Annotated in this window: 109 protein-coding genes (1 of these 109 cut by a window edge); 40 read left to right on the top strand and 69 right to left on the bottom strand. The window is 65.0% G+C overall.

The annotated features are described in order from the left end of the window. The coding region (locus tag KF857_04975) for a J domain-containing protein (protein MBX3111343.1) at positions 1–787 on the bottom strand (787 nt) is incomplete at its 3' end. 6 nt (positions 788–793) lie between these two features. Further along, a complete protein-coding gene (rpoZ, locus tag KF857_04980; protein MBX3111344.1) occupies positions 794–1330 on the bottom strand; it encodes a DNA-directed RNA polymerase subunit omega in 537 nt (178 codons plus the stop codon). A 95-nt stretch (positions 1331–1425) separates the two neighbouring features. Here rpoZ and KF857_04985 point away from each other — a divergent pair, with 95 nt between their 5' ends. Next, positions 1426–2580 carry an aminotransferase class I/II-fold pyridoxal phosphate-dependent enzyme gene (locus KF857_04985; protein ID MBX3111345.1) on the top strand — a complete coding sequence of 385 codons (1155 nt, stop codon included), beginning with the start codon at positions 1426–1428 and terminating at the stop codon, positions 2578–2580. Between the two features lie 15 nt (positions 2581–2595). Here KF857_04985 and KF857_04990 read toward each other — a convergent pair whose 3' ends face one another. Continuing rightward, on the bottom strand, positions 2596–3012 hold the full coding sequence (locus KF857_04990; protein MBX3111346.1) for a hypothetical protein: 417 nt from the start codon (positions 3010–3012) through the stop codon (positions 2596–2598). 35 nt (positions 3013–3047) lie between these two features. On the opposite strand from KF857_04990, the gene aat reads away from it, so the two are divergent. Both aat and KF857_05000 read left to right on the top strand, forming a co-directional pair. Further along, positions 3048–3659 (top strand): leucyl/phenylalanyl-tRNA--protein transferase, encoded by a 612-nt coding sequence (gene aat / locus KF857_04995; GenBank protein ID MBX3111347.1) that lies wholly within the window; start codon positions 3048–3050, stop codon positions 3657–3659. A gap of 81 nt (positions 3660–3740) precedes the next feature. Continuing rightward, positions 3741–3944: a hypothetical protein gene (locus KF857_05000; protein ID MBX3111348.1), complete on the top strand. Its 204-nt coding sequence runs from the start codon at positions 3741–3743 to the stop codon at positions 3942–3944. A 3-nt stretch (positions 3945–3947) separates the two neighbouring features. Here the strand turns inward: KF857_05000 and KF857_05005 are convergent, their stop codons facing one another. Beyond that, entirely contained in the window at positions 3948–4739 is a 792-nt protein-coding gene (locus KF857_05005) for a phytanoyl-CoA dioxygenase family protein (GenBank protein ID MBX3111349.1), read from the bottom strand. A gap of 275 nt (positions 4740–5014) precedes the next feature. Here KF857_05005 and KF857_05010 point away from each other — a divergent pair, with 275 nt between their 5' ends. The 7 genes from KF857_05010 (at position 5015) to KF857_05040 (ending at position 10298) form a co-directional block, all read left to right on the top strand. After that, entirely contained in the window at positions 5015–5701 is a 687-nt protein-coding gene (locus KF857_05010; GenBank protein ID MBX3111350.1) for a helix-turn-helix domain-containing protein, read from the top strand. Positions 5702–5836: 135 nt separating this feature from the next. Beyond that, entirely contained in the window at positions 5837–6736 is a 900-nt protein-coding gene (gene rpsB, locus KF857_05015) for a 30S ribosomal protein S2 (GenBank protein MBX3111351.1), read from the top strand. Between the two features lie 8 nt (positions 6737–6744). Further along, positions 6745–7596, top strand: a complete 852-nt coding sequence (gene tsf, locus KF857_05020; protein ID MBX3111352.1) for a translation elongation factor Ts — start codon at positions 6745–6747, stop codon at positions 7594–7596. A 7-nt stretch (positions 7597–7603) separates the two neighbouring features. Further along, complete coding sequence (gene pyrH, locus KF857_05025; GenBank protein ID MBX3111353.1) at positions 7604–8332, top strand: UMP kinase; 729 nt, start codon at positions 7604–7606, stop codon at positions 8330–8332. Positions 8333–8335: 3 nt separating this feature from the next. Further along, positions 8336–8890 carry a ribosome recycling factor gene (gene frr / locus KF857_05030; GenBank protein ID MBX3111354.1) on the top strand — a complete coding sequence of 185 codons (555 nt, stop codon included), beginning with the start codon at positions 8336–8338 and terminating at the stop codon, positions 8888–8890. Positions 8891–8931: 41 nt separating this feature from the next. Beyond that, entirely contained in the window at positions 8932–9675 is a 744-nt protein-coding gene (gene uppS, locus KF857_05035) for a di-trans,poly-cis-decaprenylcistransferase (GenBank protein MBX3111355.1), read from the top strand. Between the two features lie 32 nt (positions 9676–9707). Then, complete coding sequence (locus KF857_05040) at positions 9708–10298, top strand: hypothetical protein (GenBank protein MBX3111356.1); 591 nt, start codon at positions 9708–9710, stop codon at positions 10296–10298. A 63-nt stretch (positions 10299–10361) separates the two neighbouring features. On the opposite strand, the gene rfbD is transcribed toward KF857_05040, so the two are convergent. Together rfbD and KF857_05050 are read right to left on the bottom strand one after the other, a co-directional pair. Next, complete coding sequence (rfbD, locus tag KF857_05045; GenBank protein MBX3111357.1) at positions 10362–11237, bottom strand: dTDP-4-dehydrorhamnose reductase; 876 nt, start codon at positions 11235–11237, stop codon at positions 10362–10364. After that, positions 11230–12258, bottom strand: coding sequence for an isocitrate/isopropylmalate dehydrogenase family protein (locus KF857_05050; GenBank protein ID MBX3111358.1), 1029 nt, complete (start codon positions 12256–12258; stop codon positions 11230–11232). Before KF857_05050 ends, rfbD begins: the two co-directional genes overlap by 8 nt. A gap of 146 nt (positions 12259–12404) precedes the next feature. On the opposite strand from KF857_05050, the gene KF857_05055 reads away from it, so the two are divergent. Continuing rightward, a complete protein-coding gene (locus KF857_05055; GenBank protein ID MBX3111359.1) occupies positions 12405–13223 on the top strand; it encodes a hypothetical protein in 819 nt (272 codons plus the stop codon). Positions 13224–13234: 11 nt separating this feature from the next. On the opposite strand, the gene KF857_05060 is transcribed toward KF857_05055, so the two are convergent. Beyond that, the gene (locus tag KF857_05060) at positions 13235–14158 is read right to left on the bottom strand and encodes a hypothetical protein (protein MBX3111360.1); all 924 of its coding nucleotides are present in this window, start codon (positions 14156–14158) and stop codon (positions 13235–13237) included. 140 nt (positions 14159–14298) lie between these two features. Here KF857_05060 and KF857_05065 point away from each other — a divergent pair, with 140 nt between their 5' ends. Beyond that, the gene (locus KF857_05065; protein MBX3111361.1) at positions 14299–15531 is read left to right on the top strand and encodes a hypothetical protein; all 1233 of its coding nucleotides are present in this window, start codon (positions 14299–14301) and stop codon (positions 15529–15531) included. Positions 15532–15649: 118 nt separating this feature from the next. After that, on the top strand, positions 15650–17374 hold the full coding sequence (recJ, locus tag KF857_05070; protein MBX3111362.1) for a single-stranded-DNA-specific exonuclease RecJ: 1725 nt from the start codon (positions 15650–15652) through the stop codon (positions 17372–17374). Here the strand turns inward: recJ and KF857_05075 are convergent. The 3 genes from KF857_05075 to KF857_05085 are packed head-to-tail and all read right to left on the bottom strand — an operon-like array spanning position 17356 to position 19830. Further along, the gene (locus KF857_05075) at positions 17356–18420 is read right to left on the bottom strand and encodes a PDZ domain-containing protein (protein MBX3111363.1); all 1065 of its coding nucleotides are present in this window, start codon (positions 18418–18420) and stop codon (positions 17356–17358) included. The two genes, recJ and KF857_05075, sit on opposite strands and share 19 nt — an antisense overlap. Then, the gene (locus KF857_05080) at positions 18413–19219 is read right to left on the bottom strand and encodes a hypothetical protein (protein ID MBX3111364.1); all 807 of its coding nucleotides are present in this window, start codon (positions 19217–19219) and stop codon (positions 18413–18415) included. The genes KF857_05075 and KF857_05080 overlap by 8 nt, the downstream gene beginning before the upstream one ends. Beyond that, positions 19216–19830 (bottom strand): sigma-70 family RNA polymerase sigma factor, encoded by a 615-nt coding sequence (locus KF857_05085; GenBank protein ID MBX3111365.1) that lies wholly within the window; start codon positions 19828–19830, stop codon positions 19216–19218. Before KF857_05085 ends, KF857_05080 begins: the two co-directional genes overlap by 4 nt. Before the next feature lie 203 nt (positions 19831–20033). Between KF857_05085 and KF857_05090 the strand changes: the two genes are divergently transcribed. Further along, on the top strand, positions 20034–20537 hold the full coding sequence (locus KF857_05090) for a bifunctional nuclease family protein (protein ID MBX3111366.1): 504 nt from the start codon (positions 20034–20036) through the stop codon (positions 20535–20537). A 3-nt stretch (positions 20538–20540) separates the two neighbouring features. Then, positions 20541–21821 carry a hypothetical protein gene (locus tag KF857_05095; GenBank protein ID MBX3111367.1) on the top strand — a complete coding sequence of 427 codons (1281 nt, stop codon included), beginning with the start codon at positions 20541–20543 and terminating at the stop codon, positions 21819–21821. On the opposite strand, the gene carB is transcribed toward KF857_05095, so the two are convergent. The 23 genes from carB to KF857_05210 form a co-directional block, all read right to left on the bottom strand. Then, complete coding sequence (gene carB / locus KF857_05100) at positions 21815–23476, bottom strand: carbamoyl-phosphate synthase large subunit (protein ID MBX3111368.1); 1662 nt, start codon at positions 23474–23476, stop codon at positions 21815–21817. The two genes, KF857_05095 and carB, sit on opposite strands and share 7 nt — an antisense overlap. An 84-nt stretch (positions 23477–23560) precedes the next feature. Further along, positions 23561–24163 (bottom strand): PEP-CTERM sorting domain-containing protein, encoded by a 603-nt coding sequence (locus KF857_05105; GenBank protein ID MBX3111369.1) that lies wholly within the window; start codon positions 24161–24163, stop codon positions 23561–23563. A 159-nt stretch (positions 24164–24322) separates the two neighbouring features. Continuing rightward, on the bottom strand, positions 24323–26224 hold the full coding sequence (gene dnaK / locus KF857_05110) for a molecular chaperone DnaK (protein MBX3111370.1): 1902 nt from the start codon (positions 26222–26224) through the stop codon (positions 24323–24325). Between the two features lie 129 nt (positions 26225–26353). After that, positions 26354–27007 carry a hypothetical protein gene (locus tag KF857_05115; GenBank protein MBX3111371.1) on the bottom strand — a complete coding sequence of 218 codons (654 nt, stop codon included), beginning with the start codon at positions 27005–27007 and terminating at the stop codon, positions 26354–26356. Between the two features lie 198 nt (positions 27008–27205). Beyond that, positions 27206–27847 carry a PEP-CTERM sorting domain-containing protein gene (locus KF857_05120; GenBank protein ID MBX3111372.1) on the bottom strand — a complete coding sequence of 214 codons (642 nt, stop codon included), beginning with the start codon at positions 27845–27847 and terminating at the stop codon, positions 27206–27208. Between the two features lie 208 nt (positions 27848–28055). Then, a complete protein-coding gene (locus KF857_05125) occupies positions 28056–28688 on the bottom strand; it encodes a PEP-CTERM sorting domain-containing protein (GenBank protein ID MBX3111373.1) in 633 nt (210 codons plus the stop codon). Positions 28689–28888: 200 nt separating this feature from the next. Continuing rightward, complete coding sequence (locus KF857_05130) at positions 28889–29524, bottom strand: PEP-CTERM sorting domain-containing protein (protein ID MBX3111374.1); 636 nt, start codon at positions 29522–29524, stop codon at positions 28889–28891. A 201-nt stretch (positions 29525–29725) separates the two neighbouring features. Then, positions 29726–30370 (bottom strand): PEP-CTERM sorting domain-containing protein, encoded by a 645-nt coding sequence (locus KF857_05135; protein MBX3111375.1) that lies wholly within the window; start codon positions 30368–30370, stop codon positions 29726–29728. Positions 30371–30581: 211 nt separating this feature from the next. Then, complete coding sequence (locus KF857_05140) at positions 30582–31217, bottom strand: PEP-CTERM sorting domain-containing protein (protein ID MBX3111376.1); 636 nt, start codon at positions 31215–31217, stop codon at positions 30582–30584. 274 nt (positions 31218–31491) lie between these two features. Further along, positions 31492–32142: a PEP-CTERM sorting domain-containing protein gene (locus KF857_05145; protein MBX3111377.1), complete on the bottom strand. Its 651-nt coding sequence runs from the start codon at positions 32140–32142 to the stop codon at positions 31492–31494. A gap of 169 nt (positions 32143–32311) precedes the next feature. Further along, positions 32312–32959 (bottom strand): PEP-CTERM sorting domain-containing protein, encoded by a 648-nt coding sequence (locus tag KF857_05150; GenBank protein MBX3111378.1) that lies wholly within the window; start codon positions 32957–32959, stop codon positions 32312–32314. A 144-nt stretch (positions 32960–33103) separates the two neighbouring features. After that, positions 33104–33754 carry a PEP-CTERM sorting domain-containing protein gene (locus tag KF857_05155; GenBank protein MBX3111379.1) on the bottom strand — a complete coding sequence of 217 codons (651 nt, stop codon included), beginning with the start codon at positions 33752–33754 and terminating at the stop codon, positions 33104–33106. A 224-nt stretch (positions 33755–33978) separates the two neighbouring features. Then, on the bottom strand, positions 33979–34428 hold the full coding sequence (locus KF857_05160; GenBank protein ID MBX3111380.1) for a hypothetical protein: 450 nt from the start codon (positions 34426–34428) through the stop codon (positions 33979–33981). A gap of 95 nt (positions 34429–34523) precedes the next feature. Then, entirely contained in the window at positions 34524–39227 is a 4704-nt protein-coding gene (rpoC, locus tag KF857_05165; GenBank protein MBX3111381.1) for a DNA-directed RNA polymerase subunit beta', read from the bottom strand. A 189-nt stretch (positions 39228–39416) separates the two neighbouring features. Beyond that, positions 39417–40514 (bottom strand): hypothetical protein, encoded by a 1098-nt coding sequence (locus KF857_05170; GenBank protein ID MBX3111382.1) that lies wholly within the window; start codon positions 40512–40514, stop codon positions 39417–39419. Positions 40515–40613: 99 nt separating this feature from the next. Next, positions 40614–44630, bottom strand: a complete 4017-nt coding sequence (gene rpoB / locus KF857_05175) for a DNA-directed RNA polymerase subunit beta (GenBank protein ID MBX3111383.1) — start codon at positions 44628–44630, stop codon at positions 40614–40616. A gap of 162 nt (positions 44631–44792) precedes the next feature. Then, positions 44793–45062, bottom strand: a complete 270-nt coding sequence (locus tag KF857_05180) for a hypothetical protein (protein ID MBX3111384.1) — start codon at positions 45060–45062, stop codon at positions 44793–44795. Further along, positions 45062–45313, bottom strand: a complete 252-nt coding sequence (locus KF857_05185) for a hypothetical protein (GenBank protein MBX3111385.1) — start codon at positions 45311–45313, stop codon at positions 45062–45064. Before KF857_05185 ends, KF857_05180 begins: the two co-directional genes overlap by 1 nt. Continuing rightward, the gene (locus KF857_05190) at positions 45310–45639 is read right to left on the bottom strand and encodes a hypothetical protein (GenBank protein MBX3111386.1); all 330 of its coding nucleotides are present in this window, start codon (positions 45637–45639) and stop codon (positions 45310–45312) included. The genes KF857_05185 and KF857_05190 overlap by 4 nt, the downstream gene beginning before the upstream one ends. A 201-nt stretch (positions 45640–45840) precedes the next feature. Continuing rightward, positions 45841–46563 (bottom strand): 1-(5-phosphoribosyl)-5-[(5-phosphoribosylamino)methylideneamino]imidazole-4-carboxamide isomerase, encoded by a 723-nt coding sequence (gene hisA, locus KF857_05195; GenBank protein ID MBX3111387.1) that lies wholly within the window; start codon positions 46561–46563, stop codon positions 45841–45843. Continuing rightward, positions 46557–47153 carry an imidazole glycerol phosphate synthase subunit HisH gene (gene hisH, locus KF857_05200; protein ID MBX3111388.1) on the bottom strand — a complete coding sequence of 199 codons (597 nt, stop codon included), beginning with the start codon at positions 47151–47153 and terminating at the stop codon, positions 46557–46559. The genes hisA and hisH overlap by 7 nt, the downstream gene beginning before the upstream one ends. After that, on the bottom strand, positions 47150–47752 hold the full coding sequence (hisB, locus tag KF857_05205; GenBank protein MBX3111389.1) for an imidazoleglycerol-phosphate dehydratase HisB: 603 nt from the start codon (positions 47750–47752) through the stop codon (positions 47150–47152). Before hisB ends, hisH begins: the two co-directional genes overlap by 4 nt. Positions 47753–47776: 24 nt before the next feature. Then, complete coding sequence (locus KF857_05210) at positions 47777–48286, bottom strand: hypothetical protein (GenBank protein ID MBX3111390.1); 510 nt, start codon at positions 48284–48286, stop codon at positions 47777–47779. 116 nt (positions 48287–48402) lie between these two features. On the opposite strand from KF857_05210, the gene sucD reads away from it, so the two are divergent. After that, the gene (gene sucD / locus KF857_05215; GenBank protein MBX3111391.1) at positions 48403–49293 is read left to right on the top strand and encodes a succinate--CoA ligase subunit alpha; all 891 of its coding nucleotides are present in this window, start codon (positions 48403–48405) and stop codon (positions 49291–49293) included. A 3-nt stretch (positions 49294–49296) separates the two neighbouring features. Here the strand turns inward: sucD and KF857_05220 are convergent, their stop codons facing one another. Next, complete coding sequence (locus tag KF857_05220) at positions 49297–51195, bottom strand: hypothetical protein (GenBank protein MBX3111392.1); 1899 nt, start codon at positions 51193–51195, stop codon at positions 49297–49299. After that, a complete protein-coding gene (locus KF857_05225) occupies positions 51192–51677 on the bottom strand; it encodes a hypothetical protein (protein ID MBX3111393.1) in 486 nt (161 codons plus the stop codon). Before KF857_05225 ends, KF857_05220 begins: the two co-directional genes overlap by 4 nt. 112 nt (positions 51678–51789) lie before the next feature. On the opposite strand from KF857_05225, the gene ligD reads away from it, so the two are divergent. Then, entirely contained in the window at positions 51790–54117 is a 2328-nt protein-coding gene (gene ligD / locus KF857_05230) for a DNA ligase D (GenBank protein MBX3111394.1), read from the top strand. Positions 54118–54289: 172 nt separating this feature from the next. On the opposite strand, the gene KF857_05235 is transcribed toward ligD, so the two are convergent. The 4 genes from KF857_05235 to KF857_05250 all read right to left on the bottom strand — a co-directional run bounded on the left by KF857_05235 (position 54290) and on the right by KF857_05250 (position 57836). Next, positions 54290–55159, bottom strand: coding sequence for a Ku protein (locus KF857_05235; GenBank protein ID MBX3111395.1), 870 nt, complete (start codon positions 55157–55159; stop codon positions 54290–54292). Positions 55160–55230: 71 nt separating this feature from the next. Beyond that, complete coding sequence (locus KF857_05240) at positions 55231–56142, bottom strand: aldo/keto reductase (GenBank protein MBX3111396.1); 912 nt, start codon at positions 56140–56142, stop codon at positions 55231–55233. Then, positions 56139–57119 carry a Gfo/Idh/MocA family oxidoreductase gene (locus KF857_05245; protein MBX3111397.1) on the bottom strand — a complete coding sequence of 327 codons (981 nt, stop codon included), beginning with the start codon at positions 57117–57119 and terminating at the stop codon, positions 56139–56141. Before KF857_05245 ends, KF857_05240 begins: the two co-directional genes overlap by 4 nt. A 12-nt stretch (positions 57120–57131) precedes the next feature. Next, positions 57132–57836: a M48 family metallopeptidase gene (locus tag KF857_05250; GenBank protein ID MBX3111398.1), complete on the bottom strand. Its 705-nt coding sequence runs from the start codon at positions 57834–57836 to the stop codon at positions 57132–57134. A gap of 38 nt (positions 57837–57874) precedes the next feature. Between KF857_05250 and KF857_05255 the strand changes: the two genes are divergently transcribed. Together KF857_05255 and KF857_05260 are read left to right on the top strand one after the other, a co-directional pair. Further along, on the top strand, positions 57875–60058 hold the full coding sequence (locus KF857_05255; protein MBX3111399.1) for a S9 family peptidase: 2184 nt from the start codon (positions 57875–57877) through the stop codon (positions 60056–60058). Positions 60059–60060: 2 nt separating this feature from the next. Beyond that, entirely contained in the window at positions 60061–60636 is a 576-nt protein-coding gene (locus KF857_05260; GenBank protein MBX3111400.1) for a thioredoxin family protein, read from the top strand. On the opposite strand, the gene KF857_05265 is transcribed toward KF857_05260, so the two are convergent. Then, complete coding sequence (locus KF857_05265; protein ID MBX3111401.1) at positions 60614–61351, bottom strand: alpha/beta hydrolase; 738 nt, start codon at positions 61349–61351, stop codon at positions 60614–60616. The genes KF857_05260 and KF857_05265 overlap by 23 nt on opposite strands. Positions 61352–61353: 2 nt before the next feature. Then, entirely contained in the window at positions 61354–62124 is a 771-nt protein-coding gene (gene xth, locus KF857_05270) for an exodeoxyribonuclease III (protein ID MBX3111402.1), read from the bottom strand. 27 nt (positions 62125–62151) lie between these two features. On the opposite strand from xth, the gene KF857_05275 reads away from it, so the two are divergent. Beyond that, positions 62152–63384: an aminoacetone oxidase family FAD-binding enzyme gene (locus KF857_05275; GenBank protein MBX3111403.1), complete on the top strand. Its 1233-nt coding sequence runs from the start codon at positions 62152–62154 to the stop codon at positions 63382–63384. On the opposite strand, the gene KF857_05280 is transcribed toward KF857_05275, so the two are convergent. The 3 genes from KF857_05280 to KF857_05290 all read right to left on the bottom strand — a co-directional run bounded on the left by KF857_05280 (position 63374) and on the right by KF857_05290 (position 65914). Continuing rightward, positions 63374–64141: a dienelactone hydrolase family protein gene (locus tag KF857_05280; protein MBX3111404.1), complete on the bottom strand. Its 768-nt coding sequence runs from the start codon at positions 64139–64141 to the stop codon at positions 63374–63376. The two genes, KF857_05275 and KF857_05280, sit on opposite strands and share 11 nt — an antisense overlap. Before the next feature lie 71 nt (positions 64142–64212). Further along, a complete protein-coding gene (locus KF857_05285) occupies positions 64213–65259 on the bottom strand; it encodes a tellurite resistance/C4-dicarboxylate transporter family protein (GenBank protein MBX3111405.1) in 1047 nt (348 codons plus the stop codon). Between the two features lie 64 nt (positions 65260–65323). Then, entirely contained in the window at positions 65324–65914 is a 591-nt protein-coding gene (locus tag KF857_05290) for a PEP-CTERM sorting domain-containing protein (protein MBX3111406.1), read from the bottom strand. A 204-nt stretch (positions 65915–66118) separates the two neighbouring features. On the opposite strand from KF857_05290, the gene KF857_05295 reads away from it, so the two are divergent. The 4 genes from KF857_05295 (at position 66119) to KF857_05310 (ending at position 72383) form a co-directional block, all read left to right on the top strand. Continuing rightward, complete coding sequence (locus KF857_05295; GenBank protein ID MBX3111407.1) at positions 66119–66526, top strand: hypothetical protein; 408 nt, start codon at positions 66119–66121, stop codon at positions 66524–66526. Between the two features lie 66 nt (positions 66527–66592). Further along, positions 66593–67780, top strand: coding sequence for a TolC family protein (locus KF857_05300; GenBank protein MBX3111408.1), 1188 nt, complete (start codon positions 66593–66595; stop codon positions 67778–67780). Continuing rightward, positions 67777–69309, top strand: a complete 1533-nt coding sequence (locus tag KF857_05305; protein MBX3111409.1) for an efflux RND transporter periplasmic adaptor subunit — start codon at positions 67777–67779, stop codon at positions 69307–69309. Before KF857_05300 ends, KF857_05305 begins: the two co-directional genes overlap by 4 nt. Then, positions 69309–72383: an efflux RND transporter permease subunit gene (locus KF857_05310; protein ID MBX3111410.1), complete on the top strand. Its 3075-nt coding sequence runs from the start codon at positions 69309–69311 to the stop codon at positions 72381–72383. Before KF857_05305 ends, KF857_05310 begins: the two co-directional genes overlap by 1 nt. 51 nt (positions 72384–72434) lie before the next feature. Here the strand turns inward: KF857_05310 and KF857_05315 are convergent, their stop codons facing one another. Beyond that, positions 72435–74324, bottom strand: coding sequence for an NPCBM/NEW2 domain-containing protein (locus KF857_05315; GenBank protein ID MBX3111411.1), 1890 nt, complete (start codon positions 74322–74324; stop codon positions 72435–72437). Positions 74325–74458: 134 nt separating this feature from the next. Between KF857_05315 and KF857_05320 the strand changes: the two genes are divergently transcribed. Genes KF857_05320 through KF857_05330 form a run of 3 tightly spaced genes read left to right on the top strand, consistent with a single transcriptional unit; the run spans position 74459 to position 77654 of the window. Further along, on the top strand, positions 74459–74968 hold the full coding sequence (locus KF857_05320) for a hypothetical protein (protein MBX3111412.1): 510 nt from the start codon (positions 74459–74461) through the stop codon (positions 74966–74968). Then, positions 74965–76389, top strand: a complete 1425-nt coding sequence (locus tag KF857_05325) for a DUF1800 domain-containing protein (GenBank protein ID MBX3111413.1) — start codon at positions 74965–74967, stop codon at positions 76387–76389. Before KF857_05320 ends, KF857_05325 begins: the two co-directional genes overlap by 4 nt. Continuing rightward, complete coding sequence (locus KF857_05330) at positions 76386–77654, top strand: DUF1501 domain-containing protein (protein ID MBX3111414.1); 1269 nt, start codon at positions 76386–76388, stop codon at positions 77652–77654. Before KF857_05325 ends, KF857_05330 begins: the two co-directional genes overlap by 4 nt. Position 77655: 1 nt before the next feature. Here KF857_05330 and KF857_05335 read toward each other — a convergent pair whose 3' ends face one another. From KF857_05335 to KF857_05350, 4 genes are read right to left on the bottom strand one after another with little or no spacing between them, the layout of a single operon-like run. Further along, positions 77656–78414: a hypothetical protein gene (locus KF857_05335; GenBank protein MBX3111415.1), complete on the bottom strand. Its 759-nt coding sequence runs from the start codon at positions 78412–78414 to the stop codon at positions 77656–77658. 52 nt (positions 78415–78466) lie between these two features. Continuing rightward, positions 78467–79966, bottom strand: a complete 1500-nt coding sequence (locus tag KF857_05340) for an ATP-grasp domain-containing protein (protein ID MBX3111416.1) — start codon at positions 79964–79966, stop codon at positions 78467–78469. Next, entirely contained in the window at positions 79966–80721 is a 756-nt protein-coding gene (locus KF857_05345; protein MBX3111417.1) for an enoyl-CoA hydratase/isomerase family protein, read from the bottom strand. Before KF857_05345 ends, KF857_05340 begins: the two co-directional genes overlap by 1 nt. Before the next feature lie 39 nt (positions 80722–80760). Further along, entirely contained in the window at positions 80761–82158 is a 1398-nt protein-coding gene (locus KF857_05350) for an aspartate ammonia-lyase (GenBank protein MBX3111418.1), read from the bottom strand. A gap of 137 nt (positions 82159–82295) precedes the next feature. Between KF857_05350 and KF857_05355 the strand changes: the two genes are divergently transcribed. The 3 genes from KF857_05355 to KF857_05365 are packed head-to-tail and all read left to right on the top strand — an operon-like array spanning position 82296 to position 84405. Next, a complete protein-coding gene (locus KF857_05355; GenBank protein ID MBX3111419.1) occupies positions 82296–82703 on the top strand; it encodes a hypothetical protein in 408 nt (135 codons plus the stop codon). A 32-nt stretch (positions 82704–82735) separates the two neighbouring features. Continuing rightward, a complete protein-coding gene (locus KF857_05360) occupies positions 82736–83119 on the top strand; it encodes a hypothetical protein (protein MBX3111420.1) in 384 nt (127 codons plus the stop codon). Between the two features lie 14 nt (positions 83120–83133). After that, positions 83134–84405 (top strand): MFS transporter, encoded by a 1272-nt coding sequence (locus tag KF857_05365; GenBank protein ID MBX3111421.1) that lies wholly within the window; start codon positions 83134–83136, stop codon positions 84403–84405. Here KF857_05365 and KF857_05370 read toward each other — a convergent pair. Continuing rightward, a complete protein-coding gene (locus tag KF857_05370; GenBank protein MBX3111422.1) occupies positions 84389–85213 on the bottom strand; it encodes a sugar phosphate isomerase/epimerase in 825 nt (274 codons plus the stop codon). The genes KF857_05365 and KF857_05370 overlap by 17 nt on opposite strands. Before the next feature lie 303 nt (positions 85214–85516). Here KF857_05370 and KF857_05375 point away from each other — a divergent pair, with 303 nt between their 5' ends. Further along, complete coding sequence (locus KF857_05375) at positions 85517–86200, top strand: helix-turn-helix transcriptional regulator (protein MBX3111423.1); 684 nt, start codon at positions 85517–85519, stop codon at positions 86198–86200. Here the strand turns inward: KF857_05375 and dtd are convergent. The 5 genes from dtd to greA form a co-directional block, all read right to left on the bottom strand. Then, positions 86197–86649: a D-tyrosyl-tRNA(Tyr) deacylase gene (gene dtd, locus KF857_05380; protein MBX3111424.1), complete on the bottom strand. Its 453-nt coding sequence runs from the start codon at positions 86647–86649 to the stop codon at positions 86197–86199. The genes KF857_05375 and dtd overlap by 4 nt on opposite strands. Then, positions 86646–88856 carry a bifunctional (p)ppGpp synthetase/guanosine-3',5'-bis(diphosphate) 3'-pyrophosphohydrolase gene (locus KF857_05385; protein MBX3111425.1) on the bottom strand — a complete coding sequence of 737 codons (2211 nt, stop codon included), beginning with the start codon at positions 88854–88856 and terminating at the stop codon, positions 86646–86648. The genes dtd and KF857_05385 overlap by 4 nt, the downstream gene beginning before the upstream one ends. A gap of 54 nt (positions 88857–88910) precedes the next feature. After that, complete coding sequence (kdsB, locus tag KF857_05390; protein ID MBX3111426.1) at positions 88911–89636, bottom strand: 3-deoxy-manno-octulosonate cytidylyltransferase; 726 nt, start codon at positions 89634–89636, stop codon at positions 88911–88913. 255 nt (positions 89637–89891) lie between these two features. Beyond that, the gene (locus KF857_05395; protein ID MBX3111427.1) at positions 89892–90602 is read right to left on the bottom strand and encodes a hypothetical protein; all 711 of its coding nucleotides are present in this window, start codon (positions 90600–90602) and stop codon (positions 89892–89894) included. Further along, positions 90541–91011 (bottom strand): transcription elongation factor GreA, encoded by a 471-nt coding sequence (gene greA, locus KF857_05400; GenBank protein ID MBX3111428.1) that lies wholly within the window; start codon positions 91009–91011, stop codon positions 90541–90543. The genes KF857_05395 and greA overlap by 62 nt, the downstream gene beginning before the upstream one ends. A 30-nt stretch (positions 91012–91041) precedes the next feature. Here greA and KF857_05405 point away from each other — a divergent pair, with 30 nt between their 5' ends. Then, on the top strand, positions 91042–91971 hold the full coding sequence (locus KF857_05405; GenBank protein ID MBX3111429.1) for a glycosyltransferase family 2 protein: 930 nt from the start codon (positions 91042–91044) through the stop codon (positions 91969–91971). On the opposite strand, the gene KF857_05410 is transcribed toward KF857_05405, so the two are convergent. The 8 genes from KF857_05410 to purL all read right to left on the bottom strand — a co-directional run bounded on the left by KF857_05410 (position 91925) and on the right by purL (position 100736). Continuing rightward, positions 91925–92674 carry an ABC transporter ATP-binding protein gene (locus KF857_05410; GenBank protein MBX3111430.1) on the bottom strand — a complete coding sequence of 250 codons (750 nt, stop codon included), beginning with the start codon at positions 92672–92674 and terminating at the stop codon, positions 91925–91927. The genes KF857_05405 and KF857_05410 overlap by 47 nt on opposite strands. After that, the gene (locus KF857_05415; protein ID MBX3111431.1) at positions 92671–93546 is read right to left on the bottom strand and encodes an ABC transporter permease; all 876 of its coding nucleotides are present in this window, start codon (positions 93544–93546) and stop codon (positions 92671–92673) included. The genes KF857_05410 and KF857_05415 overlap by 4 nt, the downstream gene beginning before the upstream one ends. Before the next feature lie 10 nt (positions 93547–93556). Further along, on the bottom strand, positions 93557–93952 hold the full coding sequence (locus tag KF857_05420) for an FKBP-type peptidyl-prolyl cis-trans isomerase (GenBank protein MBX3111432.1): 396 nt from the start codon (positions 93950–93952) through the stop codon (positions 93557–93559). Between the two features lie 37 nt (positions 93953–93989). Then, a complete protein-coding gene (gene phoU / locus KF857_05425; protein ID MBX3111433.1) occupies positions 93990–94664 on the bottom strand; it encodes a phosphate signaling complex protein PhoU in 675 nt (224 codons plus the stop codon). Between the two features lie 62 nt (positions 94665–94726). Continuing rightward, positions 94727–95650 (bottom strand): ABC transporter ATP-binding protein, encoded by a 924-nt coding sequence (locus KF857_05430; protein MBX3111434.1) that lies wholly within the window; start codon positions 95648–95650, stop codon positions 94727–94729. After that, the gene (locus tag KF857_05435) at positions 95643–96503 is read right to left on the bottom strand and encodes an NAD(+)/NADH kinase (GenBank protein ID MBX3111435.1); all 861 of its coding nucleotides are present in this window, start codon (positions 96501–96503) and stop codon (positions 95643–95645) included. The genes KF857_05430 and KF857_05435 overlap by 8 nt, the downstream gene beginning before the upstream one ends. Continuing rightward, positions 96503–98452 (bottom strand): tetratricopeptide repeat protein, encoded by a 1950-nt coding sequence (locus KF857_05440; protein MBX3111436.1) that lies wholly within the window; start codon positions 98450–98452, stop codon positions 96503–96505. Before KF857_05440 ends, KF857_05435 begins: the two co-directional genes overlap by 1 nt. Before the next feature lie 13 nt (positions 98453–98465). Beyond that, positions 98466–100736, bottom strand: coding sequence for a phosphoribosylformylglycinamidine synthase subunit PurL (purL, locus tag KF857_05445; protein ID MBX3111437.1), 2271 nt, complete (start codon positions 100734–100736; stop codon positions 98466–98468). Between purL and KF857_05450 the strand changes: the two genes are divergently transcribed. Together KF857_05450 and KF857_05455 are read left to right on the top strand one after the other, a co-directional pair. Further along, positions 100726–101172 (top strand): hypothetical protein, encoded by a 447-nt coding sequence (locus tag KF857_05450; GenBank protein ID MBX3111438.1) that lies wholly within the window; start codon positions 100726–100728, stop codon positions 101170–101172. The genes purL and KF857_05450 overlap by 11 nt on opposite strands. 9 nt (positions 101173–101181) lie before the next feature. Then, positions 101182–101718 (top strand): LemA family protein, encoded by a 537-nt coding sequence (locus KF857_05455; protein MBX3111439.1) that lies wholly within the window; start codon positions 101182–101184, stop codon positions 101716–101718. A gap of 30 nt (positions 101719–101748) precedes the next feature. Here KF857_05455 and KF857_05460 read toward each other — a convergent pair whose 3' ends face one another. The 4 genes from KF857_05460 to KF857_05475 all read right to left on the bottom strand — a co-directional run bounded on the left by KF857_05460 (position 101749) and on the right by KF857_05475 (position 104603). Next, positions 101749–103173, bottom strand: coding sequence for a DUF4139 domain-containing protein (locus KF857_05460; protein ID MBX3111440.1), 1425 nt, complete (start codon positions 103171–103173; stop codon positions 101749–101751). Positions 103174–103254: 81 nt separating this feature from the next. Further along, the gene (locus KF857_05465; GenBank protein MBX3111441.1) at positions 103255–103578 is read right to left on the bottom strand and encodes a helix-turn-helix transcriptional regulator; all 324 of its coding nucleotides are present in this window, start codon (positions 103576–103578) and stop codon (positions 103255–103257) included. Then, the gene (locus tag KF857_05470) at positions 103575–104018 is read right to left on the bottom strand and encodes an SRPBCC domain-containing protein (GenBank protein ID MBX3111442.1); all 444 of its coding nucleotides are present in this window, start codon (positions 104016–104018) and stop codon (positions 103575–103577) included. Before KF857_05470 ends, KF857_05465 begins: the two co-directional genes overlap by 4 nt. Before the next feature lie 63 nt (positions 104019–104081). Next, positions 104082–104603 carry a DUF1579 family protein gene (locus KF857_05475; protein ID MBX3111443.1) on the bottom strand — a complete coding sequence of 174 codons (522 nt, stop codon included), beginning with the start codon at positions 104601–104603 and terminating at the stop codon, positions 104082–104084. Positions 104604–104705: 102 nt separating this feature from the next. Between KF857_05475 and mqnC the strand changes: the two genes are divergently transcribed. From mqnC to KF857_05500, 5 genes are all read left to right on the top strand, one after another. Beyond that, on the top strand, positions 104706–105845 hold the full coding sequence (gene mqnC / locus KF857_05480) for a dehypoxanthine futalosine cyclase (protein ID MBX3111444.1): 1140 nt from the start codon (positions 104706–104708) through the stop codon (positions 105843–105845). A 119-nt stretch (positions 105846–105964) separates the two neighbouring features. After that, complete coding sequence (aroA, locus tag KF857_05485) at positions 105965–107245, top strand: 3-phosphoshikimate 1-carboxyvinyltransferase (GenBank protein MBX3111445.1); 1281 nt, start codon at positions 105965–105967, stop codon at positions 107243–107245. Next, positions 107226–107939 (top strand): (d)CMP kinase, encoded by a 714-nt coding sequence (gene cmk, locus KF857_05490; GenBank protein ID MBX3111446.1) that lies wholly within the window; start codon positions 107226–107228, stop codon positions 107937–107939. The genes aroA and cmk overlap by 20 nt, the downstream gene beginning before the upstream one ends. 20 nt (positions 107940–107959) lie before the next feature. Next, positions 107960–108865: a 4-hydroxy-tetrahydrodipicolinate synthase gene (dapA, locus tag KF857_05495; protein ID MBX3111447.1), complete on the top strand. Its 906-nt coding sequence runs from the start codon at positions 107960–107962 to the stop codon at positions 108863–108865. Positions 108866–108921: 56 nt separating this feature from the next. Then, positions 108922–110361, top strand: coding sequence for a DUF4139 domain-containing protein (locus KF857_05500; GenBank protein ID MBX3111448.1), 1440 nt, complete (start codon positions 108922–108924; stop codon positions 110359–110361). 4 nt (positions 110362–110365) lie between these two features. Here KF857_05500 and KF857_05505 read toward each other — a convergent pair whose 3' ends face one another. Beyond that, on the bottom strand, positions 110366–112306 hold the full coding sequence (locus KF857_05505; protein MBX3111449.1) for a homocysteine S-methyltransferase family protein: 1941 nt from the start codon (positions 112304–112306) through the stop codon (positions 110366–110368). Between the two features lie 107 nt (positions 112307–112413). On the opposite strand from KF857_05505, the gene KF857_05510 reads away from it, so the two are divergent. Beyond that, positions 112414–113844 (top strand): DUF5009 domain-containing protein, encoded by a 1431-nt coding sequence (locus tag KF857_05510; GenBank protein ID MBX3111450.1) that lies wholly within the window; start codon positions 112414–112416, stop codon positions 113842–113844. Here KF857_05510 and KF857_05515 read toward each other — a convergent pair. After that, positions 113841–114079, bottom strand: the final stretch of a protein-coding gene (locus KF857_05515; GenBank protein ID MBX3111451.1) for a serine hydrolase. It continues 679 nt past the right edge of the window; 239 of the gene's 918 nt are visible here — the last part of the coding sequence; the start codon falls outside the window, past its right edge — the gene reads right to left on this strand; its stop codon occupies positions 113841–113843. The genes KF857_05510 and KF857_05515 overlap by 4 nt on opposite strands.

Consider the following 114079-nt stretch of genomic DNA (forward strand, 5'->3'; position numbering starts at 1 on the left):
CGAACCGGCTGTCGTCCGAAACATGGACGACCACGTACAGGTCGCCCGTGTGCCCGCCTCCCAGTCCGTCGTTACCCTGCCCCGAAGCCCGCAACGTCATCCCCGACTCCACCCCCGGGGGGACCGTGATCGACACTTCGGCGTCCGAAACTTCTGTCTTCCTGCCGTGACAGGTCTTGCAAGGGTCGCTGATCTTTTGGCCGGACCCTTGGCATGTGGGGCACGTGGTCTGCGTCCGCATGCTCCCCAGAAGCGTCTGGGCGACTCGGACGACGACGCCGGACCCGTTGCAGTTCGGACAGGTCGGCGGAGCCGAGCCGTCGGCCGTGCCGTTGCCGCCACAACTCCGGCACACTCGCTCGCGCTTGTACCGCAGGGTGCGCTCGACTCCCGTGAGGACTTCGCGGAGGGTGACGACCGTCTCGGCGCGCAGGTCGTCGCCATCACGATGTCCCGGACGACGGTTGCGTTGGTGGCCGCCCCCCGCCGCACCAAAGAACTGTTCGAAGATGTCGGCAAAGCCGCCGCCCGACATGAAGTCCGCCGCCGACCCTGCGCCGGGCTGGTCGTCGGTCACTCCGTAGTTGTCAAACCTGGCCCGTTTGTCGGCGTCCGAAAGGATGCTGTAGGCCTCGCTGACCTCTTTGAACTTCTCCTCCGCCCCGGGGTCGTCACGGTTGACGTCGGGGTGGTACTGACGGGCCAGCTTGCGGTAGGCAGTCCGAATCTGGTCCGAAGTGGCGTCACGGGGCACGCCCAGCACGGCGTACGGGTCAGTGACAGCCATACCGCGTCAGTCTTCTTTTTCCTCGTCGCCCTGCCCGGCTTCCTCTTGCTCGGCCAGGTCGTCCAGGCTCAAGTCGCCGTCCTCTTCGACGGCCTCTGGCTCAGCTTCGTCTTCATCCAGCAAGTCAACCAAGCTGGTCGCGCCGGCGTCGTCAGTTTCATCCTCGTCGTGCTCGTGCTCGTGCTCGTCGTCATCGTCACCGAACACGCCTCCGGCCTTAGCCAGCACCTCAGACTCGTCCTCGTCGATAGCGGGGAGTAGAAGCCCGATCTCGCCCAGGTCGAGTTTGTCCAGGGCCACCAGTTCGTCGTCCATCTCGACGGTGGCGTGGGCATCCGAACCGAGGATCGGCTTGATCTTGCCCGCCGCGATTTCGGCAAGGGCAATGCTCAAGGGATGGTTGGAATCAATCCGCACCAATGGGGGCGCACCCTCCTTGAGTTGCTTGGCACGCTTCGCCGCCAGGTTTGCCAGGACAAACTTGCCGTATTCCTGGTCGTTCAAGATGTCAGGCGAGGGAAAGATCTTCTCTTGGGCGGCCATGGGCAGTCTGACACTGTACCTTCTCACTGGCAAAGCCGGTAGGGCGGACCGGGAAAGTCCTACGCGTACGCGCGCATACTGCTCTTCGAACCCCGATGGCAGACCGTCCCGAGACCTTGATCCAGCACCTCGCCGAAGAGACGCACGACCGCCATGCCGTCGTCCCCCCGATCTATCAAACTTCCCTCTTTGTCTACGACGACGTCGAGACCTTCCGTAAATCGTTTCAGTCCGACGAGCCTGACCTGCACACGTACAGCCGCGTCAGTAACCCGACGCTGGACGTCGCCGAGAAGAAGATCGCCGCCCTCGAAGGTACCGACCGTTGCCGATTGTTCTCCAGCGGCATGGCAGCTATTTCGGCAGCCATAATGTCTTGCGTCCGAAGTGGGTCGCACGTGGTGTGCGTGGACACGGTGTACGGGCCGACCAGGATCTTTTTGACGGACTACCTGCCCCGGTTCGGCGTCACCGTCACCTTTGTCGACGGACGCGACCCGGCGGACTTTGAGAGGGCCACGACCGAGGCCACCACCCTCTACTACCTGGAGTCACCAAGCAGCGTGCTGTTCCGTCTCCAAGACCTCGCCGCCGTCGCCGCGATCGCAAAGGCCAGGGGGATATCGACGGTCTGCGACAACAGTTGGGCGTCGCCGGTCTACCAACAACCCGCCCGGCTAGGCATCGACATCGTCGTCCACAGCGCGACGAAGTACCTCGGCGGGCACAGTGACGTCGTCGCCGGGGCCCTTTGTACGGACTCCAAACGGTTCAACACGTTGCTTGACGCCGAGATCAGCTTGTTCGGCGGGACGTTGCCCCCCTTCCCTGCGTGGTTGGTGCTCCGGGGTCTTCGGACCCTGCCCGTCCGACTCAGGGCGGTCGGCGAAACCGCGACCACCGTCGCCAAATACCTCCAGACCAGGCCCGAGGTCGAAGAAGTCTTCTATGTCGGACTGCCCGACTACCCCCAGGCCGACCTGAGGGACAAGCAGCTCAACGGCGTGACCGGCCTGGTCACTTTCATGCCCGCCGCCCAAGACGAGGCTAAGGTCGTCGCCTTTGTCGAGAAGCTCCGCCTGTTCCAGATCGGGGTCAGTTGGGGCGGTCACGAGAGCCTGGCCGTCCCCCTTCAGCAACAACCTATGGACTGGCCCGAAAGCCGCTGGCTGGTCCGGTTGTATTGCGGACTCGAGCACCCCGACGACTTGATCGCCGACCTGGACAATGCCCTGGGATGTCTGGGCTAGAGCACGAGGCCTAACCTAGCCGTAAATCTTCTCGCTGTCCCACCCTTCGACCTGGGTGCGGAGGGCGCAGAGTTGGCCGACATGGTAGGCGTCGTGCAGCACAATGTACGAGGTGACCAGCTTGAGGGCTTCGTCGGTGCCCAGGGCAAACCCTTTGTCCAGGGCCCTCGCCCGGAGGGCCTTGTATTCGGCCATCTGACCATCAAAGTCCGTGGCGGTTGGTACGTAGGAACCCCATGCGTACTTCTCACCGGCGAGCGCGGTCTCTAGGGCGACGGCACACTCCGCAAGGTGGACGGGCAGCTCGCCCGGGCTGAACGCGTCGGGATAGAGCTTGGTGGCCCGGGCGGCGGCGGGCAAGTCGGCAAACGCACGGTCAAGTTGGGCTCCGACCGAATCGCATTGGGACCGGCAAAGTTCTTGGGCGTCCATGGGCCCAAAGTATAGTTCCGGGCCGGGAGGACCAGATGGACGGGCACGAACGGGAATGTGTTGACACCGACCTCCTGTTCCGCGCTTACTCCGCGGGCATCTTTCCCATGGGTTCCGAGGACAGCGACGAACTCGGCTGGTACCGACCCACCACCCGGTGCCTCTTCCCCATCGAGGGCATCCACGTCTCGAAGTCGCTGGCGCGGACGCTGCGGCAGGCCCGGTTCAAGGTGACCTTCGACCAAGCGTTCGGCCAGGTCGTCGTCAATTGCCGTCGCCCCCGCGACAACTGGATCACCGAACCGGTCGTCAGGCTGTACACCGACGCCCATGACGAGGGATGGGCGCATTCGTGCGAGGTGTGGGAAGGCGACACCCTCGTCGGCGGCACTTACGGGTTGGCCGTCGGCGGCTGCTTCTGCGCCGAGTCGATGTTCCACCGCCGTACGGACGCGAGCAAGGTCGCCCTGCACCACATGGTCACCCAGTGCAGAAACCTGGGGTTTGTGCTCTTCGACGCCCAGATACCTAACCCCCACCTGATGTCTCTCGGCGCGGTGACGATGGGCCAACGCGAGTACATGCGCCTTCTGCGGGACGTTCTTCGCGTCCAGACTCCGTGGAGCCGCTGCGAAGAATCCCGGTAATTCTTGCGAGACGCCCCGTATTTCCCTCCCCGAAGATTGCACTGTCTCCCAAGGACGGGGGCAAGCAGGAAGTGTGCAGGGATGGCGCGTAAGAATCTCAAAGTCGTCAGGCTGATCGAGCCGGATTTGTGCCTGGAGTGCCGCTTCGCCCATATGGCCCAGGTCGAAATGAAAGACGGGTCAGTCCAACGCATGGTCCACTGCCGCCGGCTGGACTGCGACAACTGGGACTACCAAAGCGCCGAAAGCGCAGTCAGTGTCGACGCAGAAGACGAAGCCGCCTGAGCGCTAGTGGGCCGCCCGGGCCGACTCCAGGGTGCCGTCCATGACGATCTCCAAACCATCGTCGGTCTGCCGGAACGTCCCACAGGGCCCGCCACCGTCGCTGACGTAAGGCTGGCGGCCGACGATCTCACCGTCAAACGAATAGACCGGGAAGTAGTACTGCGCGACCTTCTCGGCCCGGCCCTCGATGTAATGTCCGATCAGTGACCGTCTAAACCGGTCGGACGACAGGTTAGGCCCCGACCCGTGGACAATGGATCCGTTGAAGAAAAGGACATCCCCTGCCTTCATGAGCACCGGCTCGGGTCTCAACCCAGGCGGCAACGGGGTCTGGTCGATGGTGAAACTCGCCGTCGGGTCGGCCCGCTTGGGGCAAAGGATCGGCAACTCGTGGGTGCCGGGGACGACTTGGAGGCAACCGTTCTCGGTGTCGCAGTCATCCAGGGCCAGCCACGCCGCCGCACAGGTACCGGGTTCGGCCCGGAGATAGCTCTGGTCTTGGTGAAGCGCTTGCCCCTTTGCCCCGGGCGGCTTGAAGTACACCATCGTCTGCACGGCCAAGGGCGTCTCGCCGAGACAAGCGGTCAGCACATCGCGCAAGCGGCGGTCAAGCATGAACCGCATGCACTTCGCGTCGCCTCGGTGGGGCTGAAGAAGCCGTGGATACCGCCGCAACGGGTCGTCGGAAGTCAAGTCGACCCCTCCCTCCGCCCAGCCGTCTCCGCCACGCCCGTGCATAGCCGAAAAATGGTCACGAAACTCCTGCACTTCGCCAAAACCAAACAAATCCGGCACAAGAACATATCCTTTTGATGAAAATGTGCGAGAAACTTGATCTAAATCATAAGACATGGTTTATCCTCCCAATGAGCGCGGCAAACGACCCGTATGGGGTCGAGGGTGAAACTGTGGTTCCATCAGGCTCAGGATTTGCGGTCATAGAGGGTATCGCCGACCCCTTGGTCGACGGATTTTTGGCGGGGCGTTCTGCCAATAAGAAAGGATACAAGATCAGGCGCGATTCAGGTTCGAGCCAGTGGATATTTGTCCTTTCCGTTGCCGGCTGCGGCATGATCAACGAGGGCGGCGTCGTGACCCCCTTGCCCCGGGGCAAGGCGTTCCTCATTCCCCCCCACGTCCCCCACGAATACGGCGTCGCCAAGGATGAGCCCTTTTGGGACCAGTACTGGGCGCATATTGCCGACGGTCTACTGGATCCCATCACCATGGACTGGAGCGGCGCCACGCACAAGGCCAGCATATGCGAACTTCCTGCCGAGGAAGTGGCCCGGGCAGAATCGGACATGTCCGAATGTTATGAACTGACGCGGAGCCCAGCCGTAAACAACCACCAGTTTGCGACGGTGCTTTTGAACTCCGTCATTGCTCGCTGCAGACACCAAGCGACCCTCGAGCGAGGCAAGTCGGACCCGCGTGTCGAGACGGTCAAGTCCCTTGTCGCGGGCAGTTTGACGCAAGCGAACCGCGTCACCGACCTTGCCCGGGCCGTCAACATCTCCCCGAGCCGGCTGACCCAACTGTTCCACCAAGAAATGGGCATGACACCGCAAGACTATGTCGAGCGGGAGCGATTGGCCCGCGCGGCGCGGCTCCTTCTCCAATCGGACATGACTTTGGCCGAAGTCGCCCAGAACACGGGGTTCGCGAACGAGTTCTATTTCTCACGAAGATTCAAGCTCTACCATGGGGTCAGCCCCGGTAGGTTCCGAAAATCTCGCGGGGCGACCATACGGTAGGCCCCGCGCGCCGGGCGGGTATCCTCTCCGGCGCGAAAGCACAACACACGGCCCAGGTGCGCCTCTGGGTCCGACAACGGCGTCGGAGATTGGCGAACCACACCATGGGCCGGAGGCTCAACCCAGGAAACACATATGCCCCAACTCAGCATGAAAGAACTGCTTGAGGCTGGCGTCCACTTCGGACACCAGACCCGCAAGTGGAACCCCAAGATGAAGCGCTACATCTATGGCGCTCGCAACGGCATCTACATCGTCGACCTCCATCAGACGATCAAACTTTTCGAAGACGCGCTCAACTACGTCCAGCGCATCGTCCAGAACGGCGGCAGCGTCCTCTTCGTCGGCACCAAGAAGCAAGCCCAGTCGGCGATCAAGGAAGCGGCGACCCGCAGCGGCCAGTACTTTGTCACCGAACGATGGCTCGGCGGCATGCTCACCAACTGGGACACCATCCAACAGCGGATCGCCCGCCTGAAGGACCTCGACCGCATGGAGCAGGACGGCTACCTGGACCGGCTCCCCAAAAAGGAGCGGTTGAAGAGGCTTGAAGAGCGCGACAAACTCAGCCGCTACTTCGAGGGCATCCGGACCATGTCCACCGCTCCCGCCTGCATGTTCGTCGTCGACCTGAACAAGGAGTCGATCGCCGTCCTGGAGGCCAAGCGGCTGAACATTCCCATCGTCGCCATTGTCGACACGAACTGCGACCCCGACGTCGCCGACTACGTCATCCCCGGCAATGACGACGCCATCCGCTCGATCCGGCTCGTCGTCCAGAAATTCGCGGAGGCGATCCTTGAAGTCCGGCCGGTTGACGAGGCTCTGACCGAAGGGACGGTCACCGAAGGCACGAGCGAAGAAGAGGGCGAAGAAGAGGGCGCCGTGACGTTCGGCGAGGTCGAGCAGGAGTTCCTCCGGTCCTTCACCGAAAGCGAGTCGGCCAAGGCCGCCGAGGAAGCCCCGGCCCAGGACCAAGCCCCCGTGGTAGAAACCCCGGCGGAAACGGGAGCCGAGGCCCCGTCGAAGGACTGAGAGACAAGATGGCAATCAGCGCAGCAGACGTCAAGCGTCTTCGTGACGAGACCGACGCCCCGATGATGGACTGCAAGGCAGCCCTCGAGGAGTCCGGCGGCGATTTTGAGATGGCCCGGCAGATCCTTCGCGAGAAGGGCAAAGCCGCCGCCCAGAAGAAGGCCGGTCGCGCGACTGGCGAGGGCATCGCCAAGTACGTCGCCAGCGACGACGGAAAGTCCGTCGCCGGTGTGGTCGTCGAGTGCGAGACCGACTTCGTCGCCAAGAACGACGACTTCAAGACGATGGTCGACAAGCTGGCCCGTGGCTTCTTGGCCGCCGGGAAGGCAGGCGGCGACGTGGTGATCGACGGCAAGACGGCCGACGAGATCATTGTCGACGCCGTCAACATCATCCGTGAGAACATCCAGCTCCGCTATGCGGAGGTCTCGACCACGGACGGCGGCTTCGGTGTCTATAACCACCACACGGGCAAGACCGCGGCGGTGGTCGAACTGCACGGCGACTCGAAGAACCTCCAAGCCGTCGGCGAGCAGCTCGGCATCCAGGTCGTCGGCCTGTCACCGACCTTCCTCAAGAAGGAGGACGTGCCGCAGGACGTGATCGAGAAAGAGATCGAGATCCAGAAGAACCGGGCTGTCGAAGAAGGCAAGGACCCCAAGATGGCCGAGAACATCGCCAAGGGACGGGTCAACAAGGAGTTCTATCAGCACAGCGTCTTGATGGAGCAGGTCTTCTACGCCGACAACAAGAAGAACGTCAGCACCTACGTTGCCGAAGAGGCGAAGGCCGGCGGCGGCTCTCTCACCGTCGACAAGTTCGTCAAGATCGAAGTCGGACAGTTCGGCGGGGACGCCTAAGCCCGCCATGGCCAAAGCCAGCCTCACCTACGACCGGGTCGTCCTGAAGATCAGCGGCGAAGCGCTTGGCGGCAAGGCTGGCTTCGGCTTGGAGACCGACACCTTGGACTACATCGCGGGCGAAGTCCGCGCCGTCCACCAACTGGGCGTCCAGGTCGCCATCGTCGTGGGTGGGGGCAACTTCATCCGCGGCTCGGCCTTTAGCGAGCGGGGCGGCGTCGACCGGACGGTCGCCGACCAGATGGGCATGCTCGGCACCCTCATGAACGGCCTGGCCCTCCAGAGTTCGCTCGAAGCGGCCGGTGTCCCCTGCCGGGTCCAGAGCGCCATCGCCATCCCTGAGGTCGCCGAATCCTTCATCCGCCGCCGGGCGATCCGGCACATGGAGAAAGGGCGGGCCGTCGTCTTTGCCGGCGGCACGGGCAACCCTTACTTCACCACCGACACCGCCAGCGTCCTCCGCGCCCTGGAAGTCGACGCCAAAGCCGTCCTGAAGGCGACCAAAGTCGACGGCGTCTATGACAAAGACCCCAAGAAGCACGCCGACGCCGTGAAGTATGAACGGCTGACCTTCGGCGAGGCGATCAGCAAGCGGCTCAAGGTCATGGACGAGACCGCTTTCACCATGTGCCGCGAGCACAATCTGCCCGTCATCGTGCTCGACATGATGCGGCCGGGCGGCATGGCCCTGGCCGTGCAAGGTAAGACCGACGGGACCCTCGTCGAAGGAGAATGATCCGTGAACGAAATCCTGCAAGAAGCCGAACGCAAGATGAAACACGCCGTCGAAGCGACGGTCCATGATTTTCAGCGCATCCGAACCGGCCGCGCGAACCCGATGATGCTGGAGAAGGTGATGGTCGAGTACTACGGGGCGGAGACGCCCGTGAACCAAATCGCGAACATCTCAGTCCCCGAACCACGGGTCCTCATGCTGACGCCGTGGGAAAAGAACATGATCGGCCCGATCGAAAAGGCGATCTTGAAGAGCGACCTAGGCATCACGCCCAACAACGACGGCGTGAACATCCGACTGACCTTCCCCCAGATGACCGAGGACAGGCGCAAAGACCTCATCAAGCAGGTCAACCACCGCACCGAAGAAGGGTGTGTCGCGATCCGCAACGTCCGCCACCACGCCCTCGACCAAGGCAAAGCGAAGCTGAAGACGAAGGAGCTCAGCGAGGACGACATCAAGAGCCTGGAGAAGAAGATCCAGGACTTGACCGACAAGTACATCGCCGAGACTCACACCCACCAAAAGGCCAAAGACGCCGAATTGATGGAGATTTGACGCCCATCACCGGGCATGTCGCCCCGAAAGGTGGTGGAGAGATGAACGCGGTCCAACGTCGTGCCCAGCAGGCCGGGATCAGCCTGGACAGCCTGCCCGTGCACGTCGCCGTCATCATGGACGGCAATGGACGGTATGCCACCAGCAAGGGGTTCATGCGCCTGTGGGGCCACCGCGAGGGCTACAAGACCCTCAAGAAAATCCTCCTCCTGTCGGCGGAACTCGGCATCGGCCACTTGACCGTGTACGGTTTCTCGGCCGAGAACTGGCGTCGTCCAGAGCAGGAAGTCAGTGGGCTCATGTCTCTGATTGAAGAGGCCGCCCGGCGCGAGCTTCGTGACCTGGTCTCCAACAACGTCCGGGCCAGGGTCATCGGCCGACGTCACGAACTACCGGCCTCCCTTCAAGAGGCGTTTGACGAACTCGAGTCGTCCACGCGAGACAACACCGGGATCGTTTTCACCTTGGCGATCAATTATGGGGGCCGGGCCGAGATCGTCGACGCGGCCCGCCGGCTACTCGCCGCCGGCGCCGACCCCGACGCCTTGGACGAAGAGACCTTCCACAGGAACCTCTATGACCCCAGCGTGCCCGACCCCGACCTGATGGTGCGGACGGCCGGCGAACTGCGCGTGAGCAACTTCATGATCTGGCAGGCGGCCTATGCCGAGCTTCATGTGACCGACGTGACCTGGCCCGAGTTCGGCGAGGCCGAACTCTTTGAGGCCGTCCGGCATTTCCAGAAACGTGTCAGGAAGTTCGGCGGTCTAGCAGGTCAAGCCTGACCGCGGTAACCTCGACACGGAGCCATACGGAAATGATCACTGCTTTCATCGCCGCCGCGGCAATGCTCGTCGTTGACGACAAGCCCATGACCTGTCCTGTGATGTCGGGCAATCCCGCCAAGGCCGGCGGCCCAGCCGTCGAGTGGCAAGGCATCAAGTTCACGATGTGTTGCGGCGGATGCGACGCCAGCTTCTCGAAGGACCCGGCCAAGTACCTGAAGACCGCCGCAGAAAAGGGCACCGTGGTCGGCGCCAGCCTCTTCGACCCGGTCACCGGGATGCGGGTCAATGAACCGAAGATCACGTCGGACTACAAAGGCGTCCGCTACGCTTTTGCTAACGACACCGACAAAGCCGAGTTCGCGAAAGACCCCGCCAAGTACACGAAGATGCCCGAGAAGGTCGTCATGACCTGCCCCGTCAGCGGCGAGGCCGTTTCGTCCTATGGTGCGGCCGGCGGATACGTGGATTACAAGGGCGTCCGCTACTTTGCCTGCTGCATGGACTGCATGCTGTCGTTGCACAAGGACATTGCCACGTTGAGCAAGAAGTTCGAGAGCAAGGCAGTCAAGCCGATGGCCATGGCCTCGAAGGGCGACAAGTCGCACGGCCACGGCGGCTGAGCCCCAGCGCTTCCCCACCTCCCCACCCCGGGCCAGTCGGCCTGGGGTGTTCGCGTTTTCGGGTCACAGCGACCCTAGTGCGGTGAAAAACTCCGCCAACGAGGCGTCGACCGGACGCATCGGCCCGACACCAAGGGCGGCGACTTTCGTGGTGTCCAAGACCGAGTAGGCGGGACGACGGGCCGGGGTCGGCCAGTCAGAAGTCTTGATCGGCTCGATCTCGACGGGACGGTCGATGCCGTTGGCCAGTTTGTAAGCCTCAACCGACCGCACCGCGAAATCGTGCCAGGTCATCTCCTCGGGGCCGACGGTGTGATACACGCCGCCCGACGGCTGGATCGAGACCAGGTCACAGAGGGTGCGCGCGAGGTCGATCGTGCAGGTCGGACTGCCGCGTTGGTCGGCGACGACGCGCAGCGGCTTGCCCGAGGCCCAGGCGGCGGCCATCGTGCGCGGGAAGCTCTTGCCGTTCGGGCCATAGAGCCAGGCGGTGCGGCAGACCAACGCGTCGGGGTTTTCCTTGAGCACGAGCCGCTCGCCCAGCAGTTTGGAACTCCCGTAGGCCGACTGCGGGTTGGTCGGGTCGTCCTCCCGGTACGGACGCGATCCGGTGCCGTCGAACACAAAATCGGTCGAGATGTGGACCATCCGCCATTTGATGTCTTTGAACAGAGAGGCCAGCATGCCCGGCACAATGCCGTTCAACCTCTGGGCCAGGGCGGTCTCTTCCTCGGCCTTGTCCACCGCCGTGTAGGCGGCACAGTTGAACACCCAGTCGAACTCGCCCCAGTCACGGTCTTTGAGCTTCTGGACCTGCGCGGGGACAGTCAAGTCGATGTCGGCTTGGTCGAGCCCGACCACGTCCCAGGCGCACCGACGGCACTCGGCGACCAAGTCGGTGCCGAGCATGCCGCGCGCGCCGAGGACAAGGCTACGCAACGGCGTCGTCGCCCCGACTGATCTCCACGACCTCGCGGGCGTATTCGCTGGTCGAAGCCTTGCCGCCCAGGTCGACGGTCAGACAATGTCCGTCGGAACACACGCGCAAGACCGAGTTTGTGATCCGGTCCGCTTGGTCGTGGTGGCCCAGGTGCCGCAGCATCATGACCGCGCTCAGAAGCAAGGCCGTCGGGTTGGCGACGCCCTTCCCGGCGATGTCTGGTGCTGACCCGTGCACTGCCTCGAAGACCGCGCATTCGTAACCGATGTTGGCCCCCGGCGCCAGTCCCAGGCCACCCACGAGACCCGCGCACAGGTCACTGATGATGTCGCCGTAAAGGTTTTCCGTGACGAGCACGTCGAACTGTTCAGGCTTGGTGACCAACTGCATGCAACAGTTGTCGACGATGATGTCGTCGGCCTTGATGTCGGGGTTCTTCTCCGCCGCCTTATAGAACTCCTCAAGGAAAAGGCCGTCGGACAGCTTCATGATGTTGGCCTTGTGCACGACGGTGACCCGTTTTCGACCCTGGGCGCGGGCCATCTTGAAGGTGTATTCGAAGAGCCTCGCACTCCCCTGGCGCGTGATCACCTTGATCGACTGGGCGACGTCGGGATGGGGTTTGTATTCGATCCCGGCGTACAGGTCTTCGGTGTTCTCCCGCACGATGATAAGGTCAAGCTTCTTGTCGGCGAACGGCCCCTGCACCCCCGGGAGCGACTTGGCCGGGCGGACGTTGGCAAAGAGGTCGAGGGCCTTGCGCAGGGCCACGTTGGCGCTCGTGTGTCCGCCCCCACTGGGCGTGGTCGTCGGGCCTTTCAAGGCGACCTTGATGTCGCGGATCGCCTCGATGGTCTCCGGCGGCATCGCCGACTTACCCTTCTCGATCGCGCCGAGGCCGGCCTCAAGATAGACCCACTCCGCTTCAAAGCCGGTCGCCTCGAGAATGTCGATGGTGGCTTGGGTGATCTCGGGGCCGATGCCGTCTCCGGGAATGACCGCGACGCGCTGCTTGCTCATGTGTTACAGATTTTGGCATTTATGCGGGACAAGCCCAGTGTCGAAGGCGCCTATCCTCGGGCTATTGCCTGAACCTGTGTTGGTCTGGCCCTTGGACATGGAACTCGTCCCTTGCCGGGCGGTGCCCCGACCAGAAGTGGCAAGCAATGAAGCGGTTCCTCTCCCTCTCGTTCCTCGTCGTGGCCATGGGCTCCATGGCCCTGGCCCAACAGGGTCACCGTGACCACGGCAAGAGCCACGCCCACAACCCGTCGGCGGCGCGGGTCGACGATGGCGACATCGAGGCGACGAACCGTGGGGGCAAGAAGTCGACGGGGGCGCCTTGTGTCATGAGCCGGAAAGGCGAAGCGGCTCCGTTCGCCGGCAACTCGTCCTACCGCTCGGGAACATCGAAGTACGACAACGGCATCCACCGCGGCCACTTCAGGTTCCACGGCTATGCACTCGACTTCGACGGCACTTGCGCCCCGTCACCGTGGTATGGCTACGCCCATATGCCGGCCTATGTCGAGACGGACCACCTTCGCGTCTCCCATGACCCCCTCTTTGACTTCGGGGCAGGGAGCAGTCACCGCTACCGACCCCACCACTTTCCCAAGTTCGACGCGGGGAGGCTCGACTGTGCGGCCGACCGGATCAGCGAGGCGTTCCGTGGCTATGACTTCGACCGTATGGCCTGGTTGGTCGACTCCGACAGTTTGGTGCAAGTCCAAGTCGGCGACGCAGACCACTACGACATGCGCGGTGCAGACTTCAAGGACCTGATGCGCGACCTCCTCGACGAGACGAGCACCTCTTCTTACCGGGTGAAAAGCACCCGGTCGTGGAACGGCGGGGCCAGCGTGACGGTGGAGCATAGCTTCGTCGACCCCTGGGGCCAGCGCAAGACGTCGGTCCACCGCTACGGGCTGAAAATGACCGACCTCGGTTATCGGCTCGCTTCGTTCCGCGCCGACTCGCGGTAGCGGAGTGCCCGTCAGCCGCCCGAGGGCCTGTTGAAGCTGGCCCCGGGCCTGAGCATCCCGTCCAAAACCCAGACGGGGCCGGTGACGACACGCTTGCGCCAGCCTGCCTGCGAGTCCGCAATCCATAGCGAGTTGGTCCACAGTTGCTTTGACGCGACCGGGGACAGCTCGCGACCGTCCGTCCATGCGAAGGTCGTCCGAGAGGGCCAATAGTCAGCGTTGGACGCGTTCTCGAAAACCGAAGCTGACTTGCCGGTGAGCAGGTCGACACGGACCAACCCGAAGTGGCTCCCCGTGGTGCTGTCGTGGGAAAAGGTAAGGACGAACGCGGTCTTGCCGTCCTTCGCGGTCATCAGCTGGGCGAGGCGGTCTTCATCGCTGGACCAAACCGTCGAGATGCCATCGGGGCTGACCGCCTTCACACTCGCGCCGTCGTCCGTCTGCCGCGCGACCAAGGTGTAGTCCCCGGCCCCCTTGAACTCCCACTCACCGTTGTCGGCGAATGTCGGGAGCAGTCGGTTGACCGGTGCGACCGGCGCCGGCCCTCGGCTGACCTTGCCGTCCGCCCCCACGTAGACCGTGCCGTTGTCGCTCGTCAAGGCGGCAGTCCCCGGGGCGACCGTCATCCACTTCCGCTCGCCGACGTCACCGCTGGTCAGCGTCCGCAGCTTTTTGGCCTTGGTTCCCAGCGTCGCCGTCCACAGGGTCGGCTGGTCGCCATTGGCGTCTTCGATCCAAACCAGCCGGTTGCTCCCTGCCCACATGACTTGGCTCGCGTTGCGGGTGCTCGTGCTGACAACTTTCCGACCACCACCCGACTCGTCGCAAACATACACGCGGAACCAAGACTTGGCCGCACCTGCAGCATAGTAGCGCGCACAGTAAGCAAGGGCGACCGGTTTGGCGGCCAAAACCAAAGCAAGGGAGGCGATCATCTGGCCATTGAGCGTACCGCCCGGCCCATACCCATATCTAGCGGCACAAGATTTGCGTAAGTAAGGCCAGGACCACGTGTAGACTGGTAGTAACTGACTGGCACATGGCCCGTCCCTTGGACATAGGAGTCCGATCTCTCATGAAGCGCACCCTCTATCTCGCGTTCCTTGCCGTGGCCCTCGGGTCACTGGCGACCGCCCAAGACGGCCGCGGTCGGAACAAGCAAGACCAGCGTTCGACGCCTCCCAGGCAGGAGCAACGGCGTGACACACCTCCGCCGCAGAGGGAGCAACGCAGGGAGACGCCCCCGCCGCCCCAACGGGAGCAGAGGCGCGAGACCCCTCCGCCGCCCCAGCGCGAGCAAAAGCGCGAAACCCCGCCGCCGCCTCGACGAGACGACACCGACCGCGACCGGTCCCCGTCACGCAACACGCCGCCACCGCCCCGCCGGGACGACGACGGCCGTGGACGCACGCCGGACCGCACGCCTCAACGCACCGACGACCAGCGACGCGGTTCGCCCCGGCAAGACGACCAACGCCAGGGCCGGAACACGCCTCCCCCGCCGACCCGAGACCGGACCTCCGGGTCGGTCCGCAACCTTCCCGACGTCCGCCGGGGGGGAGACCAACCGGGTAACACCCGAGGGGTCAACACGACCCATAACATGCCGGTCGACCGCACCGCACGGCGGCGACCGCTGACCCCTCCCCCGACCGTCGTCAACAGCAAGGTGACTAACCGGGCATGGCGCGAAGACCGGACCGTCCGGACGGTGCCCTACCGGAGCGGATACCACCATTACAACGACTCTTGGGTGGACTCTAACTTCTGCTACCCGTACTACGTGTACGACTTCAGCGACCGCTGTGCGCCGTCCCCCTGGTACTGGTACCCCCACCTACCTGCCTACGTCGCCGTGTCGCGGTGCCGGCCGACCGTGTCCGTGGTGTTCAACTTCGGTTGGGGCCTGCGGTACGACTACCGCCCGTACTACTACACCACGTTTGAACCTTCGCGGCTTGACGTGGCGGCCGACCGGATCGAAGACGCCTTTCGCCGCCGGGACTTCGACCGGTTCTCCTATCTGGTCGACCGCGGGGACTGGGTGCAGATCCAGGTAGAGAACGCCGACACCTACGACCTGCGGGGTGACGACTTCGCCGAGATGTTGCGCGACCTGATCGAGGAGACCCACACGCTCAGCTACAAGATCACCGACGTGCGCAGTTGGCGCGACGGGGCGTCGATCACCGCTCGGCACACCTACGTCGACTCGTGGGGGCGGCGCGAGGTCGTGGAGCACAGCTACGGCTTCCGCATGACCCGCGACGGCTACCGGGTCGTGTCGTTCCGTACCGACCATTTTTGAGACCCGTCCTCTCTCCGACCACGCCGGCCTGCACCATCATCGGTGCGGGCCGGTGGCTTGTCACCCGTGACTTCTTGTCTGCGGACGTAGCCGAGTGGCGTATGCTGGCACGGTGACAGTGGACGAACGGTTGTCAGCGACAGGCGCGGTGTGGCGCGGGACGCCGGTCGACCCTGCCGCCGCCCAGCGCCTCGTCCAGGAACTCGGCATCCCCGACATCGTGGCCCGGATCCTCGCGGGCCGAGGGTTGACCGACCCAGCCGACGCCCACCGGTTCCTCAACCCGACGGTCGACCAGTTCCATGACCCGCGGCTCTTGCCCGACTATGACCTGGCCGTCAAGGAGATCCTGGGGGCCAAAGAGCGCGGCGAGCGGATCTACGTCCATGGGGACTACGACGTGGACGGGGTCACCAGTGCGGCCCTGCTCACCAGGTTCCTGAAGAAGCTCGGCATGGACGTCGTCCCCCATGTGCCCCACCGCATGAAAGAGGGGTACGGCATCCACTTGGACGCCGTCCAGTGGGCCAAGGACCAAGGGTCGCAGCTGTTCCTCACATGCGACTGCGGGATTCAGGCCCACGACCAGATCAAAGCGGTCAACGAGGCGGGTATGCGCGCCGTCGTCACCGACCATCACGAGTTGGGCGACCGGTTGCCTGAGGCCGTCGCGGTCGTGAACCCCCACCGCCCCGAATCGCGCTACCCTTTCCCGGAGATCAGCGGCGTCGGCGTGGCGTTCAAGCTGTGCCTCGGCCTCTCCGACGAGCTGGGGATCAATCGGCGGCATTACCTCCGCGCCTACCTTGACCTGGCCGTCATGGGCACGGTGGCCGACGTCATGCCGCTGGTCGACGAAAACCGCGTGATCACCGCTTTGGGCCTCCCCGAACTTCGCGACAGCCGAAAGAAGGGCGTCCAGGCGCTGCTCAAGGTCATCGGGCTTCCCCCGCATGAACCCCTCACGGCCCGGCACATCGGCTTTCAAATCGGCCCCCGGATCAACGCGGTGGGCCGGATCGACGACGCCTGTTGGGCCCTTGACCTCCTCCTCACCGACGACACCCAAGAGGCGGAGTCACTCGCCCAAATGCTCGACCAGGCCAACTTGGACCGCCGAGGGCAACAGGACGCCGTGCTTGTCGAGGCCATCGAACAGGTCGAGGCCATGGAAGGCTTGCCCGGCGCCCTTGTCGTCAGCGGCCAAGCGTGGCATCCAGGTGTCGTTGGCATTGTGGCCGGCAAGCTTGTCGAGCGTTACCGTCGACCCACCTTTGTCATCGCCGTCGGCCAGGACGGTAAGGGCCGAGGCTCGGCCAGGTCCATCGAGGGCTACCACCTGAAGGACTCGATCGACGTCCACATGCCCATGCTCTTGGGGGGTGGGGGCCACGCGATGGCGGCGGGCCTGAGCATTGCCGCCGACCGGATCCCCGAGTTCGCGGGGGCGGTCGCGTCCCACGCGACGTCTATCCTCCGACCCGAAGACTTGTTGCCGACCGTCCACTACGACGCCGAAGCGACGATGGAGGAGGCCGGCCCGGCCGGCTATGCCCAGGCCGCCCAATTGGAGCCGTTCGGCAACGCCAACCCAGAACCGCTCTGGCTGGTCAAAGACGTGGAGGTGGCCGGAATCCGTCCGACCCGCAAGCCGGAGCATGTCATTTTGACCCTGGCCCAGAACGGCAAGAGGCGCAAGGCCATGGCCTTCGGGATCGGCGAATCGTTGCAGGGCGCCAAGGTCGGAGACCGCCTCGACGTCCTCGTCAAGATGGAAGTCTCCACCTACAACGGGACGTCAGAGTTCCGCTGGACGGTCGTGGATCACCGGCCCGCCGGCTGAACACCGACGACCACGTCGACCGACTTGACCATGGTCCCTCGCTTCAGGGTGAGCCTCATCGTGCTTCCCGGCTCCTGCTCGAAGAGCATTGACGCGAAGTGGGCGCCCGACTGGACAGGCACATCGCCGACCTTGAGCACAGTGTCGCCGCTGGCGAGCCCGGCCCGGGCCGCGCCGCCGTCCGGCTTGACCAACGTCAAAGTCACCTTGCCCTTCACCACCTCCCGGAACTCCACCCCGATATAGGGGTGCTTCACAAGGTGGTCGTCGGAGGAAAGGCCGGTGATGACCCGCTTGAGCACCTTCGGCCCCAGCACGTAGCCCACGGTCAGGCCCTGAGGGCCGAAGTTCTGGAGCAACTTCTGATACGCCTCGGGCGAAACGGTCAACGGCCGACCCGGGGTCGGCGCAGAAGTCTTGGCCGCCGGCGGCGCACCGGCACCGCCAAAGCCACCGCCGCCCCGCGGCCCCAGGCCGACGCCGAACTGGACCGTCGGGGCTCCCTGGGTCGCGCTAAGGACGCCGACTAACTCGCCCGACTGGGTGAAGACGACGGCACCGCCGATGAGCTCGGCGGTCGATTCCAGCCGCATCTCGTAGAGCGGGACAAACTGAGAGTTGGCCAACACGCCGGGACGACGGTTGTTCGTCATCTGCCCCGTCACCGGGCCACTGGCCGAGGCGGCCAGCAGAATCTCGTCCGGTCCGACCTCGTGGTCGACGACCGACGCCGGAGCGCGGCCGTCGCCGTCCCAGTTTTCCGCCTTGAGCAATGCAAGGTTGGTCACGGGGTCCTCGGCGACGACCTGGAGCTTCACCTGGGTCGGCCCGGAAATCGTGGCGTCCATCGTCTTGGACTGGACCGCGTTGCGACTGGCGATGAACGTGCCGTCCTTCCCGATGAGCACGGCAAAGCCGAGCCCGGCCCCGTGGGAGTCCTTGAGCACGGCGAGCGTCGTGGAGACCTTTGTCCACGCCGGGCGCTGGACACGGAGTTCCGCCTTCGAACGGGCCTGGCTGTCCGCCAGGACCGCAAGGCTAACCACCAAAGACGATATCACTGGCATGGTCGCTCTCGACGGCAAGGGCCGCACCGGTGCGGGGGTCGGTCTGGGGCTGGACGATCACAACCGGGCCTTCGGGCACCGAGGCGTCGTAAACCGTCGCGTCGGCCACGGTGGGGCGGGCGTCGGTCTCTTCGCCGCTGCCCTCTGCCTTAAGGCTCATCGTGGTCGGAGCCAGGGCGTCCTTGGACAGCCCCGCTTCAAAGGGCGGGGCGGCGATGGCTTGGCCAGTCGGACGAGACGTGCGGACCCGCCGATGGGACGGCTTGGGCACGGCCCGGTCCATCAGGCCGTTGACGGCGGCAGGATGCTCGACCGGTGCCGAGTCGGCCAGCAACTCGGGCCGCTTAGGCGCGGTGGCCAAGGGGGCCGTCGCCACTGGTTGGCTTTGTTCCGCTTTCTTTGCGGAAGTCGCGGCTGGAGGAGTGACGTCGGACGCGACGCGGACCTGGTCGGCGGCAGGTTGCCGCAGGAAGACCATGCCGACGGTGAGGCACGCCGCGGCGGCCAGGCCATGACCCCAGGTCAGGCGGAAGGGCACGCTCGTCCGGCCTGGCTTGACCCCTTGGGCCAAGATCGCCTGCCGCAAACGGTCGGTAGAGAGCTGGCAGGCCGGGACGTCGTCCAGTCCTCTCAGGCCCGTCCTCATCGCGGCGAACTCATCGAAGAGCGCCTTGGCCGCCGGGTCACGGCGTACCATTTCGTCGACGAAGGCCTGCTCACCGCGTTCGGCCTCGCCGAAGGCGGCCCGGACGATCATGTCGTGGTCTCGTTGGTTCACTTCGTCACCTGTTGGTCGCCCAAAAGCGGGGCGACGCGGTCGCGGAGGGCGCGGCGGGCGCGGAGGACGCGGAGTTTGGCGCCTCCCACCGTGCAACCCAGAATCTGGGAGATCGTGTCGTAGTCGAGTTCTTGGATGTCACGCATGACGATCACATTGCGGTGGTGCTCCGGCAGGGCCTCGATGCCCTGGCGGAGGGCGGTGGCCCTTCGGTCGCGCTCTAAACTGTCCACGGGGTCGTCGAGAGTCGAGGTGCCGACCGTCATCCAGGTCAGGGCGCCCGCGGCCTCTTGTTGTTCCAACTGGGTGCGTCGGTTGTGCATCCGTGCCCGGTCAGTGCCCAGGTTCGTGGCGATCCGCAACAACCAAGTCGTGAACTTGGCCTCGTCCCGGTAACGGTGGAGGTTCTGGTAGGCCCGGACAAAGACGTCTTGGACGATGTCTTCCGCGTCGTCCCGGCGGTTTGCCATCTGATAGGCAAACCGATAGACCAGGTTGCGATGGCGCTCGAACAACTGTTCGAACGCCCCGAACTCGCCGTTCCGAGCACGGGCCACCAGGGCCTCGTCGGAGTCTTTGTCGGCGTAGGCCGGAAGCAACACGCTTTTCACACCCACCAGTGGGAGGTCAAGCCGTAGGGCGTGCCTCGTATCCATGTTACACGGATCGGACGCCCCGGCATTCCCCGCGTTTCCTGTGGCGGGACCACGTTTCGCGCCCGGCACCGACAAACTGGCAGTCTTCACCGGCCCGCGGTCCAATTGCCTCAAGTCCACCGGCCACTTCGCCCAAACCCATGGTATCTTGAACCTGTATGGCGGACGAGCGACCGGGCGAACCGGATGATTTGGAGACCCCGCCGGCCTTCTTCCCTTATGGCGCCGAACCGGTCACCGAAGGTGAGGCGTTTGTCGGTTCCACTGTCCCCATCCTGTGCCAGGTCCAGGCGGTGTTCGCCGCCGAGACCAACCAGAGCATCCACCGCTACGTCCTTCTCACCGACGGCGAACGACAACTCCCGATCCTGATCGGCCAATACGAAGCGGCCGCGATCACCCTGCCCCTAGAAGGGCACACGCCTGACCGGCCGATGACCCACGACTTGATCAAGAACATCCTCGACAAGTTGGACGTCAAGGTCGAAAAGGTCGTCATCGACGATCTGTGGGGCAACACCTACTACGCCAAAGTCCATATGTTGGTCAATGGCGAGGACATCGTGATCGACAGCCGGCCCTCCGACGCGATCGCCCTGGCCGTCCGGTCGGACGCCCCCGTCTTCGTCGCCGACGGGATCCTTGAGCAAAGCGGGAACTAGGCCGTGTTGACGGCCCTCGTCGCCACGGCCGTCGGGCAAGCGCTACCGGCAGCCGACCTCAGGGAACTTCACTCCCTGGCCCAGACAGTCCTGAATGAGTCTCTTGTCCGGGCAGGCTCCTCCATTCCGGGCGGGCCGACCAACACCACAGGTCACGATTTGAGAGTCCCCGGCGGGACGCAAAGCTACTACCCCGCTTTCTGGGTCCGTGACGCCGCCATGATGCTCGGCGCCGACTTCGTCTCGGCGAAGGAGGTCGAGGGCTGGATCAAGGTCGTCGTGGCCGCCGGGACAGGGTCAAAATCGCTCCAGTTTCCCAACGGCATGGTCGTCCCACCGTATTCGGTACCCGACCACATCACCCTGAAAGGCGAAGCCTGCTGGTATCCGGGGGCCTATACCGACCAGGGTGTCGGAGCATTTGGCAAGTTGCCTCCGGCGGATGACGCCTTCTACTTCGTCGCCATGGTCGCCGAGCAAAGGCGTTTGGCCGGAAATGACAAGTTTCTGCTTTCGAGTGTCCGGTGCGGCGACGAGTCGATGTCGGTGCTCAGTTGGGCCGAAGCGGCCTTTGACTCGGTCAAGGTCGACCGTCCGACCGGCCTCGTCGTCTGTGACCCCGTCCTCACCCGGGTGGACTGGGGTTTCTGCGACAGTGTGCGCAAGACCGGGCTTTGCCTGTTTCCCTCCCTGCTCCGATGGCAGGCCGCCCGAGAACTCGCCCGAACGGGTTCGCATCGGTCTCACGACTTCGCCGCCGTCACCAAGAAGATCTCCTCTAGCATCCGCAAGACGTTCCTGGTCCCGTTGAAGCCCGACGAGGCCAAGTTGGTCTCGGCCACGGGGACTGGTGCCCAAGACGACATCTGGGGCTCAGCCTATGCGCTGTGGCTCGGCGTCTTGCCTCGGGCCGACGCTAACAAGGTGGCCCGGCACCTGCTCCGACTCTACCGGGCTGGCAAGATCACCGCCGCGGGACAAGTGCGCCACCTTCCGGCCGGAGACTATTGGGAGTCGGCGACCAGCGCCAAGGGGACGTACCAAAACGGAGGCTACTGGGCGACGCCGACCGGCTGGCTTGTCCGTGCGTTGGCGACCGTCGACAAGGCGGCTTCCCGTCAACTCTTGAGCGAGTACATGGCCCACCTCCGGGCCATGAAAGCCAAGGGAGCCCCGTTCGAGTGGTGCGACCCCGCCACGGGCAAGTATGTGAACGCCCGGTACGCGTCGTCGGCAGGTCTGGTCTATGTGGCCCTGACTACGCCCGAACCAAGGCCTCATTGACCTCGGACATATTCGGTGATCGACAGGCACAGAGCCTTGCCCGGGTCCTCGAACACGGGCAACGCCCGGGCGAGGGCCACGGCGGTGTCGATGCTCGTGACGCAAGTCACGCCGGTCTCGATGCAGGCCCGACGGATCCGCGCGGCGTCTGACCCCGCCTTCTGTCCCGGCCCCGGAGTGTTGATCATCAGGCTGACCTCTCCCTCGAAGAGGCGCTCCAGCAATGTCGGCGAGCCGTCTTGGATCTTGTTCAGCTTCTCGACCGGTACGCCCGCGGCGGCGATCTGCCGGGCCGTGCCCGGCGTCGCGGCGATTTTGTAGCCCCGGCTGTGTAGTTCGCGGGCGATGGCGGTGGCGGCGTCCTTGTCGGGGTCGTCGACGGTGATGATGACCTGGCCCTTGGGTTTGAAGACAATGCCGCTGGCCACCAGCGCCTTGTAGAGCGCGGCCTCAAAGGTGCGGTCGACGCCCAAAACCTCGCCGGTGGACTTCATCTCCGGCCCGAGGCTCGGCTCGACCCGAGCAAGCTTTTGGAAGCTGAAGACGGGGGCCTTGACAGCGTACAACGGTGGTTCCGGCGTCTCGACACCTCTCTCGGCCACCGCCTTCTCGCTCTGGACGACGCCAGCGGCGGTGCAACCCAGCCGGGTGCCGTCGCCGGGCCCCGGAAGGCGCGTCCAGAGGCCGCTCTCATAGCCCATCGACCGCAGGGACTCGCCCATCATGCAGCGGGTGGCCAGTTTCACCAGGGGAACCCCGGTGACCTTGCTGAGGTACGGGACGGTCCGGCTGGCCCGAGGGTTGACCTCAAGGACGTAGGCCACTTCATCGACGACGACGAACTGGATGTTCATGATCCCCTTCACGCCCAACTCGCGGGCGATCCGGCAGGCGCTGAGGACGATCTGTGCCTGGACGTCCCCGCTGAGCCTGACGGGGGGGTAGACGGCCATGGAGTCGCCGCTGTGGACGCCGGCCCGCTCGATGTGCTCCATGATCCCAGGCAAGAAGGTCTCTTCCCCGTCGCTGATGACATCGACCTCCGCCTCTGTGCCGGTGAAGTACTTGTCGACCAGCACAGGCTGGCCGGGGTTGGCGTCTTCCGCCTCCCGGTAAAAGCCTTGCAGGTGGTCCTCACTGTGGACGATCTCCATCGCCCGGCCGCCAAGGACAAAGCTGGGTCGGACGAGGACGGGGTAGCCGACTTCCTTGGCGACCTCCTGGGCTTCTTGTAGGCTCCGGACCGCGCGGCCCGGCGGCTTCGGAATGTCCAGCCTGGTGAGGAGCGACTCGAACTGGTCGCGGTCTTCTGCGGCGGCGATCGCTTCGGGGCTCGTCCCCAACACGCGGACTCCCGCGGCCTGAAGTTTGTCGGCGAGGTTGATGGCGGTCTGCCCGCCAAACTGCACGACGACTCCCACGGGGTCTTCGTGCTTGACGATCCGAAGGACGTCGTCCAGGGTCACCGGCTCGAAATAGAGGCCGTCGCCAGTGTCAAAGTCGGTGCTGACCGTTTCGGGGTTGTTGTTGAGGATGACGGCCCGGTACCCGGTCTCGCGGAGCGCCCAGACACAGTGGACACAGGAGTAATCAAACTCGATGCCCTGGCCGATGCGGATCGGCCCCGATCCGAGCACGAGGACGGTGGGCTTCATGGAGGTCGGAGCGGTTATACCATCGCGTCCGGCCTGGCTCAGGCACTGTGGCCCGTGCGCCGCACGGGCCACATCTCCTTGTCCCTAGCGGCGACGACGGGCCAAGAAGCCGGCCGCAGCGAGGCCCAAAAGGCTGACCGGCTCGGGGACCGCGTCCGTGTGGATCACAGCCGTGTAGTATCCGGTGTCTCCGCCCGGTTGCTGCCCCAATGGAGTGGTCCAGATAAGGCGTGCGGCGGCGTCGATCCCGGCCCCACCCGTGGCACCCCACGGGCCCGACCCGTTCGCACCGACGTCGACAGGCGACAGGTCGTTCACGCCGAAGCCGGTCAGGCTTGCCGTCCAGTCCGTCGTGTTCGTCAGAAGGTTCTGGGTCAGATTGCCAAACCAGAAGTCATTGTTGTCGATAGACGCCTCGCCCACGAGCATCGACGGGGCCCCAAAAGAGTCTCGCGCCCTGATGTGCAGGTAATTCGTCACGCCGTCGACCAAGGTCACCGACTGCTGGACGGGGCCAGTTTGCCAGGTGGAGTCCTCTTTCGTCAAAAAAGCCGTCCCGGCCACCGAGTCGTCGGTGGACAGATAAGCGGTCAGAAAGTCGTCGGCGTTGGCTCTCAGGGTCAGCGTGGTGGCAGACGACACGGCCGCAATGCTGACGGCCGCGGCAATCAACAGGATGTTCCTCATATGTTCCTCAGCGAAAAGCATAAGCCGTGTCCGTGACACGGCTTCCTCTCCCGACTCACGTTATACACTCACGGACTGCTTGGCGACGGCGGGACCTGCATGATTGCAAACATGACCAGCATTTCTGCTGGCCATGTCGCGCAACCTAGCAAGTGCCGGTCACTTCTCTTCTTTGAACTCCGCGTCGATGACGTCCTCGCCCTTCGCACCGGCGCCGACCCCTGCCTCGACCTTGTCCTCGGCCTGGCCCTCGGCGGCGCTGGACTCATAGAGCTTCTTCGAGATCTCGTGGAACTCGGTCTCCAGGGCGTCCTTGGCCGTCTTCATGCCGTCGGCGTCCTGCCGTTCGACCGCCTGCTTCAAGTCCTGCACCTTTTCTTCGATGCGGGCGCGGTCGGTCTCGCTGACCTTGTCCCCGAGTGACTTGAGCGTCCGCTCCGTCTCGCCCACCAACTTGTCGCACTCGTTCTTCAACTCAGCGGCCTCTCGAGCCCGGTTGTCGATGTCCGAGTTGGCCTCTGCTTCCTTGACCATGCGCTCGATCTCGTCCTTGCCCAGGTTGCCCGAGCCGGTGATCGTAATCTTCTGCACCGCTCCGGTCGCCTTGTCCTGCGCGGTCACGTTGAGGATGCCGTTGGCGTCAATGTCCAGCGTTACCTCGACCTGAGGCACCCGGGCGGGGGCGGGCGGGATACCGCTCAGATTGAACTGGCCCAGCGACTTGTTGTCCTTCGCGAGCGGGCGTTCGCCCTGCAGGATGTGGATCGTCACCTCGGTCTGGTTGTCGGCCGCGGTGGTGTAGATGCGGCTCTTCTTCGTCGGGATCGTCGTGTTGCGCTCGATCAGCCGGTCAAAGATGCCGCCCTGCGTCTCGACGCCCAAGCTCAGCGGGGTCACGTCGAGCAGAAGGATGTCGCGCACGTCGCCTCCGAGGACACCGGCCTGGATGGCCGCCCCCACCGCGACGACCTCGTCCGGGTTCACGCTCTTGTTGGGCTCCTTACCCGTCATCTTTTGGACGAGCTCCTGGACCATCGGCATGCGGCTCGACCCGCCGACGAGGATGACCTCGTTGATGTTCTTGAGGTCGATCTTTGCGTCGTCCAGCGACCGGGACACCGGCCCCTTGATCCGCTCCAGGAGGTCGCGGCACAGATCCTCGAACTTGGCCCGGGTCAGGTTCATCTCCAGGTGCACGGGCTCGTTGTCGATCGCGGTGATAAACGGCAGGTTGATGTCCGTGCTGACCGCGCTGCTGAGTTCGATCTTTGCCTTCTCGGCGGCTTCCCGCAGGCGTTGCAACGCCTTGCTGTCCTTGCGCAGGTCGTTGCCGTGCTGCTTCATGAACTCGGTGGCGAGCCAGTCCACGATCTTTTGGTCGAAGTCGTCACCGCCCAAGTGGCTGTCGCCGGCGGTCGACTTGACCTCAAAGACGCCGTCCCCGACGTCAAGGATCGATACGTCGAACGTGCCACCGCCCAAGTCGAAGACCAGGATCGTCTCGTTGGTCTTCTTGTCCAGCCCGTAAGCCAGCGACGCCGCGGTCGGCTCGTTGATGATCCTCAGTACCTTCAGGCCGGCGATCTCACCCGCGTTCTTTGTCGCGGTGCGCTGGCTGTCGTTGAAATAGGCCGGGACGGTGATGACCGCTTGGTCGACGGTGTCTCCCAAATAGGCCTCGGCGTCTGCCCTCAACTTCTGCAAGATCATCGCGGAGATCTCCTCCGGCGTGAAGTCTTTGTCGACAGCAGGCACATGGACGGCCGCGTTGCCGCGCTTGTCCTTGATGACCTTGTAGCTGACCTTCTTGGCCTCGTCCTGGACTTCGTCCAGCTTGTGGCCCATAAAGCGCTTGATGCTGGCGATGGTGTTGCCCGGATTGGTGACGGCCTGACGCTTGGCGGTGACGCCGACAAGACGTTCGCCGTTAGCCCGGAAACCGACCACGCTCGGCAATGTCCGAGTCCCCTCGGCGGTCGAGATGACGGTGGGCTCGCCACCTTCCATCACGGCGACCACACTGTTGGTGGTGCCCAAGTCAATTCCTACAACGCGTCCCATGGTGTCTTTCTTGGCTCCTCAGATTCACCCGGCCACTCTGATTAGCAAGTGGCTTGAGTCTCTTAGACTAAGGTAACGCCGATTCTACCCGTCGCGTTGCACGGGCCGGGACGTTTTGAGACGGACGGGCTAGCAGGCTCGACGGCGGAGCCACCAGGCTCCCGCCAGCAGGGTCGCCGCCCAAAGGTGCGGTTCAGGGACGGGGCTCGTCCTGACGTCCACGTTCGTGATCGCCAAGTCTCCGCCGCTGACCAGCGAGAGACGGATTCCATGGATGTCGACGGCGTCGCTCACGACGCCCAGATAGGGCGCTTCACCCAGCTCGGCCCCGTTGTTAAACCCGCTGGCGACAAACGTCGCCAGCACCGCGTCACCCTCGCCAAGGGCCTCGATCTTGGCGACATAGGCCCCCGGATCGGCGGCGCCGACGGAGGTCCCCAGCCCGCCGACCGGCTTGGACATGCGGAAGGTGAGGCTTGACGAGTTGCCCGCCGTCCACAACAGGGCGGCACCGGCGGCAAAGTCGCCATGCCAAGTGTCGCCTTCGTCCTGCCGTTCAACCGCCCCGGTGCCTGAAACCGTGCCCATGAGCGAAGACGGGCCGTAACTTCCCCGCACTTGCAGGCTGACGCCGTCGGGGTATCGGCTGCCGGGCCGCCCTGCCTCGGCGACGTCATAGAGCCCGTTGGGAGCCAGTTCCGTCCTGGAGCCCATGAAGTAGACCGAGCCGTACGACAACGTGGCGGCGAGGGCAAAGACGACGGAGAATGCGGTTCGGTCCATGGGTTCCCTTTCTGTGGCACCAGCAGGGCGATGCCACAGAAAATTGTCGGGAGCCTGACCACCAGAGTCATACGGGTAAATCACGTCTGAGGCCCTGGCAAGACCGCGGGTGCCCGCAATCCCGCACAAATACGGGGACAGTAAAGGGCCCTGGACAACTGTCCAGGGCCCGGCTTTTCGGCGTTGGTCGGTCCGACCTTACTTGCGCTTGCGGCGGAGGAGAGCCAGGGCACCGAGGCCCAGGGCGCTCATTGTGGCCGGCTCGGGGACCGGCGAGCAGCAGGCGTAGCTGACGCGGTTGATCGCGAAGTCACCAAGGTCGTCCATCACGATGGTGACGTGGTGGATGTCCCCGGCGTCGCTATGCACGCCGACAAACAGGGCGCTGTTGTCAGCATCTGGCGTCACGTTTCCGTTGACATGAAACGAACCCAGCACGTTGTCAAGCCCGTCATAGGCCGTCAGCGTCGCGCCAAACGCACCGTATTGGTTGCGGTCGACCTGGAAGCCCACGTCATTGCAAGTCTTCGCCCCAGTCAGGGTGACCCCCGTACGTCCCAAATAGTACAGCAATGCGTCGCCGGGGGCAAAGTCGCCATACCAACTGGCAGACTGGGTACGGCGTTCAAAGGTGCCCGGGGCAGAGATCAGGACGTCAAACGGGGTGCCGTGGGTCGAAATGGTGAACGACGAGGGGGCCGCCGTATTGTCCGGGCCAAGGTCGGCCCAGTCGATGTAGTCGGTCTCGGTGATTTGGGCGCGGCTCGTCAACAAGGTGACGCTACCGAAAGCTTGCGCGGCTAAGAGGCCGAGACAGGCCAAACTGATGATTCTCTTCATTACTACTCTCCAATCCAAGACGCAGACAACTCTGCATCACCGCAAATCCTACACAGTCATCTTGTCTGTAATCGACAGTAAACGCGGAACTCTCGTATGTCTACGGTCTCGTTCCGGTATTGTTGTCAGCAACACTCGTCTATCTCTTAAACCAAACACGGCCCCCGGACTCTCGTCCGAGGGCTGTGTCGAGCAGCCGTAGGCCGCCTTACTTACGCTTGCGGCGGAGGAGAGCCAAGGCACCGAGGCCCAAGGCGCTCATCGTGGCCGGCTCGGGGACCGGGCTGCAGCAGCTATACGACACGTGGTCGACGGCAAAGTCTGTGCCTGCATTGTCCGTGATCCACACCTTCACCGAGTGGATGTCACCCGTGTCGCTGTGGACGCCGATGAACGGGGTGACCCCGTCGGCCCCGGAGACGCCGGCGACTGAGACCTCACCGAGCGACTGGCCAAGGCCGTCGAACGCCTCCATGTGGGCGGTGAAGGCACCGAAGAAGTTCGCGTCGACGTCCATCCCGACGTCGTTGCACGTCTTGGCCCCGGTCAAGGTCAACGCCTCGTCCCCATAGAGGAGCGGCTCGCCGGCCGGAAACCCGGTCGCCCATGGATTGCCCATGTCGGTCCGCTGCAGGTCCTGGCCTTGGACGTGGACGTCAAACGGCGTGCCGTGGGTGCTCAGGACGAAGTCGTCGCCCGGAATGGTCCCCGTCGGGCCGAGGTCCTCCCAGCGCAGGTCGTCGGTGGCGGCAATGTCGCCGCGGCTCGTGACCAAGGTCACTCCGGCAAAGGACTGGCTCGCGACGACGGCGAGACCAAGGATGGTCAAGGTCTTGTTCATTTTCTATCTCTCTCCAAGAATCAGCCACCGATCAAGTGGCACGGGAAAAAGTGTACGGCCCCATGCGTGCCAATCAGTATCAAGCTTTTATAATCTAGCATTTGATTAACTCATAGCCCGGCAACTAAACCAGTAGTCCGGTAAATGAAGGACCCCTGGGCGACGCCCAGGGGCCAACACTATTGCCAGGGCTTAAAGCCTTAGCTGTTCTTCTTGCGGCGGAGGAGGGCCAGGGCACCGAGGCCGAGGGCGCTCATCGTGGCCGGCTCGGGGACCGGGTTGCAGCAGCTGTACGACACGTGGTCGACGGCAAAGTCCGTGCCCCCGTTGTCGGTGATCCACACCTTGACCGAGTGGATGTCGCCCGCGTCGCTGTGGACGCCGATGAACGGGGTGACCCCGTCGGGTCCGGAGACACCGGCCACCGAAACGGAACCGAGCGACTGGCCAAGGCCGTTAAACGCCTCCATGTGGGCGGTGAACGCACCAAACGAATTGGCATCGACGTCCATGCCCACGTCGTTGCAGGTCTTCGAGCCGGTCAGGGTCAGCGACTCAGCGGTGTACAGCAAGGGCTCACCGGCCGGATAGCCAGTCGCCCAAGTCGTGACTCCGTCATAACGGACCACGCTCTGGCCCTGGACGTGGACGTTGAACGGCGTGCCGTGGGTGCTCAGGACGAAGTCGTCACCAGGAGCCGTGAACTCGGGGCCGAGGTCCTCCCAGCGCAGGTCGTCGGTGGCGGCGATGTCACCGCGGCTCGTGATCAGGGTCACGCCAGCGAAAGCTTGGCTAGCAACGACGGCGAGGCCAAGAATGGTTAAGGTCTTCTTCATTTCGATCTCTCTCCAAGAAACCGCCACCAGGTCGGGTGGCACGGCAGGTACTTTACGGCACGACGGCATGCCAATGAACCTGTTAATCCATCAGTCAGGTAAATGTCGAAGTGAAGTTAAGTACTTTGACTGGCCCAATGTCGAGAACAATGGCCCCTGGACAGATCCAGGGGCCCGTATGTTTTCTAGTGCCCTAAGGCCTTAGCGGCTCTTCTTTCTGCGGAGAAGGGCCAGGGCGCCGAGGCCCAAGGCGCTCATCGTGGCCGGCTCGGGGACCGGGTTGCAGCAGCTATACGTGACGTGATCGACCGCGAAACCTGTTCCGGGACTCCCGGCGTCGTCAGTCGTCCAAACCTTGACCGAGTGGATGTCGCCTGCGTCGCTGTGGACGCCGATGAACGGCGTGACCCCGTCGAAACCGGAGACACCGGCGACCGAAACCGAACCGAGCGACTGGCCAAGGCCGTTAAACGCCTCCATGTGGGCCGTGAAATTGCCAAACGAATTGGCGTCGACGTCCATGCCCACGTCGTTGCAGGTCTTCGCGCCGGTCAGGGTCAGCGACTCGGTGCTGTAAAGCAAGGGCTCACCAGCCGGAAAGCCGGTCGCCCATGGATTGCCCATGTCATACCGGACCACGCTCTGGCCCTGGACGTGCACGTCGAACGGCGTGCCGTGGGTGCTCAGGACGAAGTCGTCACCGGGAACCGTGTAAGCTGGGCCGAGGTCTTCCCAGCGCAGGTCGTCGGTGGCGGCGATGTCACCGCGGCTCGTGATCAGGGTCACGCCGGCGAAAGCTTGGCTAGCAACGACGGCGAGGCCAAGGATGGTTAAGGTCTTCTTCATTTCGATCTCTCTCCAAGAAACCGCCACCAACTCAGGTGGCACGGCAGGTACTTTACGGCACAACGGCATGCCAAAGGTGCCTTTGATTCAATAGTCCGGTAACTGTTTTAGTACATCACCGTAATTTGACTAGACCAAATGTCCGTGACGAACACAAAGGCGGGCCCCTGGACATGTCCAAGGGCCCGCTTGTTTGTCCGCGCCTAGTGTCTTAGGCGTTCTTTTTGCGGCGAAGAAGGGCCAGGGCGCCGAGGCCGAGAGCACTCATCGTGGCCGGCTCAGGCACCGGGTTGCAGCAGCTGTAGGTCACGTGGTCGACGGCAAAGTCCGTGCCCCCGTTGTCGGTGATCCACACCTTGATCGCGTGGATGTCGCCGGCAAGGCTCCGCACGCCGATGAACGGGGTGACCCCGTCGGGTCCGGAGACACCGGCCACCGAAACGGAACCGAGAGACTGGCCAAGGCCATTGAACGCCTCCATGTGGGCGGTGAACGCGCCGAAGTGGTTCGCGTCGACGTCCATGCCGACGGCGTCGCAGGTCTTTGCCCCGGTCAGGGTCAGCGACTCGGCGGTGTATAGCAAGGGCTCACCGGCCGGATAGCCGGTCGCCCAACTCGTGACTCCGTCATAACGGACCACGCTCTGGCCCTCGACGTGGACGTCGAACGGCGTGCCGTGAGTGCTCAGGACGAAGTCGTCACCAGGAGCCGTGAACTCCGGGCCGAGGTCTTCCCAGCGAAGGTCGTCGGTGGCCGCAATGTCACCACGGCTCGTGATCAGGGTGACGCTGGCGAAAGCCTGGCTCGCCACGACGGCGAGGCCAAGGATGGTTAAGGTCTTCTTCATTTCGATCTCTCTCCAAGAATGCCGCCACCTTAGTGGGTGGCACAGCGAGGAATGTACGACACTTATCCATGCCAATGGACCGCATAGAACCGGAGTCCCGCATTTATCTCGTCCAATTCTCGCATTTCCACTGACTCTTAGTGGCTTACAGATAGTTCACACATCCACTATGGTTTGTCATTTAGACAAAACATGAACTATTGTCACTGAAGCAATAACAAGGACGCCCCCGGAGAACTTCCGGAGGCGTCCGTCACTGAGGCCGCGAGAACGCTCAGGCCTTCTTCATTCGGCGGCGCAGAAGGCCAGCGACGCCCAGCGCGAGGGCCGACATCGAGGCGGGTTCGGGCACCGCGTTGCAACCGGCGAAGCTCACCCGGTCGACGGCGAAGTCTTCGCCGCCGAGCACTTCGATTTTCACCGAAAGGATGTCGCTGATGTCGCTGTGAGCGCCAAGGAAAGCGAGCGACCCCGCTTGGTACTGGCTGTCACCGTTCACGTCAAATGAGCCGATCTGCTGGTCGAGGCCGTTGTAGACCGTGATGCGGCCAGTGAAAGCCCCGTAGGAATCGGCTTGGATGTCCATTCCGACGTCCTGGACAGTCTTGGCAAAGCGCATGACCATCGCTCCAGGCGTGTCCTGCGTCCAGAGCAGAGCCTCACCGCTGGCAAAGTTGCCGGCCCAACCGTTGTCTTGGTCCCGGCGCTCCATTGTCTGGCCGGGTCCGGTCACTTTGACGTTGAACACGTCACCGTGGGTGGCGATGTTCGCGGGGGAGTTGACGACCGTGAATGAGGAGCCCATGTCGCTCCAGTCGATGTAGGCCTGCTCGGTGATGGCACCGCGGTTCATGATCTGCGTCACGGCAGCCATTGAAGTGCTGGCGGCGACGAGAAGGCCAGAGAGGGCAAGGATGCGTTTCATTTCTTGTTTCACCTGATATGGGGCCCAGGTGGGTCGACGCCCTCCTGCGCATGGACAAGGAAGGGCAGGTGTCGTGCCAACGCGCACGGTGACAAGAAATGCAAGGAGAACTGCGTGGGCAGAAGAGACCTCCCCGGCCGCCGGGCCGGAGAGGTTGTGGAGGCCAGGCTCAGGCCCGGCGGCGGCGGACGACGAGTCCCGCGACACCGAGGGCGAGGGCCGACATGGAAGCGGGTTCGGGAACCGCGTTGCAACCGGCGAAGCTCACCCGGTCGACGGCAAAGTCGTCGCCGCTGAGGACCTCGAGCTTCACCGAAAGAATGTCGCCAAGGTCGCTATGTGCTCCGACAAACGCCAGGGTGCCCGTGCCAAGTTGGTTGTCACCGTTCACATCGAACGAGCCGATCTGCTGGTCAAGTCCGTTGTAGACGGTGATACGGCCCGTGTAGGCGCCGAAGGCGTCGGCCTGGATGTCAAGACCGACATCTTGCACGGACTTCGCCAGGCGCAAGACCAACGCACCAGGGGTGTTCTGAGTCCAGAGCAGGCTGTCGCCCGGATTGAACTCACCAAACCAGCCGCTCCCTTCGTCGCGGCGCTCCATCGTCGCACCGGGGCCGGTGACCTGGACGCTGAAGACGTCGCCGTGCGTCATGATGGCTGCGGGCGAATTGACCACGGTGAACTCGGGTCCAAGGTCGCTCCAATCGATGTAGGCCTGTTCGGTGATGTCACCGCGGCTCATGATTTGGGTGACCGCAGCCAGCGAAGTGCTCGCGGCCAAGAGAAGGCAAGATAGGGCAAGTACGCGTTTCATAACTAGTTTTGGGTGGGGGTCGGACGCGACGATGGTCTCACCGTCTGCGTAAGGGTCAGGTCAGGGGACCGGCGTGTCAGGACAGACCGGTCAAGAGACAAGGCTTTGGCCCCGCCCGAAGACGGGGCCTCATTGGAGAGAGCCTCAGCTCTTGCGCTTGCGGCGCAGAGCGAGGAGGCTGGCCGAACCAAGGACGACCATGGTGGCCGGCTCAGGCACGGGGGCGCAGCACTCGATTGACACATGGTCAAACGCAAAGTCCAAGGGAAGGGCGTCGTTGACCGGCGTGATGTTGACCCCGAAGGTGAGGATCGTGTTCCCGTCGTTGCGAACACCGACAAACACCTTGTCGTCGTCAATGTCACCCGTCGAGAAGCTGCCGAGGAGGTTCCCCAGGCCGTCCCATGCCGCGACTTCAACGCGATACGGCGCGATGAAGTTGCGCTCAACGTCAAGACCGATCGCCTGGGCGGACTTCGCCAAGGTGAAGTACACGGGGCCGTCGGCGTTGGTCTTGAGCAGGTCTTCACCCGAGTCAAAGTTGCCGAACCAGCTCGAGTCTTGGACCAGGCGAGACATATCGGACGGGGCGTCGATGCGGACGTCGAAGACGTCGATACCCGTCGTCGTCCCGATCGATCCGCTCGGGACGACCGTGCTCTCAGGCCCAAACTGCCCAATGCCGAGGTCAGCGGTCGGCGCCATCTGGCTCCGGTCGGTCAGCAGGGTCAAGCTCGCAAAGGCCTGCGAGCCCAATACGGCCGTCATTGCGGCCACAAGAATGTACTTTTTCATGTTCCTCTCCACCGTCCCCCAAACGTAGGTAATTGAACGGTACGGCAAGTATGATGGCCCGTACTCTTGCAACGGTATGAATCAGGTCTCAACCCAGTATTTCTGCAAATGCAAACTGGTATTTACTACCAGGTATTTATGCCGTGTTCAGGCATATTTGCGGGTAATGAACCGCACTCTTGCAGGCTAGCAAACTGTGATAGGGGATTCTGTCGTGAGGTCGACTAGGGAGTACTGACAAACAGACTGGGCCATTCTTCATCATCAGATAGACCCAGTTCTTCTGGTGCGGAGACCACCGCGATGAAAGTCGCTTCTAGCTCTTCGTCGTCCCTCATGATGCGGTCGTAACTCTCTCCACCGAACGGCGGGTACCGTTCACCACTCCGCTTGATGATCGCCCGTCCGGCCTTCACCTTGGCCTTCTCGACCACGTCGCTCAGCTCATGGTCGCCCACAATGCGCAGCAGGGCGTCAGTGCGGTCGGGAAGGACGCACAGACAGAGGTAGTCGGCTCCCTTCCGCTCGGCTCGGAGCAGGGCCACGAAAAGCTCGTGACACTCCGGTCCGGTCAGTTCGCGCTTGTGCTTGAAGGCGACGTGATAGGTCACGCCTTCGGCGCGCCAATGCGGCCAGCGGCCCTGCCACACCTCGAAGCCCTTCCACCGCGCCATCCCAGCCTAGGCTACCGCCACACCCTTCCTTGCCAAATGAAAACCGGGCCTGCTCCCCAATGGGAACAGGCCCGGTATGGCTTCGAGGGCCGGCCTTACTCGTCGCTCGCCGAATCGTCGGCGGCGGCGAGGTCGGCCAGGGAAAGGCCGCCAAAGGCGTCTGCCGCCGACCTCTGGTCCAGGTCCTCGGCCTCGACCAACGCGGTGAGAGACTGCTGGGCCCAGCTTGGCTGGGTGCGGTCCACGTCGATGGCGAGGTCGCGGTGCGCCTTGGTGCCCGTACCGGCCGGGATCAGGCGCCCGATGATGACGTTTTCCTTGAGCCCGATCAGCGAGTCGTACTTGCCGCGCACCGCTGCTTCGGTCAGGACGCGCGTCGTCTTTTGGAACGACGCCGCCGACAGGAACGAGTCGGTCGCGAGCGACGCCTCGGTGATTCCGAGCAGGATCCAGTTGGCGGTCGCTTCCTTCGGGTCGCGCTCCTTCTCTTCCCCGTCGATCGGGTCGACGTACTTGATCTTCTTGCCGCTCGAGATCGCCTGTTGGACCTTTTCGTTCTCACGGGAGAACCGGAAGCGGTCGACCACCTGGCCGGGCAGGAAGCTGGTGTCGCCAGGCTCTTTCACCTGGCGCTTACGCAGCATCTGCCGCACGATGACCTCCAGGTGCTTGTCGTTGATGTCGACACCCTGGTCCTTATAGACCGACTGCAAGTTTTCGATGAAGTACTCGTGGACGGCCTTGGCGCCGGCCAAGTCAAGGACCTCGTGCGGGTCGAGCGGGCCTTCGGTCAGGGGGTCGCCCTTGATGACCTTCTGCCCCTTCTGGACCGGCAAGTTGCCCAGCGGTGGCACCAGGATCGGATAGAAGATGTGGACCTTCTGGACCTCGTACTTCCGCAGGACGGCCAACGTCGCGTTGGTCATCTTCTGCCCCACCAGCCTTTCCAAGGCGTTTTGCGCCGTCTTGTCGCCGGTCGGGTTCCAATCTTGCGTGTCGGCCAGATAGGCGTCCTTAAGGGCCGCCTCAGTCGTCACATCGGCCTCGACCACGAGCCACCGGCCGTAGCTCGACCGCTGGATGTCGGCGACGACGCCCGTGACCGGGCAGATGATCGCCTTGCCGCGCGGTTGTTTGCGGGCCTCGAAAATCTCTTCGACACGGACGATGCCGCTCGACTCACCGGTCCATGAGTAGAAGAACGTTTTGCGGCTGCGTTCCCACAGTTTGCGACTGTCGGTGCCGATCTTCTCGATCGCCTTTTCGGCGGCCTTTGTCGTCTTCTTCGCCGGTTTCTTCGGCGCTTCGTCCCCCTCGGCGGGGGCGCTCGTCGCGGAGAAGAGACCCTTGACGACGCTCTCCTGGCTCTCAAGGAGCTTCGACGGGTCGAACTCGCGGCTGTCGGTGTTGGTCGCCGCCTGGAAGTCCTCTTGGAACTGGCGGACGAACTTACCGGTCTTGTACTGGTTGGTACGGGCGATCGTCTTCGACCCGGCGACACCGCCGGTGTGGAACGTGCGCATCGTCAGCTGCGTGCCCGGCTCACCGATCGACTGCGCGGCGATGATGCCGACGGCGACGCCGTCCTCGACGATCTTGTGGGTCGCCAAATCGACCCCGTAGCAATTGGCACAGATGCCGATTTCCAACTCGCACGTGATCGGGCTCCGTACCTTCATGCCGATGCGGCCGTGCTCGTCAGCCTCAAACCCGGCTGCGATGTACTTTTCCTGGATCTTGGCGACAGCGTCTTCGTCGTTACCGGTCTCCTCGACCTCCTTGACGTAAGCGTCGTCGATCTTGTCGAGGACGGCGCACTGGGTCTTGGTCAAGAGGTCGCCGAAAGCGATAAGCGGCTCACCCGTCTCGGGGTCGCTGATGTCTTTCGCGCTGATCCGGCTGTAGGCGCGGTCGCCGATGGTCTCGATGACCTTGCCCTCGCTGACCAACCGGACGGCAAGGATGCCGTCGGTGGTGCCGCAGTCCTTGGTCTTGATGATGACGTCCTGGGAGACGTCGACCAGACGCCGCGTGAGATAGCCGGCGTCGGCGGTGCGCAGGGCGGTGTCGGCCAAGCCTTTGCGAGCACCGTGGGTGGTGACGAAGAACTCCAGCATCGAGAGGCCCTTTTGGAACGAGTTCTTGACGGGGAGCTCGTAGATGACCTCGTTGAACTGGTTGAACATGAGGCCGCGCATGCCGCTCAACTGGGCGAGCTGCTTGATCGAGCCGCGGGCGCCGCTGACCGTGATGATCGACAGCGGGTTCTCCTGTTCCATGCTGTCGACGATGGCGTTACCGATCTGGTCGTAGGTGTCCGTCCAGAGGCGGGTCAGGTGCTCCTGCATCTCGCGGAACGAGGTGAGGCCCCGGCGGTAGTTCTCCAGGATCTTGTTGGCCCTGGTGTCAGCGTCCCCGAGCATCTCCTCCCGGCGCTTCGGCGGGTCCATGTCGGTCAGGGCGATGCTGATGCCGTACTTGGTCGCCCAGCGGAAGCCGAGGGCCTTCATGTCGTCCAGCAAACGGATCGTGCCTTCGGTGCCGACGAGTCGGTGGCACTCGATGATCGTGTTGGCGATCGCCTTCTTGGTCAGCTCGACCTGAAGGTACTTCTCGCTCCAGCGCATCGGGTACGGCAAGATCTCGTTGAACAGCAGGCGTCCGGGCGTCGTGGTGACGATGAGGGACTCGTGCTCCATGTCCAACGGCTCCAAGTTCTTGACTTCTTCCTCGAACTCGTTGACCGACGTGACATAGCGGTATTCGACACCGGTCTGCGGGTCGCGGTAGTCAATCTCCTCGTCGGGCCGCAGCAACGGCCGCTGGATGCGCACGCGCACCGGCTCGTTGAGGTCGGGTTTGTTGTCCCCACCCGGCGAGTCGAAGTGGAACATGACGTCTTCGACGCCGTTGTAGACATAGGGTGCGGGGTTCTTCTCGGGGTCGGCCTCATGCAGCTTGGCCTTTTCCTCCAACCGGTCGCGCAACCGGCGGTTGGTGAAGGTCAGGGCGTAGCAACCCAAGACGATGTCCTGGATCGGCGAGGTGACCGGCTTGCCGTCGGCTGGCGAGAAGAGGTTTTGCGTCGACAACATGAGGACGCGGGCCTCTGACTGCGCCTGGATGCTCAACGGCACGTGGACGGCCATCTGGTCGCCGTCGAAGTCGGCGTTGTACGCGTGGCAGACCAGCGGGTGCAGTTGGATCGCCTTGCCTTCGACCAAGATCGGCTCGAAGGCCTGGATGCCGAGGCGGTGGAGCGTCGGGGCGCGGTTCAGCAACACCGGGTGCTCCTTGATGACGTCTTCCAAGCCGTCCCAGACCGCCGGGTGCATCCGTTCGATCATCCGCTTGGCGGTCTTGATGTTCTGGGTGATCTTCCGCTCGACCAGGACCTTCATGACGAACGGCTTGAACAACTCAAGGGCCATCTCCTTCGGCAAACCGCACTGGTGGAGCTTGAGGTGCGGCCCGACGACGATGACGGAGCGGCCGGAGTAGTCGACCCGCTTACCGAGCAGGTTCTTGCGGAACCGCCCTTCCTTACCCTTGAGCATGTCGCTCAGGGACTTCAAGGGGCGTTGGTTGCTACCGACGACCGGCCGGCTGCGCCGTCCGTTGTCGATGAGGGCGTCCACCGACTCTTGCAAGAGCCGCTTCTCGTGGTTGATGATCGACTCCGGCGCCTGGATCTCGATGATCTTCTTGAGCCGGTTGTTACGGTTGATGATGCGGCGGTAGAGGTCGTTCAGGTCGGACGTGGCGAAGCGGCCACCGTCCAACTGGACCATCGGGCGCAGTTCGGGGCTGATGACGGGCACGACCTCAAGGACCATCCACTCGGGGCGGCTCTTCGACGAGATCAGGGCCTCGGTCAACTCCAGGCGCTTGATCGCACGGGCGCGGCGCTGGCTGGTCGTCTCGACGATCTCACGGCGGAGGCCCCGGGCGAGCCGCTCCAAGTCGACGCGGCGCAGGAGTTCCTTGGCCGCGTCGGCGCCGATGTTCGCGCGGACGAGTTCGCCGAGGTCTTTCTTCATCCGGCGGCCGACCGCGTCGAGCATCTTGCTCACCGCACGCCACTTGTCCTCGTCGATGAGTTGGTTCAGCTCAAGCTTGCCGAGCAGCTCAGCGGCGACGTCAAGGTCGCGGACGCGCTCGTCGGCGTCACGGTATTCGGCCCGGATGCGGTCGTAGTTGGCCTTCATCCGGTCGCGCACGTAGCCCTCGTCGAAGTACTCGTCGGGGTTATTGACCATCTCGGTCGCCAGCCGGTGCAGGCTCTCGACCTCAAGCTCCTTCATCTGCTTTTGGATGTGGAGCTTTTCGCTCTCGACATGGCCCAGGATCGTCGGAAGGAGTTCGGCGATCTTCTCGCTGTCCAGGTCGATGATGATGAAGCTGGCGAAATAGATGACCTTCTCAAGCTGCCGGGGGCTGATGTCCAAGATCAGCGAGAGAGGGCTGGGGACACCCTTGAGGTACCAAATGTGGCAGACGGGGGCGGCGAGTTCGATGTGCCCCATCCGCTCGCGGCGCACCTTGCTCCGGGTCACCTCGACGCCGCAGCGCTCGCAGATGATGCCCTTGTACTTGATCTTCTTGTACCGGCCGCAGGCGCATTCGTAGTCCTTGGTCGGGCCGAAAATCCGCTCGCAGAACAGACCGTCCCTTTCGGGGCGGAACGTCCGGTAATTGATGGTTTCGGGCTTCTTGACCTCGCCGTGGGACCAACTGCGGATGTCTTCAGGACTGGCTACACCGATACGGATCTTGTCAAAGAGGTTGGAATCAGCCATGCGGGCACGTTTCTCTGCCTGGCCTCAAGCAAGCCCTGCAAGCACAACCAAAGACACCGGTGTCTTTGAGGCATAGGGGGGCCGTTGGCAGACTGTCATCTTAGCACGGTGAACTGACTCCAAGGGGTGGCCCGCCTGGGTCGCGGGCCACGTCACTGGGACTTTAGGCGCAGTAGCCCGCCGCCCGGGTCAGTTGCCGTCCATACCGACGTTGCCGGACACAAGGTTGTAGTCGGCGATCGTCACTTGGCCGTCGCCGTTCATGTCCGCCTGGACCGGCAACCAGCCGTGGGGGTCGCCGCAATCTGTGTACCAAGCGTCCGTCGCGTCTGAGGCGCCGATTTGCGCATAGACAAAGTTGACCTCGTCCTGCGTCACGGAGTTGTCCCCGTCGATGTCGCCAAAGTACAGCACCCACGGGCGGTAGCTTGGCGACGACCCAGGCACAAAATGCACGCTGACCTTGCGACGTAGTGACCGCGGGGCCCGAAGGTAAATGTCATAGTCGCCTTCGGCCAGGCCGACCATCGGCACCGTCATCGCGCCGTAGACGAGCCCGTCTTGCCCCGAGTCGACGAGAAGGTCGACGCCCTGCATCACCTGGTAACTCACCGACTTCACAAACGACGGCACGTACATGCTCAGATAGTCAGTCGAAAGGATCTGCACCGTGCCGGGGACGATCCGCACCGCCGTGTCTCCCTGGGCGACCGACACGGTGAGGTTTCCTGACGACGGCGAGTGGTTCTCGGCCCGGGCCGAGTAGATCTCGTAGAAGGTCACCTGATACGTGCCCGACTTCCCTCCGGAGACGGGGGTCCAGTCCGACCCCGACGACACCAGCGACGACTTCTTGGCCAAGGTCGTCGAATGGTCTTGCGTGCCGACCCCGATCTGCCTTGATATCTCAAGGGCTTCGTCCGCAATGCCCGACGACGCGGACTCCACCGTCTCGGTGTAATTACTCAGCGTGGCCGAGACAAAGAGGTTGCGCGTGTAGTTGAAGACGACGCGGTCGGAACTGTTGATGGTCCGGCTGTCGACCACGGTGTAGCCCACCGTGACATGCCCGGAGCCCCCGACCTTGTTCTCCCCGCCCTGGTTGGCGAGGCGGCTGGCCGCCCCCGAAGCGCCGACGCGCGTCTGGTTGCCGTTTTCAATGGACAGGGACCAGGTCGGCGGCAGAGTGGACGTGTAGGTCTGGCCGTTGATCGTCGCGGAGACGAGCCCGTTGGCCGTTATTGTCGTGGTGTAGTAGCCAAGGGCGACCATCGTGGGCACAAGCATGTGTGAATAACCTCTTGTGAGATTATGCTTATGCTTGTGCCCTCCAATTTATGAGTCAAGGTAGGACGTTAACTAATCCCGTACTTCTGCGTGGACTAATCAGTTAAAAAAACCTACACTTCGCGCAAGGCGCACGTCGTCGCCACCGGTCAGCTCGTCAAGGTCCTTGAGCGAAAGCTCCTTGTTCGTCTTGTCTTCGACCGCCACCTTGAGGCAGAGCGACCGCAGCTCGTTGACGAGGATCTTGAAGGACTCGGGGATGCCCGGTTCCTGGATCGTCTCGCCCTTGACGATGGACTCATACGCCTTCACCCGGCCCATCACGTCGTCCGATTTGATCGTGAGCAGTTCCTGAAGGGTGTAGGCGGCCCCGTACGCCTCAAGCGCCCAGACCTCCATCTCACCGAACCGCTGGCCACCGAACTGGGCCTTACCACCGAGCGGCTGCTGGGTGACCAAGGAGTACGGGCCAATGGAGCGCGCGTGGATCTTTTCGTCGGCCAGGTGCTCCAGCTTGAGCATGTAGATGGTGCCGACCGTGATCGGGTTGGGGAGGACGTCGCCGGTCAAACCGTCGCGGACCAGGCTCTTGCAACTCTTCGGGTCGAGGCCGGCCCGGCGGAACACGTTGTGCTCCACGTTTTCAAGGATGGCCTTGTAGACATCTTCCGAAGCCTTGAACGGCGCACCGCTCGGCTGCACCTCTTCGGCCTGGAAGTTCTCCGCGTCGATCTGCATCAACTCTTCCATCGACCGGGTCGACGGCGCGGCCACGACGCGGCTGACCCGCTCCAGATTGTCTTGGTCCAGTGTCCGCAGCTTGGCCTCGAACACCTTGAACATCTCTTCGAGCGAGAGGTCGGCCGCGAACTTCACGTTCAACTGAAGTTCGCTGTTGACGTACGCCTGCAGAGCCTTCGACCGCATATGCTCGGCCAACCGGGTGACCTCGCCAAGGATCTCATGCTCGGTCGCCCCCTCGAAGGCCGGGCAGACGTACCGGACGCCCAAGTGCTTGCCGACGTACCCGAGGTGGGTCTCCAAGATCTGGCCGATGTTCATCCGGCTCGGGACACCCAGCGGGTTCAGGATGATGTCGACAGGAGTGCCGTCCATCAGCATCGGCATGTCTTCGACAGGAAGGATCCGGCTGATGACGCCCTTGTTGCCGTGGCGCCCCGCCATCTTGTCGCCGACCATGATCTTGCGCTTTTGGGCGACATAGACTTGGACGGTCATGTTGGTGCCCGCCGGCAGTTCGTCGCCGGGGATCTGCAGGAGCGGCTCTTCCGTCCGGTCGCAGATCAAGCGGTCGCGTTTCTTCGACTCCTTATAGATGTGGTTGATCGACGGGCTGAGGTACTTGAACCGGCTGAACACCTTGACGTCGATGACGGTCCCCTTTTCGCCGTGAGGCAGGGTGAGCGAGACGTCGCGGGTCTCTTCGGCCTTCTTACCGAAGATCGCGATGATGAGCCGCTCTTCGGCGGTCATCTCGGTCTGCCCCTTCGGGGCGACCTTGCCGACCAAGATGTCCTCGGGCCGGACTTCGGCGCCGACCCGGACGATGCCGTTCTCATCGAGGTCCTTGAGGGCCTCCTCGCCGACGTTCGGAATGTCGCGGGTGATCTCCTCAGGCCCCAGCTTCGTGTCGACCGCCTCGGTCTCATGGCGCTCGATGTGGATCGAGGTGAAGACGTCGTCCTTGACCAGCCGCTCGCTGAGCAGGATGGCGTCTTCGTAGTTGTAGCCACCCCACGGCAAGAACGCGACCACAAGGTTTTTGCCCAGGGCCAAGCGGCCGTCGTCGCAGTTCGGGCCGTCCGCCAAAGCGTCACCGGTCAGCACGCGCTGACCCGGGAAGACGACCGGCCGGTGGGTGAAGCAGGTGGACTTGTTGCTCTGGAACATGTGGAGCAACGTGTAGGAGTCGTCGTTGCCCTCGTCGTTGGTGACGACGATTTTCTCGGACGTCACCGTCTTGACGGTGCCCGGCCGTCGGGCGACGACGGCGGCCCCGCTGTCGACGGCGGCCCGGTCTTCGTGGCCCGTCCCGACCACCGGAGCGTCGGAGCGCAGGCACGGGACAGCCTGCCGCTGCATGTTCGCGCCCATCAGGGCGCGGTTCGCGTCGTCGTTCTCCAAGAACGGGATCAGCGAGGTGGCCACCGAAATGATCTGCACAGGCGAGACGTCCATGACGTCCACCTTGCCCCGCGGGACGACCGGGTAACTCGCCCCGCCGAACTGCTTGTCGCCGCCCGGACAGCGCACGTTGACCTGCTCGGCGATGATACGCCCGTTGTCGTCCAGCTTTGTGTCGGCCGGGGCGACGCGCAGGTAGAAGTCCTCCTGGGCGGTCAGGTACTCGACCGCGTCTTGGACCACCCCGTCGATGACGCGGCGGTACGGCGTCATGATGAAGCCGAACTCGTCGACGCGGCCATGGGTCGTCAACTGGCTGATCAAACCGATGTTCGGGCCTTCAGGCGTCTCGATCGGACAGATGCGGCCGTAGTGCGAGCGGTGGACGTCGCGGACTTCCAGCTTGGCGCTGGAGCGCTGCAGGCCGCCCGGGCCAAGGCTGGAGAGGCGCCGCTTGTTCGTCAGCTCGCTCAAGGGGTTGGTCTGGTCCATGAACGTGCTAAGCTGGTTTGAGCTGAAGAAGCTCTTGATGCTTGCGCTCACGGGTTTGACCGAGAGGATGATGGACGGCAGGAGGTTGTCTTGGTCGGCGCTGGTCATGCGCTCGCGGGCGACCTTCTCCATGCGGACAAAGCCCAAGCGAAGTTGGCTCTGGAGCAACTCACCGACCGACCGCACGCGCTTGTTCCGCAGGTCGTCGATGTCGTCGTGCTCCGCCTCTTTGGCCAGGTACGGGCCCATCGCGAGCATCGAGCCGGCGAGGTCGTCGCTCGTCAGGTTGCGGATGGTCAGGGGCACGTTGAGGCCCAACCGGTTGTTCATGTGCCGGCGGCCGACCTTGCCCATGTCGTACCGGCGGAGGTCGAAGAACAGGCTGAAGACCAGTTGGCGGGCCGCGTCTTCGTTCGCCGCCTCGCCCGGGCGCATCCGCTTGTAGATGTCCAAGATCGCCTCGCGTGTCGAGGTCGTCTTGTCGGCGGCGATGGTCGCCTCGATGTGCGGCGCGATGCGCAGAACGTCCAGCGACTCAAGTTCGAGTTCGGCGACCTTCTTGGCCGTCTCGGCGTCGATCCGCTCCATCCGGGCGACCAAGACTTTGCCGTCGGTGCCCTTGATCTCGGCCAACGGGCGGACACCTTCGATGGCTTCGGCCGACGCCTTGCTCAGGGTCTCCTCGTCGCCAAAGTGCCACAGCATGTCGTCGTTTGTGCCCAGGGGCGACTCGACCATGGCTTCGGAGTCGAGTGCGGCCTGGTCAAGCCCGGCGAGGACGGCTTTGGTCAGGACCGTGCCTTTCTCGACGAGGATCTCGCCGTCTTCGTTGGCCAGTGGGTCGACAAGCTTCTTGTGCAGGCTCGCCCCGACCTTTTGGACTTGGCGGTCGCGACCCTTCTCGAAGCCGTGCAACGCCTTGATGAGCTGGGTGATCGGCAGCTTCTTAGTCTGGGAAATCTGGGTGTTGACGACCTGGTTGGCGTCGTTCTCGACCTCCAACCACGGGCCCTCCATCGGGATGATGCGGGCGCGGACGATCATCTGCATCGACGTGTCGACGTCCTCTTCGAAGTAGAGGCCCGGCGACCGGCTCAGCTGGCTGACGATGACCCGCTCGCGGCCGTTGATGACAAAGGTGCCCTTGTCGGTCATCAACGGGAGGTCGCCCAAGTAGACCTCCGACTCGATCATCTCGCGGTCTTTGCCGCCAAAGCGCACCACCGCCTTGATCGGCGCCTCGAACGTCATGTCCCGGTCGCGGCAGTCGTCGATGCCGTACTTCGGTTCGCCCAAGACAAACTCGGTGAACTCGATGTAGTTGTTCTGGGTGAAGTCCCAGATCGGCGAGAAGGTCTTAAAGAGTTCGGGAAGACCCTCTTCCAAAAACCATTTGTAGCTGTTAAGCTGGAGTTCAATAAGGTTGGGGACCTCGAGGAACCGACCGATTCGCTTCGAGGATGGCTGAATGACTCTCATGGGGCTCCGGGCACGAAAGGGGGAACAGGCATCATACCTGTACGGCCAGCCCAGATTGGACGGGCCGGGCCGGTGTCCTCATCCCTTCGGCCCACTTGAACCTGCGGCAACCTGAACCTGACCCTGGATTTTCAGGGCCACCAGGCCTAAATACCTATTCGCCTAATCAAGCGGACGGGAAGGGCCGGGAAGAGACCGCATCGAGTCGATGGCGATGGTCTGTTCGTGGACCAGTTCGCGAAGGCGGGCCACCTCCGACTCCAATTGCGCAAGGCGAATGCCGGTCTGCTGGTCGACACCCGGGTTCCCACTGCCCTGCCGGTAAAGCTCGGCCATTTTGCGCTGGTGGCTGGTCAAGATCGCCACGATCGGGATCATGAGCGGGATGCCGACCGCACAGACAATGGCGACGATCGGGATGAACTCGCCCATCAGGTTCCGTCCTTACGAGTCGGCGAGGCCGCGTCTTCCGCGAGCACCTGCTGGTTGACGAGGTCCTTCGTCCGCGCCAACTCGGCGCGCAGGCCGACGATTTCGGCCGACATCTGCTCCAGGGCCCGGCCGTTGGCGCCGTTCCGGTTGATGATCTCGGCCATCTTGCGCTGGTGCTCGGTCAGGATCGCGACCAAGGCGATGACCATCGGCAGGCCGATGGCGATGGCAAGGACCATGACCGTGGTCAACCCCGCACCTCCTGTTGCTGTTCCGGCACCACCGGGGGCGTGAAGCCCGAATACGTCGAGTCGTGGGCCAGCACCTGCTGGTTGACGACGTCGCGCAACCGTCCGATTTCGGCACGGAGGCTGGCGAGCTCGGCCATCAACCGCGGGTCGACCGCCTGCTGCTGACCGTTGTGCCGCTCATGGATGATCTGCGCCATCTTGCGCTGGTGCGCCGTCAAGATCGCGATGATGGGGATTCCAAACACCGCCATCATGGCGAACATCTCCGGAAAGACGTCCTCAAACGCGCCCGTGCTTGACAACCATGAGTGGATGAAGTCGGCCATCTACCTCCTCTGCCCTATTATCCTCTGCTGGGGACTGTGACGCGCCACGGGACGGAAACTCCGGCAAACGTTGGCGGAGGGAAGGCAAGTCTACGGCCCTCACCGATCCGGCCCGCTGGCCCGAATCACAATCTCCTGACATCAATTACTAAGAAACCTTGACCGGGTTTCGCCACGGGCTTAAGATTTCTAAAGTTGGGCCTATCGGTTCTCACTCAAGACGGCAAGGGCCCGGCGCAGGTCGAGTCTGCCCTCGTAGAGGGCCTTCCCCACCACGGTGGCTTCGCACCCCGTCTCGCCCAGACCCACGAGGTCTTCCAGGGCAGAGACGCCGCCACTCGCCACGACGGGCACGTCGAGCCCGTCCACCATCTCCTTGACCGCTTCGATGTTCGGGCCGACGAGGCGCCCGTCCCGGCCGATGTCGGTGAAGATCACCCGCTTACAGCCCAGGTCTTGCAGGCGGCGGGCAAAGTCGAGGCCGACGAGGTCGGAAGTCTCCATCCATCCATGGGTCGCGACGTGGCCGCCCCGGGTGTCCACTCCGGCGACGATGCGGTCGCCAAACCGGCGGAACGTGCGCCCGGCCCAATCCGCGTCGGCGAGAAGTCGTGTGCCGACAATCGCCCGGTCTGCCCCGGCGTCGAGGACCTCCTCGATGTGCGACGTCTGCCTCAGCCCCCCGCCGACCTGCAGGTAGACGCCGTCGATCTGGGCGAGGCGCTTCACCACGCTCAGGTGCACCGGGTACCCCGCCTTGGCCCCGTCCAAGTCGACGACGTGGATCCACCGGGCCCCGTCGTCGCGGAACCGCACCGCCACCGCCACCGGGTCGGCGTCATAGACCGTCGCCCGGCCATAGTCCCCTTCGGTCAGGCGGACGCAGGCGCCGCCGATCAGGTCGATGGCAGGGATCGTCAACATGTGAGGAAGTTCTCCAAAATGGCCAGGCCGACGCCGCCGCTCTTTTCCGGATGGAACTGGGTGCCCCAGACGTTGTCCTTCTGGACGGCGGACGCGAACCGGACGCCGTAGTCCGTCGTCGCCGCGGCGACCCCCGGCTCGCACTCGGTGTACAGCGAGTGGACAAAGTAAACCCGAGACCTCGGCGCGACGCCGCTCAGCAGGCCCCGCCCCTGCTCGACCGCCAGTTCGCTCCACCCGATGTGCGGCACCTTCAGCCCCGCGTCCTTGGGCAGGTACCGCACCGTCCCGCGCAGGATGCCAAGCCCCCGGAACGAGCCCCGTTCTTCGCTGGACTCAAAGAGCAGTTGCTGGCCCAGGCAGATGCCCATGAGCGGCCGGCCCGACGCCGCCCAGGCCCGCAGGTCGTCGGCCAAGGGGGCCAGGTTGGCCATCGCCGCGCCAAACGCGCCGACCCCCGGCACGATGACCTTGTCCGCCCCCGCCAAGTCCGGTTGCACCCGAGTGTCGTGGCCCAGGTGCTCGCACGCCTTCTGGACACTGCGCAGGTTGCCCATGCCGTAGTCCACGATCACCGTCCGGGCGCTCATAGCGCGCCTTTCGTGCTCGGGACGCCTTTGCGTTCGTTGGTGCGTGTCGCGGCGAAGAGGGCCCGGCCCAGGCCCTTGAACACCGCCTCGATGACGTGGTGGTCGTTCTCGCCGGCGATCTGGTGGACATGCAGGGTCAGGTTGGCGTGGCGGACAAAGGCGGTCAAGAACTCCTTCACCGACTCCGTGCTCATCCCGCCGATCGACTCCCGCTTCAGCCGCAGGTCAAACGTCAGGTGGCTGCGGCCCGAGAGGTCGACCGCGACCAACACCAAGGCCTCGTCCATCGGGGTGTGGTTGCTGGCGTAGCGGTTCAGCGAGGTGGACTCCACCAAGGCCTTGCGGAAGGCGTCGCCCAGCACGATGCCCACGTCCTCGACGGTGTGGTGGTCGTCGACGTCCAGGTCGCCCTCGGCCTTGACCCCCAGGTCGAACATGCCGTGGAACGCCATCAGGGTGAGCATGTGGTCGAAGAACCCGACGCCGGTGTCGACGTCTTGGCGCGTCCCGCCGTCCAAGTCCAGGACGACGCGCACCTTGGTCTCCTTGGTCTCCCGATCCAGTTCCGCGTAGCGGACACCCGGGGCCCCTTTGCTCATGGGAGGATTGTAGCCCGCCCGCCCTTAGCGGCGTCCGGCCGTCACGTCGATCACGCTGCCGTCCCTCATGTGCCATTCCGCCCGGCGGCTGACCACCTTGGTCGAGCTCACCATCCACCGGCCCGACTGGTAGATCCAACTCTCCATCGACTCGGCGTACTGGTGCAGTTCCCCCACACCGGTCGTCAAGTGGGCGGTGGTCGAGACATAGTGCCGCTTGACGTCGACGGTGTAGCCGTCCATCTCCGGAACGATCGTCTTCAGCTCGAACTCACCCTTCTCAAAGGGCATGCGGCCGTTGAAGCCGTTACGGGCCCGGGCGATGAAGTCCGCCCGGGCTAGGACGGAGTCCTTGCGGATGAACACGTATTTGGGGGCGAAGAAGGGCTCCAACTCCTCGAACTTCCCCCGCACCCACGTCGCCACGTAGTCGGCCTGCGCCCGCTTGAACTCGTCGAAGTCCGGTCGGGTGCCCGTGCCCCTTGGGCTGGCGACCAGCGCCAGCAACAGTGCCAGACTTCCTGCTCCACCCATGCCGCGTCCCTTCCCCACCTCTCAGGACGGCAAACCGCCCTGAAAGGTCACAATGCCGGGCCACGGCCAAAGTTCCCCTGCGCCGGCCGCCCCCAACCGGTATATTTGGCCGTCCCATGTCCATTCTTGTCGATAAATCCACCAAAGTCGTCGTCGCCGGCATGACCGGGCGCGAAGGCAGCTTCCACACCCAGCAGATGCTGGAGTACGGCACGCAAGTGGTCGCCGGTGTGACACCGGGCAAGGGTGGGCAGGAGCACCTCGGGGTGCCCGTGTTCGACACCATGGCCGAGGCCGTCGCCAAGACGGGCGCCAACGCCGGCCTCGTCTTTGTCCCCGCCCCCTTCGCCGCCGACTCCGTCCTGGAGTGCGAGGCGGCCGGGCTGCCCTTCGTCACCCTCATCACCGAAGGCGTGCCGACCCTGGACATGCTCAATGTCGTCGCCAAGCTCAAGGCCAACGGCAAGACCCGCCTGCTCGGCGGCAACTGCGCCGGCATCATCACGCCGGGCGAATGCAAGATGGGCATCATGCCCGGGCACATCTTCAAACCCGGCCCGGTGGGGCTCGTCTCCCGCTCCGGCACCCTCACCTACGAAGTGGTGTGGGAACTGACCAACGCGGGCCTCGGCCAGACCACCTGCGTCGGCATCGGCGGCGACCCTGTCCCCGGCACCCGGTTCATCGAAGTCCTCGAGATGTTTGAGGCCGACCCCGCCACCAAGGCCGTCGTCATGATCGGCGAGATCGGCGGCACCGACGAGGAGGCCGGCGCGGCGTTCATCAAAGACCACATGTCCAAGCCCGTCGTCAGCTTCATCTCCGGCCGCACCGCCCCTCCCGGCAAGCGCATGGGCCACGCCGGCGCGATCATCAGCGGCGGTCTGGGCACCCCCCAGTCCAAGGTCGACGCCCTCCTCGCCGCCGGGGCCGTCGTCGCCGACAAAACCTCCGAGATCGCCGGCTTTGTGGGCCAGGCCCTCGCCAAGCTCGGCGTCAGCGTCTGACCCTCACGGCCGGGCCAGCTTGAACCGTCGGCGGGCGACCGTGCCGCCCGCCGAGACGTTGCCCGTCACCAGCGACGCCTTCCGGGCCCCGAAACCCGCGTCGAACGGCACCGTCTTCTTCGCGCTCGTCCCTGCCGCCAAGTCGCCCACCGTCCAGTCCGCCGTCGCCTTCGCCGCGCCGAACTGGATGCCTGTCACCGTCACGCCGCGCGCCGTCCCCGCCCCCGTGTTCGTCACGGTGAGCTCGATCTGCGCGGTCGCCCCCGCCGACACGACCCGGGCGGTCAAATGCACCGCCGTCGCCCCCACGTCGGCGGTCGACATCAGGCCGCCCTCGAACTGCTGCTGCAAGTGCCCCCCGACGATCTGGGCCGCGCCCATCGGGTAGCCCCACGGGCCGGTCGGCCCGCTGGCGGAACCGTAGGCGGCGTAGAGGCCGCCGTAGACGCCCCAGGAGCCGAATGAAGCCGTCGCATAGACCCCGCCGCCCTCAAACGGCTGGCGGCTGCCGGAGGTGCCGAACGGCGACGTCCCCGCCGCGGAGTAGTCCGCCGTGGGGTAGCCCAGGGTCGAGGTCGTGCCGCCCAACCGGTCGTGCTCCGACTTGACCGCCCCCGAGACCATCCATGTGCCCTTGGCCGAGGAGTAGAGCGTCCCCCCCTCAAAGGTCTGCGCCGCACCGGCGGTGCCTTGGGGCGACTGCCCGCTGTTGAACGACGGGGCAAGGGGCCAGCCCAGGACGCCCGTCGTCCCGCCCAGGCCCAGGTGCTTGGTGAAGAACGCCCCCGCCACCGCGAACGCCGCGCTGGAGCCCGACTTCAGGTAGACCCGGCCCGACTGGCAGTCCAACTGCATCCCGCCCGGCACCGCCGCCAGGTCGAGCACCGGCTGGCCCAAGGCGCTGTTCGGGCCCCCGAGACCGTCGTATGCCGTCCACACCGGCCCATAGACCAGGCACGCCGGGTTGACTGCGGAAGCCCCCTGGTTGTCGATGATGCGGGCCGGGCCGAGCGAACCGCCGCCGAACTCCTGCACCTCGGCGCGGGTCGGCGACCAGCGCCACGCCACGTAGTCGAGCGGCGACCCCACCGCCGCCTTGCCTCCGTTCCGGTTGTAGCAGTCGATGAAATGCTGGGGCACCGCCCCGCGCTCGCCGACGCCGATCCCCGCGCCGTACTTGAGCAGGTCGTCGAGGGTGCCGTAGAAGACGTCGCCGTCCACCCGTCCGCTGATGCCCGGCACCGTCTCCCGGTCGCTGTACTGCCGCATCGCGACGAACGGCCACGGCGTCGACGGGGCCTCCGCGTCCTTGTCGTAGTCCCACCGCGCCAGCCAGAGCCCGTAGTCCCCGGCGATCACCGACGACCAGTCCAGCGACCGCGCCGTCGACAAGTTGATGTAGATCAGCGGCTTGATGCCGAGCCGCGACTTCACCCGGTCGAGCCACGTCTTGCACCACGCCACCTTGTCCCCCGACCACGCCTCCTCAAAGTCCAGGACGACGAACTGGCCCGGCTTCAGCGGCGCGACGTTGGTCGAGAAGTAGTCGGCCTCTTCCGTCGCCGAATGGTACTGCGGGTAGGCGTAGTGGTAGAAACCGATCGCGATGCCCTGGGCCTCGGCGGCGGCCCGGTTGTAGAGGTACCGCTCGTCCCGCGACGTCCCGTAGTCCGACCGCATCACGATGAACGACACCGCCGTCTTCACCTGGGCGAAGTCCACCGTGCCTTGCCACTTGGAGATGTCGATCCCCCAAATCTTGGGGCCCCGCGTCGGCCCCGGCAGCGAGAGCCCGTCGGCCCGCCCGTAGAACGGGTTCCGGCCCATCGCCCCGTCCTGGGCAAAGCAGAGCCCCGCAAGCGCGAGCAGGACGACCGACAGCCAGGCGCGCCACCGTCTCATCGGGCCAGGGTCTCCTTCGTGTAAGTCACCGTGAACGCCCCCGCCGAGGCCGGGGCGACCCCCGTCACCACCGCCTGGTAGTGCGAGCCCGCCGTCACTGCGAAGGTGGCCTTGGCCGTGGTGCCCCCGCCGCTGTCGTCGTCTTCCGCCAGCACGACGGCGGTGCCGTCGGCGGCGGTCTTCTCGATGCTCACCACCGGGTCAAAGGCCGACGACCCCGCCGTGACCGTGGCCGTGCCGTCCGCGCTCGCCGTGAACGTCACCGCGACGTACTTCGACCCGTCCTCCAACGACGCCGAAGTCGAGGCCAAGGTGCCGTCATAGGTGCCCGGCCCGCCGCCGGACGTGCCCCCGCCCGTGCCCCCGGTCGAACCGCCGCCCGTCGCACCGCCCGAAGCGCCGCCGCCCCCGCCTCCGCAACTGGCCACCGCCGCGCCCACCACCAACGCGCCGACCAAGACGACCCAAGCCTGTGTCCGCATCCCGTTCCTCTCCCGACGCCCCGCGCCGTGCGCTCAAGAGTACAGCAATCTGACCAGGGATCGCGACGATCCGTGCCGGTGACACCGCATTCTCTTGGGGTATCTCCCCACCGTGGCGGACAAGCTCGAAAAATATCGGGGCAAGCGCACGTTCACCGAGACCAGCGAGCCCGAGGGCGTCGTCAAGGAGACGTCCGGCCACATCTACACCGTCCAGGAGCACTACGCCCGCCAGCTCCATTGGGACCTGCGCCTGGAGCACGAGGGCGTCCTCCTCAGTTGGGCGGTGCCCAAGGGGCCTCCCGAGCGCGAAGGCGTCCGCCGCCTCGCCGTCCGTGTCGAGGACCACCCCGTCGACTACGCCACCTTCGCCGGCGAGATTCCCAAGGGCAACTACGGCGCCGGCAAGGTCGTCCTGTGGGACCAGGGCACCTGGCAGCCGATCTACAAGGACACCGACACCCAGCTCGCCGAGGGCAAGCTGGAGTTCACCATCCACGGCCAGCGCCTGAAGGGCGACTTCGTCCTCGTCAGGACGAAGCCCGACAGTGACGAGTGGCTGTGGATGAAGATGCGCGCCTCGACCACCGTCGCCAAGCCCCGGCTGGCGGTGGACGTCCCCGGCCCCCTTGTCGAACTCCCCAAGTCGCTCGCCCCCATGCTCTGCACCCGCGTGGACCGGGTGCCCGTCGGCGACGACTGGGTGCACGAGATCAAGTGGGACGGGTGGCGCGTCCTCGCCCGGTGCGTCGACTACGGCGTCGAGTTCAGGACAAGGAACGACCAGACCGTCCATTTCAGCGGCCTGGGCACGGTGCTCGCCCGGTGGATACCCGCCGGTTCGGTCATCGACGGCGAGGCCGTCGTCTTCGACGAGTACGGCGTCAGCCGCTTCCCCCTCGTCCAGCAGGCGATCAAGCACGGCAAGACCGACGGCGTCGCCTTCGTCGCCTTCGACGCCCCGTTCCTGCAAGGCCGCGACATCCGCCACCTGCCCCTCGCCGAGCGCAAGGAACTCCTCCGCCGTGTCCTGGAGCCCTGCACCCACCCCCGCCTGCGCCTTTCCGACCACCACGCGGGCGACGGCCGCGAGCTCCTCAAGGCGGCGTGCCGGTCGGGCCTGGAGGGCGTCGTCAGCAAGCGGCTGGACAGCGCCTACACCTCCACCCGCAGCCAAAACTGGACCAAGGTGCGTTGCGAGAAAAAGCTCCGGGCCCTCGTCGGCGGCTACACCGTCATGGCGGGGACGACCCGCCAAATCGGCGCCCTCGTCCTGGGCGCGCGGGGCGCCGACGGCAAGCTCACCCCCCTCGGCCGGGTCGGCACCGGCTTCTCCGACGCGGTGCGGTCCAAGCTCTTCAAGACCCTCCAGCCCCTCCAACGCCTCGACTCCCCCTTCGACCCGCCCCTCGACCCCGTCCAAGACAAGGGCGTCACCTATGTCGACCCCGAGGTCATGGCCGAGGTGCAGTTCCTCGACTGGAGCGCCGACGGCATGCTCCGCCAGGCCAAGTTCCTGGGCCACGGCCCCGCCCCGGCGCCCGCCCCCGCCGTCGAAGCCGCCCCCGCCCCGACCCCGCGCCGTGCCGTCAAGATCTCCAGTGAGGACCGCGTCCTTGACCCTTCCAGCGGCATGACGAAGGGCCAGGTCGCCGACTACTACGCCGCGGTGGCCGCGCGGATGCTCGTCCACCTGCGCGGGCGGCCCCTCTCCCTGCTCCGCAGCCCCGACGGCATCACCGACGCCACCTTCTTCCAGAAGCACCGGATGGCGGGCCTCGGCCCCCACGTCCACAGCGTGGACGTGCAGGAGCATGGCGACGACGGGCCCCAGACCTACATGCACGTCGACGACGCCGAGGGCCTGCTCAACCTCGTCCAGATGGCCGCAATCGAGTTCCATCCCTGGGGCAGCACGGTCGCCGACCTGGAGCGGCCCGACACCCTCGTCTTCGACCTCGACCCCGCCCCCGACGTCTCCTGGGAACGGACGGTCGCGGCGGCCTACGACGTGCGCGACCTGCTCCGCGGCTTCGGCTTCCGCCCCCTCACCAAGGTGACCGGCGGCAAGGGCGTCCATGTCGTCGTGCCCATCGTGCCCGACCTCGACTGGGACGAGGCGAAGGACTTCTGCCGCAAGTTCGCCGAGGCGATGACGGCCCAGGAACCCCGCCGCTTTGTCAGCAAGACGACCAAGAGCGCCCGGGCGGGCAAGATCCTCATCGACTACCTGCGCAACGGCCGCGGCGCGACGGCGGTGGCGGCCTACAGCCTGCGGGCCCGCCCCCACATGCCGGTGGCGATGCCGGTGGCCTGGGAGGAGCTGCCCAGCCTCGGCCCCGGGGGCGTCCTGCCCGCCGAGGCGGTGCGCCGCGTCGCCGAAGACCCCGACCCCTGGGCCGACTACGAGGACTGCCGGGTGGAGTTCCCCACCGGGTAGCCCGCCACCCCGTCCGGACCGCCGCCGGACGCCGGTTCAAATGACGCGTTCCCGTCACCTTCCCGTCACCCTCCCGTCACCCTCCCGTCACCCTCCCGTCACCCCCCCGAGGCGGGAACGGGTCGGCGCGCAGGGGGCGGCGGCGGGGGAGTGCGTCGTGGGGCCGGGGTAGTCAGGCCTTTTTCTCTTTGCCGCGGTTTTTGACGCTTTCGGAGAGCAGGGAGGCGAGGTCGATGACGTTGCGGCTCTCGCGCGGGCCCTCCTCGATGTCTTCCAGGCCCGGCTTCGGGGTCAGCCCGCCCGACTCCACCTTTTTGTCGATCCAAGCGATGAGGGCCTCGCGGTAGTCGTCCTTGTACTGCAGGGGGTCCCAGTCCGCCTCCATCGCCACGACGAGCTGCTCGGCCAGCTTCACCTCCCGCTCGGTGATGTTGTACGACTCCATGGGCTGGTCGGGCAGGGCGTAGCCGTCGATCTGGCGCAGCTCGTGGGCGAAGCGGAGGAGGAAGACGACGAGGGCGTTGCCCCGGGGCATGAGCGCGGCGAGGTACTCCCGGGTGCGGATGGCGACCTTGGCGATGCCGACGCGGCCGGACGAGGCGAGCACCTCGCGCAAGAGGACGTACCCCTTCTCGGTCTTCTTTTTCGGGATGAGGACGTAGGGCTTCTCGAAGTAGAGCTCGTCGATCTGCTCGCGGGGGACGAACGCCTGGACGTCGATCGTCTTGAGCGACTCCAGGGCGAGGTTCTCGAAGTCCTCCTTGGTCAGGACGACGTAGTTCTCGTCGCTGTACTCGTACCCCTTGACGATCTGGTCCCACGGCACCTCTTTGCCCGAGACCGCGTTGACGCGCAGGTACTTGATGTTCGCCTTGTCGCGCCCGTCGAGCATTTTGAAGCCGATCTCGCTCTTCTGCTCCAGGGAGAAGAGGGACACGGGGACGTTGACGAGCCCGAACGAGATGCTCCCCGTCCAGATGGGCCGCCCCGTCCCGTCGGGCCTCTCGCTGTCGTTGTCTTCCGCCGCCGGTTTGCGCGCCATCGCCGCTATTGTATGCCGGGCGGCCCGGTTTTCCACCGCGGGCGGGCCGAAAAGTTACCGGTCTGGTTCACTTATTCGCCGGTCTCCAGCCAGCGGAGGTCCGCGGGGGAGAGGGTGATGTGGGTGGCCTCGGCGTTCGCCCGGAGCTGGTCAGGGTCGGCGGGGCCGACCAGGGCCCAGACGGGAAAGGGTTGGGCGAGGGTCCAGGCGAGGGCGACCTGGTTGCCGGTGGCCCCCACCTTCTTGCCGAGCACCTCGGCCCGTTCCCGCCTGGCGCGGTTCTCATCGTTGGCGTAGACCCGGGTCACGTCGGCGGTCTCGACGTGGGCGAACCACCCGCCGCCGGTGGAGCTCCAGCTGAACAAGGGGAACTGGGTCTGGGTGTGCCAGGCCCGCTCCTCCGCGGTGAGGGTGTGGCAGTCGGCCCACATCGGTTCGTTGACGGTGGCGAGGGAGAGGTTCGGGTTGTTCACCGCGAAGCCTTGCCGGCCCGTCTGGGCGGCGTAGGCGTCGAACTCCTGGACCCGCCCCACCGTCCAGTTGCTGGCGCCCCAGTGGCGGACCAGGCCCCGCCGCTTGAGTTCGTCGAGCTTGTCGACCAGGGGCCCGACCGGCACGGCGGGGTCGTCGCGGTGGAACGCCCAGAACTCGACGTGGGACAGGCCCAGACGCTCCAGGTCTTCGAGCAAGTCGGCCTCGATGTGGCCCGGGGTGACCCGGGGCGAGCCGTAGGGATGGCACCCCTTGTCGTAGAGGACGGCCTCGTCGCGCACCCCGCGCTCCCGGAGCCAGCGGCCCAGGGCCCGGTGCCCGCCGCCGTCGTTGTAGATGTGGGCGAGGTCGAAGGCGTTGCCCCCCAGTCCCCAAAAGGTGTCGAGGAGGCGGGCCGCGTCCTCATAACGGTCGATGTGCAGGGGGACGGTGCCGAGCACCAACCGGGAGACGGCCAGGCCCGTGCCGGGCACGACGGCGCGGGGGATCACGCCCCGCCCCCGAAGACGAGCCCACCGCTCCGCCGGAGGGCGTCGAGGGCCCTCATGTTGCCGAGGGTGTCGTCCGGGGACACCGCCGACGACGACCTCTTCTCAATGTCGGCGGCGACACAGTCGGCCTCGTGGGCGTAGAGGTCGTCCACCGGCCACGGACCGAGGACACGGACGGCGTCCTCTCCCCGCACGGTGTGGCGGACGACGCCGTTGCAGAACCAGGGGCTCTCGACGACAAGGCGGCCCTCCTCCCCGTAGACGACGACCTGGTTTTCCATCTCCTGGTGGACGCCGGTGGCAAAGCTGGCGGTGACCCCGCCGGGGAACTGGAGGACACCGGCCCCCCAGGCGTCGTAGCCGTCGCCACCGGGGACGTAGGCGAACTCGGCCCGGGAGGGTTCTTCGCCGGCGACCGCCCGGCAGTAGGAGACGCAGTAGCACCCGACGTCCATGAGCCCCCCGCCGCCCAGGGCCCTCTCGGTGCGGAAGTTCTGCCAGTCTCGGCCCGCCTGGAAGCTGAACTCGGCCCTGATGTGGGCGACACGGCCCACCGCGCCCGACCTGACCAGCCGGAGCACCTCCTGGGTCTGGGGGTGGAACCGGTACATGAACGCCTCGGCGAAGTAGACGCCGCAGTCCCGCACCACCGCCAGGGCCTCTTCGGCCTCGGCGGCGTCCAGGGTGAACGGCTTTTCGCACAGGACGTGCTTGCCCGCCCGGGCGCACATCACAGTGTCGGCGGCGTGCAGGTGGTGGGGCGAGGCGATGTAGACGGCGTCCACGTCGGGGTCGTCGGCGACGGCCTGGTACGTGGCGTAGCCGCGTCCACCGTGTTCGGCGCAGAAGGCGTCGGCCTTTTCTTGGCTACGCGACCCCACGGCGACGAGGGTGCCGGTCTTGGACTTCTTGAGGCCACGGGCAAAGGCATGGGCGATGCCGCCCGTCGCGAGGACGCCCCATCGGACTCTCTCCATATGCGCCCCCGATCATACAGGCCCGAAGGGCTCCATCAGGCGGTGCTGGTGGTCTTTCAGCCACTTTTCATGACGCCGGTGGTCGGGGTCGTGGCGGGCGACCAGGGCCCAGAAGTCGCGGCTGTGGTCCATGTGCACCAGGTGGGCCAGCTCGTGGACGACGATGGCCCGCATCACCTCGGGCGGGGCGAGGACAAGCCGCCAATTGAAGTTGAGGCCGCCGCGGTGGCTGCAGCTTCCCCACTTGCTCCGTTGGTCGCGGACAGCGAGGGACGTGGACTTCACCCCCATCCGGGCCTCCCATTCGGCGACGAGGGGGAGGAGGGCCTCGCGGGCCTCGGCGCGGAGACGGCGGCCGACCACTGCCCGGGCCTCGTCAACAGAACCGGCCTTCACCCGGAACGTCCGGTCGGCGTCGTCACGGACGAAGGCGGGGCCGCCCGCGACCGCCTCGACCTTCCACTCCTCGCCGCGGTAGAGGGTGCGGGCGGGGTCCGACTCGCGCAGGGCCTTGGCGATGCGGAGGGTGTGCCTCAGCACCCAGTTCGGGTTGGCGGCGAGCAGTTGGTCGGCGGTGCGGAGGGGGGCCCGGGCGGGGAGGACGACCTCGAGACCGTCGCGCAAGGCGCGTATCCGGGCGCGGCGGGCCGTCCGCGACCGGCGGACGGTGGCCCAGCACTCGATCCCCTCGACCAGAATCTTGACCTTGTCGGACACTCGGCCCATTGTGCCTTTCAGAAAGGTAAAAACGCGGGATGCAACGGTCCTTCTTCCTTGCCGCGGTCATCGCCGTCGCGGCGACCGCCGTCGCCCAGCTTCCTGAGCCGAAGGGCTTTTCGATCCGGCGGCTGACGGACTACCCGCTCGTGCAGGGGTCGAGCCCCAGCGGCGCGGCGATGAGCCCCGACGGCCGCCACATCGTTTTCAGTTGGAACAAGACGGGCCAGCGGATGAAGGACACATGGGTCGTGGACTTCCCCGACGGTGAGCCGCGACAGATCGTCGCCAGCAAGGACATCCCCCGCTTTCCCATGCAGGAGGACAAGCGCACCGCCCTGCAGAAAGAGGAGTCGGAGCTTTATGACGGGGGCATCGGCGGCTACCGCTGGTCGCCCGACAGCAAAGAGATCATGTTCTCCTACCGGGGCCGGACGTGGCTGATGAAGCCGGACGGCAGCGGGCTGCACGCCCTCTTCGACACCCAGGAGCAGGTGGGCGGCGCCCAGTACTCCCCCGACGGCAAGGCGATCTCCTTCACGCGGGGGGGCGACGTCTACCGCTACGACCGGGCGACCGGCCACGTCACCCAGCTCACCTTCCTGCCCAACGGGCAGAGCGTCGGCGGGGTCTGGTGGTCGCCGGACAGCAAGACGCTGGCCGTGCAGTGGCAGGACAGCAGCCGGATCGGCCGCCACGTGATGATGGACTTCACGAAAGACCGCGCCGAGGTGGTGAACATCAGCCGGGGCTGGCTCGGCGAGATGGGCCAGAACGTGCAGGTCGGGTTTGTGCCCGCCACGGGCGGGGCGATCAAGTTCGTCCCCGGCATCCCGCGCTACACCTGGATCACCGACGCGGCATGGTCGCCCGACAGCCGCCGCTTCGCCTTCTTCCGCATCGACGAGTCTTTCCAGAAGGCGACGATCGCCGTCTGCAACCCGGCCACCGCGCTGCGCTACGACTGCTACGAGGAGAAGGCCCCCAAGAACTACATCCCCGACTTCCGCAAGCTGGACTGGACGAGGGACAGTTCCAAGATCCTGTTCACCACCGACATCCTGGACGGCAAGTTCGGGTACCGCAGCCTGCTCGCCGTCGACCCCGCCGGGCAGCATGTCGAGAAGGTCTATGCGAAAGACCACGACATCGCCGGGTTCATGCGCCCGAAGGACAGTGACCGCATCGTCTTGGCCACGTTGGCCCGCAACCCCCTCTACATCGACGTCACGGTCTTGGAGCCGGACGGCAAGACCACGACGCACACGGTGTATGAGGACGGCGTGACGACTCCGGCGGCGTTTGACGACGCGACGATGCCCCTGGTGAGCGACGACGGCACCAAGATGGCCAGCCTGGCGAGCAACCCCACGATCAATTCCGAGCTCTTTGCCCTGGAGCCCAAGCTCAAGCGGATCACGACGAGCCAGTCGGAGGACTTCAAGAAGATCGAATGGGCCGACGTCAAGCAGGTGAGCTTCCCCGGCCCCGACGGGGCGACGATCTACGGCACCCTCTTCACCAAGAAGGGCCTCGACACGAGCAAGAAGCACCCCGCCTTCCTGAGCAACATGTACGCGAACTCAGCCCGGGCGAGCTGGGGCGGGTACATCGAGAACTACGCGGCGACAGAGCTCGACATGGTCGTGCTCAAGGTCAACTTCCGCGCCAGTTGGGGACAGGGCGGCGAGTTCAATTCCGGCTATGCCAAGTCGATGGGGATCATCGACACCCAAGAGGCGGTGGCGGCCAAGAAGTACCTGGTCAGCCTGGGCTACGTCGACCCTGACCGCTGCGGCGTGTGGGGCTGGAGCTACGGCGGCTTCCTCACCGACATGATCATGCTCTCCGCGCCGGGCGAGTTCGACACCGGCGTCGCCGTGGCGAGCGTGACGAACTGGAAGAGCTACAACGAGTGGTACACCCGCCGTCGCCTGGGCTTGCCCAAGGACAACGAGGAGGTCTACAAGAAGACTTCGCCGATCAGCTACGCCAAGGGCCTGAAGGGCAACCTCTTCCTGATCCACGGCATGCTCGACGACAACGTGCTGTTCCAGGACGTCGTGCAGCTCACCGAGCTGATGATCCGGGAGGACAAGCACTTCGACGAGTTCTTCTTCCCCCGCTCTGACCATGGCATCAGCCGCGTCCACGAGAGGCCGCTCGTGTGGGAGAAGCTGCTAGGATACTTGTACACTAAGCTGAACCGTCCTAAGGAGTGACTATGAACAAACCCCTCGTCCGGACCGCGGCCCTTGTCGCCGCCGTCGTCGCCGCCGGCCTCACCGTCGGCCAACAGAACAACGCCACGGGCAAGCCCCTCGCGATGCCCGCCGACAAGGTCGTCACCAAGGCGACCAACCAGGCCCAGCGGGACAAGAAGAACGTCCTCGTCATCTTCCACGCCTCCTGGTGCGGTTGGTGCAAGAAGCTGGAGGCGGTCATGGCCGACCCGACCGTCAAGCCGTTCTTTGACAAGTCGTTCGTGACGACGCACCTCGACGTGCTGGAGAGCCCGGACAAGAAGTACCTGGAGAACGCGGGCGGCGAGGCCCTGCTGGACAAGTGGCACGGCAAGGACGAGGGCATCCCCTACTTTGTGGTCCTTTCGCCCAAGGGCGAGGTCATGGCCGACTCTCGGTTCGCCGGCAAGGGCGGCAAGCTGAGCAACATGGGTTGCCCCGCCGAGCCCGAGGAGATCGACGCCTTCATCGCGATGATGAAACGCACGGCCAAGGTCTCTGCCGCCGACGAGAAGGCCCTGAGGGCTCGGTTCGCTAAGGTGAAGTCGGGCGGCTGACGAGGCGGCCCAACCACTCGACCACCGCCCCCGCCACCACTTCGGCCCGCTTGGACATGAGCGGGCCGACGTGGCTCATGCCGCGGTATTCGTGGACAGCCGCCCCCGCCCATCGGGCGAGGGCCAACGAGTCCGCGGGCGGGACGTCGGTGTCGGCGTCACCGACCACGACCAGAGTCGGACACGACGGCTTCGCGCACGGCACCCCTCGGCGCAGGGCGTCGATGACCGACCCCGACTCGTCACGCCACCGCTTCCAGGCGTACTGGACCATCGCCTCGTCACTGTCGGGCATGGCGTCCACGGTGTCCTGGAGCGGCCCCCCCGCCCACTTCACGACCGGCGGGCTGGGAGCACCGGCTCGGCGACTGCCGACCCCGGCAGGGGCGACCGCGTTCACCAAGACGACGGCGGCGGGCGACTTCCCCTCGGCCGCCTTCAGGACGAGCGGCCCGCCCATACTCGCGCCGACCAAGACGAACCGGCCCTGTCGAGGGAGCCAAGACTTGACCTGGCGCACGTAGTCGGAGAAGGTGGTCTTGGCCAAGCCACCCTTGGCGGGCACCAAGTCGCGGGCGACGACGGGATACCCGGCCCGTTCGAACTCACGCTTCCAGACCACGTATTCCCAGCCGCCGCCTCCCGCACCGTGGACCATGACCACGGTCGGCTTCATCAACGCCTGTCCCATCACCACGAGCGGCACCACGAGCATGTCTACACCTTCAAGTTGAAGACGACGGGGGCATGGTCGCTCGGCTTTTCCTTGCCCCGGGCCTCCTTGTCCACCCAGCACCCCCCCGCCGAGGCGAGGAGCGGTTCCGTCACGTAGACATGGTCGATGCGCCAACCCAGGTTGCGCTCAAAGCTCATCGGGATGCGGAAGTCCCAGAAGGTGTAGTAGCCCGGGTCGTCTCCCTGCAGGCGGAACACGTCCGTCCACCCCCACTCCTTGATCCGGGCCAGCCGGGCGAACTCGTCGGGGTGGTGCCCGACACCGCCGAGCATACGGGCCGAGTCATAGACGTCGGCAGGGGTCGGGGCGATGTTCATGTCGCCGAGCCACACGGCCTTGTCAGAGGGGGACGCGACCTCCGAGCAGAACGTGGCGAACTGGTCGAGCCAGGCCAGCTTGTACTCCCACTTGTCGGTGCCCACGACCGTCCCGTTGGGGACATAGGTGTTGACGACCAAGACGCCGTCGAACAGGGCCCTGACGACGCGGCAGTCGTCGGCCCAACCGGCTGAATAGCCAAAGACGACGTCTTGGGGCGGGGCCTTGCTCAGGAAGGCGACCCCGTTGTACGTCTTTTGGCCATGGAACACGACGTGGTACCCCGCCGCCTCCAACTCGGCCCGTGGGAACTTGTCGTCCTCGACCTTTGTCTCCTGCATCGCCACGACATCGGGCTGCGCCTCCTCCAGCCACTCCAAGACCCGAGGTAACCGGGCACGGACGGAGTTCACGTTGTAGGTGGCCAGACGCACCCCGTCATTGTGGTCCAGAATGTGCCCGTGCGCGGACCGGTGGTCGTCGTGGGGGGTGGGGCGGCGGGCATCGTCGCCGCGTGGCGGGCCGCGTCCCTTGGCGCACCGGTCTTGCTCCTGGAAAAGACTTCCCGGCTCGGCACCAAGATCCTCATCTCTGGTGGCGGGAAGTGCAACGTGACCCACGCCGGCACGGTCGAGGAGGTCCTGCGCCCGTTCCCTCGGAACGAGGCCGTGTTCCTGCGTCCCAGCTTCTATCGGTTCCCGCCCGACCGGATCGTCGCCATGCTCGCCGACCGTGGCCTGACCCTCTACACCCGACCGGACGGACGCATGTTCCCCGACGGGGCCGACGCCAAGGACGTGGTCGCCCACCTGGCGGCCTATCTCGACGCCGTCGACGTCCGGCTCGAAGCGCCGGTGACTGGCATCGTCCCCGGTCAGGGCGTGCGGTGCGACGGGCACCTTGTCGAGACGCGGCACGTCGTCTTATGCGTCGGCGGAAGCAGCTTTCCCAAGACCGGCACCACGGGAGACGGGTTCGCCTGGGCCCGCACCGTCGGCCACCGGGTGGCCCCTGTCCGCGCCGCCCTCGCGCCGGTGGAGTTCCAGGGTGTCACCAGCGACCCTTGCGCCGGGGTCGCCCTGCGTGACGTATTGCTCCGTGCCCGCCAGAACGGCAAGGTCATCGACAAGTGGCGGGGGGACGTGCTCGTCACCCACCGCGGCCTTTCGGGGCCTGCCGTCCTCGGCATCACCCGGACTGTCGCCGCGCGGTGGGACGAGGGGCCGGTGGACTTCGAGGTCGACTTGGCCCCGGACACCGGATTTGAGGCCCTCCAGGCTGACATCACCCGATGGAAGACGGGCGACCCCAACGCCAAACTGGCCCGGGCCCTGGAGGAGTTCGTCCCGACCCGGCTCGTCACCCGGCTGGTCGAGTCGGCCAGCCTCAACGGGGCGACGACGGCACAACGCCTGACCAAGAAGGACGCCAACAAGCTGGTGGAGACGCTGAAAGCCTGGCGGCTCGGCCGCGTGGCCAAGGTGCTCTTTGACAAAGGCGAGGTCGTGGCGGGCGGCGTCAGCCTGGACGAGGTCGACCCGCACTCCATGCGGTCTCTCAAGGTGCCGGGGCTTTACCTTGCCGGCGAGGTCCTCGACATCGCCGGCCCGGTCGGCGGCTACAACCTTCAGGCTGCTTGGTCGACCGGGTTTGTCGCGGGCGAGTCGGCCGCCCAAGACTGGCTCACTTCTTGAAGACTTTCCGGAACAGGTCGGTCATCAGCGCCCACGAGTTTTTGTCTGCTTCGGCGTTGTAGGCCATTCCCCGCGAAGGGTCGTTGCCCGCCATGGGTTGGGTGAAGCCATGGACGGCCCCCTTGTACCACACCATTTGGTAGTCCACGTGGTGGCTCTTGAACTCGTCCTCCATCGCGGCGATCTTCTCCGGGCTGCTCGAATGGTCCTCGGTGCCGTGCAGGACGAGGATCTTGCCCTTGATCTTCGCGCCGTCGGCCTTGTTCGTGCTGTCCAACCCGCCATGGAAGCAGACGGCGGCCTTCACGGGGGCCCCCGTCCGGGCCAGCTCCAAGGCCCCGGTGCCGCCGAAGCAGTAGCCGATGACCGCCGTCCGGGCCTTGTCGACGTGCGACTGGGCCAGCATCGCGTGGTACCCGGCCAAAAGCCGCTCACGGAACAGCTTCCGGTCGGCGTTGCGGTACTTGCCGGCGAGTTGTCCGGCCTGGGCACCGTTCACGCCGGCACGGACGCCCTTGCCGTAGATGTCGCAGGCAAAGGCGACGTATCCCAACTCGGCGAGCTGCCTCGCGCGCCCCTTCTCATAGTCGCTCAGGCCCGTCCACTGATGCACGACCATCACGGCGGGGACGTTGGCCTTCAGGTTTTTGGGATAGGCGACGTAGCCCTGGCACGTCACGTCGCCGTCCTTGTAATCGACGTCTTTGGCGACGATCTGCGGGGCCATGACGGCATGGAGGGCAAGAAGAGTCAACATACACCTATTCTAATGCCCCTCTCCCGGAAAATCTCCGGGCAAGGACGCCCGTTTGTCAGAACGTTGCGTCATCAGGCGGCCTTGCGGGGGCGGGCCCATTGCCCGACCATCCCGCCAAAGACAACGGTCCAGGCCGCGACGGCGGCCCACAAGAAGACACGCGGAATGCCCATCAGAAAGCCGAGCCCCAGCACGGTGTCCATCTCATAAGTGGCGACGGTGTACATCCCCAAGGGGAAGACGGCCCCCCAATACTGAGGGTCGTAGACCAACGGAAACCGACGGATGACGTGCCGCCAAATCCCCAAGACAACGAGCATCGGTATCCACCATGTGCCCGTCACCCAAAAGAACACAGTGAAACCCTTCATAAACGGTGCGAGTGACGCAAGGATCGGCAATTCCGGGGCGTTCCTGATCAGGAGAGAACCCGCTAATGTCGAGATCGCCATGGCTCCCATGTTGATCCAGTAAGGCGGCGCTAGGTCGCCGGGCGAAAACTTGAAAAAAGTGTAACGATAAAAGATCAAAGAGATCATCCAGATGTACAACATGCCACCGGCAAGCCAATAGGAGACGGCGATGAAGTTGGTCACCGTCCGGTGAGGCTCGGCCATATAAGGTGCGAGCAAGGCTCCGAGCACCGCGATGGCTTGGGTCGCCACGACGGTAAGGAGCCAAGCCCCCGTGATGCCTTCGTCAAGAGACGGCTTGTTCTCCTTCACCGTGAAGGCGGTGAATATGGTGTAAGTCAACACGACCCAAAGGACGATGCCCGCCGCCCACAGGCCCACGGCGACCGGGAAGTTACCGCCGATCCGGATGTACTGGCTACCGAGGACGCATGTCGCCGCCACCCAAGTGAAGAACCCGGGGCCCTTGCGGTGGTCGACCAAGTCTTCGATCATCCGCCTCGGAAACCACAGGAGTCGCAGGCCGTTGAGCACGACAAGCACGACATAGGCGATCGAGTTGAAAACGAAGAGGGCCTGGGGCAAGACCGGCAGCTGGAAGCGAAAAGTGGCGATGGAGACAATTCCCGTCGCCATGACGAGCGCGAAGTACGCGGGGGTCAGGTCCCTTACCATCGACCTGATATCCCAAGACCTGCTTGGCATGTTGGCCAAGTATGGCCGCTAGGAGGCCCGGGGCGGCATGCGTCGTCCCGGGCCTTAAACGTTCTCAGTTTTTGGCTGATCGGCGGCGTGCCACCAGCCCTAGGAGGCCGAGACCCAAGGCCATCGTCGCCGGCTCGGGCACCGACTCCGTTTTGAAGTTCGGGCCGAAGTAACCGACGATGCCGTTGCTGCTCGTCGGCGGTTGTAAAAAGTTACCCACGGCAAATTGGTCGACACCATACGTGATCCGGGGGTCGACCCACAAGGACGCAGGCGACCACGCGTATTCGTCCACAAGTCCACTGCTGCCCATGATCACGTATTCACCAGGCAGCAGGGGGGTCGGCGCGCAAGCCGTATACCGGAAACCTGAGTCCAGAGGGTCGCCTGGCGCGACGAAGCCTGCGACAAGAAGGGTTAACGAACTGTCGTAGATACCGACCTCATGGCCTTCGACAAGGTCGTCACCGGTGTAGTCGTAGTAACCCAAGGCTTGGACGAGGACGGGGACGTTGACGGTGAAAGTCCAACCTAGTGAGTAGCCAGTGCCATTGTTCCAAGTGGTCGCCGGGTCAGGCACGATGTCCACCATACCGATGGCAAACGCCCGCGTGCACGAAACGGCAAGAAGTGAGGCAGCAATCAAACGTTTCATTATCTGTCACCTATTATCAATCAATGCGATGCACAGACCGATGCACGGATTGTCCTTCGGAAAATGACAATTGTCACCAAACAAGAACACCAAACCAGTAGTTTTACGAGGTTGCTAAAGCACTCGCGACGAGGTGAGTCGAGGAGGGTCAAGCTAGGAGCGTCCGGGCCCGGGCCGACCCAAAGGCGGTATAGTCGCGACGACGTGGGTAGGCTGGCCTTTTGGCTCTGCAGGGTGTTTGTCGCGGTGCTCCTTGTCGGCACCCAGGTGCACCTCTGCCTGCCCGAGTACGCCACGGCGACGGGCGACCCGTGCACCAAATGCCAAGGCCTGACCGACAACATAGCCCAGCCTCTGGGAGACTTTGCCCTCGTCGGCGCCCACGGCGACTGCCACGACTGTTGCTTTGTCAAGCCTTGCGACGACCACCAGCCACCACGGCCGGTGTCGCCTTCCAGCCCCCTGGTCTGGCAATGCCTGGCTCCGTGCCAGTTTGAGTTGACTTTGCCGGTCCTCGACCAAGACGACTTGCCCTCGTGGGGCGCCGTCGTCACCCACTTGGCCACCGGGCCCCCGCGCGCCACCACCCCCCGCGCCCCTCCTGCTTCCTGACTCTGAGCACGCCGCCTGACGCCGACGCGTCGGGCCCCGTCCCCATTTCAGGAACCAGAAGCAACCTTGAGAACCACTGTCACATTCGTCCTGCTCCTCGCCGCAGCCGGCGCAGGGGCCCAGTCCCTTTCACTCACCGAAGCCCTTGCCCAGGCAAGGCACAACCGACCCGCCGTCCATGCCGCCCGCCTCAACACGGAGCGGGCAAGACTCTCCGCCCGCGCCGCGGGTGCCTACCCCGGCCCCACGTTCGGACTGGGCCAGTCCAGTCAGCCCGACCTCGGTGCGACCGACCAAGACCTCTACGTGTCCCAGCCTCTCGACATCTTCGGGCGGGTCGCCGCCTCACGGGCCGTGGGCCGCGCCCAGGTGGCCGTGGCCCAGACGGAAGAGCGACAAGCCCTCCTTGAACTGCAGGACGAAGTCATGCGCGCCTACGTCGAAGCGGTGGCCGCCACCCGGCTTTCTGCCGCGGCCGAGGCCCAACGGTCTGTCGCCGAGTCTGTCCACCAGGCGACACGCCGACGCTTTGAAGAGGGACGCGTCCCCGAAGTCCAGGTGACCCGGGCCGAGATCGAGTTGGAGCGGGCCAAACAGTCTGCTCTTCTCCGCAAATCGGCCTTAGAGGCGGCGTTGACACGCTTGGCGGCGTCCGTCGGGCAGTCCAGCCCCGTGCCCGCGGTCGATGTCGCCCCAAGCCTGGTCGACCCGGCCGTGAGCCTGGACGGCCGCCCCGACATCCAGGCCCTTGAGGCCAAGCGCCGGCTCACCGAGGCGGAGGCCACCACCACCGCCAAGAGCCACTTGCCCGAGATCGACCTCGTCGGCCTTCGCAGCCCATGGCGCGGCGACGAGCACACCGTCGGTGTCAGGGTCCAGTTGACCTGGTCACTCAACCCCGGACGAAGTCGGGACGAGCAGGCCGCGGCCCGCAAGGCCGCCGAGGCGGACGCCAAAGCCGCTGAGGACCTCCGGCGCCGGGCACAGGCCGAACTCGGAGCCGTCGACATCGAGGTCGCGGCGGCCCGCCGGCAGGTGGAGTCTCTCGAAGCGGTCAGGCAAGCGGCCTCTGACCTCGTGAAGAAGTCTCAGGTCGGCTACTCCAACGGCTACAGCACCCTTCTCGACGTCCTCGAAGCGACACGGGCCGTCCGTGAGATCGACGTGGACCTCGCAGAAGCCCAGCTGCGGCTTGACCTGGCCCTGGTCCACAAGCACACCGTCGGCGGCAAGCTGGTCGAGGTGGCCCGGTGAAGTTCCTCGCTCCCATCTTGGCCACCGGCCTCCTCCTCGCCGGGTGCGCGTCCGCCCCGCAAGCGAAGACCGAGGAGCATGGTCACGACGAGGGTCATGCCGAGTCGGGCCACGTGGCACTGGACGCCGAGCAACGCGAACTCGCGGGCATTGAGACTGCCGTCGTGTCGTCGCGCCCGGTCCGGGCGACCCTCGACGTGCCCGGCGTCGTCAACGCGACGACCAAAGGCAGCGCCTTGGTCACCCCGCCCGTCGCCGGTCGGGTGGTCTCCATCAACGTCGGCCTCGGCGACACCGTGCGGCAGGGGCAGGTCCTCGCCACCCTCGAGTCACCTGAGCTTGCCCAAGCCTGGTCTGGCGTCGCCGAATCCGAGCGGATCCGCGACAGCGCCGAGGCGTCGGTGAAGGACGCCAAGGCCGATGTCGAACTCGCCCTTGCCAAGCTTGCCGCCAGCCAAGCCCAGTTGGCCCGCCAGCGCGACCTCGCCCGGGCCGGCGCCTTCAGCCAGGCTCCCGTCCAGCAGGCCCAGAGCGAACTGAACGACGCCCAAAGCGAGTTGCTTGCCCTCCAAAAGGAACAGGCCTCCCACGCCGAGGCCGTCCGACGCCTTGAGAACTTGTACCGCGACGGCATTGTCTCGCGCGCCGACCTCGACGCCGCCCGGCTCGAGTCCCAGCAGGACTTGATCCGGGTCGACCGCGCCCGCTCCCGTGTCGCCAACGCCAAACAGACGTTAGCCCGCGAACAAGACATCGCCTCGCGCGGACTCCTGAACGCCAAGGAACTCCAGGGTGCCGAAGCCGACGCGAAGGCGGCCCAGATCGAAGTCGACCGGGCCCGGGTGCGGGTCAGGTCGGCCGAAGCGGCCCGGACCAACGCGGAGAAGGCGGTCAGCATCGCACGGGCGACGTACCGGTCCACCAGCGCCGGGGGAGGTTCTGGAGGTCGAGTCTCCTTGGTCGCCCCGATCTCGGGGACGGTGACGAACCTCGCCGTGACCAAGGGCCAAGCGGTCGACCGCACCCAGGCGCTCATGACCGTCGAAGACCTCGCCTCGGTCTGGGTCACGGCCAGTGTTCCCGAGGCCGACGCGGCCAAGGCCCGTGTCGGCGCGGCGGTATGGGTCACCGCCGCCGCCCTACCGGGTCGCGAGTTCCAGGGCGTCGTCCAGGTCGTCGGCAGCCGGGTCGACCCCAAGACGCGGTCGGTGCCGGTGCAGTGCCTGGTGACGGGTGCGGCCGGCGCCCTTAAGCCCGAGATGTTCGCGACGGTCAAGGTCGCCCTCGGAGCCAGCTACGAGGCCCTCGCCTTGCCCGCGTCCGCCCTGGTCAAAGACGGCAAGAAGACTCTCGTCTTCGTCGAGCATGAGGGTGAGTACGAAGCGGTCGAGGTCGAACCAGGGCCCGAGACCGAGGGCTACGTCGTCGTCAAGTCGGGCCTCAAGGCCGGGCAGACCGTCGTCGTCAAGGGCGGCTTTGTCCTGAAGAGCGAGATGGAGAAGGACGAACTCAAGGGGCACGAGCACTGATGCTCGAACGCCTCTTGCGGTTCAGCCTCACCCAGAGGTTCTTCGTCATCGTCGGCACATGCCTCCTTGTCGGGATCGGCGCGGTCTCGTGGAGGCGGCTCAACCTGGACGCCGTCCCCGACGTGACGACCAACCAGGTCGTCGTCAACACCGAGACGGGCGGCATGGGGCCCGAGGAGGTGGAGAAGCTCGTCACCTTTCCCATCGAGACGGCGATGGGCGGGTTGCCCGGTGTGGACAACGTCCGTAGTCTCAGCCAGTTCGGCTTGTCCCAGGTCACCGTCACCTTCCACGACAATGTGGACACCTACTTCGCCCGGCAACTGGTCAATGAGCGCCTGAACGGTGTCAAAGGCCAGTTGCCGGAGGGTATCGAGCCGCCCCAGATGGGCCCGGTTTCGACGGGATTGGGCGAAGTCTATATGTACGCCCTTGAGTCCGAGACCCGGAGCCCGATGGAGCTCCGCACCCTCCAAGACTGGACCATCGCCCCCCAACTGCGGACCGTCCCCGGCGTCGCCGAGGTCAACGCGGCCGACGGCAGTGTCAAGGAGTACCAAGTCGTCGTCGACCAACGCGCCCTGCTGGCCAGGGGCCTGGCCGTAGACGAGGTCGTCTCTGCCCTCCAGCGGAACAACCGTAACGCCGGTGGCGGCGTGCTGGAACAGAACGGCGAGCGGATGCTCGTGCGCTCCGTCGGCATGGCGACGACAGTAGGCGACATCGAGCGGACAGTGGTGAAGTCCGAAGGCGGGGTACCCGTCCTCGTCCGCGACGTGGCGACGGTCCAGCTGGGCATCCCCACGCTCACCGGCGTGTCCACGAAGGACGGCCGCGAGGCGATGGTCGGGGTCGTTCTTATGCTCAAGGGCGCCAACGGCCGCGACGTGGCCAACGCGGTGCACCAAAGGGTCGAGGATATCCGCGACCAACTCCCCGACGACGTCAAACTCACGACCACCTACGACCGGTCTCATCTGGTGGACGAAGTCCTCCACACCGTGGCCAAGAGCCTTCTCGAAGGTGCCGCGCTGGTCGTGGTCGTGCTTGTCTTGCTCCTTGGCAACGTGCGGGGTGCCGTGGTCGTTTCGCTCGCGATCCCCCTCGCGATGCTCTGCGCGGTGGTCGGCATGCAAGCCTTCGGCGTCTCAGGCAACCTGATGAGCCTTGGAGCGATCGACTTCGGCCTGATCATCGACGGGGCGGTCGTCATGGTCGAGAACGCGGTGCGCCGCTTGGCCGAGGCAAGGGAGCATAAGGGGACGACCCTGACCAGGGCCGAAGTCAGGCAGAGCGTGTGGGACGCCGCCAAGGAGGTCGCCAAACCGACCGCCTTCGCCGTGTCGATCATCACGGTCGTCTACCTGCCCATCCTCACCCTGGAGGGGACGGAGGGCAAGATGTTCAAGCCCATGGCTCTGACCGTGGTCTTCGCCCTCCTTGGCGCATTGGCCCTGACGATGACCTTCGTCCCCGTCCTTGCCAGCCTGGTGCTGTCGGGTGACACCCGCGAGGGCCGGAACCCGGTGATGGCGTTCTTCAGCCGGATCTACGCCCCCGTGCTGGACTTCGCCCTCAGCCGCCGCGGGGTCGTGACGGGCGCGGCGATGGCGGTCTTGGCCGTCGCCGGTGTGGTCGGCGGCCGACTGGGGTCGGAGTTCGTGCCTCAACTCGACGAAGGCTCGATCGTCATCCAGCCGGTCCGTGTCCGCACCGTGGACGTCGCCCAGACGATCAAGCTGGTCACCGCCTACGAACGCAAAGTGCTGGAGGTACCCGAGGTGATGACGGTCTTCTCGCGAAGCGGCACCCCCGAAGTCGCCACCGACCCGATGCCGATGAGCCTGACCGACAGCTTTCTGATGCTCAAGCCCACCAACCAGTGGCGGAAGGGCATGACGAAAGCCAAGCTTATCGAGGAACTCGAGGCCAAGGTCAGCGAGGTTCCGGGCCAGGGCTACAACTTCACCCAACCGATCCAGATGCGGTTCGCCGAACTGGTGTCGGGCGTGAAGGCGGACGTCGGGGTCAAGGTCTTCGGCGACGACCTCGGCGAACTCAAGGCCAAGGCGGACGAGATCGCGGACGTCCTCCGCGGGATACCTGGGGCCCAAGACGTCGAGGTCGAGCAGGTTGACGACGTGCCCGTCCTCCAAATCGAGATAGACCGCGACGCGACCGCGCGCCTCGGCGTCACCATTGACGAGATCCAGGAACTGATCGAGGTGTCCCTCGGTGGCAAGCCCGTCGGCCAAGTCGTGGAGGGTGACAAGAGGTTCGATGTCACCGTCCGTCTGCCGGAGGCCCAACGGAAGGACGCCGAAGCGGTGAGGCGGGTGCTGGTCGAGACGCCGGACGGCGGGTCTGTCCCGCTCAGCGCCCTGGCCCGGATCGACGACGTCCCTGCCCCGGCCCAGATATCCCGCGAGTCGGGTAAGCGCCGTGTCGTCGTCCAACTCAACGTCAGGGGGACAGACCTCGGTTCGTTTGTCAACCGGGCCCGGGCGGAGATCAAGGAGAAGGTCAAGCTCAAGGAAGGCACTTACCTCACCTGGGGTGGCCAGTTTGAGAACCTCCAGCAGGCGTCCCGACGCCTCGCCGTCGTCGTGCCATTGGCCCTGGCGATGATCTTTGTCCTGCTGTTCACCACCTTTGGGTCGCTGAAGCAGGCTCTCCTCGTCTTCACCGGTGTCCCCTTGGCGGTGACCGGAGGAGTCGTGGCGCTGGCCGTCCGTGGCATGCCGTTCAGCATTGCCGCCGGGGTCGGTTTCATTGCGCTCTCCGGCGTCGCGGTGATGAACGGTCTCGTGATGGTCTCGGCGGTCAACCGCCTGAGGGCCGACGGGCTGGGTGTGGTCGACGCGGTGAGGACGGGGGCGCGGGAACGCCTCCGGCCCGTGCTGATGACGGCCCTCGTCGCCGCCCTCGGGTTTGTCCCGATGGCGTTCAACACCGGCATCGGAGCGGAGGTCCAACGACCCCTCGCCACCGTCGTGGTGGGTGGGATCCTCACCGCGACGGTGCTCACCTTGGTCGTCCTTCCGTCGCTCTACGCCATGTTCGAGCGGGACTGACACCGACCCGGGCCGGAGGCGACCGCACCTCCGGCCCAAGGGCCGGCCCCGTCAGAAGACCTTGACCAGCACGGCGCTGTGCCTGGGCACCGTGGCCGAGTACGACCCCGAGAAACCGCCGAGGTCACGCGCCCGCCACAGGTCGCGGACCCGGTGGCGACCCGTCAGCTTGAGGTCGCCAAACTTCGCTGTGACCGTCGCCGGCTCCTCACCCCGGTTGAAGAGACCGACGGCCGTCGACCCGTCGGCAAGGGGCCGCGCCCAAACCTCGGTCTGACCGTCGACGGCAATGCGGGTGGCGGGCTTGCCCAGTTCGTCTTGGTCGACGTCGATGACGTCATGGTTGGTCAAGAGGTCTAGCGTGAAGCGGTCGATCTGGGTCAAGTCGCAGCCGATCAGTAGTGGTGCGGCCTGGAGCGCCCACATCGTGATGTGGGTCAACTGTTCGTGAGGGGTCAATTTGGTCGAATGGAGCTTCTCGCCCCAACCCAGCTTGCCCACGACCAGCATGTCAGGGTCGTTCCAGTGCCCCGGGCCGCCGCCAGCCGCCCACTTGTCGCCTTGGAACCCGATTCCCGCCATGCTGTTCCAGGTGTCGGTGATGTCACCGGTCGTGCGCCAGCAATTGCCCCCGACCTCGGCGCCCCAATCCCAAACCTTCCCCATCCCGTATTGGCACAGAGAGTAGACGATGTCCCGCCCGCTCGCCTTGAGGAAGCCTCCCATGAGGCGGTACGGCTTCTGGAGGGCGGCCAAATCCGGCTGTGGGGCGACCGAGCTGTAGGAGCACCAGTCGTATTTCAGGTAGTCGACCCCCCACGCCGCATAGGTGTCGGCGTCTTGCTTCTCAAACTTATAGCTGGCCGTGTACCCGGCGCAAGTCTTGGGGCCGGGCGACGAGTAGATGCCAAGCCTCAGGCCACGGGCATGGACCTGCTCGGCCAGGTACGACATGTTCGGAAACTTCTCGTTCGTGCGGATGATCCCGTCCGGTCCCCGGTCGGCCTCCCAACTATCGTCAATGTTGACGTACTGGTAACCGTAAGCCGCCAGGCCGGTCGAGACAAACGACTTGGCTGCGTCGAGTACCCGGTCTTGGGTGACGGCCAACGCCCAGCAGTTCCAGCTGTTCCAACCCATCGGCGGAGTCAGGCAGAGGTTGCCACGGCTGTCGATCCGGACAGTCCGCCGGTCGGTACCACCGGGGCCGGAGACGACAAACACCACCTTGTGGTCCGCCGCGGTCGCGACCGCCCCGCGCACGACCCCGGTCTTTTCGTCCAGCGACAACCCGGCCGGTAGGTTCTCCGCCCGGTAGGTCAGAGGCGCCTTGCCGGTCGCCGGGACACGCCAGACGAAGTCGTGTCCGGCCGTGCAGCCGAGGACCCGGGGGCCGTGGACCTGCGTCTTGTCGCCGAACCCATGGGCGATCTCGGGCAAGGGCTCCGGTGGCGGGACAAAGGCACGGACGGTCTTCTCCCGCCCGCGGGCGACCTTGACCACCGGCTCCAGCCAGTCGCCATGGTCATAGTCGATGCCGTCTCCACCGTCGTCGACGAGGAGGAGCATCTTCTTCGCGCCCTTCAATGGGACGGTGACCCGGGCAGGTTGGTCTCCCTTGCTCATGACCGGCGTCGCCGCGACCTCCTTGCCGTCAAGGACGACCTTGAACGTCACCGAACCCGGTGCCGTCACCTCGTCGTCCACCCCGCACAACGCCGAAAACGACTCCGCCTTACCGTCCAGTTCGACGACAAACCGGCTGACCGCATGGGTGCCGATGCCGCGCTCATACCGGTGGCCCGCGACCGACAGGGGGTGTCCGTCCACGGAAAGGTTGCGATGCACCTCACCCCAGTCTTGGGTGACGTGCCGGAGGTCGAGGTCTTCGATGTGGACCTCGCCACCGGCCATGGCGGCAAGCAAGACGACGCTGAACATGGGTGTCGCCCAGTCTATTGCATCTCATGGAGGTTCTGCCAAAGGGCCGAACGGCCCCTTTTTGCGACTTGGCCGCACCGGCGTCCGTACCGACGGACAAGGCCGTCCGCGACCTGTCAAGGAGAGTGACAAAGATGACCACGATCGGAGACGTCTTGATGATCGTCAGCACCCTGCTGGCCATGGCCTGTGCGACTTGGGCGACCCTGGTGTTCGCTGCGCTGATGTTTCCCGGCAGGACGGCGGCTGCCGCCCTGGAACTGGAAAACCACCCCTTCCGCGCCTTTGCCAGCGGCCTGGCCGTCACCATCGTCGGCTCGGCCGTGGCGACGGTCCTCGTCAGTCTGCCTCTGCCGTTGGTGAAAGCACTCGGGTTCGTCGTCTTCGGCGCCGTCCTCTGCCTGTCCTTCCTCGGAATGGCCGGACTGACGCGCCTCGCCGCCCGACAGGTGAAGGGCGCCGGTGGGCCGGACCAGCCCTTCGCCGGTTATCTGCGGGGGGCCGCCCTTGTCGTCGGCGCCGCTTCGATACCGTTTGTCGGTTGGCTGCTCTTCGCTCCCGTCCTTCTCGTGGTCGGCGTCGGGGCTGGGTTGCGGGCCTTTGTCCGCGCCACCGCGCCCGAACCCTTCGGAGCCGAGGCATGAACGTCTCACGTCGGGCCGCCCTCGGTCTTCTGGGGGGTTCGGCAGTCGCCCTGGCCGGCTGCGACCGGATGGCCCGTGGCGTCCGTGAGTTCACCAAGTCGAGCCCCGAGCCCCCGCGACCCGGCCAAGAGCAAGACGCCAGGTTCCTCAACCGGTTTGGCTACGGGCCACGACCCAGCGACGTCGCCGTCCTGGCCACGAAGGGCCGGGAAGCCTGGCTTGACGAACAACTCCGTCCTGGAGACGAGCCCCTGGACGTCCAGCTCATGGTCCGTCGACTGGACATCGAACAGCTCGGCCCATGGGACTTGCGCGATTGGAAGCGGGAGGCCGTGCTCGCCCAGATGCAGCAGAAGGCGATCATCATGGCCACCTACTCCCCGTGGCAGTTGCGCGAGCGCATGGTCGACTTCTGGACCAACCACTTCAACATCTACACGGGCAAGGGCCTGGCCGTCTACCGCAAACCGATGGACGAGCGCGAGGTCGTCCGCAAGCACGCCCTCGGCAAGTTTCCCGACATGGTCCGGGCCAGTTCGCGGTCCACGGCGATGCTCGTCTTCCTCGACCAGCAGAACAGCACTGCCGCGCACCCCAACGAAAACTACGCCCGCGAACTGCTGGAACTCCATACCCTCGGCGTCCACGGCGGATACACCCAGAAGGACGTCATGGAGGTCGCCCGGTGCTTGACCGGCTATGACGAAGAGCGCGGGTTCTTGCGCAAGAAGGGGTCGTTTGTCTTCCGTCCGGAGCTCCACGACAACGGTGAGAAAGTGGTCCTCGGACATCGCATCCCGGCCGGTGGTGGCGAGTCGGACGGCGACCGGGTCGTTGAAATCGTCACCCGCCACCCGGCCACGGCGCGGTTCATCGCCCAGAAGCTGTGCCGGTTCTTTCTCGGCGACGACGGCAAACTGGCCGAGGAAGCGGTCGCCGAGGCATACCGTGCGACCGACGGAGACATCCCCTCGATGATCAAGGCGGTCGCCAGCCACCCGGCGGCCCTAGGGGGCCGTCCGGTGGTCAAGCGCCCCTTCGACTATCTCGTCTCGGCCCTGCGGGCGACGGACGCCCAAACGGACGGGGGGACGGCGGTCCAGAAGCACCTGGCCGACATGGGCCAGCCCCTTTACCAATGGCCGATGCCCGACGGGTTCCCCGACCGTACCCGGGCTTGGACAGGTTCCCTGCTCGGACGGTGGAACTTCGCCTTCGACCTCCTCGCCGGACGGCTGGACAGGACAAGCGTCGACGCGGCCGCCCTCCTGCGCCGGACCGGACTCGACCCGGTCGGCTGTGTCTACGGTGTGGCGGCGGGTTCACCCGTCGCCGATCGTGTCCGGGATGCGGTGGCCGGACTCCCCACGCCCGACGCCCTCGCCCTAGCCCTCGCCGCCCCGGAGTTCCAATGGCGATGAACAACCTGACGAGTTGGTGCAGTTGTGACGGGGCCGGTGGCCTCGACCAGACCGCGACATGGACGCGACGGGCCCTCGTGTCAGCCGGTGTGAGTTGGTTGGCGGCCCGGTCGGCCCTGGCCCAAGCGACGTTCGCCACCGACCGGCAAGACCGGCACGTCTTGGTCGTCGTCTTCTTACGCGGCGGGGCTGACGGCCTTCACCTCGTCACGCCGTACTTTGAGGACGACTACTACCGCGCCCGACCGGCACTCGCCACCCGCCCTCCCGGGGACAAGCGCGGCGGCCCGACGTGCGTCGACCTAGACGGTCGCTTCGGCCTGCATCCCACTTTGGCGCCCCTCCAGCCGGCATGGCAGGACGGCAGTCTGGCTGTGGTCCATGCGGTGGGTAGCGGCGACACCACCCACTCCCATTTCGAGGCCATGGCGACCATGGAACGGGGCCTGACCAACCAAGCGGACCTGGCCTCGGGCGGGTGGCTGGCCCGCCACCTGGAGACCCAGGCCGGGGCGACATCCCCGATGCGGGCGGTCGCCTGGGGGTACACGATGCCCGAAAGCCTGAGTGGCGCCACCGGGGCAACCCTTGTCGAGACCCTGGCCGAGTACCGCCTCCGAGCGGGTGACGGTGCGGCCCGCGAACGGCTGCACCGGCTCTACGCCGAGGCCCACGACCAACTCGCCGAAGCCGGGTCGCGTACCCTCGGCGTCCTCAAGACTCTGGACCGGCTGGATCCTAAGGACTACAAACCTGAACATGGGGCGACATACCCTGAGACCCCGACCGGCAAGGCGATGCGTGAGGTGGCGTTCCTCGTGCGGCAGAAGGTCGGCCTCGAGATCGCCTGCCTCGACTCGGGCGGGTGGGACAGCCACGTCAACCAGGCCTACCTCGTCGAGCAGATGGGCGACCTCGCCAAGACGTTGGCCGCGTTCCGACAAGACCTCGGCCCCGAGACGGCCCGGGTGACCGTCATCGTCCAAAGCGAGTTTGGCCGGCGCGTCGAGGAGAACAGCGGCCTCGGCACCGACCACGGCGCGGGCGGCGTCCTCTTCGCCATGGGCGGCGGCGTCCGCGGCGGCAAGGTTTACGGCGATTGGCCCGGACTCGGACGCGGCGACCGCACCGGCCCCGGGGACCTGCGGATCACGACCGACTACCGCACCGTCCTCGCCGAAGCCCTGGAGCGAAGGCTCGGCAACTCTGCCGTCAAGGACGTGTTCCCCGGCTTGGGTACCCGACGGTTGGGCGTGTTCAGCTAGGTCAGGCCCGGTCTTCGACATGGGCCTCGTCCTGCGGCGCGACGCTCGTGGGACGAGCGAGGTTGTCCCGGACGTCTTGGGCGCGGGTCTCGTCGGCCACCACCGCCGCCACCCGGGACACGACCTCTTTCATCGCTTGGTCTGCTTTTCGGGCCATCAGCGTGAACAACCCGAGACCGGTGCCGAGGATCCCCAAGATCGCGACAAGCCCGCCGACAAGGTGTCCCTTGGCGATCATGCCCGCTCCCAAGACAAAGGAGAGGATGATCGCGGGGTACATCCCGGCCATAAAGCCGACGAAGGCGCTGTGCTTGCCGGTGACCTTGGTCTTGCCGTCGCGGGAGACGACCGTGATCGGCCCGAAGGCAAACCCCTTGGAGACTCGGGCGGTGAGCGACCGCCCCACCTGGCTTGAGCCAGAAAAGTTGGAGTTCATGTTCGGTGTGCCCAACTCGGGCATCACCACGTCGAACCGCTCGGGGTCCAGTTCTCCGTCCACCACCGCCTCATGCGTGTGGGAGAGTGGTATGCCCAGGAACCGGACCCCCTTGTCTTGGCCCTGGCTGACCCGCACTTGGTCGATCGCCGCGTCCACGTACTTGGGGTCGATCCCCAGTTCGGTAGCCATCTTCACCAGCTGGTCGCGAGAAAGGCCGTTGGCGTCGGCGGTCCCGGCCAGGGCGCCCTGCTGCTGCAAGTCGACCGCCTTCATCAGGATGTCCTTGACCTGCTGTTCGCTATAGGTGCGCTGGTGCTCCATTCCGACCCCTTCAATTTACGACACGGCGACCCAGAGGGGTTGCGGACGTCCGTCAGGCGTTTGGTTTCGGCCCGTTTCGAAACCCGTCGCAGGCGTCCCAGGCCGACACGGCCCCTGTCGGCACCGGCCCCGACGGACTGCTCGCGGCAAACGGAAGCAAGTTGCCAAGCCAGGCCGGTTCCGGTCCCGGTGTCCAATCGCCGAACTCCCGCCCGACAAAACCTGTGTCGAACCGACCCGCGGCAAACTCCGGGTGTTCCAAGACGTCGAGCAAGAACGCCACGTTTGTCTTGACCCCCAGGACGTGGGTGTCCCGGAGCGCCGCGCACAGCCGTGCCAGGGCAGCGGCACGGTCGGGCCCGTGGGCGACGACCTTCATCACTAACGAGTCGAAGTGACGGCTGATCTCCGACCCTTGTCCGTAACCAGTGTCCACGCGGACGCCGGGGCCTTGGGGCAGGGCCAGCCCGACGATCCGGCCGACGCTGGGAACAAAGCCGTTGGCGGGGTCCTCGGCGACGACACGCGCCTCCACCGCATGACCGACCAACCGGGTCCGCTGTCCGGCGAGGAGTTCGGGCCCGATATCCAACCGCTTGCCGTCGGCCACGTCGATCTGGGCGCGGACGAGGTCCCATCCGGTCACGGCCTCGGTCACCGGGTGCTCGACCTGGAGTCGGGCGTTCACCTCCAAGAAGTAAAACTCCCCGCTAGCCTCGTCGAACATAAACTCCGCCGTTCCTGCCCCCACGTAACCGGCGGCGCGGACAAGGGCGGTGGTCGCTTCCCGCATCCGGTGCCACAGGTCGTCGGTCATGACCGGCGAAGGGGACTCCTCGACCAACTTCTGGTGCCGACGTTGGACGCTGCACTCGCGCTCGAACAGGCACACCACCTGGCCGTGGGTGTCAGCGACAAACTGGACCTCGATGTGGCGGGGGTCGAGGACGAGCTTTTCCAACATCATCGTCGGGTCGCCGAACGCCTTTTGGGCCTCGTCTCGGGCGAGGGCGAGGGACTGGTCGAAGTCGTCTGGGCCCGTCACCGCCCGCATCCCCCGGCCTCCACCTCCCGCGCTGGCCTTGAGCATCACCGGATAGCCGACGCGACCCGCCGCCTCGCGCAATTCGTCGTCCGACGCGCCGGGCTCAAAGAGCCCCGGAGTCACCGGCACGCCGACGGACACAGCGAGCCGTTTCGCGTCGATCTTGGCCCCCAGCAGCTCCATCGCTTCCGGGGACGGGCCGATGAAGGTGACCCCGGTGTCCCGGCAAGCCCGGGAAAATGACGCCCGCTCGCTGAGGAAGCCATAGCCAGGGTGGAGGGCGTCGGCCCCGCTCACCCGACAAGCGTCAAGGACTTTGGCCACGTCCAGGTACGACTCGGCGGCGGTCTCACCACCCAGGCGGACGGACTCGTCGGCGAGTTCCTTGTGCATCGCCTCTCGGTCCGAGTCGGAATAGACCGCCACACTCCGAAGTCCGGCCTCGCGGACGGCCCGGATGACGCGCACGGCGATCTCGCCACGGTTCGCGACCAAGACCTTGCGCATCAGAGCTCCACCACAAAGCTGGCCTTGCGCTTTTCCAGGAAGGCGGCGACGCCTTCGACACCTTCAGCGCCGGCCCTCGCGTCGGCAAGCAGGGTCGCCGCCTCTTCGGCCGTCAACGGGGCGGCCTGTGCCAAGGCCTTGCACGAGGCGACGGCCTCCGGCCCGCACCGCAGGACACCGGCGACCACCTCGTCGACCTTGGCGTCCAACATGTCCAGGTCCACCGCGTGGTGGACCATGCCGATACGCTGCGCCCGGTCCGTGTCGAAGACTTCCGCGGTCGTGAAGAGCGCCCGCGCATGGCCTGCGCCGATTTTGCCGACCACATAGGGCGAAATCGTCGCGGGGACAAGCCCGAGTTTTGCCTCGCTGAAGGCAAACAGGGTGCCATGGGCGGCGACGGCGACGTCGGCACAACAGACAAGGCCGGAACCACCTCCAAAGGCCGCGCCATGGACCTTGGCGACGACGACGGCCGGCGACTCCACCAGACCTCGGAACAGACCGGCAAGAGAAACGGCGTCGGCGATGTTTTGCTCGCGGGTGTAGGTCGCCGCCCGTCGCATCCACTCCAAGTCGCCGCCCGCGCAGAACGCCTTTCCCGCCCCTTCGATGACGATGACCCTTGTCCCTGCCGGTGCCCCGCCGACCGCGTCGGCCATGGCGGCGATGAGCCGGTCGTCCAAGGCGTTGCGGACTTCGGGCCGGTCGAGGGTCAGGCGCAACACCGCGCCGTCCTGCGTCACCTGGAGCATGGCCCAGTATGGCAGACCCCTTGGTCGGCGGAAGCGTCGCTAGGAGCCCGGAATACCCGGCTCGGTGAGCAAGGCCGGGTCAAGGGCTTTGCCCAAGGTCTCCTCGTCGACCAACCCCTTCTCGCGGACGACCTGAGGGATCGGTTTCTTCTCCTTGAGCGCGGTCTTCACGACGTCGGCGGCAGCCTTGTATCCGATCAGGGGGTTTAGGGCCGTCGCCAGGCTGGGAGAAGTCTCCGCGTAATGGCGGCACGTCTCCACGTTGGCGGTGATGCCGACCACGCAGTTGTCGGTGAAGGTGTCCAGCGTGTTGGCCAAGATCTTGAGGGCAAACTGGGCGGCAAACGCCATCCCCGGCATCATCACGTTCAGCTCAAGTTGGCCGGCCTGCACGCAGTAGTCCAGGGTCTGGCACTGCCCGAGCACCTGGAACAAGACGATGTTGAGGTTCTCCGCCATGCTCGGGTTGACCTTGCCCGGCATGATGCTGCTGCCCGGCTGGACCGGTGGCAGCACGATCTCGGCCAGGCCGGTGAGTGGGCCAGAACACAGCAACCGCAGGTCGTTGGTGATCCGGGTGAGTTCCAGGCACAAGAGGCGGAGGCCGGCGGCGAGGGCTCCCATGCACATCTGGCTCTGCATCGCCTCGCGCATGTCGGGGCTGTTGCGCCAATCATTGCCGGTGTACTCGCGCAGGTTGGCCACGACCTTGAAGCGGTACTCGGGGTGGGTGTTGAGCCCGGTGCCTGCGGCACTCCCGCCGATCCCCAACTCTTCCAGTTCTTCGGCGGCGTTCTCCAGCCACCGGCGACAACGGCGGACGCTCACCGCGTAGGCGGTGAACTCTTGACCGAGACGGACGGGCACCGCGTCCTGGAGGTGGGTGCGCCCGCTCTTCAGGACGTTGTCAAACTCGACCCCCTTGGCGGCCAGGGCGTCGGCGAGGCGGTCCACCTGGTGGAACAGCGGGTCGAGCAACAGCCGCGCCATGATCCGCATCGCGGTCGGGAACGTGTCGTTGGTGCTCTGCCCATAGTTGGCGTGGTCGTTGGGGTTGACCAGCTTGTACTCGCCGAGGTTGCCTCCGAGAATCTGCTCGGCCCGGTTCGCCAACACCTCGTTGACGTTCATGTTGAAACTCGTGCCCGCCCCCATGTGGAAGACGTCGACCGGGAACTGGTCGCGGTACTGGCCCCCGAGGACCTCGTCGGCCGCCTGGACCAAGGCCCGGCCTTGGTCACCGTCCAGAAGGCCAAGGTCGGTGTTCGCCTGCGCACAGGCCTTCTTCAGCAAAACGTAGGCGTCGACCATGCGGGGGTGCTCGGTCAAGCCGCTGATCTGGAAGAGACCGCGGCTCCTCTCCGCCTGACTTCCCCAATAGGCGTCCGAGGGGACAAGGACGTCACCAAGTGAGTCACGTTCGACGCGGGTGGACATGGGGCCAGTTTATTCGGCACGGGCCGGGGTCACGGGCCCGCATCAGTGGGCACTCTTCACCGTTTTGGACTTCCTGGCCGTCTGAAGGATGTGGCCCCGGGGCTTCGCGGGGCCGGCTCTTCCTGAGTGTTGAACAAATGAAACACGTCCCTGTCGCCCTTTGGGCGGTTGCCGTGCTGGGTGTCTTGGCGTCGGTCGGTGCACAGTTCGCCGAATCGTCACTCTCTGCCCGGGCCAAGTCCACCCAGATCGTCAAGGTCACGGCGGCTGACAAGCTCCTTGGCGGCCCCGGCTATGAGGTGGTCGGCCCCCCCGAAGACATGGTTGTCGACGTGCCACAGGCCACCCTGGATCAGCGAGGCCCGGGCGGTGAGGTCCTTCTCGACCGCGAGAAACTCACGAAGCTCAAGGTCTATCCGCTCCGGATGAAGTCGCTCTTGGCGTTCACCGGTGCGGTCAAATGGGCCGGGGCCATTGTTGCCGCTTCGTTCGGTGTCGCCGGCTTCCTCATTGCAAAAAAGTTGAAAAAAAGTCCCTCTCCCTGATCTTCGTCGATTTATTGCAACAAACTAGCAATATGAACGCGGGCCGGGTGGCGGTGGGGACAGTGCTGACGTCGTTGGCCGCCCACATCCCTTGTTGCGGCCCCAGCCTGGTCCTCGCCTTCGGGAGCGCGTCCATCAGCGCTGGCTGGCTCATGGCCTTGGAGGCGTATCGGCCCCTGTTCCTCGGCGTTTCGTTCGTCACCCTCGCGATAGGCTTCGTCTTGGCGTACCAGAAGCCCAAGGTCTGCCCCAACCACGGGGTCGTCTGCGAAGGCCACGTCCGCGAGCGCAAGGTGAGGATCGTCGTGCAGTGGGCCGTCGCGGCCTTGGTCGTGTCGGTCGCCTTGCTTCCCCACAACCATGACCACCATGCCGGAGAGCCCGGCGACGGCGCGCCCGCCGTCGCCGCCCGCTGAGCCATACTGGGGCGGTGTCTGCTGCCGCGGTCGGCGCACCCTCGCCGTACAAGCATTCGTTAGCTTGGAACCTGGGCTTTAGCTCGTACTGGTTCGCCACCAGTTACAAGTGGTTCATCCTCCTTTTCATCTTGTTGCCCAACCGGGCCCGCGAGCTCGGCGACGCGGCCAACCCGAACAGCAGTTGGAGCCTGGTCCTGGGGATCGGGGCCATCGTGGTCACCCTCGGGCCGCCGATCTCGGGACGGCTTTGCGAGACGCTTGGCGGCATCTGGGGCCGGCACGGACTTTGGCTCATGGTCGGGGCGACCATCACGGCGGTCGGCACCTTCACCGTGTTCTCCGCGACGACCTACGTCGCCTTGGTCGTCGGGTTCCTCCTCCTCCAAGTCGGTGACTCCATCGCCACCGGCCCTTACGCCGGCATGGTCGCGACGACCGTCCCCAGCGAGCACCGGGGGTTCGCCAGTTCGGTGCTTGGCGGCCTCAAGCTGTTCGGACAGATCGCTTCGGCCGTCGTCGCCATCATGTTTTCCAAACACCCAGTCGTGATCTATGGGGCGGTGGCCGGGCTGAACGTTCTGTGCGCGGCGTGGACCACCTACACCATCCGCCACGTCCCCCACGCGACTGTCGACCCTGAACACGTCCAGACCAACTTCTTCACCGATTGGGTCGCCCCGTTCAAGAACAACGACTTCCTCTTCGTTTGGTTGAACCGGTTCGTCGTCGCCTTGGCCTTCGCGATGGTCAGCGCCTTCGCCCTGAACTTCCTCAAGTTCGCCGTACCGGGCTATCACCTCTTCGGCAAGGACCTTGGCAAGGCCGAGACCGCCGCCCAAGCTATCGCCTTGACAATCTCCCTCGCCGGAGTGCTCGGCTCGGTCTACACCGCCCGGGTCGCCGACCGGATCGGCCGCAAGCGGCTCTTGGTCGTCTCCGGAGCGATGGTGTTCCTTGTGCTCTTCCCGGTCGGGTTCATCCGCGACTTCACCACGATCTGGCTGCTCGTCTTTGGCTTTGGGCTCGGCAACGGCATCTACGCCGCCGCCGACTGGGCCTTGGTCAGCGACGTGTTACCCAACGTCAAACGGGCGGGGACGGACATGGGGGTCTGGCACTCGGCGGAGACGATCGTCCAGCTCATGGTCGCACCCATCGGGTTTGCCATCGACGCCCTCAACCACGCTCAGGCCGGCACCGGCTACGTCGCCATGTGCATCGGCTCGGCATGCCTGTTCCTGTTGTCGACCGTCTTTGTCCGCAATATCAAAGGCGCCCGGTAGCCTTCACTGCCCGCCGCGTCGCGTCTAGGCAGGCCGCGATATCGGCACGCGGGTCTTCGGGCTTCTCTTCGTACTCCAGCGACATCAATTGGTCGAACTGGTTACGGCGGAGTTCGGTCAGGAAGTCGTTCAGGCGCAGGTCACCCTCGCCCAGGATCGTGAACCGGGTGGCGTCCTTCACGTCTTTGAGGTGGACGCCGTGGACGCGCTTGCCCAGTGTCTTGGCCCACTCCACCGGGTCTTGCTTGCTCCGCAGGGCGTGTCCCGTGTCGATGCAGACACCGATCCGCCGGTCGTGACCGTCGATCGCCTTCGTCAGTTGGTCGAGGGTCGAATATCGTGAGCCCGGCCCGTGGTTGTGGATCGCGATTCTGATGTCGTACTCCTTCACAAGGCGGTCGAGGACCACGAAACTCGCCGGCGCAGGGTCGGCGCTGATGACCCTTACCCCCATGCGCTTGGCAAACTCGAACTGGGCCCGGCACGCGACTTCGTCCCCGTCAAAGGCGACGACGCCCCAAGCCCACAACCTGACCCCAGCCTCTCGGTGCGCCTTGATCAAGGCCGCCAGCTTCGCGGGGTCGCCGGTGGCAGGCACATGGGCGGGATACGCCTCCCACGTCGAGAGGCCCAACGCCTTAGTCTCCTTCAGCGCCTGGGCGAGGGGGTAGGCGCGCAGGCTGTAGCTTTGGATCCCCATCCGGAACGGCGCATAGGGGTCGGCGAAGAGCAGGGCCTTGGCGACGGGTGTCATGCCCAGCCCTGTCGAGGCTGCTCCGGCTAAAAGGGTGCGTCGGGTCAGTTCCACGACGCAAGGATACTCGGGCCCATGAAAAGAAACTCCCCTGCCTGACCAGTCGCCAGACAAGGGGAGCAACGAGCGTGATGCATAGTCCGCAGTCCCACTGGAAAGGACGTGCTTTCCTCAGTCGTGGTCGACGCAGAGCGTCGATCCTCTCTCCGCCAATGAGTGTATACGAAAATAGACCACATCACAAGTTTTTTGGCGCATAATGCCTAGTGACGCGATTTGCGAAGTTTGTTTCACGTAGTTGGAGGAAGAGCGCTGATTGGGCGGATGAGCCGTCCTGAATGTCAAACGCGGTAACCGATGAGCGACGCCAAGCCAAAACTCTACGCCGACGGGCACCCTCCGATGTGGCCGGGCCAGGCCGATGTGAGTGAGTTCACCCTAGACCAAGTGCGGGCCATTGCTTCCAGCAGTCGGTCGATGGTGTTCTGGACGTTTAGCTCCCGGACACCTCTCTCGGTGGCCGAGGTCGGCAAGATCATCGGCAAGTCGGCCCAATCGGTGCGCTATCACACCAACGAGCTCCTGAAGGTCGGCCTCCTCCTGGTCGCCGACACCCGACGGCGCCACGCCCGCACCGAGGAAGCCTATGTCCGGTCGTCGGTCAAACTCGTCACGAAGGGCCCACCGGTCAGCCCCGACTACGACTTCGAGCGGCGACGGGGGTTCCAGGCCCTGTGGCGGCGGTTTGACCGCGACCGCACCGCGGCCTTCCAGCTGGAAGACTTCGACATCAGTCTGCAGGTCCCCCATCACTTCTGGATGGAGACGGCCCGCCTGTCGCCCGAGGACCTCCGCCGGTTCCGCGCCGAAGCCACGGCCCTGGTGGAAAAGTATGTCGCCCTCGACCGTGAAGACGGCATCCGGGCGTCGCTGGTGACCCTCTCGGTCCCTGCGTTCAACGAATCGGCCCAGAGGTTCAAGGCCGCGACGGGCAGGAAGCTCGTTCTCCGGCGGCTCAAGGACGAGGATGACGAAGACTAGGGGCTGTCCACCACCATAGTCACGGGGCCGTCGTTGAGAAGCTCAAGCCTCATGTCACCGCCAAAGACACCGGTGGCGGCCGGCCAACCCAGCCGGTCAAGTTCGGCCAGAAAGTCCTCGTAGAGCCTCTCACCGTCGGCATAGGCGGCAGCGCCCCCAAAGCTGGGCCGCCGCGACGCCCAGGCGTCGCCGTACAGAGTGAAGTTGCTGACCACGAGCAGCCGAGGCCCATCGACCCGGGGGAGGTCGGCAAGGGAAAGGTTCATCTTCCCTGCTTCGTCGCTAAAGATGCGCATGCCGACGATCCGGTCGGCCAACTTCTTGGCCTGCTGCCCGGTCGATGCCCTCCCTGCCGCGACCAAGACCGCCAGACCGGGCCCGATCTCGCCGGTCACCTGGCCGTCCACCGTCACCCGGGCCCATGCGACCCGCTGGACCACCGCCCTCACTTGCCGCCCCGCCCCATCACGCGCAGGATCGAGATGACGTCGCTGTAGGTGCTGATCTTGGCCATCAGGTCGCGCAGGTGCTGGGTGTCGCGCACGTCGATGGTCACGTCGATCTCGGCGGTGTGGTTGGGCAGGGTCTGGATCCGCGCCGCGCTGACGTTGGTCTTGCTTTCGCCAAAGATCGTGGAGATGTCCATGAGCAGGCCCTGGCGGTCGCCGCACACGATCTTGATGTTGATCGGGTACAGGCTGCCGTCCGAGGGCCAGCGGATCGGGATCACGCGGTCCGCTTCGGCTTCCTCCAGCCGGCTGACGTTGGGGCACAGCTTGCGGTGGATGACGATGCCCCGGCCCCGCGTGACATAGCCCACGACCTCCTCGCCCGGCACCGGTTGGCAACACTTGGCGCGTTTGAGGTCGATGTTGTCGACCCCCGCCGTGATGACCGTCGGCTCGATCGACCGCGCCCGGGTCTTGAAGACAGGGTGCTCTTGCTGGGGCAGGGTCGATTTGAGGCGGTCGACGACGGCCTGGACACTGGTCAACCCCTCGCCGACGCGGGCAAAGACGTCCGACGCGTTCTCGCAGTTGGCGACGTGTTTGACGACGTCGGCCATCTTGTCCTCGCCAAGGTAGATGCGAGGGTCCATCCCCTGGCTGCGCAGCTCCTTCTCCAGGGCCTCTCGCCCTCGGTTGGCACTGACGTCCTTGTTCTTCTTGCGGAAGTGGGCGCGGAGCTTGGTGCGGGTGTGGGGGCTCTTCGCATACTCCAGCCAGTCCAAGCTTGGCTTGGCGTCCTTTCTCGTGACGAGCTCGACCACGTCACCGTTGTTGATCTCGGTGCCGAGCGAAACCATCGTGCCGTTGATCTTCGCGCCGATCAGGGTCAGGCCGAGGCTGGAGTGGACGCGGAAGGCGAAGTCGATCGGCGTCGAGCCGCGGGGCAAGTCGAGGACGTCGCCTTTCGGCGTGAAGGCGAACACCTGCTCGCTGAAGAGGTCGGTGCTGACGCTGCGAAGAAAGTCGGATGACGTCCGGTTGTCGCTTGACCAGTCGAAAAGCTGACGCCTCAGGACGCCGAACTTGTCATGGGCGGCGTCAGCCTTGCCTTCCTTGTAGCTCCAATGCGCGGCGACCCCGTACTCGGCGATCTCGTGCATGTGCTTCGTGCGGATCTGCACTTCCAGGGGGCCCTGGCCCGGCCCCAACACCTTGGTGTGCAACGATTGGTAGCCGTTCGGTTTGGGGCTGGCGATGTAGTCATAGAAGAGCCCTGGCATGGGCAACCAGAGCTCGTGGACCACACCAAGGGCCAGATAACACTGGTACGTCTCGTCGACGATGATCCTCATCGCGATGATGTCGTAGATCTCTTCGAACGGCACCCCGTGCAGGTAGACCTTGTTGTAGATGCTGAAGAGGTGCTTGGGCCGCCCGCTGATCTTGGCGGTCGTCAGCCCGCGCTCGTCCAGACGCTTGCGGAGCACCTCGGTCGCTTCGTTGAGTTGCTCCTCCCGCTCTGCCCTCGTGTTCGCGACCAGTTCGCTGATCTTGCGGTATTCGTCGGGGTGCAGGGTCTTGAACGCCAAGTCCTCCAGTTGCCATTTCACCTGCCAGATTCCGAGGCGGGCGGCGAGGGGCGCGTAGATGTCCAGGGTCTCGTTGGCGATCCTCGTCTGCTTTGCCGCGGGCAGGGCCCCCAAGGTGCGCATGTTGTGCAGCCGGTCGGCCAGTTTGATGACCATGACCCGGAAGTCGTTGGCCATCGCCAACAGCATCTTGCGCAGGGTCTCGGCGGCCCGTGCCGTCTCCGCCGCGCGGCGTTGACGGGCGTCGGCTTCGGGTTGGATGTTCAGCTGAAGCTTGGTGACCCCCTCGACCAGTTGCAGGACGGTCGGGCCGAACTGGGCGGTGATCGTTTCCGGAGTCAGGTCCGTGTCCTCCAACACGTCATGGAGGATGGCGGCGGCGACCGACTCGACGTCCATCCCCAGGTCGGCGACGATCTCGGCGACCTCGATTGGGTGAAGGACGTAGGCCTCTCCGCTCTTGCGGGTCTGCCCTTCATGGGCCTTGGCCGCGGTTTCGACGGCGCGAATGACCAAGTCGAGGTCGGCGTCGAGGTAGTGGTGCCGAATCTTCGCCGACAAGCGGACCAGCCCGTCTTGGACGGGGTCGTTGCTGGAGCTTGGGGCAGGCGTGGCCATCAGTGACCTCTGGCCTTCGCCGTTGAAGGGTTGACCTTGATTATAGTCGTTCTGTCACGACAGGCCCCGCAGGGCTTGCCGTACCGCCTCCGCTTGTTCGGGGGTGTCGACCCCTGTGGCCGCGGCGGTGCCCAGGCTCATCTTGATCTTGACCCCATGCTCCAGAAACCTCAGCTGCTCCAGCGACTCGGCCGATTCCAGCGGGGTGGGCGACCAAGTCGCAAACGCCAAGACGGCCTCCCGCCGGTACGCGTAGAGTCCGACATGCTTGTAGAGCGGAGCCTTCCTGTCGTTGCGCGGGTATGGCACGGCGTGCCGGCTGAAGTAGAGTGCGTAGCCGCCAAGGTCGGTGACGACCTTCACGACGGCAGGGTTGTCCGCCTCGCCTTCGGGGCATTCGGCCATGACCGAGCCCATCATGACGGCCGGATCTTCGAGCAGGGGGCGCGCGCAAAGCCGGATGTTCTCGGGCTCGACCATCGGCTCGTCACCCTGGACGTTGACGTAAATCTCCGCTGAGAGCGAGTCGGCGACCTCGGCGAGGCGGTCAGTGCCGCTCGGATGGTCGTCCCTCGTCTTCACCGCGTCCCCGCCGAACCGCCGGACGGCGGAGACGATCTCGTCGTCGGGGGTCGCGACCACCACGTGGTCACCCACACCGCTCGCCCGGGCCTTTTCCCAAACCCACTGCACCATCGGCTTCCCCCCCAAGTCGACGAGCGGCTTGCCCGGAAACCGCGTGCTGGCCATGCGGGCGGGGATCACGACGAGGCAACGCATTTTGGTCGAAGGTACCCGGCCTGGGCCAGGCCAAAAATGAAACGGCCCGACCCCTTGCAGGAGGTCGGGCTTGGGTTGGTTTTCACCAAGGAGACGGGTTCATCACAAATCCGTCTCGAAAGATCGGGTCGCTAAAACCCGCCTTCTCCTTGGTGGTTCCGTTTTCTACTGTCCATGAAAGGGCACCACCTCCTGCGTGTGCGATAGTCGCCGGATATCTCCGGCGCCACCCTTCTTGACGCTGGGAACGCGCGATTAGTTTCCTGACGTCGTCCCGCGCGTGGTGAAGAGCCGGTCCGAAGCGGCTTGGTCGTCCTTCGCCGACTCCGGGTCCATGCGGAAAAAGGTCATCAAGTCGCGGTTACCCAGGGCGACGGAAAAGGACAAGACTCCCAACTCGTTGACGGTCGAGCACAACATCAAACGGGCCTCGCCGGTCGACCAAAAATCGTAGTGGACGTGGGTGCCTTCGACGCTGACGGGCTGCCCGTTCAGCTTGATATAGGCGGCACGCAGGTCGTCCAGCGCCTGCTGGTCAGCGTGCTCGTAGGTGTCGAGGGCTAAGACGACCTTGCCCTTGCGGGCCAAGACGCCGAACGCCCGGTTGGCCGTCTCCCAGCCGTAACACTGGTAGTTGTTCCCCAGGCCGCCGGGCACGCGGTTGACGCTGGCCGACCGCTCGGGCCGCTTGAACCCGCCCTCGTTCAGCGCCACGTCGATGTCGTCGCCGTAGCTGATCCGCCCACCCGCCGAGAAAATGTAGAGGTCGCTCTTGGCCAAGGAGTCCGGCAGGGTCGGCGCGGTGTCTTGTGTCCGTGGCGCAGCCTTGGCTTGCGTGGCCGTCGGTGCCGCCGAGGCCGCCGGTGCGGGCCCCGTGGCGCAACCGGCCGACAACAGGGCCAGGCTAAGCGACAGTGACCACGCGGTAGCGCTGCTTGCCAGCGGGAGCTTGGACTTCGATCTCATCCCCTGCCACTTTGTCGATCAAGGCCGCCCCCAGCGGACTGTCGACCGATATCTTGTCGTTGGCCGGGTCGGCCTCAAAGGCCCCGACCAAGTCGATGGTGAGCGTGCCGCCCCATTCCAAGTCCTCCAGCGTGACTTGGCTCCCCAGATGCGCCTTGCCGGCGTCGGCCGCCGACCTTGTGACGACTTTGGCCATCTGGAGGGTGTGCTCCAGTTCGGCGATACGCGACTCCAGACGGGTCTGGTTCAGCTTCGCCTCGTGGTACATCGCGTTCTCTTTCAGGTCACCATGGCTCTTCGCCTCGCGGATGTTGTCCGCGACGCGTTGCCGCTCGGAGCTTTTCAGCTCCTCAAGCTCCTTTTTCAGGCGGTCGTAACCTTCCTGCGACAGCAAGACCTCATGTGACATGGGGTTTCGGAGTATATCATGGGCCGCCCCATGGCCGTAGACACCCCGCCTGGTCGACCCCGCGTCTCGGTGGTCGTGGTGAGCTACAACACGTCCGGCTTGCTCAAAGAGTGCCTAGCCGCCCTCACCGCCCCCGGCTCGGGAGCGGACGAGGTCGTGGTGGTCGACAACGCCAGCCAGGACGGCTCACCGGACATGGTGGCGTCCCATTTCCCTTCCGTTGTCCTTGTCCGCAATCCCCGCAATGTCGGGTTCGGTGCGGCCAACAACCAAGGCTTGGACGTCATGTCCGGCGAGGTCGCCTTGCTCCTGAACAGCGACGCCCGGCCGGCTCCTGGTGCGGTCGCCCGACTGGCCGACGTCGTCGCCCGGCCTGGCTGTGTCGCCTGCGGTGGCGCGCTGCGGTTCCCTGACGGGCGGCCCCAGGCCTCTGCTTGCTCCCGGTTGACTCTCTGGCGGGTCTTTTGCGAGCAGACCGCCCTCGAAAAGCTTCTCCGCGGGTCCAGGCTTTTCAACGGCTACTGGCTCAACCCGTGGCTTCCTGACAAGGACCCGTCTCCGGTCGAACAGGTCATGGGGGCGTGCCTCATGATGCGGCCCGTCGAGCGGTTTGACGAGCGGTTCTTCCTCTACTGCGAAGACACCGAACTCTGCCTTCGGCTCCGCCGACACGGCGAGGTCTTGTTCGTCCCTGACGCCGCGTTCGTCCATGAACTGGGGGCCAGCAGCGCGGCGGCGCGGTGGACGTCCGTTGCCCGGTACAACGCGGGCAAAGAACTGTACTTTGCCATCCACCACGGCGTGGTGGCTTCGGCGACTTGTTGGGCGATCGACCGCCTCGGCGCCCTGGCCCGGCTGCTTGCCTACGCTCTGTGCCTCCGGCGAGACCAAGCCAGGTTATGGTGGCGCGTATTCACAGCCCCTCGTTTGGGGCCGCCACGTCCGCCTGATAGCGTGTGAGCACGTCCTCCGGCTTACCGTCCATTTCGACCAGCCCACCCTTCAGCCAGACACAGCGGTCCGCCACCTGAAGCACCGAAGCGGGGTTGTGGGAGACAAAGATGATGGTGCCGCCTGCGGACCGGAACTTGCTGAGGAAGTCGTAGCACTTTGTCTCGAACGTGAAGTCCCCGACGGCGAGGACTTCGTCGATGATGAGGACGTCGGCGTCCACGTGGATGGCGGTGGCAAAACCTAGCCGGGCCAACATGCCGCTGGAGTAGGTCCGCACCGGCGCGTCAATGTGCCTCTCCAGTTCGGCGAAATCGACGATCTGCTCTAGGCGCTGGTGGACCTGCTTGCGCGTCAGCCCCAATATCATGCCGTTGAAGAGCACGTTTTCTAAGCCGGTCAGGTCGGGATGGAAACCGGCTCCCAGTTCGAGCAAGGGGGCGAGGCGACCGTTGACGACCACCTGTCCGGTCGTCGGCTTATAGATGCGCGACACCAGCGACAGCAAGGTGCTCTTGCCCGCCCCGTTGCGTCCGACGAGGGCCAGGCTCTCGCCTCGCCGGACGTCGAAGCTCACCCCACGCAAGGCATGGAGCGTCTCCTTGTCCCGCCGCTTCCACCACAGCAGGAGGGTCTTGAGGGACGCGGCCCCAGAATGGGTCAGGACAAACTCCTTGTGGACGTCCTGGACGCTGACGAGGACCTCGCTCATGGGCGCTCCACGAACTTCCATTTCATGCGGTTAAAAAAGGCGTAGCCGCCGACCAACGCGATGAACGAAAGGGCTGTCGCGACGCCGAACATCACCCAGTCGACCCGCTGGAACGGCACCATGATGGCATGCCCGTCACGGATCACTTGGACATCGCCGGGAGCGACCAAAGCTTTGCGATAAACCGTGCAAAGTGTCGCCACGGGGTTCAGCATATAAAGCTTGTACAGGACGTCGGACAAAGCGCCGTACTTGCGCGTCGCCTCGAACACCGTCTCGGCAAAGTACATGACTGGAGACAAAAAGAACGCCAGGTACAGCGTGATGGTGAGCATGTACTTGACATCTTCGTAGAAGACATTAAGGGCCGAGAAAACAAGCGACAGTCCGGTCGTCAAGGCAAAATGGATGACCAAGAGGACGGGAAGGAAGACGACACGGTACGAAACGGTCGGGTCCTTGAACCCGAACACCGCCCAAACCCCGAAAGCGTAGACAAAGTAAACGACCAAGGCGATCAAGAAATGCACCGCGTTACTCGCTACCGACGCTAAGGGCAGTATCTCGCGGGGGAAATAGACCTTCTTGACCACTGGCAAGGCCGTGACGACAGACTGGGCCGAGTCCAAGATGGACATCTGAAAGAACATGTACGGCAGATAGGCGGCTAAAATGAACAAGCTAAAGCTCTTGGTGCCGTTCTGCATGACGTTCTTCAGCACGAAGTGCATGACAAAGACCGTCACCAACGGGTTGAGAAGCGACCAAGCGATGCCGAGGACGCTGTTCTTGTAGCGGATGCGCAATTCGCGCTCCACCATGGCGAGCAGGAGCTCCCTGAAGCGCCAGAGCTCCCTGAATTCCTCGCGCATGGGCCGGATTCTACTCGCCAGCTTTGACGGCAAGGACTTTGAGGTCTACGGTGAGGGGCACCCCGGCAGGCAACAGACCGCGCACGCCCGAGACTCCCCCGGTGTCGGACTTGCCGACCTTGACCCTCCGCTCCCCGCCTCGACGCATCCCTAAGGCCGCATAGCTCAGGAACGGTACCGTGCCCTTCTGCCCGACGACGAAGGTGTACGGCAGGCCGATCCGGTCGGTGTCATAGACGACGGTGTCGTCGAGACGGGCGACAAGTCGTAGGGTCACGATGTCCCCGAGTCCGGCGGCACGGCCCTCGCCCTTCTTGTCGGAAAGGACCTGAACGACGACCGGCTTCTGCACCTCCGGGGACCTGGCGACGTGCCCCAGCACCATCCCGAGAACCAAAGCGTCCATGCTCACCGTTCCAGACGGTGGAAAAGTCGCCAAAGGCTCAGTCCTCGGCCAGTTGCTTGAGCTCTCCCGTGACCATAAAGCCGACGCGCTCGGCAATGTTCACCGCATGGTCGGCGACCCGCTCGACATGGTGGACGGCAAGCAAGAGCCAACTCGCCGCGACGACCTGGTCGGGCCGGTGCCGCATGTAATCGTGGATCTGGCCCCTCAGGTCGCGGTACATGCCGTCGACCTGCTCTTCCAACTCTTCGACTTCGTTCAGGTGAGAGCCGTCCCGCTTGATGAACGCCTGCAGGGCGGAGCGGATCATCTGCCGGGCCACGTTGCTGATGCGGCGCATGTCCACATAGCCGGTCTCGCCCATCTCCTTCTCGATCTTCATGCCCGACTTGGCGAGGTCGACGGCCAAGTCGCCGATTCGCTCCAGGTCGGTGACGATCTTCATGACCGCCCCGATCTCGCGGAGGTCGCTGCCCATGGGCTGCTGCAGGGCAAGGATCCGGAGGCATTTGGCCTCGATGTCGAGGTCCAAACGGTCGATTTCGTTGTCACTGTGGACCACGGCCAGGGCCGCGTCCGTGTCCAGCGAAATCAGCGCGTCGGTGGCACGGCCGACCATGGAGTCGGCCTTGCTGGCCATCTCCAGGACGTCTTGCTCTAGCTCGGCGATCTGAGCATTGAAGGCGTGGCGCGCAGGGTGCGGCGAGTCCATCAGGATATGTGCGGTAAGGACGCACGAGGCTACCTAAACGGAGCCTGCGCCGACGCCAAAGGTCATAAGGGCTTATGACACCAGGCTCGATGCCCCGTCACTGCGGAGGGCGGCGGGTCCACCGTGCGGCAGGTGTCGTCGGCGTAAGGGCACCGGTTGGCGAACCGGCAACCGTCGAAGCGGCCCCGGGCCACGGGCGTCTCACCAGTCGTAGCTTCGGGCAGGTGGCCAAGTTTCTCCAGGGTAGGGGCCGAGTCAAGCAAGGCCTTGGTATAAGGGTGCGCCGGCTGGCCGAAGACCTGCTCGGCCGTGCCTTCCTCCACGACGCGCCCCAGGTACATGACCGCCACCCGGTCGGCCAGATAGCGGACCGTGGTCAGGTCGTGGGAGATGTAGAGGACGGCGATCCCCCGGTCACGCTGGATGTCCTTGATGAGGTTAAGGATCTGAGCCTGGATGCTGAGGTCAAGTGCCGCGGTCGGCTCGTCACACAGCAAGAGGGGCGGGCGTAACGCGAGGGCCCGGCCGATCGCCACCCGCTGGCGTTGGCCGCCGGAAAGTTGGTGGGGGTACCGGTCGGCCAAGACAGGGTCGAGCCCGACTTCGCGCATCAGAGCGTCCAGGTCGCCTGTCCGACCTGCCAAGGCCAGCGGCTCGCCAAGGATCTTGCGCACCTTCCAGAGGGGGTCGACGCTGGCAAAGGGGTCTTGCCATACCATGCCGATCCGGGACGCTTGGTCGGCCGTCGGCCGCGTCACCCTGACCCCGCCGACGTCGATCGAGCCGCTCGACATCGGCTGGAGACCGAGCACCGCCCGGGCCAAGGTCGTCTTGCCGCAGCCAGACTCGCCGACGACGGCCAAGGTCTCCCCGGCGTCAAGTTTCAGCGACACCCCGTCGAGGGCCCTTACCTGACCCGACGGCGTCGTGAAGGTCACCTCCGCCTCATGGACGGCGAGCACGGTCTGTTCTGCGACGTTAGACATCGATCCCCTTCGGCCCTTTGCTCCACTGGAAGCGTTGGGCCAGTTTCTCATAGAAGTCGGCGTCGTCGACGCAGACAAGGCGGGTCCGGCGCGGTGAGCGGGTCACCCGGACGGCGTCACCGCTGAGCAGGTGCAACCGGCTTTGCCCGTCGCACGAGAGCACGGCGTCGCCGCGCGTCTCGATCAGGACGTCGATCGTGGCGTCGGGACGGATGACCAGTGGGCGTGCCGACAGGGTGTGGGGCATGATCGCGACGATGAGCATTGCCTCGATGCTCGGGTCGACGACCGGGCCGCCTGCCGACAGGTTGTAGGCGGTCGATCCGGTCGGTGTGGCGACCATCACGCCGTCCGCGGGATACCGCGACAGGACGCGGCCGTTCACCAAGACCTCGAACGTCAGCATCCGCGTGGTCGCCGACCGCTGCACGGCGGCTTCGTTCAGCGAATGCAGGGACGCGACGACCTTGTCGCCGCGGATGATGTCGGTCTGCACCATCATCCGCTCCTCGATGGTGGCGTTGTCGTCCAAAAACTGGCTGACTGCCGCGCCGACTTCGTGCGGCATGCACTGGGTGACGAACCCAAACCGGCCGTAATAGACACCCAAGATGGGGGTGCCTGCCTCGGCGCACATGTGGGCGGCCCGGATCAGCGTCCCGTCTCCGCCAAAGGTGATGACCAGGTCGCATGCGGGCAACTCGTCCGGTGAGACCGGGTCGCAACTGAGCAATGGGGCGGCCTCGCGGTCCGCCGCGACATGCACCCGCTTTTGGCGCAACATATCGACGGTGGTGACAGCCGCTTTCACCGCGTCGGGGCGGAACAGGTTGACCAGGAGGTGGACGCGCACTACGATGTCGGCTTCAGTCGGGCCAGGTTCTTCTTGGCCTCCTCAAAGTCGGGCTTGAGCCGCACCGCCGTCTCGAGGGCCTTGATCGCCTCTGGGACCCTGTTCAACCGCTCCAGGGTGATCGCCAAATTGTTGAAGGCGTAAGCAAAGTCCGGTTTGGCCTCGGTGGCCTGGCGGAACATCCTTTCGGCTTCCCGGTTCTGGCTCTGCAAAAGGTACCACAGGCCGAGCCCGTTCAGGGCGCGGGCGTTCTTGGGCTCAGTCTGGAGCACGACCGCGTAGTGGTAGCGCGCCCCCTGGTTGTCGCCGGTGTTCCACAGCGCGTCGGCAAGGTCGAGCCGCACCATTGTGTTCTTCTCGTCCTTGTGGAGTAGGTCCTTCCAAACCGTGATCGCCTCCGGCAGGTGGTCGGCCGAGGCGAGGCTCGCCGCCCAGTTCTTCATCGCCGCCCGGTCGTCCTTTGCCTTCGCGAGTTTTTCAAAGACCTCGGCCGCCTTCAGGTACTCCTCACGGCGATAGAGCACGAGCCCCAGGTTCATCGCCGCGTCACGGTCGCCCGGTGTGATCGCGAGGCACTTCTCATAACTGGTCTGCGCCCCCGCCCAGTCTCCGGTCTTTCCCTGGAGCACGCCCCGATTGAACCAGTAGGTCGCGTTGTCGCCCATCGAGGGCTCCAGGCTTTGCATGAGGTCCAGGGCGTCTTTGTTGCGGCCCGCCCCCAGATAGGCCTCGGCCACCGCCAACCGTGACGACGGGTCGGAGTCACCCAGGTTCACCGCGCGGAGGTAGTAGGTGAGCGCCTTGTCGGGGTCACCTGCCTTCAAGTACGTCGTCCCCGCATTGCGTGCGTAGTCGATGTTGTCGGCTTTGAGGTCGCTCGCAGCCCCATAGGCTTGGGCGGCGGACTTCAGGTCGCCCGACTTCTCGAGTGCCTGGCCCAAGTTGTTCTGGGTGGCGGCGTCGTCCTTCAGCTTGATGCTGGTCCTCAACGCGGTCTGCGCACCGGCATAGTCACCTTTTCGAAGCAGGAGGCTGCCGTAGTTGTACCAAACGGTCGGGTCGTCCGGGGTCAGGACGCTGAGGTCTCGATACGCGGCGAGCGCGCCGGCGGTGTCGCCCTTCTGCTGGTATGCGGCGGCCAGGTTCGTCGCGACAAGCTTGTTTTGGGGGGAAAGCCGATGGGCCCGGGAAAGGACGTTGACCGCCTTGTCGGTCTGCTTCGACTCCAAGTAGGCGTGGCCCACCCAGGCCAAGACGTTGACGTTGTCGGGGTCGTCGACAAGGACTTTCTCGAAAACGGCGAGCGCCTCGTCGTTTCTTCCCGCTTGGACCAGGGCCACGCCGAGGTCCGTCCGCACCGTCTTGCGCAGGCTGGGGGAGAGGGCACTGAGTTCGTCGGCCTTCTTCAGCACCTCGGACGCCTCAGCGAACTTGCCCGCCTGGACATAACACGAGCCAAGGAACGCGTAACCGAAAGCGTCGTCAGGGTTCTCGGCCGTGTAAGCCGTCAACGACGCCGCGGCCTTGTCGTACTCCTTCAGTTCGTATTGGGCCGACGCCAAGTTGCGGAGGTTGGCCTTGTTGACCAGCTTGTCCTTGCTCTTACCGACCGTCGGGGTCAAGACTAGGACGGCTTTCTCGTACTCGGCGTCCTTCAGATAGGCGTATCCCAGCCAAGTCGCGGCTCCGAGGTTCTTGGCGTCTTTGGTGTGCAGTTCTTCCAGGGTCTTGAGCGCAGCCTCGCGGGCCGCGTCCGTGCTCGCCGAGAGATAGGCCTCAGCGGCCTTGGCCACCGCGTTCTGGACCTCGACGTTGACGGGAGAACCGTCAATGTTCTCTGCCACATTGCGGGCCGGTTGGGCTGGCTTCCCCGTCTTGGGGTCTTGTTGGGCGACCGCGAACACGGCGAGCGCCGCGACGCCGAACAACAATGTCTCTCGGATTCTCATTGTCCCACCTGCCTCAGACGTCTGCCGCTTCGATCGGGTTCGTCAGGGCGTCTTCCAAACCTCGGGCCGACGCGCCAGAGAGTTCCGCCTCGGTCACCGACAGCAACACCTTGGATTGTCGGCTGACCGTGACCTCGCCGCTATCGTCGGTGGACCCGACCACCGTCCACTCCGTCCGGCCCGCGACAAGACGGGCGACTCCCTGGGGGTCGGACGTGAGCACCACGACATGACCAGGGAACTCGCCAAAGAGCAAGGCGTCGTCGGTAAGCCCCCCCGCGACGGGGAGCCCGCCAAGGTCGGCCCTTAGCCCCGTCCCTTGCTTCAGGGACTCGGCCAGGGCGACCGCAATCCCGCCCTCACTGACGTCGTGGGCGCTGGCGGCCAGTCGTGCCTTGGCCAAGTCGACCAGGACGCCGTGGAGCGCCTTCTCGCCAGCCAGGTCGGCGGGGGTCGGAAGGCCGTCCTCGACCCCGTGGACGGTCGCCATGAACGCGCTGGCCCCAAGTCCCTGCTGGACCGGCGCCAGGGGATAGCTCAGCACCCCGACGGTGAGACCGGGCCCGGCCCGACCGGGCACGCGGTCTGCCGCGTCCTCAAGGATGCCGACGACGCCGACCAGCGGTGTCGGCAAGACCTCGCCGAGGGAACTTTCGTTATAGAAGCTGACGTTGCCGCTGACCACTGGTGTCCCCAGGGCGTCGCACGCGTCGGCGATACCGCGCACGGCCCGCTCAAACTGCCAATAGACCTGGGGAGACTGCGGGTTGCCGAAGTTCAGGCCGTCGGTCGCCGCCACCGGCTTGGCTCCGGTGCAGGCCACGTTGCGGGCCGCCTCGGCGACTGCCCCGACCCCGCCGGCGTACGGGTCGAAGTAGGTGTGCAGGGCGTTGCCGTCGATCTTCACCGCCAGGCCCTTTTTGGTCCCCCGCGGGGCAAGCACGGCAGCGTCGGCCTGTCCGGGGACCAGGACGGTCTGGGTCTGGACCTGCTGGTCGTACTGACGGTAGACGTGGGTTTTGTCCGCGATGTTGGGGCTGGCCAGCAGGGCGAGCAGGGCTTCGCGGTGGTCGGTCGCGGGCAACGAAGACGGGTCGAACCTCTTGGCTTTTTCGTGGTAGTCCGGCACCGCCGGCTCCACCGTGTAGGTCGGGCAAAAGTCGGTGAGGTGCTTGGCCGTGACCTGCGCCTCCACCTTGCCGTGCCGGGTGACCGTGACCAAGCCGTCGTCGGTCACATGGCCGATCACCACCGCGTGCACGCCCCACTTGTGGAACACGTCGATGACTTCCTGCTCCCTCCCCCGGTGGGCGACGGCGAGCATGCGTTCTTGGCTCTCGCTCAGCATCAGCTCATAGGCCGACATGTCCGCCTCGCGCATCGGGACAAGGTCCAGGTCGACCGCCATACCGACCCCGCCCTTGCTGGACATCTCCACCGTCGAGCAGGTCAGTCCCGCCGCCCCCATGTCCTGGATCGCCTGGACCGCCCCTGTCCGAAGGGCCTCCAAGGTCGCTTCAATCAGCAGCTTCTCCGCAAACGGGTCGCCGATCTGGACGTTGGGCCGCTTGGCGTCGCTGTCTTCGCCCAGCGTGTCGCTGGCGAAAGTCGCACCGTGGATGCCGTCCTTCCCGGTGGCGCTCCCGAGGTAAATGACCGGGTTCCCCACCCCACCGGCCGAGGCAGAGGCGACCTCGTCCAGCTTGACGATCCCGACGCACATCGCGTTGACAAGCGGGTTGCCACTGTATCGAGGGTGGAACGAAACTTCACCCGCCACCGTCGGTACGCCGACGCAGTTCCCGTATCCGCCGATCCCGGCGACGACATGTTCAAACAGGTAGCGGTTCCGTGCGACGACTTCCGGGCTGGCCTGGCCCGGCTCGACGGGGCCGAACCGCAACGAGTTCAGGCTGGCGATGGGGCGGGCCCCCATCGTGAAGATGTCGCGGATAATGCCGCCCACGCCGGTCGCGGCGCCTTGGTAAGGCTCGACGGCAGACGGATGGTTGTGGCTCTCGACCTTCATGACGACGCCGAGCCCGTCGCCCATGTCGACGACGCCGGCGTTCTCCAGCCCCTCGCCCTCCATCGCCTTCTTGTACTCCTTGAAGTAGGCGAGGACGGGCCGCGAGTACTTGTAGCCGCAGTGCTCGCTCCACATGACGGCGAACATCCCGAGTTCGGTCAGGGTCGGTTCTCGGCCCATCAATTGGACCAGGAGGTTGTATTCCGACTCGTTCAGCCCCATCGACAGGTAGATTGCAGGGGCGGTGGCAGCCATCCGGATCAGTATATCCGTCGTGCTGGGAGTGCTCCTGGCCTCCTGCGGCCCGGCGCCGCGGGACTGGCGGGGCGAGTGGGTGGGCGAGTTGCCCGCCTCGACGACGACCGGCCCCGATGACACCGTGGCCAAGACTTTGAGGGCCGTCAAGCTCACCGTCCGGGAGGACGGGAGCTTCGTCCTTGTCCGGGGGGGCATCCCCGCCGAAGGCGAGGTCCTGTCCGACAGCCCTGGCTTGACCTTGCGCTTCCACAAGGTCCTCGGCCAGCCCATGGACCGGCAACCGCCCGAAGTGAAGCGTCAGTACGCCGATGTGCGATTGGAGCCCTTGGACGACGGTTCGGCCAAACTCGTCGACCCCGCCGACTTCAACCGCGACCCGGTGCGCCTTGTACGCACGAAACCATCCGCCGACGATGGACGTACTTCAGGTTAGCAAGACCCCATGAACGGATACGCGGCTGCCTTCTGTCTTGCCGTGGTCCTCGCCGCCGGCGTTTGGATCCATCGGGATCTCGCCGTGTCACGTCGCCGGGCCGACGAGGCTTGGCGCCAAGTAGAGGCCCTGCTCGGGCAACGGCACGCCCTCGCCTACGACCTCGTCTTGTTCATGGACCAGTTCGGCTTATGGGACCAATCCGTCGCCGACGGCGTCCTTACCGCCGCCCGGCTCGCCCGGGAATCATCTGACCTGGCCACCCGGGCCCGTGCCGAAGACGCCCTGTCCGCCGCAATCCTCACCGGGTTCCACTCCGTGCGCGCCCGGGTCGACGACCCGGAAAACCTTGAGGTGTACCAACGGCGTTGGCTGACGGTCGAAGACAAGGTGGTCTTTGCCAAGCAGTACTACAACGACGTCGCGGACTCCTACAACGCCAGGCTGTCCCGGCGGAGGAACCGGATGGTGCGCCGTGCCTTTCACATGCGGCCCCGCGAGCAGTTCGGCTATAACGCCCGGTTCCGGGTCAGGGACCGCGCCTGAGCGGCGGCCCCTGACCAGACGGTCGGGAACCTAGTCCCAAGATGTCTCGATCGTGTACTCGACCGTTTTGACTTCGTTGGCTGCCAAGTGGACGACGTACTCCAGGGTGTCGTTGTCCAGCCACTTCCCTTCCATGTTCTGCTTGGTGACCTTGTGCTCGCCCCAATGGCGTTCCCAAACCGTCACCGTCTCTGGCGTGTCCTTGCGGTTGCGCACCTCGATTTGGAAAGTCTCGCGGCAAGCCTTGCCCCGCCTGAGCCACTCAAAGGCGGTGCGCTTACGGTTGACCCGGACATCAAACGCCTGGCCGACGCGCAGGCTCACCTTCTCGTCCTTCGGTGTGTGGTCGATCGAGTCCTCGCCCAGCATCTGGAGCGACCCCGAACTGTCCGTTTGGAACACCTTGAAGGTGCCCTTGGGTAAGGCCAAGCCCAGCTTGTTGGCCTTCGTGTTCATGATCTCCAAAAAGATGGTCGGCTTGATGTCGCCCGTGCCCACGACGCCTTCATTGGGGTAGTAACCGCCCCGGAACGGGAACATCGCGTCGACGAGGAGCTTCTTGCTCACCTGGATGCCCGTGGACTCCAGCAGGCTGACCTGCTTCATCTCGTTGTTGCGCACCGTCGCGGGACGCGGCAGAGTGTAGAGGTGGTAGTCGCCAAACTGCTCCTCCCGCATGTCCATCTCCTTGGCCATCACGCGACCGCCGCGTGGGGCCGCCATCTCCTGGGGCCGCGCCCGGTTGACATCACCGGCCAAAAGCTTGAGCTTGGTGTTCTCATAGCTGACCCCGGAGTTGTTCGTCAGCGTGACCCAACCCTTCAGGTCCCCGACTTTGCCGTCCTTGTCCAACGACAGGACATAGTCGCTCTTCCACCCCATACCCTGGGTCAGGTAGCTCAACTCGATGTCGTTCCGACCGGCCTTCTCGCTGTCCAGCAGCCACATCAAAGTCGGCTTGCTGATCAGTCCGGCGGGCAACGAGTCGACCTGGACCTCGCCGCTCGGGTTCAAGAGGATCTTGCCGTCGGCGGTCTGGATGACCATGCCGTTGTAGGTGTAGTTGCTCCGGCCGTCGCCCTGGCTGACCATGGCGGTCGGTGAACTGAGCAACTTGCCCTTGACCACGTCCCGCGAGCCGTTGTCGAGAGTGCGGATGAACGTCACCTGTTGGCCGACCGCCTTGTTGAGAATGGCGATCGGGCTGACGAGGTCGTACTGGTAGTTCTGTTCGAGGACGTTGAACGAGCCCGGTGCCGAAAGGCTACGGATCGCGACACTGTTCGCCTCGATCAACTGGGCCACGTCTTCGACGCCGACCGACTGGACTCCGGCCTTGAGGTCCAGCGTCCGGCGCTGCTTGACCAGGGCGAACCCCCCGTTGTAGATCGTGAGCTCGCTGTCGATCGGTGCGCTTGCGACGCTGGCGGCCAAAGTGACTGCTGCAGTGAACATAAGCATGCTAACCCCTCTGACGAGTGAGCATGACATCAAAGTTTGATGGGCGGGCCATTCTGACAAATCGCCCGCCCCGCCTCATCCCTCCGAGCCTTCGACCAAGTCCCTGAGGGCGGCCAGCCGGTCGTCCCACATCCGAGCCCGCCGGGCGAGCCACTCTTGTGCGACGTCCAGCTTCTCCGGCTGCAAGGAGACCAACTGGCGACGACCGTCCTTGCGGACCGACACCAGGCCGGATGCGCGAAGCACGAGGACATGTTTGGCCACGGCCTGCCGCGTCACCGGCAAGCCTTCGGCCAAAGACGTCGCGGGTACCTGCCCCTCCCGAGCGAGGCGTTCCACGATCGTGGCCCGCACGCCGTCTCCCAAGGCGGCGAACACGGCGACAGCCTCGGCGCTCATTGCGTCTCGACCGAAGCGACCAGTTCGCCAAGCTCCATCGTCCACCCTTCCTCGTGGTCGGGAAACTCCTTGGCATAGTCATCTTCGCTCATGTTGTTGTAGCCGGTCTCAAGCACTTTGAGGAGAGTGCCTTCGGCGTGGTCGAACACCTCGAACGTGACACGGAGGGCAAAGTCGTCCAGGGTCGGGTCCGCGGTCTCTTCGGAGTACCGTGTCCAAGCGAACGAGACCCGCTCGTCGCTGATCTCGGTCGGGATGGCCGGAATCTCGCCGTACCCGTCGAAGTAGAACCAGACGGTCTTGCCGACCTCCCACTCGCCACGCCAACTGTTGAAAAACCACTTGGCCATGCCGTCGGGATGACGGACAGACTCCCAGACGCGCTCGCGGGGAGCCTTGATGATGATCTCTCTACCGATGAAGTCAGTGCGTGTCTTCATATGCAACTCTATGGTTGCATATGAAGACAGCACGTGTCAAGTCCAGGCCGCAGACCGGCGGGCCTACTTCTTCTTGACGTTGCCTTTCATCACCTGGACCCACTTGTCGCCTTGCTTGAACTCCAGGATGATCGTGATCTCGGTGTCGGAGACCTTCTTCATCGTCGAGCGGCTGGTGGTGGGTTCGGGCATCCCCGGAACGTCCCAAGGTTTGCTTACGGTGACAAGCGCACCGTCCTTGTACTCGCCTTCCTCGACGCGGGGCGTGTCGGCCATGTCGGTGTACGAACTCATCCCGTACTTCTTCGCCTTGGCGTCCCAGTGGAGGTAGGTCACCTCGTTGAGCTTGAAGAAGCCCATGTCGTTGACCGAGACCATCTTGATGAACTTCATGTCCATGGTCACCGTGACGCTGACTTGGACGTCCGCCTTCTGGCCTTCCATGTCCATGGCCGAGGTGCCCGTCCAGGTGCCGACTAACCAGGAGAGGTCTTTGATCTCCTTGGGCGGCTCTTGGTCCGGGGCTTGGGCGAAGCTGGCAGCGACGAGGCATGTAAGGGCGAGGGCAGAAAGAACCTTTCGCATGGCGGCGACTTTACCCGGACTCTGTCGCAAATAGTAGACATTCATTGCTCTTTTTGCCCTAACGTCAAATGTGCCGTCCGTGCCAAGATCACATGAGTCGCCATGGCTTCCACCGCACTCCCTCCCGTCAGCATCGAGAGCATCGCCGACAAGGTCTATGCCGGTGAGCGCGTCGACGCCACGGACGCGACGTTTCTGTTCAACCATCCCAGCTTGGTCGACCTCGCCGCCCTTGCCGACGAACGGCGCAAGTGGGCCCTGAGCGGTCGCGGTGCGGGCACACCGATGGTCGACGCCCCGGGCGGACCGGTCGACCGGACCAAGACGGTCAGCTACCTGATCGGCCGCATCCTCAACTACACCAACGTCTGCTGGGTGCGTTGCCGGTTTTGCGCGTTCTATCGCGTCCCCGGCCACGCCGAAGGCTACACACTGACCGACGAGGAGATCCTTGAGAAGGTCGGTGACACCGTCGCCCAGGGGGGGACGGAGATCTTGTTCCAGGGCGGCCTCAACCCCAAGCTCAAGATCGACTACTACGAGCGTGTCTTCTCCCTCATCAAGTCGCGGTACCCCGACGTCGTCCTGCACGCCCTGTCGCCGGCCGAAGTCATCTACATCGCCCACATCAGCAAGCTGACCCTGGAGCAGACTCTGGAACGGCTCAAGGCGGTCGGCCACCACTCGATCCCCGGGGCGGGCGGAGAGATCCTCGTCGACCGCGTGCGCAAGATCATCGCGCCCTACAAAGACACGACCGACGAGTGGCTGGACTGCATGCGCACCGCCTCCCGGCTCGGGATGCGGTCGACCGCTTCGATGATGTTCGGCCACGTCGAGACGATGGAAGACCGGGTCGAACACCTCGGCCGCATCCGCGACCTCCAGGACGAGTGCCAACCGTTCCGGGCCTTCGTCACATGGTCGTTCCAGCCCGAGGAGACTAATCTGCCCATCCCGCGCAAGGCGTCGTCCTTCGACTACCTGCGGACACTGGCCGTCTCGCGCATCTTCCTCGACAACTTCGACAACGTGCAGCTCTCGATCCTGACCCAGGGGCCCAAGATCGCCCAGCTCGGGCTGGGCTACGGGGCCAATGACTTCGGCTCGACGATGATCGAGGAAAACGTCGTCTCGGCGGCGGGCAACAAGTTCATCCTCAATGCCGAGGAGTTCACCCGGCTCATCCATGAGGCCGGGTTTGAGGCCCGCCAGCGGAACACGCGGTACGAGTACTTGTAGCTCTTGGCGTAGACGGGCCCAGGAGGGGGCGTCCTTCTTTGACTCGTCGCGGCCCACCGGCCCTCGGTGTGACCCCTGACGGGTCGGCCACCACCCGATCAGCCACAATCAACCCCGTCGTGAGCAGCACAGTGCAGGTCGGGAAGGTGCCGAAACTCCAGGGAGAAGTCAGGCCCCCGAGTGACAAGTCCCTCACCCACCGGGCATACCTCTTCGGCGCGATGGGGCGCGGCGAGACCGTCGTCGAGAACCCGTTGGAGGGCGAGGACTGCGAGGCGACGCTGCGGATCGTCGGCCAGATGGGGGTCTCCCACCAACGCAAAAAGGGTCGGACGCACATCCTGGGCCGCGAGGACTGGCAGACCCCGACCGAAGAACTCGATTGCGGCAACAGCGGGACCACGATGCGGTTGCTGGCCGGTGCCTTGGCCGGCCGGCCGGGCCTGTCCGCCACCCTGGTCGGCGACTCCAGCTTGAGCAAGCGGCCGATGGGCCGTGTCGTGAAGCCCCTCGCCGCGATGGGCGCCCAAATCGACGGCGAGAAGGCGCCTCTTCGCGTCCACGGCACTCACCTCCGTGGCGTCCGCCACACCAGCCCAGTGGCGAGCGCCCAGGTCAAGAGTTGCCTGCTCATTGCCGGGCTGCGCGCCGAAGGCGAGACCTGGGTGACCGAACCCAGCCTGAGCCGCGACCACACCGAGCGGATGTTCACCGCCCTGGGCGTGCCGCTCTTGCGCGAGGACGGCCTCACCGTCGGGGTCAAGGCGGCGGGCTGGGACGGCTTCAAGTTCCGTGTGCCCGGCGACATCAGCAGCGCCGCCTTTTGGCTCGTCGCCGCCGCCGTCGTCCCCGGATCGGAGGTGACGCTGAAGGACGTGGGGCTGAACCCGACGCGGACAGGCGTCCTCGACGTGCTGAGGCAGGCCCAAGCCGGTGTCGGGGTCTATCCCACCGGCGACGAGCTCGGCGAACCGGTCGGCGTCGTCGAGGTCCACTTTGTCCAGGACCTGCGGCCCTTCACCATCGAGGGGGCGCTTGTCCCCCGTCTGATCGACGAGATACCGGTGCTCGCCGTCCTCGCCACCCAATGCCACGGCACCACTGTGGTCCGCGACGCGCAAGAGATGCGGGTGAAGGAGACCGACCGCATCGCCAAGGTCACGGAAGGGCTGCGGGCGATGGGCGCCGACATCGAGGCGACCGACGACGGCTTCGTGGTCAACGGCCCGACCCGGCTCAAGGCGGCCAGGATCGAGGCTGCCGAAGACCACCGGATCGCGATGACGTTCGCCGTGGCGGGCATGATCGCCGAAGGAACGACCACAATTGATGGCGCGGAGAGCATTTTGACCAGCTACCCGACCTTTTGGGACCACTTTCATGCCCTCGCGACGCGCTGAACTCCTCGTTGCCATCGACGGCCCCGCCGGGGCGGGCAAGTCCACCGTCGCCAAGATCTTGGCCGAGCGACTATCTCTGAAGATGCTGGACACCGGCGCGATGTACCGGGCCGTCGCGCTCAAGTGCCTGCGCCAGGCGATCGACCTTAGCGTCATCGACGAGCATGGGCCGGACTCGGCCCCGACCGTCGACCGGGTCGTCGCCCTTACCGCTTCCACCCACCTGGAGTTCGGACCGGGCGACCCCGCCCCGGTCCTTCTGGACGGCGAGGACGTCAGCGGGCTGATCCGAAGCCTGGAGGTCAGCGAGGCGGCCAGTCGCATCAGTGTGGTGCCCGGGGTCCGGCGTCAACTGGCGGGAGCCCAGAGCCGGATCGTGGAACCGGGCGGGTTCGTCTTGGAGGGACGCGACGTGACGACGGTCGTCGCCCCCAGCGCCGACCTCAAGGTCTTCCTGACCGCCAGCATCGAGGAACGCGCCCGCCGTCGCTGGCTGGAGTTCCGGGCCAAGGGTATGGACGTGGCCCTGAGCAAGGTCGTCCTCGAAGTCGTCGAGCGTGATTGGCGCGACTACAAGCGCGAGGACTCCCCGCTGATGCTCGCTGCCGACGCCCACATCGTCGAGTCGTACGGCAAGACACCGGACGAGGTGGCGGGCGAGGTCGTCCGGCTCTTGACCCCCGACGTCCGCTGACTGTCCAGTACACTCCGCCCATGGGCGCGTTCTTCGGCCCCCGCGACTGGGGCACGTTGATGACGGCGATGCTGACTCCGTTCGACAAGAACGGGGCGGTGGACTACGACTTGGCGGGACAGGTCGCCACGCACCTTGTTGACAAACAAAAGAACGACGGCATCGTCGTGAACGGCACGACGGGAGAGTCGCCCACCCTTACCGAGTATGAAAAGCTCCGGCTGCTCGAAGTCGTCTTGGAAGCCGTCGGCGGACGGGCCGCCGTCGTCTTCGGGGCCGGCACCTACAACACTGCCGAGAGCGTCCTGATGGCCAAGGAGGCCGAACACCGGGGTGCGCACGGCCTGATGTTCGTCAACCCGTACTACAGCCGCCCGGGCCAGGCCGGCCTGGAGGCCCACTTCCGCGCCTGCGCCGCCGCCACGGGGTTGCCGGTGATGCTCTACAACATCCAGCCGCGGTCGGCGATCAACCTGGACACCGACACCCTGCTCCGCCTGGCCGACGTGCCGAACATTGTCGCGGTCAAGGAGGCGAGCGGAAACATCGGCCAGATCACCGACGTTTGCGCCAAGGCCCCGGATGGCTTCCGGGTCTATTCCGGTGACGACGCTTTGACCCCGGCCGTCCTGGCGGTGGGGGGGCACGGCTTGGTCAGCGTGGCCGCCCACGTCGTCGGCGCGGAATTGAAGGAAGTGATCGAGGCCTTTGCCAGCGACCCTGGGCGGTCGGTCACGGTGTTCAGGCGGATCCTGCCCGTGCTCCGCGCCCTCTTCAGCGCACCGTCGCCCGTACCGGTCAAGTACGCCTTGGCCCGGACGGCCGGCTTCGCGTGTGAGGCGGTCCGGCTCCCCCTGGTGGAACTGTCAGGGGCCGAAAAGCAGGTCGTGGACCAGGCGTTGGCCTTGCTGGCCGTCGGTGCTTAGGGCCCGAGAAAAAAATCCAAAGCGCGGGGACGGGGTCGTCCGTCAGAGTTGACGAGATGGTTTTATTGTCTACCGCGATCACTCTTGCTGCCGCTATCGCCAGTGCCCCCGAGAGTTCGGAGCTCACCATTTACAACGGTGGCTTCGCCTTGGTCAAGGAGCACCGGTCCCTCGACCTCAAGGCAGGTGTCCAGTCCGTGGGGGTCGAAGACGTCGCCCAGCAGATCGAGGCGAACAGTGTGGCGATCAAGAGCCTGTCCGCCCCCGGGTCGTTCAACGTGTTGGAACAGAACTACCAGTACGACCTGATCAGCCCGGCGGCCATCCTCCAGAAAGCAGTCGGACAACCGGTCACGTTTATCCGCACGTTCGACAACGGCAAGAAGGACGTCGTCCACGGCACGTTGCTCAGTTCCCCCATGGCGGTGGTCAGCATGGGCAACGGTGCCAGCACAAACATCTACAACGGCATGGTCATCCGCACCGACGACGGCAAGATCCTCTTGAACCCGGTCGGCGAGATCCAGGTGGACAAGTTGCCCGCCGGACTGATCAGCAAACCGACCCTGATGTGGATGTTGGACAGCGAGAAGGCGGGCCGCAACAACATCGAGCTGCGCTATTTGACCCGCGGAATGTCGTGGCAAAGCGACTACGTGCTGTCCCTTGACAAGGACGGCCGAGTGGGCGACCTTCAGGGCTGGGTCACCTTGACGAACAACTCCGGCGCCACATTTGAAAACACCAAGCTCAAGCTTGTCGCAGGCGACGTCAACCGCGTGGTCCAACAAATGGGGATGGGCGGACTTGGCGGCGGTGGGTTCGGTGCGGCCAAGCCGGCTGCGCCGCCCATGACGCAGGAGCAGTTCGCCGACTACCACCTGTACACCCTGACCAGGCCAGCCACCGTCCGCAACAACGAGATGAAGCAGGTCAGCCTCCTGGAGGCGTCGGGCGTCAAGGTCACCAAGAAGCTGCTTGTCGACGCGATGTGGGGGATGGGCACGGTCTATCCGAACGAAGGCGTCGTCGGCACCGGCCCGATCAAACCCGTCATCTTCCTTCAGATCAAGAACTCGAAGGAGAACCAGCTGGGTATGCCGCTTCCGAAGGGCACCTTCAAGGTCTTCCAGACCGACAGCTCAGGATCCCTGCAGATGCTCGGCGAGGACGCGATCGACCACACGCCGAAGGAAGAAGAGGTCAGCCTCCGCGTCGGTAACGCCTTCGACATCGTCGTCGAACGCAAACGCACGAGCTTCGAGTGGATCCGCCGCGGCTGGGCCGCCCGCGAGTCCTTTGAGATCGAACTGCGCAACCGCAAGGAGACCCCGGAGACGGTGCATGTGTGGGAGCGGCACTGGGGCGACCACAAGGTCATCAAGCAGAGCATGGACGGCAAGTGGCTCGATTCTCAGATCTACGAGTTTGTCGTGGACCTGAAGCCGAACGAAGTGAAAACGGTGACCTACACGATCGAGACCGAGTGGGACTGAGCCTCTAAGCCAGCGCGTACTCCCGACGGTCGAAGACCAGGTCGGTGGCGATCTTCCAGACATCGCCACCGATCCGGCTGTCGGGAAGGATCTTGCTGAAGTGGACGATGGCCGAGGTCAGGCCCGCCTCCAAGGCGTAATGGAGAAACGCCGAGTTCAACACGACGCGGGCGGCCGGCTTCAGACCGAAAGAGATGTTTGAGACACCCAGCGTCGTGTTGACGCGGGGGAAGAGCCGCTTGACCTCGCGGATCGCCTCGATGGTCGCGACACCGGCCTCCCTGAACTCTTCGTCGCCGGAACCCAAAGTGAACGTCAGGCAGTCGACGAACAGGTCGTGGTCACAGAGGCCGGCGGCCCTCACGTGGTCGACGAGGCGCTTGGTGACCTCCACCTTGCGCTCGACCGTCTTGGCCATGCCGTCTTCGTCAATCGTCAGGCCGACGACGGCGGCCCCGTACCGCCGGCACAGCCGAAGCACCGCCTCGGTCCGTCGCTCGCCGTCCTCAAAGTTGATCGAGTTGACGATCGGCTTACCTGCCACGCCCTGAAGCGCGACCTCGACGACGTCGACCTCGGTCGAGTCCACCATCAGGGGCACCTGGATGTGGCGGTTGTAGTGACTGAGGAGGGTCGCCATGTCGCGGCTCTCTTTGCGGCCGACATATGCGGTGCAGACGTCCAAGACATGGGAGCCCTCGGCCTCCAGGTCGCGGGCCAACTCGGTCAGGCCTTCCCAGTTCTCTGCCGCGAGCATCTCGCGGAAGGCTTTGCTCCCGTTGGCGTTCGTCTTCTCCCCGATGATCAGGAAACTGCTGTCCTGTTTGTACGGCTGGAACTGGTAAAGACTGCTGCACCCGACCAGCTTGAACGCCTCGGCCTGTTCCGGTCGGCGTACCTCGAAATCGAAGCCCGGGAAGACGTCCCGCACCGCCTGCCAGTGACCCTTTTCGGTGTGCCCCTTGCCCGAGAGGCGGCTTGAAACCGCCTCAATGTGCGCCGGCGTGGTGCCGCAGCAGCCCCCGACCATGGCGACACCCAACTCGTCGACGAACCGCTCGTGATGGTCGGCCAGTTCGTCCGGGGTCAGCTTGTAGACGGCATGCCCCTTCTCCATGACGGGCAGTCCCGCGTTGGGAAGGACACTGATCGGCCGGGTGGAGTTCTGGGACAGGAACCGCACGTGGGTCGCCATCTCGACCGGGCCGGTCGCACAGTTCAGCCCGACGCCGACGACCTGGGGGAACGCCTCAAGCATGTTGAGGGCGGCACCCATCTCGCTGCCAAGGAGCATCGTGCCGGTCTGCTCCATCGTCACTTGGACAAGGAGGGGAAGCCGTTTGCCGGTCGCCTCCATGGCGTCGGTGGCCCCGACCAGCGCGGCCTTGACCACGAGCAGGTCCTGCATCGTCTCGATCAAGAGGAGGTCGCTGCCGCCGTCGATCAGGGCGCGGTAGGCGTCGAAGTAGCTTTGCCGGACCTCGTCGAACGTAGCCTGCCCCAAGCTGACCAGCCGGGTGCCCGGCCCGACCGCGCCACACACGAACCGGGGTCGCTCGGGCGTGCTGAACTCGTCCGCGACCTTCCGGGCGATTTGGGCCGCCGGAAGGGTGATTTCATAGACCAGTTCCGGCACCTCGTATTCGGCCAGGACGACCGCCGTCGAGCCAAACGTGTTCGTCTCGACGATGTCGGCCCCGGCCTCGAAGTAGGCCCGGTGTACGCCCGCGACCACGTCCGGTCGGGTGAAGTTGAGCACTTCGTTGCACCCTTCCAGGGGCTTTCCTTCCAGACGGCGGGCGGCGGCCGCCACCTTGTCGTCATGCGACCCAGAGGGTAGGCAGAAATCGGTCGTTTCCAGGCCGGCCGCCTGGAGTTGCGTCCCCATCGCGCCGTCAAAGACAAGCACTTGCTTACCCAGTCTCTCCAGGAAGGTCGATCCCATCTTTGTTAGTCTACCGTGGCACATTGCCGCCCACCAGCCGAATGTCGTTTGGCCGACGCACCGTCGCACCAAGGGCCCGGACCGGCCGTCAGGTAAAACCGCCGGTGATGGCAGAGCCCAAGGCTGGCCGGGTGCAGGCCCTCGACGCCCTGCGCGGTTTGGCCCTGTTGGGCATGGGCATGAGCGGGATGGTCCCCTACCGGGACATGCCGGCATGGATGTACCACGCCCAAGAGCCGCCCCCGACCCGCCAGGTCAATGAACAAGTCTACGGCATCACCTGGGTCGACCTCGTTTTTCCCTTCTTTCTCTTTTGCCTCGGCGCCGCGATCCCCATCGCCATCGGGAACCGGCTCAAACGTGGCGAGACGACCGGCCAGATTCTGTGGTGGACGGTCAAACGCGGCGTCGCCCTCGCCGCCTTCGCGATCGTGGAGCAGCACTTCCGACCCGGCGTGTCGGCCCTGGACGCCCAGTCCCCACTTCCCTACGTGCTGTCGTGGGTCGGCTTCGGCCTGATGCTCCTGGTCTGGGCGAGGTGGCCGGACTCCGTCCCCAAGCGCACGCAACAAGTCTTGTTCTGGGTCGGGGCTGTCGTCGGCTTGGTCTTCCTGTTCCTCCTTCCCTACGACAACCCGCCGCGGCCGGACTGGTCGCGCTTCAACATCATCCTGATGGTCCTCGCCAACGTGGCGGTGAGCGGCGGAATCTGTTGGATGGTCACCCGGGCCAAGCCCCTGGCCCGGGTGGCGATCATCGGGGTGGTCTTCGCCACGTACTTGTGCGGCCAGAACGGCGTGGGTATCGCGCGCTGGGTGTGGGACTGGGAGCCGTTCGACTGGTTCAAGTACGTCTATCACTTCAATTACAACAAGTACTTGATGATCGTCTTGCCGGGCACTTTTTGTGGCGAGATGCTTCTCAAAGCCTGGGAACCCTACGCCGAGGGGATCAAGACCCAGCCGTGGGTCAAGGTCTGGGTCGGTCTCACTGGCCTCGCCCTTCCCGTCATTTGTTGCGCCGGGTTGCTGTCGCGGCAATTGCTCCCCACCTTCTTCTGGGCGATGGGACTGTGCCTGGCGTGTTGGTGGATGATCGACGCCACCAGGACGGTCCCCCGGGCCCAGCGTGACATGGTCGCGTGGGGCTCGGTGTTACTCCTGATCGGTCTCCTCTTTGAAAGCCACAACGGCGGCATCCGGAAGGACACCGCCACCGCGTCGTACTTTTTCACCACCGCCGGCCTGGCCTTCTGGGCGATGCTCGCGCTCCTCCAGGTCGAAGGGCAACGGTGGTGGAAGCGCACCGGCGACTTCCTCGCCGGCACCGGGATGAACCCGATGCTCGGCTACATCGCGATCTCGCTCCTTGTCATCGGTCTCGTCATGGCCACGGGTTTGGACAAGTGGCTGGTCGACCTGCGCAACGAGACCCACTACGACCCCTGGTGGTTGGTCCTCTACGCCGCGGCCCAATGCTGGGTCGTGGGCCGCGTCTGCATCTTCGCGAATAAGCGGGGCTTCTTCCTGCGCGCCTAGTCGGGGTCCGCTTCGTATGGCGCCGGGGTGACCGTCGGGAGACCGAGACGCTTGAAGAGGTCACCGACCACCCACGAGACGAGCTTCACGTTCTTGCCCCGCTTGGTGAAGACGGCGACGACCCACTCCTGCCCGTCGGGGAAGACCACGCCGGCGACGTCGTGTCGGTTCGAGTCCACCCACCCCGCCTTGCTGTACAGGGTCGATCCCTTGGGTAACACCGCCCCGGTGAATC

Source organism: Fimbriimonadaceae bacterium (assembly GCA_019638795.1).
GTDB lineage: Bacteria > Armatimonadota > Fimbriimonadia > Fimbriimonadales > Fimbriimonadaceae > JAHBTB01.

Coding starts and splice junctions, on each gene's coding strand:
- rpoZ (MBX3111344.1), bottom strand. CDS start 1,330: ATGGCCGCCCAAGAGAAGATCTTTCCCTCGCCTGACATCTTGAACGAC.
- KF857_04985 (MBX3111345.1), top strand. CDS start 1,426: ATGGCAGACCGTCCCGAGACCTTGATCCAGCACCTCGCCGAAGAGACG.
- KF857_04990 (MBX3111346.1), bottom strand. CDS start 3,012: ATGGACGCCCAAGAACTTTGCCGGTCCCAATGCGATTCGGTCGGAGCC.
- aat (MBX3111347.1), top strand. CDS start 3,048: ATGGACGGGCACGAACGGGAATGTGTTGACACCGACCTCCTGTTCCGC.
- KF857_05000 (MBX3111348.1), top strand. CDS start 3,741: ATGGCGCGTAAGAATCTCAAAGTCGTCAGGCTGATCGAGCCGGATTTG.
- KF857_05010 (MBX3111350.1), top strand. CDS start 5,015: ATGATCAACGAGGGCGGCGTCGTGACCCCCTTGCCCCGGGGCAAGGCG.
- rpsB (MBX3111351.1), top strand. CDS start 5,837: ATGCCCCAACTCAGCATGAAAGAACTGCTTGAGGCTGGCGTCCACTTC.
- tsf (MBX3111352.1), top strand. CDS start 6,745: ATGGCAATCAGCGCAGCAGACGTCAAGCGTCTTCGTGACGAGACCGAC.
- pyrH (MBX3111353.1), top strand. CDS start 7,604: ATGGCCAAAGCCAGCCTCACCTACGACCGGGTCGTCCTGAAGATCAGC.
- uppS (MBX3111355.1), top strand. CDS start 8,932: ATGAACGCGGTCCAACGTCGTGCCCAGCAGGCCGGGATCAGCCTGGAC.
- KF857_05040 (MBX3111356.1), top strand. CDS start 9,708: ATGATCACTGCTTTCATCGCCGCCGCGGCAATGCTCGTCGTTGACGAC.
- KF857_05050 (MBX3111358.1), bottom strand. CDS start 12,258: ATGAGCAAGCAGCGCGTCGCGGTCATTCCCGGAGACGGCATCGGCCCC.
- KF857_05055 (MBX3111359.1), top strand. CDS start 12,405: ATGAAGCGGTTCCTCTCCCTCTCGTTCCTCGTCGTGGCCATGGGCTCC.
- KF857_05060 (MBX3111360.1), bottom strand. CDS start 14,158: ATGATCGCCTCCCTTGCTTTGGTTTTGGCCGCCAAACCGGTCGCCCTT.
- KF857_05065 (MBX3111361.1), top strand. CDS start 14,299: ATGAAGCGCACCCTCTATCTCGCGTTCCTTGCCGTGGCCCTCGGGTCA.
- KF857_05090 (MBX3111366.1), top strand. CDS start 20,034: ATGGCGGACGAGCGACCGGGCGAACCGGATGATTTGGAGACCCCGCCG.
- carB (MBX3111368.1), bottom strand. CDS start 23,476: ATGAAGCCCACCGTCCTCGTGCTCGGATCGGGGCCGATCCGCATCGGC.
- KF857_05105 (MBX3111369.1), bottom strand. CDS start 24,163: ATGAGGAACATCCTGTTGATTGCCGCGGCCGTCAGCATTGCGGCCGTG.
- dnaK (MBX3111370.1), bottom strand. CDS start 26,224: ATGGGACGCGTTGTAGGAATTGACTTGGGCACCACCAACAGTGTGGTC.
- KF857_05115 (MBX3111371.1), bottom strand. CDS start 27,007: ATGGACCGAACCGCATTCTCCGTCGTCTTTGCCCTCGCCGCCACGTTG.
- KF857_05120 (MBX3111372.1), bottom strand. CDS start 27,847: ATGAAGAGAATCATCAGTTTGGCCTGTCTCGGCCTCTTAGCCGCGCAA.
- KF857_05125 (MBX3111373.1), bottom strand. CDS start 28,688: ATGAACAAGACCTTGACCATCCTTGGTCTCGCCGTCGTCGCGAGCCAG.
- KF857_05130 (MBX3111374.1), bottom strand. CDS start 29,524: ATGAAGAAGACCTTAACCATTCTTGGCCTCGCCGTCGTTGCTAGCCAA.
- KF857_05135 (MBX3111375.1), bottom strand. CDS start 30,370: ATGAAGAAGACCTTAACCATCCTTGGCCTCGCCGTCGTTGCTAGCCAA.
- KF857_05140 (MBX3111376.1), bottom strand. CDS start 31,217: ATGAAGAAGACCTTAACCATCCTTGGCCTCGCCGTCGTGGCGAGCCAG.
- KF857_05145 (MBX3111377.1), bottom strand. CDS start 32,142: ATGAAACGCATCCTTGCCCTCTCTGGCCTTCTCGTCGCCGCCAGCACT.
- KF857_05150 (MBX3111378.1), bottom strand. CDS start 32,959: ATGAAACGCGTACTTGCCCTATCTTGCCTTCTCTTGGCCGCGAGCACT.
- KF857_05155 (MBX3111379.1), bottom strand. CDS start 33,754: ATGAAAAAGTACATTCTTGTGGCCGCAATGACGGCCGTATTGGGCTCG.
- KF857_05160 (MBX3111380.1), bottom strand. CDS start 34,428: ATGGCGCGGTGGAAGGGCTTCGAGGTGTGGCAGGGCCGCTGGCCGCAT.
- rpoC (MBX3111381.1), bottom strand. CDS start 39,227: ATGGCTGATTCCAACCTCTTTGACAAGATCCGTATCGGTGTAGCCAGT.
- KF857_05170 (MBX3111382.1), bottom strand. CDS start 40,514: ATGCTTGTGCCCACGATGGTCGCCCTTGGCTACTACACCACGACAATA.
- rpoB (MBX3111383.1), bottom strand. CDS start 44,630: ATGAGAGTCATTCAGCCATCCTCGAAGCGAATCGGTCGGTTCCTCGAG.
- KF857_05180 (MBX3111384.1), bottom strand. CDS start 45,062: ATGGGCGAGTTCATCCCGATCGTCGCCATTGTCTGTGCGGTCGGCATC.
- KF857_05190 (MBX3111386.1), bottom strand. CDS start 45,639: ATGGCCGACTTCATCCACTCATGGTTGTCAAGCACGGGCGCGTTTGAG.
- hisA (MBX3111387.1), bottom strand. CDS start 46,563: ATGTTGACGATCCCTGCCATCGACCTGATCGGCGGCGCCTGCGTCCGC.
- hisH (MBX3111388.1), bottom strand. CDS start 47,153: ATGAGCGCCCGGACGGTGATCGTGGACTACGGCATGGGCAACCTGCGC.
- hisB (MBX3111389.1), bottom strand. CDS start 47,752: ATGAGCAAAGGGGCCCCGGGTGTCCGCTACGCGGAACTGGATCGGGAG.
- KF857_05210 (MBX3111390.1), bottom strand. CDS start 48,286: ATGGGTGGAGCAGGAAGTCTGGCACTGTTGCTGGCGCTGGTCGCCAGC.
- sucD (MBX3111391.1), top strand. CDS start 48,403: ATGTCCATTCTTGTCGATAAATCCACCAAAGTCGTCGTCGCCGGCATG.
- KF857_05220 (MBX3111392.1), bottom strand. CDS start 51,195: ATGAGACGGTGGCGCGCCTGGCTGTCGGTCGTCCTGCTCGCGCTTGCG.
- KF857_05225 (MBX3111393.1), bottom strand. CDS start 51,677: ATGCGGACACAGGCTTGGGTCGTCTTGGTCGGCGCGTTGGTGGTGGGC.
- KF857_05235 (MBX3111395.1), bottom strand. CDS start 55,159: ATGGCGCGCAAACCGGCGGCGGAAGACAACGACAGCGAGAGGCCCGAC.
- KF857_05245 (MBX3111397.1), bottom strand. CDS start 57,119: ATGGAGAGAGTCCGATGGGGCGTCCTCGCGACGGGCGGCATCGCCCAT.
- KF857_05255 (MBX3111399.1), top strand. CDS start 57,875: ATGCAACGGTCCTTCTTCCTTGCCGCGGTCATCGCCGTCGCGGCGACC.
- KF857_05260 (MBX3111400.1), top strand. CDS start 60,061: ATGAACAAACCCCTCGTCCGGACCGCGGCCCTTGTCGCCGCCGTCGTC.
- KF857_05265 (MBX3111401.1), bottom strand. CDS start 61,351: ATGCTCGTGGTGCCGCTCGTGGTGATGGGACAGGCGTTGATGAAGCCG.
- KF857_05280 (MBX3111404.1), bottom strand. CDS start 64,141: ATGTTGACTCTTCTTGCCCTCCATGCCGTCATGGCCCCGCAGATCGTC.
- KF857_05285 (MBX3111405.1), bottom strand. CDS start 65,259: ATGCCAAGCAGGTCTTGGGATATCAGGTCGATGGTAAGGGACCTGACC.
- KF857_05290 (MBX3111406.1), bottom strand. CDS start 65,914: ATGAAACGTTTGATTGCTGCCTCACTTCTTGCCGTTTCGTGCACGCGG.
- KF857_05310 (MBX3111410.1), top strand. CDS start 69,309: ATGCTCGAACGCCTCTTGCGGTTCAGCCTCACCCAGAGGTTCTTCGTC.
- KF857_05315 (MBX3111411.1), bottom strand. CDS start 74,324: ATGTTCAGCGTCGTCTTGCTTGCCGCCATGGCCGGTGGCGAGGTCCAC.
- KF857_05320 (MBX3111412.1), top strand. CDS start 74,459: ATGACCACGATCGGAGACGTCTTGATGATCGTCAGCACCCTGCTGGCC.
- KF857_05325 (MBX3111413.1), top strand. CDS start 74,965: ATGAACGTCTCACGTCGGGCCGCCCTCGGTCTTCTGGGGGGTTCGGCA.
- KF857_05330 (MBX3111414.1), top strand. CDS start 76,386: ATGAACAACCTGACGAGTTGGTGCAGTTGTGACGGGGCCGGTGGCCTC.
- KF857_05335 (MBX3111415.1), bottom strand. CDS start 78,414: ATGGAGCACCAGCGCACCTATAGCGAACAGCAGGTCAAGGACATCCTG.
- KF857_05340 (MBX3111416.1), bottom strand. CDS start 79,966: ATGCGCAAGGTCTTGGTCGCGAACCGTGGCGAGATCGCCGTGCGCGTC.
- KF857_05345 (MBX3111417.1), bottom strand. CDS start 80,721: ATGCTCCAGGTGACGCAGGACGGCGCGGTGTTGCGCCTGACCCTCGAC.
- KF857_05350 (MBX3111418.1), bottom strand. CDS start 82,158: ATGTCCACCCGCGTCGAACGTGACTCACTTGGTGACGTCCTTGTCCCC.
- KF857_05355 (MBX3111419.1), top strand. CDS start 82,296: ATGAAACACGTCCCTGTCGCCCTTTGGGCGGTTGCCGTGCTGGGTGTC.
- KF857_05360 (MBX3111420.1), top strand. CDS start 82,736: ATGAACGCGGGCCGGGTGGCGGTGGGGACAGTGCTGACGTCGTTGGCC.
- KF857_05375 (MBX3111423.1), top strand. CDS start 85,517: ATGAGCGACGCCAAGCCAAAACTCTACGCCGACGGGCACCCTCCGATG.
- KF857_05385 (MBX3111425.1), bottom strand. CDS start 88,856: ATGGCCACGCCTGCCCCAAGCTCCAGCAACGACCCCGTCCAAGACGGG.
- kdsB (MBX3111426.1), bottom strand. CDS start 89,636: ATGCGTTGCCTCGTCGTGATCCCCGCCCGCATGGCCAGCACGCGGTTT.
- KF857_05395 (MBX3111427.1), bottom strand. CDS start 90,602: ATGAGATCGAAGTCCAAGCTCCCGCTGGCAAGCAGCGCTACCGCGTGG.
- greA (MBX3111428.1), bottom strand. CDS start 91,011: ATGTCACATGAGGTCTTGCTGTCGCAGGAAGGTTACGACCGCCTGAAA.
- KF857_05405 (MBX3111429.1), top strand. CDS start 91,042: ATGGCCGTAGACACCCCGCCTGGTCGACCCCGCGTCTCGGTGGTCGTG.
- KF857_05410 (MBX3111430.1), bottom strand. CDS start 92,674: ATGAGCGAGGTCCTCGTCAGCGTCCAGGACGTCCACAAGGAGTTTGTC.
- KF857_05415 (MBX3111431.1), bottom strand. CDS start 93,546: ATGCGCGAGGAATTCAGGGAGCTCTGGCGCTTCAGGGAGCTCCTGCTC.
- KF857_05420 (MBX3111432.1), bottom strand. CDS start 93,952: ATGGACGCTTTGGTTCTCGGGATGGTGCTGGGGCACGTCGCCAGGTCC.
- phoU (MBX3111433.1), bottom strand. CDS start 94,664: ATGGACTCGCCGCACCCTGCGCGCCACGCCTTCAATGCTCAGATCGCC.
- KF857_05430 (MBX3111434.1), bottom strand. CDS start 95,650: ATGTCTAACGTCGCAGAACAGACCGTGCTCGCCGTCCATGAGGCGGAG.
- KF857_05440 (MBX3111436.1), bottom strand. CDS start 98,452: ATGAGAATCCGAGAGACATTGTTGTTCGGCGTCGCGGCGCTCGCCGTG.
- purL (MBX3111437.1), bottom strand. CDS start 100,736: ATGGCTGCCACCGCCCCTGCAATCTACCTGTCGATGGGGCTGAACGAG.
- KF857_05455 (MBX3111439.1), top strand. CDS start 101,182: ATGAACGGATACGCGGCTGCCTTCTGTCTTGCCGTGGTCCTCGCCGCC.
- KF857_05460 (MBX3111440.1), bottom strand. CDS start 103,173: ATGTTCACTGCAGCAGTCACTTTGGCCGCCAGCGTCGCAAGCGCACCG.
- KF857_05465 (MBX3111441.1), bottom strand. CDS start 103,578: ATGAGCGCCGAGGCTGTCGCCGTGTTCGCCGCCTTGGGAGACGGCGTG.
- KF857_05470 (MBX3111442.1), bottom strand. CDS start 104,018: ATGAAGACACGCACTGACTTCATCGGTAGAGAGATCATCATCAAGGCT.
- KF857_05475 (MBX3111443.1), bottom strand. CDS start 104,603: ATGCGAAAGGTTCTTTCTGCCCTCGCCCTTACATGCCTCGTCGCTGCC.
- mqnC (MBX3111444.1), top strand. CDS start 104,706: ATGGCTTCCACCGCACTCCCTCCCGTCAGCATCGAGAGCATCGCCGAC.
- cmk (MBX3111446.1), top strand. CDS start 107,226: ATGCCCTCGCGACGCGCTGAACTCCTCGTTGCCATCGACGGCCCCGCC.
- dapA (MBX3111447.1), top strand. CDS start 107,960: ATGGGCGCGTTCTTCGGCCCCCGCGACTGGGGCACGTTGATGACGGCG.
- KF857_05500 (MBX3111448.1), top strand. CDS start 108,922: ATGGTTTTATTGTCTACCGCGATCACTCTTGCTGCCGCTATCGCCAGT.
- KF857_05505 (MBX3111449.1), bottom strand. CDS start 112,306: ATGGGATCGACCTTCCTGGAGAGACTGGGTAAGCAAGTGCTTGTCTTT.
- KF857_05510 (MBX3111450.1), top strand. CDS start 112,414: ATGGCAGAGCCCAAGGCTGGCCGGGTGCAGGCCCTCGACGCCCTGCGC.